100 protein-coding genes (2 of these 100 running past the window's edge) are annotated in these 113,100 nt (G+C 74.2%); 44 read left to right on the top strand and 56 right to left on the bottom strand.

The window, feature by feature from the left end:
• On the top strand, window positions 1-367 hold the 3' portion of the coding sequence (locus ACN20G_RS31285) for a LysE family translocator (RefSeq protein WP_424216612.1). 311 nt of this gene lie to the left of the window's left edge; the window shows 367 of its 678 coding nt (coding positions 312-678); its start codon lies off the left edge, out of view; the stop codon is at window positions 365-367.
• A 33-nt stretch (window positions 368-400) separates the two neighbouring features.
• Here the strand turns inward: ACN20G_RS31285 and ACN20G_RS31290 are convergent, their stop codons facing one another.
• From ACN20G_RS31290 to ACN20G_RS31310, 5 genes are all read right to left on the bottom strand, one after another.
• Complete coding sequence (locus ACN20G_RS31290; RefSeq protein ID WP_424216613.1) at window positions 401-2,497, bottom strand: PE-PGRS family protein; 2,097 nt, start codon at window positions 2,495-2,497, stop codon at window positions 401-403.
• 174 nt (window positions 2,498-2,671) lie between these two features.
• Window positions 2,672-3,127 carry a VOC family protein gene (locus ACN20G_RS31295; RefSeq protein WP_424216614.1) on the bottom strand — a complete coding sequence of 152 codons (456 nt, stop codon included), beginning with the start codon at window positions 3,125-3,127 and terminating at the stop codon, window positions 2,672-2,674.
• Window positions 3,124-4,065 carry a helix-turn-helix domain-containing protein gene (locus ACN20G_RS31300; protein WP_424216615.1) on the bottom strand — a complete coding sequence of 314 codons (942 nt, stop codon included), beginning with the start codon at window positions 4,063-4,065 and terminating at the stop codon, window positions 3,124-3,126. Before ACN20G_RS31300 ends, ACN20G_RS31295 begins: the two co-directional genes overlap by 4 nt.
• Before the next feature lie 743 nt (window positions 4,066-4,808).
• Window positions 4,809-5,048 carry a CstA-like transporter-associated (seleno)protein gene (locus tag ACN20G_RS31305; RefSeq protein ID WP_424216616.1) on the bottom strand — a complete coding sequence of 80 codons (240 nt, stop codon included), beginning with the start codon at window positions 5,046-5,048 and terminating at the stop codon, window positions 4,809-4,811.
• The gene (locus tag ACN20G_RS31310; RefSeq protein ID WP_424216617.1) at window positions 5,045-7,273 is read right to left on the bottom strand and encodes a carbon starvation CstA family protein; all 2,229 of its coding nucleotides are present in this window, start codon (window positions 7,271-7,273) and stop codon (window positions 5,045-5,047) included. The genes ACN20G_RS31305 and ACN20G_RS31310 overlap by 4 nt, the downstream gene beginning before the upstream one ends.
• A 427-nt stretch (window positions 7,274-7,700) precedes the next feature.
• Between ACN20G_RS31310 and ACN20G_RS31315 the strand changes: the two genes are divergently transcribed.
• The 4 genes from ACN20G_RS31315 to ACN20G_RS31330 all read left to right on the top strand — a co-directional run bounded on the left by ACN20G_RS31315 (window position 7,701) and on the right by ACN20G_RS31330 (window position 11,681).
• On the top strand, window positions 7,701-8,636 hold the full coding sequence (locus ACN20G_RS31315) for a glycoside hydrolase family 19 protein (RefSeq protein ID WP_424217402.1): 936 nt from the start codon (window positions 7,701-7,703) through the stop codon (window positions 8,634-8,636).
• Between the two features lie 256 nt (window positions 8,637-8,892).
• Window positions 8,893-10,188: a VWA domain-containing protein gene (locus ACN20G_RS31320; RefSeq protein ID WP_424216618.1), complete on the top strand. Its 1,296-nt coding sequence runs from the start codon at window positions 8,893-8,895 to the stop codon at window positions 10,186-10,188.
• Window positions 10,188-11,024 (top strand): hypothetical protein, encoded by an 837-nt coding sequence (locus tag ACN20G_RS31325; protein WP_424216619.1) that lies wholly within the window; start codon window positions 10,188-10,190, stop codon window positions 11,022-11,024. The genes ACN20G_RS31320 and ACN20G_RS31325 overlap by 1 nt, the downstream gene beginning before the upstream one ends.
• A gap of 150 nt (window positions 11,025-11,174) precedes the next feature.
• Entirely contained in the window at window positions 11,175-11,681 is a 507-nt protein-coding gene (locus ACN20G_RS31330) for an SRPBCC family protein (RefSeq protein ID WP_424216620.1), read from the top strand.
• Window positions 11,682-11,734: 53 nt separating this feature from the next.
• On the opposite strand, the gene ACN20G_RS31335 is transcribed toward ACN20G_RS31330, so the two are convergent.
• On the bottom strand, window positions 11,735-12,646 hold the full coding sequence (locus tag ACN20G_RS31335) for a transglutaminase-like domain-containing protein (protein WP_424216621.1): 912 nt from the start codon (window positions 12,644-12,646) through the stop codon (window positions 11,735-11,737).
• A 260-nt stretch (window positions 12,647-12,906) separates the two neighbouring features.
• Between ACN20G_RS31335 and ACN20G_RS31340 the strand changes: the two genes are divergently transcribed.
• Together ACN20G_RS31340 and ACN20G_RS31345 are read left to right on the top strand one after the other, a co-directional pair.
• Window positions 12,907-14,133 (top strand): hypothetical protein, encoded by a 1,227-nt coding sequence (locus ACN20G_RS31340; protein ID WP_424216622.1) that lies wholly within the window; start codon window positions 12,907-12,909, stop codon window positions 14,131-14,133.
• Window positions 14,134-14,175: 42 nt separating this feature from the next.
• On the top strand, window positions 14,176-15,093 hold the full coding sequence (locus tag ACN20G_RS31345) for a DUF6891 domain-containing protein (protein WP_424216623.1): 918 nt from the start codon (window positions 14,176-14,178) through the stop codon (window positions 15,091-15,093).
• A 2,000-nt stretch (window positions 15,094-17,093) separates the two neighbouring features.
• On the opposite strand, the gene ACN20G_RS31350 is transcribed toward ACN20G_RS31345, so the two are convergent.
• The 4 genes from ACN20G_RS31350 to ACN20G_RS31365 form a co-directional block, all read right to left on the bottom strand.
• On the bottom strand, window positions 17,094-18,020 hold the full coding sequence (locus ACN20G_RS31350) for an alpha/beta hydrolase fold domain-containing protein (protein ID WP_424216624.1): 927 nt from the start codon (window positions 18,018-18,020) through the stop codon (window positions 17,094-17,096).
• Between the two features lie 1,670 nt (window positions 18,021-19,690).
• The gene (locus tag ACN20G_RS31355; protein WP_424216625.1) at window positions 19,691-20,599 is read right to left on the bottom strand and encodes a D-hexose-6-phosphate mutarotase; all 909 of its coding nucleotides are present in this window, start codon (window positions 20,597-20,599) and stop codon (window positions 19,691-19,693) included.
• 296 nt (window positions 20,600-20,895) lie between these two features.
• Complete coding sequence (locus ACN20G_RS31360; protein ID WP_424217403.1) at window positions 20,896-21,528, bottom strand: NADPH-dependent FMN reductase; 633 nt, start codon at window positions 21,526-21,528, stop codon at window positions 20,896-20,898.
• Between the two features lie 397 nt (window positions 21,529-21,925).
• Entirely contained in the window at window positions 21,926-23,545 is a 1,620-nt protein-coding gene (locus tag ACN20G_RS31365; RefSeq protein ID WP_424216626.1) for a TetR/AcrR family transcriptional regulator C-terminal domain-containing protein, read from the bottom strand.
• 123 nt (window positions 23,546-23,668) lie between these two features.
• On the opposite strand from ACN20G_RS31365, the gene ACN20G_RS31370 reads away from it, so the two are divergent.
• Entirely contained in the window at window positions 23,669-24,955 is a 1,287-nt protein-coding gene (locus tag ACN20G_RS31370; RefSeq protein WP_424216627.1) for an FAD-dependent monooxygenase, read from the top strand.
• 114 nt (window positions 24,956-25,069) lie between these two features.
• On the opposite strand, the gene ACN20G_RS31375 is transcribed toward ACN20G_RS31370, so the two are convergent.
• Complete coding sequence (locus tag ACN20G_RS31375; protein WP_424216628.1) at window positions 25,070-25,549, bottom strand: N-acetyltransferase family protein; 480 nt, start codon at window positions 25,547-25,549, stop codon at window positions 25,070-25,072.
• Window positions 25,550-25,749: 200 nt separating this feature from the next.
• Here ACN20G_RS31375 and ACN20G_RS31380 point away from each other — a divergent pair, with 200 nt between their 5' ends.
• Entirely contained in the window at window positions 25,750-26,298 is a 549-nt protein-coding gene (locus ACN20G_RS31380; RefSeq protein WP_424216629.1) for a hypothetical protein, read from the top strand.
• Between the two features lie 134 nt (window positions 26,299-26,432).
• Here the strand turns inward: ACN20G_RS31380 and ACN20G_RS31385 are convergent, their stop codons facing one another.
• Window positions 26,433-27,032 carry a DUF6194 family protein gene (locus ACN20G_RS31385; RefSeq protein ID WP_424216630.1) on the bottom strand — a complete coding sequence of 200 codons (600 nt, stop codon included), beginning with the start codon at window positions 27,030-27,032 and terminating at the stop codon, window positions 26,433-26,435.
• Between the two features lie 101 nt (window positions 27,033-27,133).
• On the opposite strand from ACN20G_RS31385, the gene ACN20G_RS31390 reads away from it, so the two are divergent.
• On the top strand, window positions 27,134-27,922 hold the full coding sequence (locus tag ACN20G_RS31390) for a MerR family transcriptional regulator (protein ID WP_424216631.1): 789 nt from the start codon (window positions 27,134-27,136) through the stop codon (window positions 27,920-27,922).
• 390 nt (window positions 27,923-28,312) lie between these two features.
• Here the strand turns inward: ACN20G_RS31390 and ACN20G_RS31395 are convergent, their stop codons facing one another.
• A complete protein-coding gene (locus tag ACN20G_RS31395; RefSeq protein WP_424216632.1) occupies window positions 28,313-28,645 on the bottom strand; it encodes a hypothetical protein in 333 nt (110 codons plus the stop codon).
• Window positions 28,646-29,109: 464 nt separating this feature from the next.
• On the opposite strand from ACN20G_RS31395, the gene ACN20G_RS31400 reads away from it, so the two are divergent.
• The 4 genes from ACN20G_RS31400 (at window position 29,110) to ACN20G_RS31415 (ending at window position 34,887) form a co-directional block, all read left to right on the top strand.
• Window positions 29,110-31,632 (top strand): DMSO/selenate family reductase complex A subunit, encoded by a 2,523-nt coding sequence (locus tag ACN20G_RS31400; RefSeq protein ID WP_424216633.1) that lies wholly within the window; start codon window positions 29,110-29,112, stop codon window positions 31,630-31,632.
• Between the two features lie 170 nt (window positions 31,633-31,802).
• Window positions 31,803-33,626, top strand: coding sequence for a serine/threonine-protein kinase (locus ACN20G_RS31405; protein ID WP_424216634.1), 1,824 nt, complete (start codon window positions 31,803-31,805; stop codon window positions 33,624-33,626).
• Between the two features lie 907 nt (window positions 33,627-34,533).
• Window positions 34,534-34,659, top strand: a complete 126-nt coding sequence (locus ACN20G_RS31410) for a hypothetical protein (protein WP_424216635.1) — start codon at window positions 34,534-34,536, stop codon at window positions 34,657-34,659.
• 24 nt (window positions 34,660-34,683) lie between these two features.
• Window positions 34,684-34,887: a hypothetical protein gene (locus ACN20G_RS31415; protein ID WP_424216636.1), complete on the top strand. Its 204-nt coding sequence runs from the start codon at window positions 34,684-34,686 to the stop codon at window positions 34,885-34,887.
• Window positions 34,888-35,001: 114 nt separating this feature from the next.
• Here the strand turns inward: ACN20G_RS31415 and ACN20G_RS31420 are convergent, their stop codons facing one another.
• The 3 genes from ACN20G_RS31420 to ACN20G_RS31430 all read right to left on the bottom strand — a co-directional run bounded on the left by ACN20G_RS31420 (window position 35,002) and on the right by ACN20G_RS31430 (window position 38,107).
• Window positions 35,002-35,946, bottom strand: coding sequence for a hypothetical protein (locus ACN20G_RS31420; RefSeq protein ID WP_424216637.1), 945 nt, complete (start codon window positions 35,944-35,946; stop codon window positions 35,002-35,004).
• A gap of 60 nt (window positions 35,947-36,006) precedes the next feature.
• Complete coding sequence (locus tag ACN20G_RS31425) at window positions 36,007-37,302, bottom strand: DUF2306 domain-containing protein (RefSeq protein WP_424216638.1); 1,296 nt, start codon at window positions 37,300-37,302, stop codon at window positions 36,007-36,009.
• 343 nt (window positions 37,303-37,645) lie between these two features.
• Entirely contained in the window at window positions 37,646-38,107 is a 462-nt protein-coding gene (locus ACN20G_RS31430) for a GNAT family N-acetyltransferase (RefSeq protein WP_424216639.1), read from the bottom strand.
• A gap of 154 nt (window positions 38,108-38,261) precedes the next feature.
• Between ACN20G_RS31430 and ACN20G_RS31435 the strand changes: the two genes are divergently transcribed.
• From ACN20G_RS31435 to ACN20G_RS31445, 3 genes are all read left to right on the top strand, one after another.
• A complete protein-coding gene (locus ACN20G_RS31435) occupies window positions 38,262-38,867 on the top strand; it encodes a histidine phosphatase family protein (RefSeq protein ID WP_424216640.1) in 606 nt (201 codons plus the stop codon).
• A 440-nt stretch (window positions 38,868-39,307) separates the two neighbouring features.
• Entirely contained in the window at window positions 39,308-39,712 is a 405-nt protein-coding gene (locus tag ACN20G_RS31440; protein ID WP_424215958.1) for a transglycosylase SLT domain-containing protein, read from the top strand.
• Window positions 39,713-40,510: 798 nt separating this feature from the next.
• Window positions 40,511-41,944: a tetratricopeptide repeat protein gene (locus tag ACN20G_RS31445; protein ID WP_424216641.1), complete on the top strand. Its 1,434-nt coding sequence runs from the start codon at window positions 40,511-40,513 to the stop codon at window positions 41,942-41,944.
• Window positions 41,945-42,140: 196 nt separating this feature from the next.
• Here ACN20G_RS31445 and ACN20G_RS31450 read toward each other — a convergent pair whose 3' ends face one another.
• The 4 genes from ACN20G_RS31450 to ACN20G_RS31465 all read right to left on the bottom strand — a co-directional run bounded on the left by ACN20G_RS31450 (window position 42,141) and on the right by ACN20G_RS31465 (window position 49,798).
• Window positions 42,141-43,757: a phospholipase gene (locus ACN20G_RS31450; RefSeq protein WP_424216642.1), complete on the bottom strand. Its 1,617-nt coding sequence runs from the start codon at window positions 43,755-43,757 to the stop codon at window positions 42,141-42,143.
• Between the two features lie 178 nt (window positions 43,758-43,935).
• The gene (locus tag ACN20G_RS31455; protein WP_424216643.1) at window positions 43,936-44,925 is read right to left on the bottom strand and encodes a hypothetical protein; all 990 of its coding nucleotides are present in this window, start codon (window positions 44,923-44,925) and stop codon (window positions 43,936-43,938) included.
• Between the two features lie 143 nt (window positions 44,926-45,068).
• The gene (locus ACN20G_RS31460) at window positions 45,069-48,008 is read right to left on the bottom strand and encodes a SpaA isopeptide-forming pilin-related protein (RefSeq protein ID WP_424216644.1); all 2,940 of its coding nucleotides are present in this window, start codon (window positions 48,006-48,008) and stop codon (window positions 45,069-45,071) included.
• 452 nt (window positions 48,009-48,460) lie between these two features.
• Complete coding sequence (locus ACN20G_RS31465) at window positions 48,461-49,798, bottom strand: right-handed parallel beta-helix repeat-containing protein (protein WP_424216645.1); 1,338 nt, start codon at window positions 49,796-49,798, stop codon at window positions 48,461-48,463.
• A 211-nt stretch (window positions 49,799-50,009) separates the two neighbouring features.
• Between ACN20G_RS31465 and ACN20G_RS31470 the strand changes: the two genes are divergently transcribed.
• A complete protein-coding gene (locus ACN20G_RS31470; protein ID WP_424216646.1) occupies window positions 50,010-51,197 on the top strand; it encodes a Dyp-type peroxidase in 1,188 nt (395 codons plus the stop codon).
• Window positions 51,198-51,222: 25 nt separating this feature from the next.
• On the opposite strand, the gene ACN20G_RS31475 is transcribed toward ACN20G_RS31470, so the two are convergent.
• Window positions 51,223-51,759 (bottom strand): SRPBCC domain-containing protein, encoded by a 537-nt coding sequence (locus ACN20G_RS31475; RefSeq protein WP_424216647.1) that lies wholly within the window; start codon window positions 51,757-51,759, stop codon window positions 51,223-51,225.
• Window positions 51,760-52,175: 416 nt separating this feature from the next.
• On the opposite strand from ACN20G_RS31475, the gene ACN20G_RS31480 reads away from it, so the two are divergent.
• A complete protein-coding gene (locus ACN20G_RS31480) occupies window positions 52,176-52,745 on the top strand; it encodes a GH25 family lysozyme (RefSeq protein ID WP_424216648.1) in 570 nt (189 codons plus the stop codon).
• Between the two features lie 22 nt (window positions 52,746-52,767).
• Here the strand turns inward: ACN20G_RS31480 and ACN20G_RS31485 are convergent, their stop codons facing one another.
• The 5 genes from ACN20G_RS31485 to ACN20G_RS31505 all read right to left on the bottom strand — a co-directional run bounded on the left by ACN20G_RS31485 (window position 52,768) and on the right by ACN20G_RS31505 (window position 56,671).
• Window positions 52,768-53,301: a hypothetical protein gene (locus ACN20G_RS31485; RefSeq protein ID WP_424216649.1), complete on the bottom strand. Its 534-nt coding sequence runs from the start codon at window positions 53,299-53,301 to the stop codon at window positions 52,768-52,770.
• 234 nt (window positions 53,302-53,535) lie between these two features.
• Window positions 53,536-54,321 carry a class I SAM-dependent DNA methyltransferase gene (locus tag ACN20G_RS31490; RefSeq protein ID WP_424216650.1) on the bottom strand — a complete coding sequence of 262 codons (786 nt, stop codon included), beginning with the start codon at window positions 54,319-54,321 and terminating at the stop codon, window positions 53,536-53,538.
• A gap of 70 nt (window positions 54,322-54,391) precedes the next feature.
• The gene (locus tag ACN20G_RS31495) at window positions 54,392-55,318 is read right to left on the bottom strand and encodes a hypothetical protein (RefSeq protein WP_424216651.1); all 927 of its coding nucleotides are present in this window, start codon (window positions 55,316-55,318) and stop codon (window positions 54,392-54,394) included.
• Window positions 55,315-56,190: an ABC transporter ATP-binding protein gene (locus tag ACN20G_RS31500; RefSeq protein ID WP_424216652.1), complete on the bottom strand. Its 876-nt coding sequence runs from the start codon at window positions 56,188-56,190 to the stop codon at window positions 55,315-55,317. The genes ACN20G_RS31495 and ACN20G_RS31500 overlap by 4 nt, the downstream gene beginning before the upstream one ends.
• A 91-nt stretch (window positions 56,191-56,281) precedes the next feature.
• Window positions 56,282-56,671 carry a GntR family transcriptional regulator gene (locus tag ACN20G_RS31505; protein ID WP_424216653.1) on the bottom strand — a complete coding sequence of 130 codons (390 nt, stop codon included), beginning with the start codon at window positions 56,669-56,671 and terminating at the stop codon, window positions 56,282-56,284.
• Window positions 56,672-56,908: 237 nt separating this feature from the next.
• On the opposite strand from ACN20G_RS31505, the gene ACN20G_RS31510 reads away from it, so the two are divergent.
• On the top strand, window positions 56,909-57,862 hold the full coding sequence (locus tag ACN20G_RS31510) for an SAM-dependent methyltransferase (protein WP_424216654.1): 954 nt from the start codon (window positions 56,909-56,911) through the stop codon (window positions 57,860-57,862).
• On the top strand, window positions 57,859-59,118 hold the full coding sequence (locus ACN20G_RS31515) for a terpene synthase family protein (RefSeq protein ID WP_424216655.1): 1,260 nt from the start codon (window positions 57,859-57,861) through the stop codon (window positions 59,116-59,118). The genes ACN20G_RS31510 and ACN20G_RS31515 overlap by 4 nt, the downstream gene beginning before the upstream one ends.
• Before the next feature lie 144 nt (window positions 59,119-59,262).
• On the opposite strand, the gene ACN20G_RS31520 is transcribed toward ACN20G_RS31515, so the two are convergent.
• Genes ACN20G_RS31520 through ACN20G_RS31540 form a run of 5 tightly spaced genes read right to left on the bottom strand, consistent with a single transcriptional unit; the run spans window position 59,263 to window position 63,955 of the window.
• Entirely contained in the window at window positions 59,263-60,882 is a 1,620-nt protein-coding gene (locus ACN20G_RS31520) for a cytochrome P450 (protein WP_424216656.1), read from the bottom strand.
• Complete coding sequence (locus ACN20G_RS31525; RefSeq protein WP_424216657.1) at window positions 60,879-61,499, bottom strand: GTP-binding protein; 621 nt, start codon at window positions 61,497-61,499, stop codon at window positions 60,879-60,881. Before ACN20G_RS31525 ends, ACN20G_RS31520 begins: the two co-directional genes overlap by 4 nt.
• On the bottom strand, window positions 61,480-61,839 hold the full coding sequence (locus ACN20G_RS31530; RefSeq protein ID WP_424216658.1) for a DUF742 domain-containing protein: 360 nt from the start codon (window positions 61,837-61,839) through the stop codon (window positions 61,480-61,482). Before ACN20G_RS31530 ends, ACN20G_RS31525 begins: the two co-directional genes overlap by 20 nt.
• Window positions 61,836-62,249, bottom strand: a complete 414-nt coding sequence (locus tag ACN20G_RS31535; RefSeq protein WP_424216659.1) for a roadblock/LC7 domain-containing protein — start codon at window positions 62,247-62,249, stop codon at window positions 61,836-61,838. The genes ACN20G_RS31530 and ACN20G_RS31535 overlap by 4 nt, the downstream gene beginning before the upstream one ends.
• Window positions 62,246-63,955: an ATP-binding protein gene (locus tag ACN20G_RS31540; protein WP_424216660.1), complete on the bottom strand. Its 1,710-nt coding sequence runs from the start codon at window positions 63,953-63,955 to the stop codon at window positions 62,246-62,248. Before ACN20G_RS31540 ends, ACN20G_RS31535 begins: the two co-directional genes overlap by 4 nt.
• A gap of 417 nt (window positions 63,956-64,372) precedes the next feature.
• On the opposite strand from ACN20G_RS31540, the gene ACN20G_RS31545 reads away from it, so the two are divergent.
• Together ACN20G_RS31545 and ACN20G_RS31550 are read left to right on the top strand one after the other, a co-directional pair.
• Entirely contained in the window at window positions 64,373-64,738 is a 366-nt protein-coding gene (locus ACN20G_RS31545) for a zinc ribbon domain-containing protein YjdM (RefSeq protein WP_424216661.1), read from the top strand.
• Window positions 64,739-64,976: 238 nt separating this feature from the next.
• Window positions 64,977-66,149 carry a threonine synthase gene (locus ACN20G_RS31550; RefSeq protein WP_424217404.1) on the top strand — a complete coding sequence of 391 codons (1,173 nt, stop codon included), beginning with the start codon at window positions 64,977-64,979 and terminating at the stop codon, window positions 66,147-66,149.
• Window positions 66,150-66,230: 81 nt separating this feature from the next.
• Here the strand turns inward: ACN20G_RS31550 and ACN20G_RS31555 are convergent, their stop codons facing one another.
• Together ACN20G_RS31555 and ACN20G_RS31560 are read right to left on the bottom strand one after the other, a co-directional pair.
• The gene (locus tag ACN20G_RS31555) at window positions 66,231-67,250 is read right to left on the bottom strand and encodes a hypothetical protein (protein ID WP_424216662.1); all 1,020 of its coding nucleotides are present in this window, start codon (window positions 67,248-67,250) and stop codon (window positions 66,231-66,233) included.
• 83 nt (window positions 67,251-67,333) lie between these two features.
• Window positions 67,334-69,046, bottom strand: a complete 1,713-nt coding sequence (locus tag ACN20G_RS31560) for a CocE/NonD family hydrolase (RefSeq protein ID WP_424216663.1) — start codon at window positions 69,044-69,046, stop codon at window positions 67,334-67,336.
• Window positions 69,047-69,168: 122 nt separating this feature from the next.
• Between ACN20G_RS31560 and ACN20G_RS31565 the strand changes: the two genes are divergently transcribed.
• Window positions 69,169-69,891: a TetR/AcrR family transcriptional regulator gene (locus ACN20G_RS31565; protein WP_424216664.1), complete on the top strand. Its 723-nt coding sequence runs from the start codon at window positions 69,169-69,171 to the stop codon at window positions 69,889-69,891.
• Window positions 69,892-69,984: 93 nt separating this feature from the next.
• Here ACN20G_RS31565 and ACN20G_RS31570 read toward each other — a convergent pair whose 3' ends face one another.
• Window positions 69,985-71,538: an MDR family MFS transporter gene (locus ACN20G_RS31570; RefSeq protein WP_424217405.1), complete on the bottom strand. Its 1,554-nt coding sequence runs from the start codon at window positions 71,536-71,538 to the stop codon at window positions 69,985-69,987.
• A 286-nt stretch (window positions 71,539-71,824) separates the two neighbouring features.
• Window positions 71,825-72,523 carry a TetR/AcrR family transcriptional regulator gene (locus ACN20G_RS31575; protein WP_424216665.1) on the bottom strand — a complete coding sequence of 233 codons (699 nt, stop codon included), beginning with the start codon at window positions 72,521-72,523 and terminating at the stop codon, window positions 71,825-71,827.
• A gap of 174 nt (window positions 72,524-72,697) precedes the next feature.
• Between ACN20G_RS31575 and ACN20G_RS31580 the strand changes: the two genes are divergently transcribed.
• A complete protein-coding gene (locus tag ACN20G_RS31580) occupies window positions 72,698-73,459 on the top strand; it encodes a Crp/Fnr family transcriptional regulator (protein ID WP_424216666.1) in 762 nt (253 codons plus the stop codon).
• A 112-nt stretch (window positions 73,460-73,571) separates the two neighbouring features.
• On the opposite strand, the gene ACN20G_RS31585 is transcribed toward ACN20G_RS31580, so the two are convergent.
• Window positions 73,572-73,949, bottom strand: coding sequence for an SH3 domain-containing protein (locus ACN20G_RS31585; protein WP_424217406.1), 378 nt, complete (start codon window positions 73,947-73,949; stop codon window positions 73,572-73,574).
• A 212-nt stretch (window positions 73,950-74,161) separates the two neighbouring features.
• Window positions 74,162-74,725: a DoxX family protein gene (locus tag ACN20G_RS31590; RefSeq protein ID WP_424216667.1), complete on the bottom strand. Its 564-nt coding sequence runs from the start codon at window positions 74,723-74,725 to the stop codon at window positions 74,162-74,164.
• A 144-nt stretch (window positions 74,726-74,869) separates the two neighbouring features.
• Here ACN20G_RS31590 and ACN20G_RS31595 point away from each other — a divergent pair, with 144 nt between their 5' ends.
• Window positions 74,870-75,325, top strand: coding sequence for a MarR family winged helix-turn-helix transcriptional regulator (locus tag ACN20G_RS31595; protein WP_424216668.1), 456 nt, complete (start codon window positions 74,870-74,872; stop codon window positions 75,323-75,325).
• Between the two features lie 208 nt (window positions 75,326-75,533).
• On the opposite strand, the gene ACN20G_RS31600 is transcribed toward ACN20G_RS31595, so the two are convergent.
• Window positions 75,534-76,154 (bottom strand): L-threonylcarbamoyladenylate synthase, encoded by a 621-nt coding sequence (locus ACN20G_RS31600; RefSeq protein ID WP_424216669.1) that lies wholly within the window; start codon window positions 76,152-76,154, stop codon window positions 75,534-75,536.
• A gap of 39 nt (window positions 76,155-76,193) precedes the next feature.
• Window positions 76,194-76,700, bottom strand: a complete 507-nt coding sequence (locus ACN20G_RS31605) for an STAS domain-containing protein (RefSeq protein ID WP_424216670.1) — start codon at window positions 76,698-76,700, stop codon at window positions 76,194-76,196.
• Window positions 76,701-77,221: 521 nt separating this feature from the next.
• Between ACN20G_RS31605 and ACN20G_RS31610 the strand changes: the two genes are divergently transcribed.
• The 5 genes from ACN20G_RS31610 (at window position 77,222) to ACN20G_RS31630 (ending at window position 81,011) form a co-directional block, all read left to right on the top strand.
• Complete coding sequence (locus ACN20G_RS31610) at window positions 77,222-77,773, top strand: RNA polymerase sigma factor (RefSeq protein WP_424217407.1); 552 nt, start codon at window positions 77,222-77,224, stop codon at window positions 77,771-77,773.
• Window positions 77,764-78,474: an Asp23/Gls24 family envelope stress response protein gene (locus ACN20G_RS31615; protein WP_424216671.1), complete on the top strand. Its 711-nt coding sequence runs from the start codon at window positions 77,764-77,766 to the stop codon at window positions 78,472-78,474. Before ACN20G_RS31610 ends, ACN20G_RS31615 begins: the two co-directional genes overlap by 10 nt.
• On the top strand, window positions 78,474-78,881 hold the full coding sequence (locus tag ACN20G_RS31620) for an Asp23/Gls24 family envelope stress response protein (protein WP_424216672.1): 408 nt from the start codon (window positions 78,474-78,476) through the stop codon (window positions 78,879-78,881). The genes ACN20G_RS31615 and ACN20G_RS31620 overlap by 1 nt, the downstream gene beginning before the upstream one ends.
• A gap of 114 nt (window positions 78,882-78,995) precedes the next feature.
• Window positions 78,996-80,087, top strand: coding sequence for a questin oxidase family protein (locus ACN20G_RS31625; RefSeq protein ID WP_424216673.1), 1,092 nt, complete (start codon window positions 78,996-78,998; stop codon window positions 80,085-80,087).
• Window positions 80,088-80,306: 219 nt separating this feature from the next.
• Complete coding sequence (locus tag ACN20G_RS31630) at window positions 80,307-81,011, top strand: lysophospholipid acyltransferase family protein (protein WP_424216674.1); 705 nt, start codon at window positions 80,307-80,309, stop codon at window positions 81,009-81,011.
• 275 nt (window positions 81,012-81,286) lie between these two features.
• Here the strand turns inward: ACN20G_RS31630 and ACN20G_RS31635 are convergent, their stop codons facing one another.
• The 3 genes from ACN20G_RS31635 to ACN20G_RS31645 form a co-directional block, all read right to left on the bottom strand.
• Window positions 81,287-81,538: a DUF6296 family protein gene (locus tag ACN20G_RS31635; protein ID WP_424216675.1), complete on the bottom strand. Its 252-nt coding sequence runs from the start codon at window positions 81,536-81,538 to the stop codon at window positions 81,287-81,289.
• Between the two features lie 419 nt (window positions 81,539-81,957).
• Window positions 81,958-82,503, bottom strand: coding sequence for an excalibur calcium-binding domain-containing protein (locus tag ACN20G_RS31640; protein WP_424216676.1), 546 nt, complete (start codon window positions 82,501-82,503; stop codon window positions 81,958-81,960).
• A gap of 223 nt (window positions 82,504-82,726) precedes the next feature.
• Window positions 82,727-83,497, bottom strand: coding sequence for an isoprenyl transferase (locus ACN20G_RS31645; RefSeq protein WP_424216677.1), 771 nt, complete (start codon window positions 83,495-83,497; stop codon window positions 82,727-82,729).
• A gap of 367 nt (window positions 83,498-83,864) precedes the next feature.
• Here ACN20G_RS31645 and ACN20G_RS31650 point away from each other — a divergent pair, with 367 nt between their 5' ends.
• From ACN20G_RS31650 to ACN20G_RS31665, 4 genes are all read left to right on the top strand, one after another.
• Entirely contained in the window at window positions 83,865-84,806 is a 942-nt protein-coding gene (locus ACN20G_RS31650) for an N-acetyltransferase family protein (RefSeq protein WP_424216678.1), read from the top strand.
• A 407-nt stretch (window positions 84,807-85,213) separates the two neighbouring features.
• Window positions 85,214-85,795, top strand: a complete 582-nt coding sequence (locus ACN20G_RS31655) for a hypothetical protein (protein WP_424217408.1) — start codon at window positions 85,214-85,216, stop codon at window positions 85,793-85,795.
• A gap of 192 nt (window positions 85,796-85,987) precedes the next feature.
• Entirely contained in the window at window positions 85,988-86,260 is a 273-nt protein-coding gene (locus ACN20G_RS31660; protein WP_424216679.1) for a hypothetical protein, read from the top strand.
• A gap of 150 nt (window positions 86,261-86,410) precedes the next feature.
• Window positions 86,411-87,322: a GNAT family N-acetyltransferase gene (locus ACN20G_RS31665; RefSeq protein ID WP_424216680.1), complete on the top strand. Its 912-nt coding sequence runs from the start codon at window positions 86,411-86,413 to the stop codon at window positions 87,320-87,322.
• 53 nt (window positions 87,323-87,375) lie between these two features.
• Here ACN20G_RS31665 and ACN20G_RS31670 read toward each other — a convergent pair whose 3' ends face one another.
• Together ACN20G_RS31670 and ACN20G_RS31675 are read right to left on the bottom strand one after the other, a co-directional pair.
• Entirely contained in the window at window positions 87,376-88,134 is a 759-nt protein-coding gene (locus ACN20G_RS31670) for a hypothetical protein (RefSeq protein WP_424216681.1), read from the bottom strand.
• Between the two features lie 179 nt (window positions 88,135-88,313).
• Window positions 88,314-89,318 carry a GlxA family transcriptional regulator gene (locus ACN20G_RS31675; RefSeq protein ID WP_424216682.1) on the bottom strand — a complete coding sequence of 335 codons (1,005 nt, stop codon included), beginning with the start codon at window positions 89,316-89,318 and terminating at the stop codon, window positions 88,314-88,316.
• Between the two features lie 137 nt (window positions 89,319-89,455).
• Here ACN20G_RS31675 and ACN20G_RS31680 point away from each other — a divergent pair, with 137 nt between their 5' ends.
• Complete coding sequence (locus ACN20G_RS31680) at window positions 89,456-90,094, top strand: HD domain-containing protein (protein WP_424216683.1); 639 nt, start codon at window positions 89,456-89,458, stop codon at window positions 90,092-90,094.
• 167 nt (window positions 90,095-90,261) lie between these two features.
• On the opposite strand, the gene ACN20G_RS31685 is transcribed toward ACN20G_RS31680, so the two are convergent.
• Window positions 90,262-90,942: a hypothetical protein gene (locus ACN20G_RS31685; protein WP_424216684.1), complete on the bottom strand. Its 681-nt coding sequence runs from the start codon at window positions 90,940-90,942 to the stop codon at window positions 90,262-90,264.
• Between the two features lie 509 nt (window positions 90,943-91,451).
• Here ACN20G_RS31685 and ACN20G_RS31690 point away from each other — a divergent pair.
• Complete coding sequence (locus tag ACN20G_RS31690) at window positions 91,452-92,315, top strand: NPP1 family protein (protein ID WP_424216685.1); 864 nt, start codon at window positions 91,452-91,454, stop codon at window positions 92,313-92,315.
• Between the two features lie 129 nt (window positions 92,316-92,444).
• Here ACN20G_RS31690 and ACN20G_RS31695 read toward each other — a convergent pair whose 3' ends face one another.
• The 6 genes from ACN20G_RS31695 to ACN20G_RS31720 form a co-directional block, all read right to left on the bottom strand.
• Complete coding sequence (locus tag ACN20G_RS31695) at window positions 92,445-92,567, bottom strand: hypothetical protein (protein ID WP_424216686.1); 123 nt, start codon at window positions 92,565-92,567, stop codon at window positions 92,445-92,447.
• A gap of 171 nt (window positions 92,568-92,738) precedes the next feature.
• Window positions 92,739-94,019, bottom strand: coding sequence for an ATP-binding protein (locus ACN20G_RS31700; RefSeq protein WP_424216687.1), 1,281 nt, complete (start codon window positions 94,017-94,019; stop codon window positions 92,739-92,741).
• A gap of 432 nt (window positions 94,020-94,451) precedes the next feature.
• A complete protein-coding gene (locus tag ACN20G_RS31705; protein WP_424216688.1) occupies window positions 94,452-95,975 on the bottom strand; it encodes an SCO6880 family protein in 1,524 nt (507 codons plus the stop codon).
• Window positions 95,972-97,483, bottom strand: coding sequence for a hypothetical protein (locus ACN20G_RS31710; RefSeq protein ID WP_424216689.1), 1,512 nt, complete (start codon window positions 97,481-97,483; stop codon window positions 95,972-95,974). Before ACN20G_RS31710 ends, ACN20G_RS31705 begins: the two co-directional genes overlap by 4 nt.
• A gap of 833 nt (window positions 97,484-98,316) precedes the next feature.
• A complete protein-coding gene (locus ACN20G_RS31715; RefSeq protein WP_424216690.1) occupies window positions 98,317-98,628 on the bottom strand; it encodes a hypothetical protein in 312 nt (103 codons plus the stop codon).
• Entirely contained in the window at window positions 98,625-99,113 is a 489-nt protein-coding gene (locus ACN20G_RS31720) for a hypothetical protein (RefSeq protein WP_424216691.1), read from the bottom strand. The genes ACN20G_RS31715 and ACN20G_RS31720 overlap by 4 nt, the downstream gene beginning before the upstream one ends.
• 221 nt (window positions 99,114-99,334) lie before the next feature.
• On the opposite strand from ACN20G_RS31720, the gene ACN20G_RS31725 reads away from it, so the two are divergent.
• Window positions 99,335-100,579 carry an NlpC/P60 family protein gene (locus ACN20G_RS31725; RefSeq protein WP_424216692.1) on the top strand — a complete coding sequence of 415 codons (1,245 nt, stop codon included), beginning with the start codon at window positions 99,335-99,337 and terminating at the stop codon, window positions 100,577-100,579.
• A gap of 194 nt (window positions 100,580-100,773) precedes the next feature.
• A complete protein-coding gene (locus tag ACN20G_RS31730; protein WP_424216693.1) occupies window positions 100,774-101,766 on the top strand; it encodes a D-alanyl-D-alanine carboxypeptidase family protein in 993 nt (330 codons plus the stop codon).
• Window positions 101,767-101,893: 127 nt separating this feature from the next.
• On the opposite strand, the gene ACN20G_RS31735 is transcribed toward ACN20G_RS31730, so the two are convergent.
• Together ACN20G_RS31735 and ACN20G_RS31740 are read right to left on the bottom strand one after the other, a co-directional pair.
• On the bottom strand, window positions 101,894-103,801 hold the full coding sequence (locus ACN20G_RS31735; RefSeq protein WP_424216694.1) for a 2-isopropylmalate synthase: 1,908 nt from the start codon (window positions 103,799-103,801) through the stop codon (window positions 101,894-101,896).
• Window positions 103,802-104,539: 738 nt separating this feature from the next.
• Entirely contained in the window at window positions 104,540-105,826 is a 1,287-nt protein-coding gene (locus ACN20G_RS31740; RefSeq protein ID WP_424216695.1) for a metallophosphoesterase, read from the bottom strand.
• Window positions 105,827-106,617: 791 nt separating this feature from the next.
• On the opposite strand from ACN20G_RS31740, the gene ACN20G_RS31745 reads away from it, so the two are divergent.
• From ACN20G_RS31745 to ACN20G_RS31760, 4 genes are all read left to right on the top strand, one after another.
• A complete protein-coding gene (locus tag ACN20G_RS31745; RefSeq protein WP_424216696.1) occupies window positions 106,618-107,295 on the top strand; it encodes a toxin-antitoxin system, toxin component in 678 nt (225 codons plus the stop codon).
• Complete coding sequence (locus ACN20G_RS31750) at window positions 107,292-108,602, top strand: MAB_1171c family putative transporter (RefSeq protein WP_424216697.1); 1,311 nt, start codon at window positions 107,292-107,294, stop codon at window positions 108,600-108,602. Before ACN20G_RS31745 ends, ACN20G_RS31750 begins: the two co-directional genes overlap by 4 nt.
• A gap of 55 nt (window positions 108,603-108,657) precedes the next feature.
• On the top strand, window positions 108,658-109,875 hold the full coding sequence (locus tag ACN20G_RS31755; RefSeq protein WP_424216698.1) for an MAB_1171c family putative transporter: 1,218 nt from the start codon (window positions 108,658-108,660) through the stop codon (window positions 109,873-109,875).
• Window positions 109,876-109,942: 67 nt separating this feature from the next.
• Window positions 109,943-110,638 carry a hypothetical protein gene (locus ACN20G_RS31760; RefSeq protein WP_424216699.1) on the top strand — a complete coding sequence of 232 codons (696 nt, stop codon included), beginning with the start codon at window positions 109,943-109,945 and terminating at the stop codon, window positions 110,636-110,638.
• Between the two features lie 37 nt (window positions 110,639-110,675).
• Here the strand turns inward: ACN20G_RS31760 and ACN20G_RS31765 are convergent, their stop codons facing one another.
• The 3 genes from ACN20G_RS31765 to ACN20G_RS31775 form a co-directional block, all read right to left on the bottom strand.
• Complete coding sequence (locus ACN20G_RS31765; protein WP_424216700.1) at window positions 110,676-111,416, bottom strand: ribonuclease H family protein; 741 nt, start codon at window positions 111,414-111,416, stop codon at window positions 110,676-110,678.
• A gap of 221 nt (window positions 111,417-111,637) precedes the next feature.
• The gene (locus ACN20G_RS31770; protein WP_424216701.1) at window positions 111,638-112,300 is read right to left on the bottom strand and encodes a class I SAM-dependent methyltransferase; all 663 of its coding nucleotides are present in this window, start codon (window positions 112,298-112,300) and stop codon (window positions 111,638-111,640) included.
• Between the two features lie 94 nt (window positions 112,301-112,394).
• Complete coding sequence (locus ACN20G_RS31775) at window positions 112,395-112,655, bottom strand: GlsB/YeaQ/YmgE family stress response membrane protein (protein ID WP_424216702.1); 261 nt, start codon at window positions 112,653-112,655, stop codon at window positions 112,395-112,397.
• Between the two features lie 383 nt (window positions 112,656-113,038).
• Between ACN20G_RS31775 and ACN20G_RS31780 the strand changes: the two genes are divergently transcribed.
• Window positions 113,039-113,100, top strand: the 5' end (the start) of a protein-coding gene (locus ACN20G_RS31780) for a hypothetical protein (protein WP_424216703.1). The gene runs 526 nt beyond the window's last position; only the first 62 of its 588 coding nucleotides appear in the window; its start codon is at window positions 113,039-113,041; the stop codon falls past the right edge of the window.

Consider the following 113,100-nt stretch of genomic DNA (forward strand, 5'->3'; position numbering starts at 1 on the left):
GGTGCGCCCGGGGTCCGGCTCCGTCCTGGTCCCGGGCCCGGACGCGCCCGCGCTCGCGCCCCATTCCCCGCTGCGCCTGTGGTCGACGGGGGCGGCGACCACCCTCCTCAACCCCAAGATCGCGATCATGTACGCCTCGCTGCTGCCGCAGTTCACCGACCCCGAGCGGGGCGACCCGGCGGTGCAGAGCCTGGTCCTGGGCGGGGTGCAGATCGCGATCTCGCTCTCGATCGACGCCGTGTACGTGTTCGTGGCCGGTTCCCTCGTGGCCTTCCTCTCCGGCCGGCCGGTCTGGCTGCGCGTCCAACGGTGGGTGACGGGAACCCTGTTGGCCGGATTCGGCCTCCGCGTGGCCACGACCGACTGACCCGGACCGCCCACCCTGCTCGGTCGGTCCCGCTCAGTACCGGGCGGTCCCGGGCGGGGGCGTGAGCAGCGGGCGCAGTACCCGCCACGGCAGCGCCGGATGTCGGGCGGCGGCCCTCGCGGTCTCCGGTTCCGACAGCATCCGCAGCAGCACGCCCGCCGGCAGTCCGGGGTGTCCGGCGGCGGCCCACCGCACAACCTCGTGCGGATCGTCGAGCAGGCGCACCGCCCGCGCCGACGACAGCCGGGGGTCCTCGGCGGCCCGGGCCCGCACCTCCGGGTGCGGATCGCGGGAGAACTCCTCGACCAACGCGGGGGTGGACTCCGGATCGTCGAGGGCCAGGCTCCGCATCCGGCCCTCGGGGTCGGCGGCGAACCGCAGGAGCCCGGCGCGCGGGAAGTTCGGGTGGGTGCGGGGCCGGCCCGGGGCGGAGAGGCTGCCGGTCCACCAGCGCCACACCTCCAACAGCATCTCGGGCGGCGCGTCCTCGCAGGATTCGGCGAGGAACAGGCGCACGACCCGGTCTTCGTCGACGGCGAGGGCGGCCACCACGTCGGCGGGCAGGCGCGGGGCCCGGGCGACGGCCGAGCGGATCGCGGGGTGCCGGGAGCGGGCGAGCCGGCGCATCTCGGCGGCGTCCCCGTGCCGCTCCTCCACCCACCCGAGGGGCAGCCGCATCGCGCCGGCGTCGAACTCGCCGGCGAGCCGGGCCCGGGAGTCCTCCGGCAGGGCGGGATGGACGGCGATCACGGCGCGGATCCCCGGGTCCGGGTCGTGGGCGAGGTGTTCGACGAGGTCCGCGTCGAGATCGGACCGGTCGGCGAGCGCCCGGCGCTCGGGCGGCGTGCCGGTACGGACGAGCACGGCGGCCAGGGCGCGGGTGGGCCGGCCCTCGACGAGGAGGGCGGGGTCGTGGCCCGCGTCGGCGTACGCGGCGGGGGTCAACGGCCGGGCCCGACGGGCCATGGCCTCGGCGGCGGCGCGCACGGAACGCACCGGATCATCCGCGAGGCGGGCACGGGTCCCGGGCCCGAGCCGTTCCCACGCCTCCAGGGCGGCCACTTCGCGCACCCGGGGCACGGGATCCGCGGCGAGGGCCTCCGGCACGGCCTCGGGCAGCCCGGCGAGACGCGCGGCCTCGGCGCGCACGCGCGTGGCGGGATCGGCGGCGAGGGCCGCGCACCGGGAGGGCGTCAACTCCGCGCGGCGGTCGGCGGCGATCGCCACGAGCCGGCCCCGCCGCCGGCCGGCCGCCGGGTCGGGCCCGGGGTCCGCTTCGGCTTCGGCTTCGGCGTCGAAGAGCCGGTCCCATTCCGCCGGGGTGAGGTCGCGGCGCGCGTCGGCGAGGGCGAGGCGGACCCGGGGGTCGGGGTGGGCGAGGGCCGCCTCCCGCAGTCGCGGGGACAGCTCACGGGCCCCGAGCACGTGGCAGGCGTCGGGGAGCACGGCGCGGAGCGTGTCCTCGTCCACGTCGGGGCGCCGCACGACCGCCTCGCACACGGCCTCCCACAACCCGAGCACGAGCCGCCGGGGCCCGGTGGGCGGCGTGAACCCGCGCCAACGCTCCGCGCGTTGGGCCGGGGTCTCGGCGGCCGTGAGACGGGCGGCGCGGTCGAGACACACGGGCACATCGTCCACGACCACGACCCGAACCGACCCGTCGACGCGGCGACGATCGCCGGAGCCCTCCCGGTCGTCACCGCCGTCACCGCCGTCGCCACCGCCGTCCTCGTCCCCCTCGGGCAGGAGGGCGACGGCGGTCCGGCCGTCGAGGGAGATCGCGAGCAGTCCGGCCCCGGGGACGGCCGCCGGCGGCGGGGCGTCGGCGAGCCGGCAGCGCGACCACCGGCGTGCGTGCCAGGGGCCGCCGGGCCGGGCCTCCTCGGCGAGGAACACCCCATCGGCGTCGGGCAGTTCGCGCGCGCGGATCGCGGCCCACCACCGGCCCGGGCCCAGGGCCGCCGGCAGGTTCACGCTCCGCACGGGGTCCGCGCCGGTGCCGGTGGGCACGTCGACGGCGAGCCTCCGCACGGTGCGCGGCGGGGCCGCCTCCTCGTCCCGCCATCCGCCGGCCAGGGTGCGCACACCGGCCGCCAGGGCCCACTCCGGTTGGTTCTCCGCGTCGCTCACCGGGGCCATCCTGCCGCCCGTCCCGGCCCGCGCCAAGCCCTCCCCGACTCGGGCCGACGCAGCGACCGAAGCGACTCAAGCGACCGAAGTCCGGAGTTGACGTGAGGATTTTCCGACCGGCTGCCGATCACCCCGGCCGGCCCGGGTTCAGGGGCTCGGCCCGGGGTCAGGGGCTCAGGCCGCGGGGGCGGGGCGGGGCGCGCCCCGGTAGCTGCCGACGGAGTACAGGTTGCCCTCGGGGTCGCGCATCGCGAAGTCGCGGGAGCCGTAGTCGGTGGTGTGGGGCTCGGCGGTGATCTCCGCGCCCGCCGCCCGGGCGCGGGCGCACAGGGCGTCGGTGTCCTCCTCGCGGGCCACGACGAGGTAGCAGCCGAAGGTGCCGGGGCGCAGCGGCCAGGCGTCGTCGGCCTCGCCCTTGGGTCCGGAGCCGAGCATGAGGCCGCCGCCGGCGGGCCAGGAGAGTTCGGCGTGGTGGACCTCGTCGCCCTCGCCGTACACGACGGTCTCCTCGAAGCCGAGGGCGTCGTGGAGGAAGGCGATCAGGGCGCGGGCGTCGCGGGCCCGGAGGGTGGGCCAGACCTGCGGGGCGGGGTCGACGGTGGGGGTGCCGGTGGGGTCGGTGGTGCTCATGGGGTGTCCTCTCCTCGCTCGGGCGGCGGCTCGGCGCCGTCCTCCCAGCGTGGCCCGGGCGGTGCGGCGCCCGCTTGGACGGAACGGAACTCGCGGGACAACCACTCGCTCGGCGGCAGCCCGGCGAAGGCGCGGAACTCGCGCGCGAGGTGCGCCTGGTCGAAATAGCCGCAGTCGGCGGCGAGCACGCCCAGCCCCGCGGCCGTGCCGGGCGCGCCGGCCGCGCGGGCGGCCAGGAGCCGGCGGGCACGGTCGAAGCGGACGACGCGGCCGGCGACCTTGGGGGTGAGGCCGATCTCGGCGCGGAACCGGCTCGCGAGGTGGCGTCCGCTCCAGCCCACCCGGTCGGCGAGGGCGGCGGCGGGCAGGGCGCCGGCGCTCGCGCGCAGCAGCCGCCATGCCTCGACCACCTCGGGGGAGGCGGGCCGGGCACGGTCGGCGGCGCGGCGGGTCAGGAGGTCGAGGAGGGCGGCGTCGACGGCGTCGAACCGGGCGGGCCAGTCGGGGGCGGCGAGCATGCGGACGCGGAGCCGCTCGGCCCAGTCGCCAAGGACGTCGGCGGCGGCGAGATCGAGACCGGCGAGCTCCCCGGCGGGCAGGCCGAGCAGGACGCGGGCACCGAGCGGGCCGAGGGCGATCTGCACGCCGGACTGGGCGCCGTCGTGGGTGACGAGGGCCGGCCGGGTGTGCAGTCCGCCGAGGAGGGCGTCGTGGACGGCGGCGGGCTGCCGGGGATCGGGGTGGACCCGGACGGTGAGCGGTTCGTGGAGGGTGAGGATGAGCGTGAGGTACGGGGAGGGCAGGCCGAGGTGCTCGGCGGGGGCGAGCCCGCGCTGCCGGTAGCCGGTCAGGGAGGCCACCCAGGGCCGCAGGGCGGGATGGGGCCGCACGACGCGATACTCGTCGACACCGCCGAGCACGGCCCCCGCGTCGGACACGGAAGCCCCGCACGACGACGCGCCCCGACCCGATCCGGCCCGCCCCGAAACCCGCGCACCCGCGTCCACCCGCCGACCCGTCCCCACCACGCCCGCACGCACACCCGCCTCCGACCCGTCAGCACGCACACCCGCCCCCGACCCCTCCGCACGCCCCCGTGGTCCGGACCCGTCGGCACCCGCTCGCCCGCGTTCCCCGGGCTCGTCCGCGAGCGCTCGTGCCCCGGACCTGTCGGCACGCCCGGCCGCGGCGCCGTCCTCACGTGCTCGTGCTCCGGTTCCGTCCGCGAGCCGGACCGCTCCGGACCCGGCGGACGACTCCGCTCTCGACCCCGGACCCGGCCCCGGCACGCCCTCTGCCCAGGGCCCGGCGGCGCTCACCGTTCCCGGCCCGCCAGGGGCCGGCAGCCCGGTCCCGACAGCGGTGCGCGGCCCGGGCCCGGCGGCGGTGTACGGCCCGAGTCCGCCAGCGGTGTGCGGCTCGGGCCCGGCGGCGGTGTGCGGCTCGGGGCCGACCCCAGCCCCCGCCCCGGCGCCCGCCCCGGTCTCGGACCCGGTCTCGGCCTCGGGCGTCGCGGCCGGCTCGGGGCGGGGCTCGGCGTTCGGTCCGGGTTTCGGCCGCGGGCGCTGTCTCGGTCGCGGATTCGTGCGACGGCTCACTCCCCCAGTCTGGCACCTGGCGACGCCCACCGCCCCGGTCCGTGGGGGCCGGGGCGGTCGGGGTTCGTGCGGTTCGACGGGGGTCAGCAGCAGCGGCCGCCCTCGCGGGGGTCGGCGTCGCGGCGGTCGGTGCGGCGGTGTTCGAACGCGCGCCGGGTGAGGACGGGCTCCCCGGCCGCGCGGGCCCGGGTCGCGTACCGCTCGTAGGCGTGTTCGCCGTTGAGTTCCCGCACCAGCCACAGGAGGCGGCCGGGGAGGCCGGCCACCCGGCGCAGCCGCGGCCGCGACCGCGACCGCGGCCGCCCGTCGGAGAGCGTGCTCATCGCTCCGCGCCGCCCGCGGAGCCGCCGCCCGACCCGCGGCCCGCACCCGACCCACCGGCCGCACCCGCACCCGCACCCGCACCGACGAGTTCGCGTTCGGCGCCCTTGCCGTCGATCCCGTCCGGGCCGGGGTTGCCGTCCGCGTCGACCAGCGGCGGGAGGGTGGAGGGCACGTACGGGGTCTCGCTCATCGGCAGCGAGCCGCCGTTGCGGACCGCCTTGACGCAGACCCAGGCGCAGGAGCCGACGACCACGAGGGTGAGGACCGCGAAGACGATCGACAGGGTGCCGGTGACGGTGGAGTTGTGGACCACCGTGGACATGTCCTCCAGGGACTTCGCCGGGGCGAGCACCTTGCCCTCGTCGAGGGCGTCCTGGTATTTGGCGCGCTGGGCGAAGAAGCCGAGGGCGGGGTCCGCGTCGAAGATCTTCTGCCAGGATGCGGTCATGGTGACGGCGAGGGCGAAGAGCAGCGGCGCGCCGGTGACCCAGGCCCACTTCAGGCGGCCGGACTTGACGAGCAGCGTGGTGCAGATCGACAGGGCGATGCAGGCCAGCAGCTGGTTGGCGGTGCCGAACAGCGGGAAGAGCTGGTTGATCCCGCCGAGCGGGTCGGTGACGCCGACCCACAGGAAGTAGCCCCAGGCGAGCACGACACCGGCGGAGGTGATCCAGATGCCGGGCTTCCAGTCCTTGTCGCGGAAGCGCGGGGAGACGTTGCCGATCATGTCCTGGAGCATGAAGCGGCCGACGCGGGTGGCGGCGTCCACGGCGGTGAGGATGAACAGCGCCTCGAACATGATGGCGAAGTGGTACCAGAAGGACATCATCCCGTCGCTGCCGAATGCCTCGGCGAGGATGATCGCCATGCCGACCGCGAGGGTGGGCGCGCCGCCGGTGCGCGAGACGAGGGACTCCTCGCCGACCGCCTTGGCCATGTCGGCGAGTTGGTCGGGGGTGATGGAGAAGCCGAGGCCGGCGACCGCCTGAGACGCGGACTGGAGGGTGTCGCCCATCACGCCGGCGGGGGCGTTCATCGCGTAGTACAGGCCGGGGTCGATGACGCAGGCGGCCACCAGGGCCATGATCGCCACGAAGGACTCCATCAGCATGGAGCCGTAGCCGATCAGCGGCACGTGCGACTCCTTCTCGATCATCTTCGGGGTGGTGCCCGAGGAGATGAGGGAGTGGAAGCCGGAGAGGGCGCCGCACGCGATGGTGATGAACGCGAACGGGAAGAGGCCGCCGGCGAAGACGGGGCCGGTGCCCTGGCGGGCGAACTCGGTGATCGGGTCCACGGTGAGGTTCGGCGCGGCCAGCAGCACGCCGGCGGCGAGCAGCACGATCGTGCCGACCTTCATGAACGTGGACAGGTAGTCGCGCGGGGCGAGCAGCATCCACACCGGCAGCACGGAGGCGACGAAGCCGTAGACGACGAGGCAGATCACGAGGGTGGTGGGCTTGAGCACGAAGGTCTCGGCGAAGGAGGACTCCGCGATCCAGCTGCCGCCGATGATCGCGGCGAGCAGCAGGACGACGCCGATGAGGCTGACCTCGGTGATCCGTCCCGGGCGCAGGTAGCGCAGGTAGAAGCCCATGAAGAAGGCGATCGGGATGGTCATCGCGATGGAGAAGGTGCCCCAGGCCGATTCGGCGAGGGCGTTGACGACGATCATCGCGAGCACGGCCAGGATGATGATCATGATGGCGAAGACGGCGACCATCGCGGCGATGCCGCCGACCTTGCCGATCTCGTCACGCGCCATCTGGCCGAGCGAGGTGCCGTTGCGGCGCATGGAGAAGAACAGCACCACCATGTCCTGGACGGCGCCGGCGAAGATCACACCGACGATGATCCAGATGGTGCCCGGGAGGTAGCCCATCTGCGCGGCGAGGACGGGGCCGACCAGCGGGCCGGCGCCGGCGATCGCGGCGAAGTGGTGGCCGAACAGCACCCGCTTGTCGGTGGGGTGGTAGTCGACGCCGTCGTCGAGGCGTTCGGCGGGGGTGGCGCGCAGGTCGTCCACGCGCAGGACGCGGCGGGCGATGAAGCGCGCGTAGAACCGTTGGGCGATCAGGTACGAGCCGACGGCGGCCGCCACGATCCAGATCGCGGAGACCTCCTCACCCCGGTTCAGGGCGAGGACCGTCCAGCCCGTGGCGCCGAGAACGGCGACACCGACCCATATGAGCAGTTGGACTGGCTTGAAACCACGCACAGGCATTCCCGGGGTGTACGACGTTGTACGAAAGCGCGCGCCGCGCCGGCCGGTACGCCGACCACGGGGGCCGGACCGTCGGCACGGGGACGGCGGCGCAGGATGTAGGACCGAGATTAAGGCGCGGCCCGTGTCGGGTGACGCTCCGAAAGGCCGGACTGGGCAGGACCTTCCGCCCGCTTCACCGCGCGATTCCGGGCCGCGTCCGGGACCCCGTCCCGACCGGGACGACGCCCCGGCGACGAGGGGGTGTCGACGGGTGCGGACGGGCCGGGACGCCGGCCGGTCGGCGCCTCCCCTTTTACCGGACATTGGTCCAGACCTTGACAGGTCCAGACCACACTCGCTTGAGTGATGGGGACACGACACGTCACCCGCGCGGACAACCGGGTCAACTCCCCCCACCCAAGGAGCAGTCAACGTGATGCGTGCGATGCGCCGACGCGCCCTCGAACTCGCCGTGACCGGGGCCGCCGCCCTCGGCCTCACCCTCACCCTCGCCGGCGCCCCCACCGCCGCCGCGGCCCCCACCGCCACGACGGCCGCCGCCTGCGCGACCGCCTGGTCGGCCGGCGCCGTCTACACCGGGGGCGCCGTCGCCTCCCACAACGGCCACAACTGGCAGGCCAAGTGGTGGACCCAGAACGAGACCCCCGGCAGCACCGGCCAGTGGGGCGTCTGGGCCGACCAGGGCGCCTGCGGCACCGGCGGCGGCACCGACCCCGGCAACCCGGGCAACCCGGACCCCTCCGGATTCGTCGTCAGCGAGGCCCAGTTCAACCAGATGTTCCCGAACCGGAATCCCTTCTACACCTACCAGGGCCTGGTATCCGCCCTCTCCGCCTACCCCGGCTTCGCCAAGACCGGCGACGACACCACCCGCAAGCGCGAGGCCGCCGCGTTCCTCGCCAACGTCAACCACGAGACCGGTGGACTCGTCCACATCGTCGAGCAGAACACCGCCAACTACCCGCACTACTGCGACAGCACCCAGCCCTACGGCTGTCCCGCCGGCCAGGCCGCCTACTACGGCCGCGGCCCCATCCAGCTCAGCTGGAACTTCAACTACAAGGCCGCCGGCGACGCCCTCGGCATCAACCTCCTCGCCGACCCCTGGCTCGTCGAGCGCGATCCGGCCGTCGCCATGAAGACCGCCCTCTGGTACTGGAACACCCAGAACGGCCCCGGCACCATGACCGCGCACGCCGCCATGGTCAACGGCGCCGGCTTCGGCGAGACCATCCGCTCCATCAACGGCTCCCTGGAGTGCAACGGCGGCAACCCCGCCCAGGTCCAGAGCCGCATCGACGCCTACCAGCGCTTCACCCAGCTCCTCGGCGTCACCCCCGGCGACCGCCTGAGCTGCTGACACCCCGTCACCGAATCCCGGGGAACCGCACCGGCACCGGCGACCGACGGGCAAGCGACACCCGGTGATCGACCGCGACCGACGGCTCACCCGCCGGTGGCCGACCCCCGTCCCGACCCCCGTCGCGACCCCTGCCCCGATCCCCGTCCCGACCCCCGCCCCGGCCCACCCGGCCCGGGGCGGGGGTCCACGACGCCCCGTCACCCATCACGCACCGCGTTTGAATTGGTGTGACGATCCTCCATACGATCCGGCGATGATCACCGGAAAACGACGCTCGACGATCGGGGTGGGAGCCCTGCTCGCCACCCTCGCCATCGCCGCGCTCCCCACCCAGGCCCTGGCCGACACCGGTCGCGCCGACGACGTCGGCACCCCCAAGGAAGCACCCAAGGTCGAACTGGTGCTGGACGTCAGCGGCTCCATGCGCGCCAACGACATCGACGGCAAATCCCGCATGGCCGCCGCCAAACAGGCATTCAACGAGGTCATCGACGCCGTCCCGAACGAGGTCCGGCTCGGCATCCGCACCCTCGGCGCCGACTACCCCGGCGAGGACCGGAAGGTCGGCTGCAAGGACACCAAGCAGCTCTACCCCGTCGGCTCGGTGAACCGCACCGAGGCCAAGACGGCCGTCGCCACCCTCAACCCCACCGGCTGGACCCCCATAGGCCCCGCCCTCCTCGCCGCCGCCGCCGACCTCGAAGGCGGCGACGCCACCCGCCGCATCGTCCTCATCACCGACGGCGAGGACACCTGCGCCCCCCTCGACCCCTGCCAGGTCGCCCGTGACATCGCCGCCAAGGGCATACACCTGACCATCGACACCCTCGGCCTGGTCCCCGACGCCAAGACCCGCGAGCAGCTCACCTGCATCGCCGAGGCCACCGGCGGCACCTACACCTCGGTGCGCCACACCGAGGAACTCTCCGGCCGCGTCAAACAGCTCGTCAAACGCGCCGCCGACCCCGTCGTCACCCCCGTGCCCGCCCAGGGCGCCCCCCAATGCGCCGCCGCGCCCCTCCTCAAGCCCGGCCTGTACAGCGACCGGCAGAACCTCGGCGAGCACCGCTGGTACCGGGTCGAGGTCAAGCCCGAACAGGAACTGCGGGCCTCCGTCAGCGTCGCCGCCGACCGCGCCGTCGCCCCCGACTACGGCCTCTCCCTACGCGCCGTCACCACGCACGGCCGCGAGATCGTCCGCGGCCGCGACACCGGCAGCGGACGCACCGACGTCATCTCCACCGGCCTGCGCTACCCCAAGGGCCCCGTCGACACCCCCTCGGGCTCCGACGAACCCGCGCCCGAGACCGTCTGCCTCGAAGTCGCCAACTCCTTCACCGTGACCGCCGGCGCCAAGACCACCCCCGGCATGCCGCTGGAACTCGCGGTCGACCTCGTCGACGGACCCGACACCAACGCCGACGCCGCCTCCTTCGGCCTCGGCCGAGGCTGGTGGTTCCTCGGCGCCCTCGCCGTGGCCGGGCTGCTCGCCGGCCTGATCTGGGGCTGGGTGTCGCGCCTGCGCGTTTCCGTCTGGAGGACCCACTGATGCCCCGCACCACCGGCGCCGCCCGCACCACCCGCGCGCCCCGCGCACACCGGCGTGCCCTCGCGCTCGCCGCCCTGACCCTCGCCCTCGGCCTCGGCGCCGCCCCGGCCGCCCTCGCCGAGACCCCCTCCCCCGGCCCGAGCGGCGACGGCGCGAACGCCGCGCCCACCGAGGCCGGCACGAGCTTCCGCACCGCGACCGCCTTCCGTCCCGGCACCAAGGCCGGCGCCGAGGCATCCACCGGCGACTACCTGTACTGGGTGACGCCGCTGGACTCCGGCGACCGCGCCACCGTCCGCGCCGAGGTCACCCTGCCCCCGTCCCCGAACCGCAGCGGCCCGGCGACCTGGCGCGTCGACGTGTACGACGGCCTGCGCCGCCGACAGCCCTGCACCACCGGCGCCCAGAGCGCCACGGCCGCCCGCGAGGACACCAAGGTCACCCTGGCCTGCACCCTGCGCACGGTCCGCCCCGGCGCCGAACAGTGGGACGAGGACCCCCTGCCCGGCTCCTACTACATCCGCCTGACGGTCGCGAACTCCCCGCGCGCCGACCTCGGACTGCCCGTCAAGGCGGCCGTCGAGGTCGACGTGCGCGGCACCGGCGGGGCCTGGGCCTCAGACGGTGCCCTGGCCGCGCCGCTGGTCGCCGGCGGCACCGACCACCTCGCCGAGGACTCGGCGCGGATCCCGGAGGACGGCTGGGCGAGCGGCCGCTGGTCGGCCCGCTGGATCTGGACGGCCGCCGGCGGCGCGATCGCCGCGCTCACCGGCATCCTCGGTTACCGCCTCACCCGCGGCCGCGGCCGCCCCCCGGGCGTACCCGGCGGCGCCTGACCGGAAGGGACGGGGCGGCGGGGCCCGGCGCACGCACGCGCCGGGCCCCGTCCCCCGTCCCCCAGCACGGGCACGGGCACCGGCGCGGGCATGGCCAACACCCCCACCCCTGCCCTACTGTCGGGTAACCCCCGACCCGAGGAGCCCACGGTGCCCCGAGTGTTCAGCGTCTCCGACAGCGTCCTGATCCGCGGCGTCACCCCCGAGGCCGTGTACGCGGAGGTGAGCGACCCGCGCCGGATCCCCCGTTGGAGCCCGGAGAACACCGGGGCCACCCTCTCGGCCGCCGACTGGGCCGACGGGGCCCGCGTCGGGCTGGACTTCGCGGGCCACAACAAGCGCGGCCCCGTCCGCTGGAGCACCCAGTGTCGGGTCACGGCCGCCGAGCCGGGGGTCCGGTTCGCGTTCCGCGTCCACGCCTTCGGCCCGGCCCGCCTCCATCTCAAGGCCCCCATCGCGAGCTGGGAGTACCGCTTCGAGGCCACCCCCGAGGGCACCCGGGTCACGGAGACCTGGACCGACGACCGCCGCTCCTGGCCCACCCCGGTCGCCAACGCCTTCGACCGCCTCGCGACCCGCGGCCGGCTCTTCGCCGACTTCCAACGCGGCAACATCCGCCGCACCCTGGACCGCCTGCGCACGACCCTGGAGCCCTGACGGCCGGAACCCCACCGGCCCACCCACCCCCGCCCCCCTTCCACCCCCCTTTCTCAGCGCAACACGACCCGCCGGGCCCCGTCGAACGCCGTCAGGGACAGCACCTCGCGCGGCAGCCGCAGCCCCTCCTCGCCCGCGTAATGGGCGCGGATCCGGGCGAGGTCCCCGCCGACGACAACCTCCGCGGCCCGGTCGAAGACCGCCCGGTCCTCCTCCGTCAGCGAGGCGTCGTCGTCGGCCCCGACCCCCCACACGTCCCACAGCAGAGTCTCGGCGCGGTTCAGCGCGGCGAGCTCCAGGCGCACGTTCCCGGCCACGAACCAGGCGCCGACCAGCTCGACCTCCGGGGTCCGCAGCCCGAACCGCCGCGCGTCGGCCGCCCCGGAACGGATCAGCCGCCACGCCTCGGACGCGCCGAGGAACCGCTCGCGCGGCACGTCGAAGGGGTCGAAGTCGAGGCCGTGGGCCGCGACCCGCGCCGGGTCGGCGAGTTCGGCGTCCACGAGCACCGGTCGTTCGCGCCGGGGGCACAGGTACTCGGTGACCACGTGATCGGCGAACTCGCCCGCCGGCCCGAACCAGTCCACGAACCCGACCCGGACCCGCGCCGGGAACCCGGCCCGTCGCAGCAGCGCGCAGTGCAGCAACGCGAAGTCCCGGCACACCCCGACGAAGCGGTCCGCGTCGGCGCGCGGCGCGGCCGCGGTCGCGGGGTCGCGTTCGCGCAGCACCCGCAGGATCTCCTCCACGTACCGCGCCTCGGCGTCCGCCCGCACGTGCGCCGCCGGCAGGGCGAACCCGCCCGCCGGGCCGTCCTCGCGCCGGTGCGCCACGAGCCCGCGCACGATCCGGGCGAGCGCGTCGGGATCGGGCGGCAGATCGTCCACCCAGGCGCCGAGCTCCCCCGGGTCGGAGAACACGCTCTGCTCCCGGTACCACGCGCGTTCCTCCGCGCTCCACGTCATCGGACGCCCCCTTCCCCACCGGCCGTTCCGTGACCGGAGGGGCCACCGTGCCGGAGTTCCCGTGCTCCTGTCCATCACGAGGCCCACGGGTTTTCGGTCGTCAGGAGGCGAAAAACAGGCAAGATCTCGGCAAAATCCGTCCCTTTTGCCCCTGGCACTGCCAGTTGTCCGTTTGTATGACTGACGCATGGCCCATCATCTGGGCAGACGAGACCCACAGCCGCCGGCCGAACCGGCGGACGGAAACGGAGGACGGCGACATGCGCGACCTGACCCGCAGGGGCGTACTCGGACTCGGACTCGGCGCCGCCGCGGCGGCCGGTCTGACAGGGTGCGGGGCCGACGGTCGCGCCGAGCTCGGGCCCAAGGACAACGGCGCCAAGGGCGGCCCCTCCGGTCCCGCGCCCAAACCCATCGGCGACGGCTCCACCTCCGACACCGGCCCCCAGCCGCACCAGCCCGCCAAACCCGTCCCGCTGCAACCCGGCGAGACCCCGCCCCAGTTCGTCGTCTTCTCCTGGGACGGCGCGGGCGAGGTCGGCAACGGCCTCTTCCCCCGCTTCCTCAAGGTCGCCAAGGACCACGGCGCCGCCATGACCTTCTTCCTCTCCGGGCTCTACCTGCTGCCCGAGTCGAAGAAGACCATGTACAAGCCCCCGAACAACCCCGTCGGCGCCTCCGACATCGGCTACCTCAAGGACGAGAACATCCGCCGCACCCTCCAGCACGTCCGCCAGGCGTGGCTCGACGGGCACGAGATAGGCACGCACTTCAACGGCCACTTCTGCGGCGAGGCCAAGGGCTCCGTCAAACACTGGACCCCCGCCCAGTGGCGCGACGAAATGGACCAGGCCACCTCCTTCGTCAAGAACTGGCGCACCAACACCGGCTTCACCGACCTCGACAGCCTGCCCTTCGACTACGAGAAGGAATGCGTCGGCGCCCGCACCCCCTGCCTCCTCGGCCAGGACAACCTGCTGCCCACCGCGAAGTCCCTGGGCTGGCGCTACGACGCCTCCTCCTCCGGCGGCCTCCAGATGTGGCCGAAGAAGAAGCAGGACATCTGGGACCTCCCGCTCCAGTCCCTGCCGTTCCCGGGCCACAAGTTCGACGTGCTGTCGATGGACTACAACATCCTCGCCAACCAGTCCGGCAACGCCACCAAGGGCAACAAGGCCAACTACCCGGCCTGGCGCACCCAGGCCATCGGCACCTACCTCGGCGGCTTCCGCCGCGCCTACGAGACCAACCGCGCCCCGCTCTTCGTCGGCAACCACTTCGAGGAATGGAACGGCGGGATCTACATGGACGCCGTCGAAGAGGCCGTCAAGGGCATCGCGGGCAAGAAGGACGTCCGCCTGGTCTCCTTCCGACAGTTCGTGGACTGGCTCGACGTCCAGGACCCCAAGATCCTCGCCAAACTCCGCACCCTCCAGCCCGGCGCGGCCCCGACGGGCGGCTGGAGCACCTTCCTGAAGACCACCTGACGGGACGGACGGACTGTCACACCCCCGTGCGAGGGTGTGCCCATGCTCGACATCACGGTGAGAACGGAACCCGGCCGACGCCACGTGCGCCCGACCGCGACGGAACTCGACGCACTGATCCGGGGCCTGGGCGAGGAGGGCAACCGCTACCTCGTCGTCCAACGCGTCCCGGACCTGCCCGAGGAGTTCACGCAGGTCTGGCACGCCACCGACGGCGACTGGACCCTCGAACACCGCGCCGGCGGCCCCGAACACCACTACACGGCCTCCGTCGCCGACCCGGCCACGATCCTCACCGCGATGCTCGACTGGGCCCACCACACCCCCGACCGGCACACCACCCCGGCCTGGACCCTCCTGGACCTCGGCCCCACCCCTCCCCCGCCACCGCCCCTCGACCTCCCGGCCGAGGACCACACGATCCTCGTCACCCACCTGCGCACCCTCCTCGCCGCCGGCTACGTCGACCGCGCGCAACTCGCCGAGGCCGCCGAGGAGTACCTGGTCAACGGCGACCACCGCCCCGTCACCCGCGCCCAAGCCGAGGCCCTCGCCGACCGCCTCTGGCTGCAACGCGTCGCGGAACAGACCACATGGGAAGGCGAAACCGACCCCGAACGCCTCACGCGCGCCTTCGCCGCCCTCGACGCGGCCGGCATCACGGCCCGCGAGAACTTCACGTGCTGCCGCACCTGCGGCGAAACCGAAATCGCCGCGGAAGCCCCCGAAAACGCCCGCGGCTTCGTCTACTTCCACACCCAATGCACCGAATCCGCCGCCACGGGCCACCCCCTGACCCTCCTCTACGGCACCTTCGACAACACCGTCACGACCACAACGGAAATCGGCCAAGAAATCACGAAAGCCCTGACCGCGGAATCCCTCCCCACCACCTGGAACGGCAACCCGAACACAACCCTCGAAATCCCCCTGACCTGGCACAAAAAACTAACCGGCTGACCCACAGACCCCAAAAAGCACCCCTCTACGACCCCAACCTCCCGCCCGGGGCCATCCCACATACGCAGGAACCGGGCGGTTGCATGGGGCAAGGAGGTCTACGACCTGGGGTCATTCCCGCGTGCGCGGGAAGCGGGGCCTGTCCGACGTCACGTGGATCCGGCAGCGGGGGCCATCCCCCGCGCGGGGAGCGGTGCGGGAACGGGTGGCCGGCGTCGTCGGCGCCGGGGTCATCCCCGCATGCGCGGGGAGCGGGCGCTCGCGTTCGCGCACCAAGGCGCCGCCTCGGGGTCATCCCCGCGTGCGCGGGAGCGGGTCTTTTACCTGCGGGTTTGTGACGGCGGAGTGGGGATTTGAGCAAGGATTGAAGATCGCGACATTTGGCGCATTACGGATCCTTGGTCGATGGCGAAGGCTGTGTGGTGTGCGCGCTTGAGTGTCATCGTCGCGGATTTTTGGGCGGGTGGGGGGGGCGTACCTGCGAATGGGTTCGGGTTGTCGCACGTCGTCGGTCGTATGGGGCTGGGGTGGCCGCCTGCCGGCGGCGGGTAGGTCAAAAGCTTTTCCCAGGGGCGGCGGAGGGGGGCAGCGGGCTGGGGTCCGTAGCCGTCCGCCGGTCCGTCTCGGCCGGGGTTGGTCCGCGATGAGCCGAGGGGTCCGGGGGTGGCGAGTGCCGGGTTTGGCCCGTTGGCGCCGTCGTATGCCACGCAAGTCCGGCACGCACCTGCCAAGGCTCGGCGGCTGCGGGTCTGCCCTGCCCCACGTGCCTCCGCCGTCTGTCGACCGGCGGGACCAGCCGCATCGGGCTGTGCGTCGCGCCCGGCTGTCGCTGCCGTCCGGGCATCTGGCGAGTTCGGGCACGTCGCACCCGGTGTGCGCACCGCGTGACCCGGCCGTCCGGCAACCGGCGGGCGCGGATGCGTCTGGGCCGATGTGGAGACACCCCGAACCCTGACCGTCTGACACCAGGCGGGTCTGACCGCGTACCGCCCGGCGTGTCGCCACGTCGAGCGGCCGTCTGGCACCTGGCGGGCTCGGCTGCGTACCGCCGGCTGTGTCGCCACGTCGAGCGGCCGCCTGACGCATGGGCGTCCCGGGCACGGCCGGGCCTGGGGCGTTTCCACGTGCCTCTGCCGTCTGGCGCGTGGGCGTCTTGGGTTCGGCCGGGCCTGGTGCGCCACCACATGCCCCGGCCGTCTGGCGCGTGGGCGTCCGGGGCGCGACCGGCCTGGTGCGCTACCGCGTGCACCTGCCGTCTGGCGCATGGGCGTCTTGGGCGCGGGCGGCCTGGGGCGTTTCCACGTGCCTCTGCCGTCTGGCGCGTGGGCGTCTTGGGTTCGGCCGGGCCTGGTGCGCCACCACATGCCCCGGCCGTCTGGCGCGTGGGCGTCCGGGGCGCGACCGGCCTGGTGCGCTACCGCGTGCACCTGCCGTCTGGCGCATGGGCGTCTTGGGCGCGGGCGGCCTGGGGCGTTTCCACGTGCCTCTGCCGTCTGGCGCGTGGGCGTCTTGGGTTCGGCCGGGCCTGGTGCGCCACCACATGCCCCGGCCGTCTGGCGCGTGGGCGTCCGGGGCGCGACCGGCCTGGTGCGCTACCGCGTGCACCTGCCGTCTGGCGCATGGGCGTCTTGGGCGCGGGCGGCCTGGGGCGTTTCCACGTGCCTCTGCCGTCTGGCGCGTGGGCGTCTTGGGTTCGGCCGGGCCTGGTGCGTTTCCACGGGCCGGCCCGCAGGTAGGGGACGGGCTTGGGCGGGGCCGGTCCCTGCGCCCGGCACGTTTCTTTCCGGATTGGGGGCGGTGCCGGCAGATCGGTTGGCTTGCGTCGGCGGGGACGGGGTCAAGGGTGGCGCGCAGCGCCATCGCGCAGCGACGCGACCGAAGGGAGCGCCCTTGAAGCCGTCACCGACGAGGCGAGACGATCGGGCTGACGGGAACGACCCGACACCACACCAGCCCACGACACACCACCCACGGCCCGGGGACGGCCGACGGCACCCCCGTCAGGCGTCGGTTCCGGGCGCGTCCGCGCCTCGCCTCAGCGCCGTCGTGATCGTTTCACGTGCTCGGGCGCCTTCCGGGGTAGCGGTGAGGGGGTGGTCGTGGATCGCGTCGGGTTCGATCCACAGGCGGACCGGACGGCCCGCCTCGGCGAGACGGTCGCGTAGGCGGCGCGCGTCGGAGAGGAGCAGTTCGGCTCCCGAGACGTGGATCTCGACCGGCGGCAGGTTGAGAATCGGTCCTTCGATGGGACTCACCCGTGGGTCCGACAGGTCGACGTCACCGGCCCAGGCACGGGCCGCGATCAGCAGGCCCGGTCGGCCGAGCATCGCCTCGGCCCGCTCGGCGGCACGCACCTCGGGGTGGCTCATCGTGACGTCCAACCAGGGGCTGAGCAGAACCAGTCGTTCGGGGCGGGGCAGGTCGGCGGGCAGGTTCTGCACGAGGGCCAGGGCGAGCCCGCCACCGGCCGAATCCCCGAGAACGGCGAGCCCACGCCCGTCCCGGCGCGCCTCCGTGACCGTCCTCGCGTAGACGCCGGTCAGGTGCGGGAGGGCGGCCCGGTGGTCGTGGGCGGGGGCGAGCCCGTACGTGGGGACGACGACGCGGTGGCCGGCGTCGGCGAGGTGGCGCACGAATCGCCAGTGGACCGGACCGATGGAGAAGATGTAGCCGCCCCCGTGCAGGTAGAACACGGTCGGGGCCGAGGCCGGACCGGAGGCGTTCTCGCGGGGCGTGACGGTCCAGAGCGGGAACCCGGACGGCGTGGTTTCCGCGCGCACCCGGTGGCGGGACAAGAGGGAACGCGGTGGGGCGGTGGGGGCGCGACGGGCGGTACGCAGCAGGAGACGGGTCGCGGCGGGGCTGCGCAGGATCGGGCGAACCGTCAGCCGCGCCCACCAGACCAGGGCCCGCATCTCCGGACTCATCGACCGCCTCCCGTCCTCGCGCCACCCTCGCCCCCCGTCCGTACGCGCGTGGCATTGCACGCCGGTTCGAGGCCCAGTGGCTGTTCCCGAAGCGCCGGACCGCGAAACGCGCACTACGACGGACGGCCGACCCCTACGGACCGGCCTGGCGGCCGATCGGCGGGGGATCCGCGTGGCGTGGCGGGCCGGCGATGCACGCTCACCCGCCGGACCACTGACCGGCGGCCGGCGGCCGACGGGCGGCGGCTGACGGGCGGCGGTCCGTCGTCCGGCGGGTAACGGCTGACGACTGACGGCGACGGGCGACGGGCGACGGGCGAACCGTGAACGCCGGAGCGGCGGCCTGCGGGATATTGAACGGACACTCGACCTGTCGACGGCCGGCATACGCCCACGCCCGCAACGATTCGGCGCACGGTGACCGGGCAGCCGGATGGCCCGGTAGCCAACGGTTCGGCACATGGCAGTCCGGCGCAAGGGACCGACGCACGGGCACGCGGCGGTTCGGCGGTTCGGCGGTTCGGCGGGCGGACGACCTGCGGGCAGACGGGCACGTGTCCAACCCCCGGCCGGCAAGCGCCGGTGGACAGCCGGCGAGCTGCTGCGGGCGCACCGGGACGTGGCCCGGTGGGTAGGCACGGTGTGAGAGACGTCCGGTCGGGCGTCGGAACGGTACTGGGGCTTGGCGCGTGGGCTGCGGTGTGGTGTCGGTGTGGGCGGGTGGTGAACGTATGGGATGACGGGTTCGCGGCTCGGATCGTCGGCGTCGGTCTCGTCACGACGGCCGGTGAACGGCGGCCTTCTGGTCCTGTGTGTCGTTCCGGCTTGCTCACGCCGGTAGGCATGGTGATCCGGTGGTGGGGCAAGTCGACCGATTCGTCCGGGGCACACTGTTCGGGTCGGTCGGCGGATTCGTTGGTTCGACGGCGCGTTCGACACTTCTGGTCGTCGCGGGCAACGCGGCCCCGTAGCCCGGTACGCCTCAGGGCTGGGCTCGGGCAGCAACGGCCGCCCGGTCGGTCGAGGTGGCGCCACCCGGCGCCGCCCCGACCGCTATGGCGACCACCTGAAGCCTCCCGACACAGGCCCTCCGTCCTCGGCGCAGAGGGTTTCGGTGACCGCCCCCGCCGGCCCAACGGACGCGTCGCCCCACCCAGTCGGCCCGATGGCCTACGGCTCGGCCCTTGGCATCACCGGGCCTCGATACTCCTGCGTTCCCCGTAAGCCCTGCGACCGGGCCCCGACGGGCCGGCGCCCTCACGCCCCAGACCCTCCACAAGCGCCCCCCAGCCCTCGCCGCACGGCCCGTCCTCCACGTGACAGCATCCACCCAAACCCGTCGTAGGCACCCCACCCGCCCACAGAATCCGGGACCATGGCAACCGAACCTGCCCCGCAGCAGCCCCAAGTCGACTAATGATCCTGAATGCCAGGAATGCCGGACTCTGCAATCTTTGCTGAAAACCCCACCCAGCCGCCACAAACCCGCAGGTGAAAGACTCCACTCCCCGCGCACGCGGGGATGACCCCGCGTGCCGGACCCTGGCGGTCCCGTTCTCGGGCCACTCCCCGCGCACGCGGGGATGACCCTCGGCCGGGGTGGATCCCGATTGAGCGGGCACTCCACTCCCCGCGCACGCCGGGATGGGGCCGCGTACGGCGGGGTCGGGTCAGGGGGTGGTTGTGCGGAGTTCTACCGACAGGCGGGAGGGGTGGGTGGGGGTTGTGGTCAGGGGGTGGGTTACTCGGGCGGTTTCCGCGCACAGGAAGTGGCGGTATTGCTCCGGGGCCACGTCGGCCATGCCCCGGGCGAGTTCGGCGCCGGGGTTCCAGACGACGACGTCGCTGTGGTCGTGGTGGACGAGCGCAATGACGCGGTCGAGGACGTCGTCCCGCAGGGTGGTGACGGGGGCGGGGGCGGTCTGGAAGCGTTCCACGTGGTCCACGGGGGTGAGGGTGCCGTCCTCGCCCTCGTGCCGGCGGCCGGTCAGGCCGTCGGTGTGGTCCGGGCCCAGGCCGGCGAGGTGGGCGTGTCCGAGGTCGCCGATGCGCAGGTAGGTGTGGAGGGCGGCGGTCGACGTGTGCTCGCCGCCCCGGTCCTCGATCTCGATCAGGCAGGTGTCGGCGAAGGTGTAGCGGGCGACGAGTTCGAAGTCCTCGTCCCACAGGGCCCGGGTGGCCGGGGTGGGGCGGAGGGTGAATTCGACGAGGACCCGCTCGGGCTCGTCCTCCCATGCCGTCAGCTCCCAGTCGCTGGTGCGGGCGAAGCCGTGGGAGGGGCTGCCGGCGGGGCCGTTGGGGCCGAACCAGGGCCAGCACAGGGGCACGCCGCCGCGTACCGCCGTGCCTCTCTTCCACAGGTCGGGGTCCGCGGACCACAGCACGCCGGGGTCGAGGGGGCCGCCGGCGGCGGGGCTCCAGGTGACGAGCTGTCCGCCCTGCACGCTCAGGGACGCGCGGCCGGCGCGCGGGTGGTCCACGACGACGACGGGGAAGTCGGCGTACCGGCGGCGGGTGAGGTGGGTCGAGAGGCGTTCCTCGACGGGGAGGGTGCGGAAACGCTCGAAGATCTGGTCCATCCCCCGACCCTCACGCACCACACGGAACGGGTCAAATCGCCGCTCTTGTCCCGGGTTGTCTTCGCCGTTTCGAGCCCTGCACCGGACGTGCCCGCCGTGCGGGCGGTTCGGGCGGGTTCGCATGGCCGCGGCACGTCGCGACCGACATCGTGGGACGCTCCGTGACCCGTTCCGCCACGAGCTCCGCAGATGGACGCCTCCCGGGGCGGGGAACGGTGCGGGACGTGGCGGGCGCGGGGCTCGTGGTGTGGGCGTGCGTTCGGCCCCACCCCCGACCACGGGCGGGGGTTCGTGCGTCAGTCCTGGGCGCGTGCGGTGACGCGGGCGTCCGTGCGGTCGCCCAGGAACTCGTACCAGCGGTGCTTGACGCACGGGAAGCGGGTATCCGCTTCGACGAGTTCGAGGAAGGCGTCGACGGTGGCGGTGAGCCGCTCGGTGAGGCCGGCGTCCACGAGCGTGCCGTGCGGGCCGAACGCCTGGTGCGCCGTGGCGAGGCTGAACATGTCGGGGTAGACGCGCGCGCCGAGGTGTTCGAGGGGGACGCGCAGGGCCCACAGCCCGCGGTTGCCGCCGATGAGGGAGGGCGAGGCGGAGACCAGCAGCGTCTGCTTGTCCTTGAAGGGCTGCGGGTGGCAGCGGGACACCCAGTCGACGGCGTTCTTGACCACGCCCGGCACGGAGGCGTTGTACTCCGGCGAGGCCAGGACGAAGGCGTTGGCGGCGGCGATCCGGTCGCGGAGGGCGAGGGCGCCGACGGGCGGGCCGTGTTCGGCCTCGGCGTCGCCGTCGTAGAGGGGCATGGGGAAGTCGCCGATGTCGGTGCGGTCGACGCGGGCGCCGGCGGCGGTGAGGAGGTCCGTGACGAGGCCGGCCAGGCGCAGGTTGACGGAATCGGTGCGGGCCGATCCGGAGACGACGAGCACGCGCAGGGGGCCGGTGTCGGGCGCGCCGCCGTCCGGGCCGGGGACGGGGACGGGGGTCGGAGCGGGAGTGGGGGTCGGGGCGGGGGTGGGCTTGTCGGTCACCGTCGTCTCCTTGACTGCCGTCACGGGGTCGTCGGCCCGGCCCTCGGCGGCCCGGTCGTCACCGGCCTGGTGGTCACCGGTCGGCCGGTCTTCGTCGGCCGGTTCTCGTCGGCCGGTTCCCGTCGGCCGGTTCCCGTCGGCCGGTTCCCGTCGGCCGGTCTTCGTCGGCCGATTCTCGTCGGTCGGCCTCCGGCGCCCGCGTGCGCGCCCGCGTCGCGCTCGGGCCGTCCGCCACCGTAACGCGCCCGGCGCTCCGCCCGGCGCCCCGACGCGCACGGACACCGGCTCGGGACGGGCGGGATCAGGTCTCGGGGTGGGGGGCGATGAGGAGGGCGAGGCCGTCGAGGAAGCGGTCGAGGCCGAACGCGAAGAGGGCGTCCACGTCGAAGTCGTAACCGTTCGTCTGGAGTCGGGCCAGGTTCGGGTAGGAGCCGGTTCCCAGGAACTCGCCGAAGGCGGGCCGCAGGGAGTCCGTCCACTCCTCCTCGCTCTGCCCGGTGTCGGCCTGGGCCTGGCGTTCGGCCTCCAGGAGCGAGGCGGCGGCGCGGATGTGGTTCAGCAGGGTCAGGTGGGCGGTGAACGCGCTCTGGTCGTCCATGCCGTGGCCGACGAGCGCGGCCAGCACCCACTCGCTGTACGGGATCGCGCCGGGGATGACCTGCGGGCGAGTCAGGGAGACGGAGGAGGCCAGCCACGGGTGCCGGCGGAACAGGGCCCACAGGGCGTGGGCGGCGAGGTGCAGGCGCGGGCGCCAGCCGGGGGGCGGGTCGGCGGGCAGCGGCTGCGTCGCGAACACCGTGTCCGTCATCTGCACCAGCAGGGCGTCCTTGTCGGAGACGTGCCGGTAGAGGGACATGGTGGCGACGGAGAGTTCGGCGGCGACCCGGCGCATGGACACCGCTTCCAGGCCCTCGGCGTCGGCGATCGCGATGGCGGACGCGACGATGCAGGCCGTGCCGAGGCCCTCGCGGCCACGGTCGCGCCGGACGGCGGCCGGCGGGGTGGTCCTGCGGCCGGTGCCCGCGCGGGGGCGGCGGGCGGGGCCCGCGCCGAAGCGACCGGGACGACGGTGCCCACGGCCGCCGGCGCCGCCCGCGACGGCGGGATCCCCGGCGACGGCCGGGGGCACGGCAGCGGCCCCGGCGCCGCTGCCGGTGCCGGTGCCGCTGCCGCTGCCGCGTCCGATACCGGCAGCGGACGCGGGCGCCGAGGTGGACGCCGACGCATGCGCGGTCGTCGGCGTCGGGGAGCTCGGGCCGACGCGACCGGCCGGTCCGTCGGCACGTGCCGACGCACCCTCCGCCGGCCCCGAGTCGGGCACCGCCCCGGGCCGTGACCCCGTGCCGATTCCGATTCCGGTTCCGGCTCCGGTCCCGACACCGACCCCAACCCTGCCTCCGGACCCGGACCCGGACCCGGGCCCGGTGCCGGTCTCGCTGCCGGACCCGCTCCCGAGCCCGGCCCCGGCGGCCCCGATCCCGGCGCCGGGCGCAGTCCTGCCGCGGGACCCGGCCCCGGCCCCGGTTGCCGGCTCGCTGCCGGACCCGACCCCCGGAGGGCCCTCCGCTCCGGTCGGTGCGGGGCCCGCGTTCCGGCCCGGTGTCGGCGGGCGGGTGGCGGGGGTGCGGGAGCCCGTGACGACGGTGCCGACCCCGGGGACGGCGCGGACCAGGCCCTCGCGGCGGAGTTCGGTGAGCACGCGGGTCGCGGTGGCCATGGCGACGCCGTGGTCGCGGACGATCTCGCGGGTGGAGGGCACGCGGTCGCCGGGGGCGAGTTCGCCGGCGGTGATCCGTCGCCGGAGTTCGTCCAGGATCCGCCCGGACCGGGGTCCGCCGTCCGCTCGCGTCGTCATGCCGTCCTCGTGCTCGTGGGTGAACCCGCCGGGGGGGGTGGCGGGCGTCGTGGTGCACCAGTGCACTCGGACACCGTACACGCGCACGACCCAAATCTCGACAGAGCACTAGTGCACTGATCCGCAATTCCCTGCGCTACAAGGCCACATGGGTTGTGCACTGCACGCGTACGCCGTACGCTCAGGGCCATGGAGAACACCGACGTACTCATCTCGGGAGCCGGCATCGCCGGTTCCGCCCTCGCCTTCTGGCTGCGCCGCGCCGGTCGCACCGTGACCGTCGTCGAACGCGCCCCCGCGCCCCGCCCCGGCGGCCAGACCGTCGACCTGCGCGGCGCCGGCCGCACCGTCGTGACCCGCATGGGGCTGATGGACCGGGCCCGTGCGCTCTCCGTCGCCCAGGAGGGCTTCGCCCTCGTGGACGCCTCCGGCCGGATCACCGCCCGCGTCCCCGCCGACGCCTTCGGCGGGGAGGGCATCGTCTCGGAGATCGAGATCCTCCGCGGCGACCTCGCCGAACTCCTCCACGACGCGACCGCGCCCGGCGCCGACCCCGGGATCACCCACCTGTTCGACGACACCGTCACCTCGCTCACCGAGCACGCCGACGGTGTCGACGTCACCTTCGAGAAGGCCCCGCCGCGCCGCTTCGGCCTGGTCGTCGGCGCCGACGGCCTGCACTCCGTCGTCCGTTCCCTGGCCTTCGGCCCCGAACGCGAGCACGTGCGCCCCCTCGACCTGTACACCGCGTGGTTCACGAGCACCGACCCCGACCTGCCCGACCTCGCGGGCTGGTACCTGATGCACAACGCGCCCGGCGGACTCGTCGCCTCCGCCCGACCCGGCCGACTGCCCGGCGAGATCAAGGCGTCCCTGTGCTTCCGCTCGCCCCCGCTCGCCCTCGACCGGCGCGACCCCGACGCCGCGCGCCGCCTGCTCGCGGAACGCTTCGCCGGAGTCGACGGCTGGCAGGTGCCGCGCCTGCTGCGGGCCGCCCTCGACTCCCCCGACCTGCACCTCGACTCCATGTGGCAGGTCTCCCTCGACCACTGGACCCGCGGCCGCACCGCCCTCCTCGGCGACGCCGGGTACTGCCCCTCCCCGCTCACCGGCCTCGGCACCAGCCTCGCCCTGGTCGGCGCGTACGTCCTGGCCGGCGAACTCGCGACGGCCGGCGCCGCTCCCGACGCGCACGCACGCGCCTTCGCCCGCTACGAGCAGATCATGCGTCCGTACGTCACGCAGGCCATGGAACTGCCGCCGGGCGGGGTCTCCGCCTACGCCCCGACCGGCCGCCTCGGCATCCGGCTGCGCGCCCTGAGCACCCGCACGATGACGCGGTGGCCCATGCGCCCGTTGCTCGCCGCGCAGTTCGCGAAGGCCGAGACCATCGACCTCCCCGACTACAGCCCGCTCCTCGCGCCCACCCCCGTGCACGCGAAGGTGAACGCGGACACGAACGCGGGCACCCCCTGAGCGGCGACCACGCCCCGGCCGCCCCGTCTCGGCCCCGGCCCGTGCCCGCCCCAGCCGCCCCGTCCCGTGCCCGCCCAGGCCACCCCGTCCCGTGTCCGCCCCGCGTGCGCCCCGTCAGCGGGCCTCGGCCGCCAGGCGTGCCAGGGGCCCGTCCGTCAACCGGTACGTCTCCCATTCCGTGAGGGGCTCGGCGTCCAACGAGCGGTAGAAGGCGATCGTGGGCTCGTTCCACCGCAGCACCGCCCACTCCAGCCGCTGCCATCCCCGGTCCGCGCAGATCCCGGCGAGCTCCGCCAGCAGCGCGCGCCCGTGGCCGCCGCCCCGGTGCGCGGGCCGCACGTACAGGTCCTCCAAGTGGATGCCGGGCACCCCGCGCCAGGTGGAGAACGTCGGGTACCAGAGCGCGAACCCGGCGATCGCGCCGGACTCCGTCTCGGCGATCAGGGCGCGGGCCGCCGGGTTCGGGCCGAAGAGCGCGGCCAGGAACTGCTCCTCCGTCGCGCGGGCCTCGTGCACCGCCTTCTCGTAGTCGGCCAGCTCGCGGACCATCGCGAGGATCTCGGGAACGTCGTCGGGTGTCGCGGTACGGATCATGCCCGGCAGCCTAGCCGGCGCCCCGACCCGCCCACCGCCGGGACCGCCTCGCGCACGGGCGGGCGCACGGGCGCGAACGCGGGCACGGGCGCGGGCACGGCCGCGAGGTGACGCACCCCGTCCGGGCGGCGGCGGGCGCGGGGGCGGGACGGGTAGGGTCGGGGCCGCGCGGGCGCGCACCGGGGCGGGGAGGGAACCTCATGGACGATGTCGGCGACGTCGAGGATCCGGAGATCATCGACGGATCGTGGCAACTCGGCGACACCGAGGGGGCGTTGCTCGCCGGTCGCTGGTGGCGGTGGGCGATGTCCGCGCCCGGCGCGCGCAGTCCGGTCTCGGACGAGACGGGCGAACACGCCGACTGGAACCAGCCGGCGGACGTGTGGTTCCTGGCGGGCACGTACGGCGGTCGCGTGGTGCGACGGTGCGCGGTGCCGGCCGGACGGCCCCTGTTCTTCCCGCTGTTGACCGTGCAGCACACCCGGGCGCACTCGCGCGTGCCGCTGCGGCTGGGGGTGGCGCGGGCGGAAGCCTCGGTGAACGGGATCCCGCTGCGGTCGCGCGAGTTCGCGGGCACCTTCCGGTACGCGTGGCGGCGCCGGTTCACGTGGGGCGTGTGGGGCGGGATCGCACCGCTCGCACCGGGCGAGTACGTCGTGGAGATCCGCGGGGAGTCCGACACCGGCTTCCTGGTGGACACCACCTACCACCTGGAGGTCGTGCCCCCGACGGACACCGCGCTCCGCTGATCGCGCGCGGGCGCGGGCCGACGGACTGACCGACCGCGGACCGACCGCGGGCCTACCGGCGCGTACGGGCTGCCGGTCCCGGACCCCACACGGGACACCCGGCCACCAGCCCACCGGCCACCAGCCGTCAGCCGTCAGGCATCGCGGCGGGTCCTGCGGGCGACGGCGCGCGCGTGGGCCTCGTGGACGAGGGCGCGCAGGTGCGGAGCGGTCACGGGACCGGGGTTGAGGATCGCGATCCAGCCCTGGGCGGCGTAGACGGGGTGGGGCAGGATCCGGTCGAACGCGGTGGGGTCGGGGGCGGCGTCCACGCGAGACGCGTCACCCTCGGTGCCGGCGGCAGCGCCAGTGCGAGTGCCGGCGCCGGCGCCGACGCCAGTCCCCGGGCCGGCGACGGTGCCGGTGCCCGGGACCGGGGAACCCTCGGCGTCCGGGCCTCGGGTGAGTTCGGCGAGGCGGGCGCGGCCCACGGCCAGGTTGACGCGGAACACCCCGGACCGGTCAAGAGCAGAGGCCGTGTCGAAGCCGGGGTAGTCCTTGACGACCACGGTCGCGAACGGCATCGCGGAGGGTCGGGCGCCGGCGGGCGCGTCGGTGGCGAAGGTGTCCCCCCAGGCGATCTCGGGCGCTCCGGTCCCCGGGCCCGCGGTCTCGACGTGCACGTCGGGCAGCTCGGCGAGGAGGTTCACGACCTCGCGTTCGGTCATCGTCGGATGGGTGTCGTCGAAGTTCATGCCTTCAAGCCTGTCATTGAAGTGCTTTGTGAGGTTTTTCGGTTCTCGGGCCCGTGAGCGAGCATGAAAACCTCACATCGGGCACGAGGAGAGGAGCGACCGTGGGAGGCGCGGGAGAGGACCGGCCCGAGGGGCCCGGCGGGCAGGTCGGGCACCGGGCCGTGGACCTGGGGCGGCTCGTGGGCGTGTCCGCGCAGCAGATCCGGGTCTACGAGGCGAGCGGGGTGCTGCCGGCGGCGGAGCGGACGGCGTCCGGGCACCGCAGGTTCGGGGAGCGGCACCGCGTCGCCCTGCTCGCGTACCGGGCCCTGGCCCGCGGGTGTGGCCCCTCGGGCGCGCGGGAGATCGTGCGGTGCGCGCACACGGGGGACGGGCCGGGGGCGCTCGCCCTCCTCGACGCGGCCCACGCCGCGCTGCACGCCGAACGCGCCGGGGCGGAGGAGGTCGGACGGACCCTGACGGTGCTGGGCGCGGAGCAGGCCGCGCACCCCGTGCCCGACGGCTCTCCCGGGGGCCGCGCGGCGGGCGCGCCGCTGTCGGTGGGGGAGGTGGCGCGGGTGTTGGGGGTGCGGGCCTCGGCGCTGCGGACGTGGGAGGCGGCCGGGCTGCTCGTGCCGGGCCGCGACCGGGCCGGGCACCGGCGGTTCACGTCGTCCGACGTGCGCGAGGCCCGGGCCGTGCTGCTGTTGCGGCGGGCCGGGCACCGGCCCGATCGGATCCGTCCGGTGCTGACCGAACTGCGGGCGGCGGGCGGGGCCACGGACCGTCTGCGGGACGCCGTCGCCGCACGTCGCGCCGCCCTCGACGCGCGTTCCCGGGCCCTCCTGGAGGGCGCGGCACACCTTCACGGCCTGTTGCGGCCCGGCCTCACGACCGGCTCCGGGTCCTGAGACCGCCTCGGCCGCCCTCGGCCGTCGCGCGCAACCGCCCCGGGGATCCGCCGAGTTCGCGCCGGCGGGCGGGCGATGCGTCGGGGGTTCGCAGGGCGGCGCGCAGGGGGACGGCCGGCTCCGGGGACGACGGCGTTGGCGGCGGAGAGCGGACCGGACCCCACCTCGACCGCACCGCGACCACGTCCCCCACTCGCCCTCGACCACGACGGCCACCGCGAGCCGAGCGACGGAAGCGACCGAAGCGACCGGGTTCCGGGATTGGGCCGACGTTCCTCGATGCCGCCCGGCCCCGCCCCTGTCCCGCCCGGGACCCGCGCGGCCACCGGTCCGGGGAGGCGGACCGGTCGCCGTGTCGGGACGCCCCGGCGGCCGGCGCGGGTGCGGCGGTCAGTGGCCGGCGTGCAACACGCCGTCCCGGTTGGTGCCTTGGTCGATGGCGTTGACGTTGCCGACGCTGCACGTGTCCACCGGCATGTCGGCGACCAGTTCGCCCAGCTGAGGCAGTGCCCCGGGGTCGGTGACGCAGCGTTCGGCGGCGGAGGCCTCCGCGGGGCTCGTCGAGGTGACGGTGCCGAGGTTGTTGGCGTTGTCGGCGTGGGCGGCCGGGGCCGCGAGGGCGAGGGCCGCGACGGCGGCGGTGAGCAGGAGGCCGGCCGCGTTCCCGGTCGGCGTGGTCCGGCGCGCGGGCCGCGAGGGCTCGTTGATCTTCTGCGTGTCCATGTGCCGCTCAACGGTGCGACGGGGCGACCCGTCACGCCCGTCCGGCCGCCCGGGGCGCGCGGCGCGCCCGGAAACCGTCGGTCGGAGCAGCGACCCCCGGCCTCGGACCCGGGGCCGCGACCCGACCCCCCGGCCCGACCCCGCGAACCGACTCCGCCCGAAACCCCGACCCCGAACCCCGCCCCGGCCCCGACCCCCCGCGCCCGAACCCCGACCCCGAAACCCCGCGCCCCACCCCCTACCCCCGGACCTCGGACCCGGGCCGGTGTTCCGGCGGGCGGGGGGTCGACGGGGCCAAGGCCACCGGGTTTTGCGGACCTTCAGGCCCGGGTCACCGGCCCTCTGCCGGCGGGGGCGCCCGGCGGCGCGCACGAGACTGGGAGCCGGGCGGGGGCCCGGCGCGGCCCGGGGCGCTCCGCCGCCGAACCGCGGCCACCGGTCGCACATTCCCGGAGGAGTCCCTGATGGCGTCCGAGTCCGATTCCGAGCCCGATCCCCGCCCCCGACCCCACTCCCGACGACCGCACTCCCCCGCGTCCGCCCCGGCCACCGCCCACGCCGGAACGGGTCCGCGTCGTCGCTCGGTGCTGTCCTGGTCGGCGGCGGTGGGCGGCGGTGTGGCCCTGGTCGGCACCGGGGTCCTCTTCGACCGGATGCCCGGCGTCGGCGCCTCCCGTGCGGCGTCCGCGGATTCCGGGCCGGGCGACGTGACCACCCACTGGTCCTCGTGCAACGTGAACTGCGGTTCGCGCTGCCCGCTGCGGATGCAGGTCCGCGACGGGCGGATCGTGCGCGTGCTGCCCGACGACGGCGGATCCGACGAACTCGGGTGGCAGCAGATCCGGGCCTGCGTGCGCGGCCGCTCGATCCGGCAGCGGATCTACAGCCCGGACCGGCTCAAGAAGCCGATGCGGCGGGTCGGCAAGCGCGGCGGCGGCGAGTGGGAGGAGATCGAATGGGAGGAGGCGTACAAGGAGATCGCCGGCACGGTCAAGCGGCTGATCAAGGAGTACGGCAACGAGTCGATCTACCTCCAGTACGGCACCGGCACCGTCGGCGGCACCCTGACCCGCAGTTCGGCCTCCAAGTCGATCCTGTCGCGCCTCATGAACTGCGTGGGCGGCTACCTCAACTTCCACTCCGACTACAGCACGGCCGCGATCACCAGCGCCTCGATCTTCCACTACGGCGAGTTCGCGCAGTCCAACAGCCTGGACGACGCGAAGAACGCCAAGCTCCAGGTGATGTTCGGCAACAACCCGCTCGAAACGCTCATGTCGGGCGGCGGCGAGACCTTCGTGACCCAGCGCACCCGCGCCGAGCACGGGGTGCGCACGATCGTCATCGACCCGCGCTACACGGACACGGCGATGGCCGTCGGCGACGAGTGGGTGGCCCTGCGGCCGGGCAGTGACGCGGCGCTCGTCGCGGGCATCGCCCACGTGATGATCTCCGAGAACCTGCACGACCAGGCGTTCCTGGACCGCTACTGCCAGGGTTTCGACGAGGAGCACATGCCGAAGGGGATCCCGGCCGGGAACTCCTACCGCAGCTACGTGCTGGGCGAGGGTCCCGACAAGACGGCGAAGACTCCGACGTGGGCGGCCCGGATCACCGGCGTGCCGGCCGCGACCATCGTCCGGCTCGCCCGCGAGATCGGCACCGCCCGCCCCGTCGCCATCACCCAGGGCTGGGGGCCGCAGCGGCACGCGAACGGGGAGAACACGGCCCGCGCCGTGTTCACCCTGGCCGCCATGACGGGCTGCGTCGGCGTGCCCGGCGGGGGCTCCGGCGCCCGCGAGGGCTCGTACACGCTGCCGTTGGCCGCGCCGTACCTGATCCCGAACCCGGTGAAGACCGCGATCCCGGTCTTCAAGTGGACGGACGCCGTGGAACGCGGGCCCGAGCTGACCGCGCTGAAGGACGGCGTGCAGGGCAAGGACAAGCTCGACGTCCCGATCAAGATGATCTGGAACTACGCCGGCAACATCCTCGTCAACCAGCACTCCGACATCAACCGGACGATCAAGCTGCTGGAGGACGAGAGCAAGTGCGAGCTGATCGTCGTCATCGACAACCAGATGACGGTCTCCGCCCGTTACGCCGACATCCTGCTGCCCGACGTCACCAACGTGGAGCAGGTCGAGCTCGTCCAGCAGGGCAGCGCCGGCAACATGGGCTACGCGATCCTCGCCGACCGCGTCGTCGAGCCCCTGCACGACTGCCGGCCCATCTACGAGATCTGCACGGGCGTGGCCCGACACCTGGGCGTGGAGAAGGAGTTCACGCAGGGCCGCAGCCAGGAGGACTGGCTGCGGCTGACCGTGGAGGAGTCCCGCAAGGCGATCCCCGGCCTGCCCGGCTTCGACGACCTCCGCAAGGCGGGGGTGTGGCGGACGAAGGCGCCGGGGGACTCGGGGCTCGTCGCGTTCAAGGCGTTCCGCGAGGACCCGGAGAAGAACCCGCTCAAGACCCCCTCCGGGAAGATCGAGCTGTTCTCGACGAAGCTGTGGGAGATGTCCACCACCTGGGAACTCCCCGAGGGCGACCGGATCACGGCCCTCGCCGAGTTCACCGACACCTGGGAGGGCCCGGAGGAGGCCCGCCGGCACCGCAAGTACCCCCTCCAGTGCATCGGCCACCACTACAAGCAGCGCACCCACTCCAGCTACGGCAACAGCCCGTGGCTGAAGGAGGCGCACCCGCAGGTGGTGTGGATCAACCCGGAGGACGCGAAACGACGTGGCATCGCCAACCACGCGAAGGTCGCCGTCTTCAACGACCGGGGCCGCATCGAACTGAAGGCCCGCGTCACGCCCCGGATCGCGCCCGGCGTGGTCTCCGTGCCCCAGGGTGCCTGGTACACCCCCGACAAGCGCGGCGTGGACACCGGCGGGTCCATCAACACCCTCACCAGCTGGCGCGCCACGCCCATCGCGAAGGGCAACCCGCAGCACACCAACCTGGTCCAGATCGAACGGGCCTGAGGCGGAGGACGGTCCGGCCGCCGGGCCCGCGCACGACGCCCCCACGCGTCGCGCGCGGGCCCGCGCCCGTCGATTGGGGCGGGATTGGGGGCTTCCGCCCCGGATGCGGCGCCGCCGGGTTGTACGAACTCCCTGGGAACGGCGCGGGGGCCTTCGGCATGATGGTGGCCATGAGCAGCTTCGGGGGACACCGGGAAGAGCCCACCAGTTGGCGGATCGAACCGCCGAACGGGGCCCGCGGCGCGGACGACGGCGCGCGGGCCGCGGACGACGGCGCCGCGAGCACCGCCGACCCGCGCACGGGCGTGTTCGGCCCGCCCCCGGACGCGGACGCGGACCCGTCCGGCCGGGTCCCGGTCCCGGTCCCGGGACAACACACCCCGGGCGACGTGCGGGGCGACGCGCGGGGCGCGGGGCGTCTGGTCGGCGGGCGCTACCGGCTGCTGGAACGTCTCGGCTCCGGCGGCATGGGCACGGTGTGGCGGGCCCGCGACGAGGTCGTGGACCGCGACGTCGCCGTCAAGGAACCGCGCGTGCCCGAGCACTTCTCCGCCGCCGAACGCGCCACCGCCCACCAGCGGATGCAGCGCGAGGCCCGCGCCGCCGCCCGCATCGACCACCCCAACGTCGTCGCCATCCACGACGTGGTCGTCGAGGACGCGAGCCCGTGGATCGTCATGGAACTGGTGCGCGGCCGCTCCCTGGGCGAGGTACTGGACGAGGGCTCGCTCGACCCGCGCGAGGCGGCCCGGATCGGCCTGGCCGTGCTCGGCGCCCTGCACGCCGCGCACGAGGCCGGTGTCCTGCACCGGGACGTCAAACCCGGGAACGTGATGCTCGGCCGGCACGAGCGGGTCGTCCTCACCGACTTCGGCATCGCGCAGATGGAGGGCGAGGCCAAGCTCACCGAGACCGGCGCGTTCATCGGCTCGCCCGAGTACATCGCGCCCGAACGCGTCCTGGGGCGACGCCCCGGCCCCGAATCCGACCTGTGGTCGCTGGGCGTGATGCTGTACGAGGCGGTGGAGGGCGTGTCCCCGTTCCGCCGCCAGGTCACCCCGGCGACGCTCCAGGCGATCCTGCTCGCCGAACTGCCCCCGGCCCGCCAGGCGGGAGCGCTCACCGAGGTGTTGACGGGACTGCTGCGCAAGGAGCCGGAGGCCCGACTGACCGCGCAGTCCGCGACCCCGCTGCTGCGGTCCGCCGCCCGTCCCCCGGAACCCGTGCCGGCGCCCCGATCCGGGTCCACGTCCGGGTTCGTGCCCGGGGTCACGGCCGAGGGCTCCGCCCACCCGCCCACCCGCCTCGCCGGCGGCCCCGACGCGCCCCCCGGCGCCGAGGGCCCCGGCCGCCGGTCCGGCACGTGGACGATCCGCCGCAGCACGGCCCTGATCGGCATCGGCGTCCTGGTCGCGGCCGGCCTGGGCACGTGGGGCGTGCTGACGTGGACGGCCGGCGGGCCGCCCGAGGGCTGGAAGACGTACGAGGAGTACCGCATGGCCCTGACCACGGCCGCGCCCTCCCCGTGGAAGATCACCACCGAGGACGACCTGAAGTCCTACGACGGCCCGTACCGGGGCACCCGCTACACGGCGCCGAAGGAGGACGCCTACCTGCTCGTGGACCGCAAGGAGAAGGTCACCGAGACGGCGCGCGCCACGGCCGACAAATGGGCGAAGGACTGGGCGGACGACCCGGCGCCCAAGGGCGGCACGAAGGCCGTCGCCTCGGTGGAGTCCACGACCCTCCAGGGCCGGGACGCGGCCGTGCTCACCGTCGAGTTCAGCAAGGAACTGAAGGACGACAAGGGCAACATCACCGGCTCGGAACGGTGGGCGACGAAGAGCCTGATCGTGGTCGACTCCCACCAGGAACGCGTCACGCTCACGGCGGCGGCACGCACCACGGGCTCGGGCGGCGACGCGGCAGGCACGAAAACGGCGGCCGACCTGCTGACGAAGGCCCGCACGTCCTTCCACCTGACAACCCCGTAACCCCCGACCCCCACCCCGACGGCCCCGCGGGGGTGGGGGGGGGGACGAGACCGGTGGCGGAGCCGCCGGCGGCAGCTCCACCACCGGCTCAGAAGCCATCCCCTGAGCCACGCCCGGACGTGGACCTGACCCGCCGCCGACGCCGGCGCCAAACCCGAATCCGGCCCCGGCACCAAGCCCGGAACCCGAGCCGGGTCCCGGCCCGGGTCGGAGGCCGGGTCCGGGTCCGGGTCGGAGGCCGGGTCCGGGTCCGAAGCCAAGCCAAGCCAAGCCAGGGGATCAGACCCGAGGCCAAGGCCGGCCCCGGGACCTGAGCCAAGCCCGGATCAGGCGCCGCCCGATCTGGGACCAGGGCCGAAACCAAACCCGGGGCCGAGCCGGTGCTGCGGCCGAATCCCGAGGCTGGCGCCAAGAGCCGAGGCCCGATGCCGATGCCGATGCCGGGGCCGGGGTCAAGGACCGGGGGCCGGGGCCAGGGACTGCGGGCCGGGGGCCAGGGGCCAACGGCCAGAAGCCAGGCCAACAGCCACAGGGGCCGGGGCCAGGGGCCAGGGGCCAGGCCAACGGCTGGGGGCCGAGGCCAAGGTCCGGGGGCCGGGCCAAGGTCCGGGCCTGGGGCCTGGGGCCAGGCCAACGGCCAAAGCCGGAGGCCGAGGCCAGAGGCCAGGGGCCGAGGCCGGGGGCCGGGCTTGGGGTCAGGGGCCGGGCCTGGGGCCGGCGGCCGGGTCTGGGGCCAGAACCAAGGCCGGGGCCGGGGGCGGGGGCCGATGCCAACGCCAGGGGCCAAGGGCCACAGGCCGGGGGCCAAGGGCCACAGGCCGGGGGCTGGGGAGTTCCCGGCCGGGTGCTCGGGCCGGACCCCGCCCCGCCTCACCCCGCCGCCCGTCGGATCGGGCATCATGTCGCCATGAACACGCCGAGCACGCCGAGCACCCCAGGCGCCCCGGGCACGCCGGGCACCCCGGAGTGGGTCACCGTCGCCTCGTACGAGAACCTGGGCCGCCTGCACCCGAACGCCGCCCTGCGGGCCTGACTGCGCGACCGCGGCATCGACTGGATGCCCTTCGCCCCGGACGAGATCCGCGTGGACCTGATGTGCGGCCCCGGCCCCGACGGGCATTGGCACGGCCGGTTCGTGGTCGGCGTCCGCCCCGACGCCCTGCGCCGCCTCGGCCTGCACCCCGATCAGCCCACCGCCGCGCCCACCGCCCCGTCCCCGCCCGGCTGGTGGCACGCCGCCGCCGAACACCGCGCGCACTGACCCACGTCCGCCCGCCGCCCCGCGTCCACCCGCCCGGTCGACCCGCCGGCCCGCCGACCGCCCCACCGCCCCACCCGCCGTGGCGCTCACCTCGCCCCACTCACCTCGTCCCGCTCACGCCGCCCCGGGCCCGGGCCGCGCCGTCGGCGCGCCCGCCGGGTGACGGGTCGCGAGCAGGCGGCCCGCCGCACCGGCCACGGCGAGCCCGATGAGCATCGCCACCAGCGCGAGCCCCGCCCCCGACCCCCAGGCGACCTCCCCGGCCCGCACGACGAGCGCGAGCCCGACGGCCGCCGCGACCCCCGGCAGGGCAAGACCGGCGGGCCGCAGCAGCCGCACGTCGTCCTCGGCCAGCGCCGCCAGCACCCCGACGCCCAGCGCGAGCGCCCACACGCCCAGCGCCTGCGCCTCCACCCGCGTCGTCGCCCACGGCACGAACGCGCCCCAGAACCCCGGCAGGAACACCAGCCCCGCCCCGATCCCGGTCCACGAGGAGCCGAGCAGCGCGAGCGCGGGCCGCGACCACGCGGGCAGCGGCGCCACCGACGGGGCACCGGACCGACGGCCGCCGCGTTCCAGGCTCCGGGCCCGCAGCCACTGCGCCGGCACCGCCAACACGATCCACAGGCTCAGCCCGCCGAGGACGGCGATCCAGCCGAGGGCGAAGAAGACGGTGACGATGGGCCCACCCGTCAGCAGGGGCATGGCGTCGGGATTGACGAGGGTGACGACCAGCAGACCGGGCACCACCACGACCACGGGCAGCACGAGCGTGCGCGCCTCGGCCCAGGTCCGGGCGCGGGCGGCGGCGAGCAGTCCGGGGGCCGTGCCGAGCATGGCCGCGCCCACCAGCGCGGTGCCGAGACGGTGGTCGGTGGTCCATGGCCCGAAGGCGTATCCGGCGAGGTTGACCACGGCGAGCAAGGCCCCGACACCGCCGCTCACGAGCCCGACGACGGAGGCGAGCAGGGCGACGGCGGCCCCGAGCGGGGCCCGCCCGTCGGTCACGGGGACGACCTCGGGTGCGGGTGCGGCTGTGGGCTGGTCCGAAGAGGACACGGGTACTCCGTTCGATCCGGGACGCGAGGACAGACGACGGACGGGGGACGCGAAGACCCCTCAGACACCCACCGCGCCCCCCGCCCCGGACGACCCGACCCCGAACCCGGCCCCGGTGGCCGCACCGGCACCCACCCCCGGCACCCCGCCCGCACCCCCACCCGCACCCGCTCCCGCGACCGCCCCGTCACCGACCGCCCGCCCCTCCCCCACCCCGTCGCCATCGCCGTCGCCGTCGGCCTGCCCCCGTCGCACCAGCTCCCGCGCGTACAGCAGCCGCAGGCCGACCACGCTCACCGCTCCGAACGACACCAGTCCCGCCCCCACCGCGAGCGCCGCGACCAGCGCGGTGGCCCGGTCGAGGTGCAGGGCGCGTTCGAAGGGGACGAGGACGGCGAGCGACAGGGCGGGCGAGAGCGCGGAGGCCACCAGGTGCGTGCGCCACTCCTCGCGCGGCCACACCCGCCCCCGCCGTCCCGCCCGTCGCGCCGCGAACGCCAGCGCCCCGTGACACAGCAGGTACGGCACGAGCCACGCGCCCGCCAGCCGCTGTCCGGCCTGCCCCTGCGCCCACACCTGGGCCAGCAGCACGGCGACCGCGCCGGCGCCGAGGAGGTGCGCGGCCAGGAGCACGGGCCACGGGGTCCACGTGCCGCGCACCCCGGGCACGAAGGCACGCCGGTCGAGGGCGCGGGAGCCCAGCAGGGCGCCGAAGGTGACGAGCAGCCCGAGGTGGGCGATGGCGAGGGTGTTGATCTCGGCCATCGACAGGTCTCCGGGGAACAGTCGGGGCAGGCCCCCCCATTCCAGCCGGAGCAGCGGCGCGGTCATCAGGAAGCCCCAGCACAGCAGCATCCAGCGCTGGTGCAGGTCGGGCATGCGCGCGAGGGCGGCGGCCACGCCGAGGACGACGGCTCCGACCGTGCCGACCAGGATGGTGGCGAGCACGATCCAGAACGCGGGGCCGCTGAAGGCGTCGGCGGGCGCGGTGCGGGCCAGGTAGACGGCCGCGCCGGCCATGGAGACGAGGACCGTGCCGGCGAACAGCGCGCCGAGGATCCGGTGCGCGCGGATCCGCCCCCGGCGGGCGGTGAGGAGTTGCAGGGGGCCGAGGAGCATCAGCAGGCCGCCGAGGACCGAGTGCACGATCAGCGGGATCAGGCTGCGGCCGTAGGGGCCGACCCGGCCGGCGAGGGCCTCGGCGACGTATTCGGCGGAGACGGTGTGGGCGAGGATCCACTCGCCGAGGGCCGGGGCCCCGGGGCGGGCGTAGGGCCACAGCTCGGTGGCGGCGACGGGGGCGTAGGCGAGGCAGAGGGCGGTGACGGCGAGGGCGGCGACCCGCCCGACCCGCACCCGCCGATCCCCACGACCCGTTTCGGCGGCGGCCACGGAAGCGGGGGCGACGGGGGCGGGGGCGACGGGGGCGGGGCTGACGGGTGTCGCGCCCCCTGACGGTCGCGGTAACGGTTGCGGTGACGGTTCCGGGCGTTGCTGCTGCACGGCGACTCCCCCGTTCGCGTGGCGGCGGCCCGCTCCCGGGCGGGCGGACCGCCGGACGCGGACGTGACGACGTGACGACGTGCGGCGACGCGGGCGGTGGGCCCGGCGGCACTGTCCTACCGGACGGTAGGGTCTGCCGCCGGCGCGGGTCAACGGGTCTGCACGGGCGAGCCGACGAGGCGGGGCGCGACGGGGGTCAGTCGTGCGGGCCGCCGGCCTCGCGGACGAAGAGGGTGACGGTCGGCCCGGCCATGAAACCGCTGCGGCGCATGAGGCCGGAGGACGCCGTGTTGCGGGATTCCACGTCGGTGACGACGGCGGTGGCCCCCGCCTCCTCCAGGCCGCGGCAGCACACGGAGACGAGCCGGGCGGCGATGCCCCGACCCTGGAACTCGGGATCGGTGGCGATCCATTCCAGATTGCCCCAGTCCTGACGCTGGTCGAACCCGAGCGAACCGAGGACGAACCCGGCGACGCGCCCGTCGGGGGCGGGCACCACCCAGCACGAGGAGTGCTCGGCGTCGTGGTGGTGGGCGATCGCCGACAGCGACCAGGAGGTGTAGGGCTTCACGCTCAGGTCGTAGACGCGACGCCCGAGCGCGAGCACCTCGGGCACGTGCTCGATGGCGAGAGGAACAGGAACAAAAGAGGATGACATGCCCCGACCCTACGCAAAGGACGCCGGACCACCCACCGACACACCCGTCCACCCGTTCGAGTGAACCCCTCCCCCCAACACCTCACACCCCGCCACCTTCGACTACTCTCCGTTACATCGACGGTGTGTACGACGAAAGCGCGGGGTGTGAACGATGGGCGACCTTCTCCTGATCCGACACGGCGAGACCGAGTGGAGCGCCACGGGCCGCCACACCGGACGCACCGACATCCCGCTCACGGACGCCGGACGGGCCGAGGCCCGAGGGCTCGCCCCGGGCCTGAGCGGCCGCAGGTTCGCGTTCGTCGTCAGCAGCCCGTTCCGTCGCGCCCTGCGCACGGCGGAACTGGCCGGACTGCCCGAACCCGAGACCGACCCGGACCTGTGCGAATGGGACTACGGCGGATACGAGGGCCTGACCACGGCGCACATCCAGCGCACCAGACCCCACTGGTCCCTGTGGCGCGACGGGGTCCCGCCACACCCCGACGGACGCCCGGGCGAGAACGCCGAGGACGTGGGCCGCCGCGCGGACCGGATCCTCGCCCGCCTCGTCCCCCTCCTCGCCCACACCGCCGACGACGGGGTCCTCGTCGCCCACGCGCACCTGCTGCGCGTGCTCACGGCCCGCCGCCTGGGCCTGCCCCCGTCCGAAGGCCGTCTGTTCCTCCTCACCACCGGAACGGTGGGCCGCCTCTCGACGGAACACGGCCTCCCCGTCATCGCCGGCTGGAACCAACGCCCGAAGGCCGCACCCTGAACCCTGAACACCCCCGGAGGCGCGCACGACAGGACACGTGCGGTGACATTAGAGGGGCGGGACGGTGAGGCGGCCCACAGGACCTACGTCACATACGAACCGGGATCGTAGTCCCGGGCGGTTCCACTCCACCCCGGCCCGCACCCGGCGGACCGGCCCGCCGACCGTCCTCCGAACCACCCCGAACGGGCCCCCGATCAACGAGGGACGGTAGTAGAAGGGGTGTTTGCCGGCGCCTCCGGGCCCCGGCTAGAACTGGACCAGTCGCCAGGCGGCAGGGCCTCCCCCCGGAGCCCCACGGAGAAATCCCTCGGGATTCCCCCGGGCCCCGAGCCCCGAGCCCCCGCCAACAGGAACCCTCCGCACCCCGGTGCGGTCGGATCGACCCGTCCCCGACGCGGTAGCGGCCGACCCCAGTCCCCTCCGGAAGGTTCCCTTTCGTGTCCCGCTTCGCCCTGCGTTCCATCTCCGCTTCCAAGAAGGCCGTCACTGCCTCCGTCGTGGGACTGGCCGCCGCCGGCTCCCTCCTCGCCGCCGTGCCCGCCCAGGCCGCCCCGATGAACGCCAAGGCGATCGCCCAGCAGATGATCCCCGACCCGGCCCAGTTCGCCGCGTTCAACAACATCGTCTCCCGCGAATCCGGCTGGAACCACACCGCCACCAACACCGCCTCCGGCGCCTACGGCCTCGTCCAGGCCCTCCCCGCCTCCAAGATGGCCTCCGCCGGCTCCGACTGGAAGACCAACCCCGCCACCCAGATCAAATGGGGCCTCGACTACATGAACACCCGCTACGGCAGCCCCGTCGGCGCCTGGAACTTCTGGCAGCAGCACCACTGGTACTAAACCACCACCAGCCACACAGCGTCACAGGCACCAGCCACACAGGCACGAGCCACACAGCGACACCCGCAAGGGCCCCGGCAACCACGCCGGGGCCCTGCGCGCATTCCCGAACGCGCCCCCGGTGCATGGTTGCGGTGGCCGCCTGCCGGCGGCGGGCAAGTCAAAAACCTTTCCCAGGGGCGGCGGGGGAGCGGTCTCGGGCACGGTCCGTGCCCGGGTGCGGCCCGGCACCGGGCCGGGGTGGCCGCCTGCCGGCGGCGGGCAGGTCAAAAGCCTTTCCCAGGGGCGGCGCAGGGGAGCCGGGGCCTGGATCCGTGGCCGTCCACCGGCCCGAACAGGGCCGGGCCAGGTCCCCAGCACGCGACACGCCGGGACATGCCCACGGCAATCCCCACCACGAACCCAGACCGTGCGAGGCACGCACCCCACCACACCCACCAAGCAACCCCGGCGACCGCAGACCCCACGTGCCCCACCCCGCCGCCGCAGACGGCAACGCACCACCGCCCCAGACCCCTCCCCGCCGCCACCGGGAAACGCCTTTGACCTACCCGCCGCCGGCAGGCGGCCACCCCAGCCACGAACCGGCCCGCAGACGGCAACGCACCCCAACCCCCGACCCCACCCCGCCGCCACCAGGAAACGCCTTTGACCTACCCGCCGCCGGCAGGCGGCCACCGCAACCACCAACCCACCCGCACCCGGGCACGTACGCCCGCCGAGCGTGACGCGGTCCCGTGTTCTTCCGTTGGGCTCCGCAGAGCCCGCACCGCACCGCACCGAGAGGTGGGACACGCCATGCCCTTGCCCAACACGCTGCTGCGCGGATGGATTCGGGAGTCCGGGTGGACGTACGAGTCCCTGGCCCGGCGGGTCAATTCCCGGACGCTGGAGCTCGGGTACGTGACCGGGTTCGACCGTACGACCGTCGCCCATTGGGTGCGGGGGACGCGGCCTCGGGATCCCGTGCCCGAGGTGTTGTGCGAGCTGTTCTCGCAGCGGCTGGGGCGGTCGTTGACCCCGGCCGACCTGGGGTTGAGCGTGACCGTCGGCGCGCGGGTCGGGGTCGGGGCCGGGATGTGGGGCGGGACGGCGGGGGCCGATGTGTTGCGGGTGCTGGGGAGCGTGCCCGGGTTGCGGGCTGAGGGTCCGGGGCGTCCGGGGTCCTGGCGGGGCGGGTCGGGGCCGACACGGTGGCGGTCCGGCGCGGACGCGGACGCGGGGGACGACGACGTCGTGCTGCCCGCGCCGCGAGCGAGTGCGGGGCCTCCGCGAGCCGACGCGTCGGAAGCGGTCACGAGCTCGGTCACGAGCGCGTTCACGGGCGCGGTCACCGATACGTCGGGCGTCGGGCGGGCCGTGGGGTCTCCGGTGGCGCATCCGGGGGTGCGGCGGACGGCCGAGCGGTTCTTCATCGCGCAGGTGGACGCGTTGGGGGGCGCGGTGACGGGCCCCATGTTGTTGGCCTACCTCCAAGGGTTGTTGTCGCGGTCGCGGGCCGTCGCGGACGGCACGGGGCCGGGTCCGGGGGCGGCCGAGTCGGCGCACGCGGCGCGGGCCGTGTGCATGTTGGCCCGGAGCTACATCGACAGTTGCGCGTCGCCGGAGGCCCGGCGGAGTCTGGACTGTGCCGTGGAGTTGGCCGCGCTGGGCCGGGATCACGCGGCGGGGGCGATCGCGTTGCGGATGTTGAGCGCGGAGGCCCTGGAGCGGGGGCGGATGCCGGCCGCGTTGGCGTATCTGCGGCGGGCCGGGGATCTCGCGGGGCGGGCGCCGTCGCCGGTGCGGGCGTACGTGGCGGCGCAGGCCGGGGTCGTGCACGCCACGTCGGGCAATCGGGCGGACGCGCTCGGCGCGTTGGACGCCGCCGCGCGCCTGCTGGCACGTGTCGATCCGACGAGTCCGGAGCTCGCCGACCCCTTTCACCGGTACGGGCCGGAGGCCCTGGCCTATCAACGGGCCATCGTGCTACGCCTGTTGGGTGATCCGGAGGGGGCGGGGCGGGCCTTGGACGAGTCGGTGCGTCGGCGTCCGGCGGAGCAGGACCGGGCCGTGTTGTTCACGCTCGTGGAACGGGCGCACATCCACCGGGTGGCAGGGCGGCGCGAGGAGGCGTTGTGCGCGTTGGAGCGGGCCGGGGAGGTGAACGCGCAGGTCCAGTCACCGCGGGCGGCGCGGGAGATCGACTCGCTGTTGCTGCTGCTCGCCGAGCTCGCGCCTCCGGCGCCGTGACGGGGGCGGGCGGGGGCCGGGCGGGGGCCGTGACGGGGGACGGGCGGGGGACGGGGCGGGGGACGGGGCGGGGCCGGCGCGCCCCGCCCCGGACACTCCCCGCCAGGGCACCCCGCCCCGGGCACCCCCCGCCCCGGATACTCCCCGCCCGGACGCCCCGCCCCGGGGACGCGTCGGGCCGTTCCCTCTCGCCCGGTCAGGCGCAGGTGCCGCGTTCGAAGTCGTGGGTGGCCGTGGCGCGGGAGTGGGTCCACTGGGGGGTGAGCAGGTTGTCGCGGAGTTGGCGGGCGGCGGCCGGGTCCTCGATCACGTAGCCGAAGTCCTGGAGCCAGGAGGGGTAGAGGTTCTTGGAGCCGATGTAGAACGCGGAGTCGTCGACCGAGACCAGTTTGTGGTGCTGGGCGTAGGGCTTGCCGTCGCCCCAGGTGGGGGTGGCGGCCGCGCGGTACGTGGCGAGTTGCAGGTTGGCGCAGAGCGCGGCGCGGCTCTTGGCTGGGTCGCCGGTGAGGGCGTCGAGACGGCCTCGGAGGCTGTCGGAGACCTCGCTCAGGGATTTGATCTGGGAGTAGCCGCCGCTGCCGATGGCGCCCCGGTTCGCGGGGTCGCTCACGACGATGCGGACCTTGACCCCGTCGACGAGTTTCGCGGCAAGGGTGTCGTACAGGCGGGCGTCGTAGCGGGGCAGGGGCGGGCAGGTGGCGTGGAGGTCCTGCTGGGATATCTCGATGTGTTCGCGGGCGCTCGCGACGAGGGAACGCAGCGCGCTCTCCTCGGGGTTGACGGTGTCGTAGTCGCGGTCGGCGTTGGTGCGGTCGGGCAGGCCGACGCCGCAGGTGGTGTCGCGGGGTTTGACGAGGGAGGGGCGGTAGGAGGAGGTGGGGTCGGTGTCGCGGATGCCGACGCCGAGGCCGCCGACGGCGAGCGCGGGCACGCCGCCCTCGTGCGCGGGCAGGGGCGCGGGGACGGGGGCGCGGTCGACGGTGTTCAGGCACCCGGCGCCGGGTGAGGTCGCGAACCAGACGCTGCCCCAGTTGTCCTTGTTGCGGCAGGTCCAGTCCCAGAGGGTGTCGAGGTAGGCGCCGGCGGAGCGGGCGGCGGGGCCGGTGAGGGCGAGGTCGACGTCGGAGACGGGGTGGGCGGTGTCGAGGTAGTCGCCCTTCCAGCTGTTGATGCCGCCGGTGATGACGTTGGTGCCGTCGACGACCAGGAGCTTGGAGTGGTTCCAGGAGAACGCGGTCTTGGAGGTGGTGGCGGAGGCGACGTTGAGGGTGATGCGGGAGGCGTCGGGGCCGAGGCTCGCGAGGAGTTCGTCGCGGTACTTGGAGGGGATGACGGTGGAGTGGTAGACGGGCGCGGCGCCGACGAGGATGCGGACCTGAGGGGTGTTGCCGGCGCGGACGGATGCCCGCAGTCCGGCGACGAGGGCGTCGCGGAACGCGCCGTCGGGGAAGGGGGCGAGGGTGGAGATGTCGACGCTGTGGCGGGCGGCGGCGATGTTCTCGGTGGTCTTGGCGAGCAGGCGGCGGGTGCCGGGCCGGTCGGCGCAGGTGGTGTCGCCCCAGCAGCCGGGGGTCTGGAGGAGCCAGTCGGCGGCGCCGGGGGCGGAGGCGTCGAGGCGGTTGCCGGCGGTGCGTTCCCAGACGGTGCCGCGGAGTCCCGGCGAGACCTCGCGGAGGGTGTTCTCGACGGCGTCGAGGTGCGGGGTGGCGGGGGCGGTACCGGGGGCGGTCGGGTCGCCGGCGGCGAGGGCGGGGGCGGCCGGGAGGAGGGAGAGCAGGAGGGCTGTCGCCACGATGCGGGTTGCGCGAACCACTGTGTTTCCTTGCGTCGTTGCACGAGGGGGTGGGTGTCGGATCCTCCGCGGAAGATCGACTTCCGGAAGCTACCAGCCGGTAGGTTTTGCTCGCCATTCCACCACCGCGCTCTCGGCCGGCTCCCGCGCACGACGGCCGAAACCCGCCCCCTGCCGCCTGCCGCCCGTCACCTGCCGCCTACTTTCGTCCGACCGTGCCCCAGGGCTTGGTGGGGACCTTCAGCGAGCGCGGGGCCTCGGCGAAGTCCAGGCGCAGGGGCCCGGCGAGGCTCGGCAGCCGGGCCTCCACGTGCCCCAGTCGACCGTCCGCCGACACCCAGTAGGTCAACGGGGACTCCGTGCCGGCCTTCGCCCCGCGCGGGCGGGGGCCGGAAAAGACGGTGTAGCGGATGCCGTCCACGGTCTCCTCGCGCAGGCGTCGCGGGCCCGCCTGGGCCAGCAGTTGGGGGTTCTCGGGCTGCGCCGTGCCCAGGGACATGACCATGCGCAGCGCCGTGTCGAGGGGGTCGGAGGTGTAGGCGCGCGGGGACCAGGCGGTGGGCGCGGCGCCGTCGGCGGCGCCGGCGATGCGGGTCGGGTCGGTGAGCGGGGCCGGCGGCGGGCCGGCCGGCGGCGTGTCCGCCGGGGAGACGGCGAGGCCGCCCTGGTCCCAGGCGAGCAGGCCGGTGGCGGTGCCGGCGCCCGGCCCGGAGACGTAGGAGCCGACCGCCTTGTGGCTGCGGTAGTCGACGAGGCCGCGCACGATCGTGGTGTCGGAGTCGTAGGGCACGTGGGCGACGACCGCGACGGGGCTCTTCTCGTACGCCGTGAACCGGGCGAGTGCCAGGGTCTGGGCCTCGTCGAGGGTGATCGGGCGGGGCGCGGCGTCGACGTGGCGGGCGACGAGGGCGTACGCGCCGGCGCAGCAGGCGCCCGCGGCGAGGACACCGGCGGTCCACAGCAGCAACCGGCGCCGCAGCCGGGCACGGGCGGCGGATCGCGGGGCGCGTCCGGTGCTCCGGGCGGAAGCACCGATCGGCGCGGCTCCGTCCGCCGGGGCGGGGGCGTCCGCCGGGGCGGATCCGTCCATCGGGGCGAGGCCGTCCGTCGACGCGGGGCCGGGTTCGGGGGTTGGGGCCGGGGCCGGCGTGGGCGCGGGGGTGGTGGCGGGGGTCGGGGTGACGGGCACGGTGTCTCCGGAGGTGACGGCTGCGGCTGCGGCGGGGGTGGGGGCGGCTGCGGTGGGGGTGGGTCACGCCGAGGGCCCCGGCTCCCCCGGGCGGGGAGTCGGGGCCTCGGTGGTGTCCCGAGATCCTCGGGACGGGAGGGGTGCTACTTCTTCTTCGGGGGCTCCTTGCGGCTGTTGTCGAGGGTGACCGTCACCTTCTTCGTCTTGGCGTCGATGGTGTACGGGCCGGAGACCGGGTTCGCCGGGAGGCCGTAGCCCTCGGGGACGGCCGTCTCCTGGAGGTAGTACACGCCGTTCGGGCCGTCGAAGGCGCACTCGCCCTTGGCGTCGGTGGCGCAGGCGGTGCCCTGCTTGGTGTCGGGCTTGGCCCCGTCACGCTGGAGGCCGGCGACGCCGTTGGTCTCGCGCCACAGCTGGAACACGGCGCCGGGCAGCGGGTTGCCGGTCTTCTTGTCCTTCTTCAGCAGGATGATCTGCCCGGGCAGCGGCTTGTCCTTGGCGGTGATGGTCGCGCCGTCGGCGGCCTTGCCGGCGTCGAGGACGACCGGGCCGACGACGGCCGGGTCGGGCAGGGCGTAGCCGGCGGGTGCCTTGGTCTCCTGCCAGTAGTAGGTGCCGGGGGCGAGGTCCTTCACCGTGGCCTTGCCGTCGGCGCCGCTGGTGACCGGGTCGCCGACCTTCGTGTCGGCCTTGTCGCCGGACATCTGGAGGCCGTCGGTGCCGTTGGACTCCTTCCACAGCTGGAACTGGGCCCCGGCGAGGGTCTTCTTCTCGTCGTCGGCGTCGACCTTGACGACGGTGACGGGGCCGGTGGGCTGGTTGTAGCCGAAGTCGTAGGTGTGGTTGTCCTGGCCGGCGTCGCCGGTGACGATGGAATGCTCGGGGAAGCGGCCGCCGGCGGGGACCTTGCCGTCGCTGTCGACGAAGTCGTTGTCGCCGGCGTCGTTCTTGGTGACGGCCCAGCCGTAGAGGGGGCCGCTCGGGTTGTCGTAGTCGTCCGCGTTGTCGATCTTGATGGTGTACTTGGTCTTGAACTTCAGGCCGCCGGGGACGTTCTCGGCGTCGAAGTAGTACTCGCCGCGGGCGCTGGTCTTGGTCGTGGCGACCTTGACGCCGTTCTCGTCGTAGAGGTTGACGGTGGCGCCGGGGACGGGCTTCTCGCCCGGGTCCTGGATGCCGTCCTTGTCCACGTCGTACCAGACGCGGTTGCCGATCTGGATCGGCGCCTCGTCGCAGAGCACTTCGAGGTCGGCCATGGAGTTGGCCTTGCCGAAGCTGGTGTTGCCGTCGATCAGCTTGTTGCCCCACCGGCTGTCGTGGGTGCCGTCGCGGTTGACGAAACCGGTGCCGCCGGTCCACAGGCCGGTGTACGGGTCGACCGCGCTGCTCGCGATCGTGTCCTCGACCTTGGACAGGGCGATGCCCGCGTACATGGCCTCCTCGTGGTAGCCGGTGCGGTAGTCGCCGGGGTAGAACTCCCGGACGTTCGCGGCCTGGCCACCGTTGTTGGAGGAATTGGCGTTGTTCGGGCAGGGCCCGCCGTTGCCGTCGAGCTTGAACTTGCCGTCGGCGCCCTTGCAGGCCCGGTTGAGGTCACCACCGGAGGCGGCCGACCACATCGTGTTGTCGCCCTTGGCCACGTAGGTGTTCATGCCGACCTGGTCGGCGAAGCGGTCGCGGAAGCCGAGGATCAGCTGCCCGTCGGTGTCCACGACGATGTCCGCGAGGATCGGCTGCGGGTAGCCGATCCAGGAGGGACCGCAGGTGGTGTTGTCCTGGGTCTTGCGGAAGGTGTCCGACCAGGGCCACCAGCCGGCGCCGACGCAGCTCGCGCCGTTGAACGCCTTGCCGCGCGGGAAGTCGAGGGGCTCGTCCATGATGATCTCGCCGAAGGTCTTGGCCTTCGGGTCGAAGGTGCGGATCACGGCCCGCATGTCCGGCTTGGACTGGGAGGACTCGCCCGAGCAGACCCCGCCGACGTAGACCACGCCGTCCTGGACGCCGAGTCCGTAGGGACGCCAGTCGCCGGCGTCCGCGCAGCCCGGGTCCGGGATCGCATAGGAGCCCTTGGGCGCGGCGGCGGTCTTCTGCGTGGCGTCGTACACGTACAGCTTGCGGTCGTTGAGGTTGACGACGTACAGCTCGCTGCCGTCCTCCGACACCTCCACATCACCCAGGGACTCCTTGGCCACGGCGGGCATGAAGTCCACGTCGTGGTGCCCGGCGTCGGTGAAGTCGTGCTCCGTCGTGCCCGCGTCCGGCACGGTCGTGAACAGCGAGGTCTCCTTGGACTGACGATCCACCAGGTAGATCGCGCCCTGCTTGTCGGGACCGTAGGCCGCCGAGCGGTGCGCGTGCGCCCCGTAGAAGATCCACTTCTTCTGCTTGCTGTAGCCGACGCCGTAGACCGAACCGGTCTGGCCCTTGGTCGACAGGTTCGTCACCTGGTTGTCGTTGCCCCGCGCGTTGTACGGGAACACCAGGGCGGTGCGGGCCGAGTCCGGGGCCTTGTTCGGGACGTCCGCGTCGATGCACGCCGTCGCCAACTCGGCGTTCTTCTGGCAGTAGTCGCCCGGGTTCCAGTACGCGGTGGTGAACTCGACGTTCTTGCCGCCCGAGACGTCGACGAACTCCTCGGTGCTGGACAGCTTGTTCGGCGCGCCGGCCAGGCCCTCGCGAGAGGCGAACGCCGAGTAGAGCACGCCCGGCTTCGGGTTCATGACCTGCACCCGGTACTTGCCGCCCTTCAGGGCGGTCCCGGCCGGCGTGAAGGTGGCCACGCCGTCGGCGCCGGTCTTCGCGGTGATCACGTTGCCCGCGTCGTCCGTGAGCGTCACCTCGACCTGGTCCATGCCCGGCTCCAACGTCCGGTCCCAGGAACCGTTCGCGTTCACCTCCCGCACCACACGGACCTTGACGGTCCCGTCCCCCGTGTCGGCCTTCACGGCGGCGGCCGGGGCCGCGACACCGGTCAGGGCACAGGTGGCGAGCAGCGGCAGGCTGAGTCCGAGGGTCAGGGCCCGGTGGACGAGGTGGGGGCGGGGCCGGCGATCCGGGGGTGTCCGGAGGGTCGACGAAGACACGGGTGCTCCAGGGTTGGGGGGAGGGGGATGCCCACTGGTCCGTCGCGAAAAGGCGTGCGAACGGACCGGGCGGGCTCTTGAGTAGCACGCCCCGAACTCGACACTTCGACGGTTTCGCCACACGCCACGCCCCGACTCCCTGTTCGGCTCAGCGAGGTGAATGCGAACAGCCCATCGATCGGAATTTCCAAGAGAACTCCGAACTCGACCTGCGAAACAAAGGAATTCCGCGCGAATCACCTGCTCTCCGGACCTTCGAACAAGCGACTGGAATCATGGACACACAAATGGACCGGGGCGGGGCAGGGCGGGCCTGGCGGGTCGGGGCGGCCGAGCGGGCCGGGGCAGGCCGGGGCGGGGCAGTCCCGCTCCCCCACCCGCTCTCCGGCGCCCGCTCTCCCCCGCCGGCTCCTCCCCCGCCCCGCTCTCCGGCGCCCCGGTCCGAGTGCCGGTCAGCTCGTCGGCGCGGCCGGCAGCGGGTGGTCCTCGACGCGTACCGGGCCCGGCAGGTTCCGGGCCGGGCGGGCCGGGGCTCGCAGGGCGTCGGGCAGGCCCGGTTGCGGGGCCGGGGCCCGCACCACGCGGAACGAGACCCCGGGGGGCGGAGTCACGCGCGGGCGCGCCGTCCCCTTCGCGCCCGCGCCCCCGTCGGCGCCCGCGCCGACGGGCTCGTCGACCCCCGGGCAGCGGGTCAGCCCGGCCGGCGCGGGCTCGGGCAGCACCCGCGGCGCGCCCGCGTCCCCGTCGCCGCCCACCCCGCCCGTGAGGCAGTTGCCGCGGGTCCGGGGCGCTTCGAGGAGCAGGGCGAGGTCCTCCGCGCCGAGGGCGTTGCCGGTGATCCGGTTGTCGGCGACGGGGTATCCCTGCACGTCGCGCAGTACGAACGAGGCGACGCGGTGGTCCTCGATCCGGTTGTTCAGGAACAGGTTGCGGGTGCCCCCGCCGACCCCGATCCCGATCCCGAACCCGCCGTCCGCCTGTTCCGGGCTCGCCGCGTCGTTGTTGCCGACGATCAGGTTCCCGACCACCGTGGCCTCGTGCTGCGGGCCGAGGGCCTCCAGGTTGTTGGAGTTGACCGTGATCCCGACCCGGTTGGCCCGGATCGTGTTCCCGGCGAACCACAGGCCGCGGGAGGCGTTGGTGACCTCCATGCCGATCGCGTTGTGCTCCACGGTGTTGCCCCGCACCAGCGTGTCGCAGGGATCGCACTGGCCCACGTACACCCCGGAGTCGGAGTGCCCCGAGGCGTAGGAGTCCTCGATCACCCCGCCGCGCGCGTCGAAGGAGTAGATCCCGTACAGCGCGTTGTTGTGCGCGGTCACGCGGGTGGCGCGGAAACCGTTCAGCGGCGGGAAGCGCACGGTGTCGAGCGGGTCGTAGCCGGCGCCGCCGCCCGCGCCCGAGCCCTGGAGGGCCTCGTCGGTGACGCCCGTGAACAGCACCCCGTTGGCGAGGTGGTTGCGGACGGTCAGGTTCTCCACGACCCCGCCGGCCCCGGTCACGGTCACGCCGTTGGAGCGTCTGAACTCGCCGTCGATCACGGTCTGGTTGCGGTCCTCGCCGCGCAGCACGATCCCGGGGCGGCGCATCGCCACCGCCTCGCGGTACACGCCGGGGGCCACGAGCACGAGATCACCCGGACGTGCGACGTCCACCGCCCGCTGAACGGACGCGTACGCCGAGGGCACGCGGAGCACGGCCGGGCCGCCCGCCGGGGCCCCCGCACCGCCCGGCACCCCGTCGGAGGGCGGGGCGGCGCACGCCGCCGACAGGGCGACGGCCGTGGTCACGGCGGCGAGGAGGGAGATTCGGCGACGCGTTCCACCCGAACGGCGGGAGGCGGGGTGTCCACTGGAATTCGATGTCATGGCAGAAGGTGTAGCTTGGGCTCGCCCCGAGCGGGACCACGACCGAATTCCGATCCGATTCGGAAAATCTGCCGAACCGACAGGGGCTTTTCTTTTCTTTTCCTATTTTCCCCGCGCCGTGAGGAGGAATTCAGTGTCGAGGTCCGAGCCGCCGGGCGCCGGCGTCGAACGGTACGACCGCCGGACCGCGCTCGGCGCGACCCTGCTCACCGCGTGGGCGGCGGCCGGCTGCGGCGGCCCCGCGACCGCGCCCGTTCCCGGGGCGGAACCCCGTGACGCCAAACCCGCCGGCGCCACCGCCTCCTCCACCGTCGGCGCCTCCGCGCCCGCCCCGGCCGCCCAGCCCGCCGGCGCCTCCGCCGTGCCCGCGCGGGCCGTCACCGGGCAGCGCGGGATCGTGGACGCCCCGCCCCCTCGGCTGTTGCTCGTCCGCTACGCCCTCCGCGACACCACCACGGCGGCGACTCTCGGCGCGGCCCTGGCCTCGTGGGCCCGCACCGACCGCGCCGACCGCACCGACCTGACCGCCGTGACCGGCACGGTCGGCGCCCTCCCCGGCCTCTACCGGCGCCTCGCCCTGCCCGCCCCCGCCGCGCTGCGCGAACCGCCCGCCTTCCCCGGGGACCGCCTGGAACGGGGCGCGGGCGACGGGGACCTGCTCGTGCAGTGGTGCGGCCCCACCCGGGCCGCGTGCGCCGAGGCCGCCGAGGAGTTCGCGGGCCGGCTCGGCGCCCACCTCGGCACGCTCGGCCGGCAGGAGGGCTTCCTGCCGGCGACGGCGGCGGGCGCCACCCCGCGCAACCTGTTCGGGTTCAAGGACGGCACGGAGAACCCGCCGCCCGCCGACCACGCCGAGTGGGTCTGGCGGCCGAACGGGGCCACGTACCTCGTCTACCGCCGGATCCACATGGACACCACCGGCTTCGGGGCCCTGCCGGTGCCCCGGCAGGAGGCCGTGATCGGTCGCGTCCGCGACTCCGGCGCCCCGCTCACCGGGCGCCGGGAACGGGACCCGGTCGACCTCTACGCCAAGAGCCCCGCCGGCCGGTACGTCATCCCGGTCGACGCCCACATCCGGCTGGCCCACTCGCGACTGGACCGGGGCGCCCGGATGCTGCGCCGCGGCTACTCCTACGACCACGGGCCCGGCGACCGCGGCCTGCTCTTCCTCGCGTACATGCGGGATCCGGCCCTGTTCACGCGGGTGCAGCAGCGGCTCGCCGACGGGGACGCCATGTCCGCGTTCGTGGAGCACCGGGCCTCGGCCGTGGCCTACGTGCCGCCGCCGTTCGGTGACCCGGGACCGCCCCGGTGGACCTGAGTCTCCGAGCGGCCCGGGGCGCGGCTCAGCCCGCGCTCTCGGCGGGGGCCGGAGCCCGATCGGGCCGGTCGCCCTCGACCCAGTTCTTGAGGTTCTTCAGCACGAACGACCAACCCCCGGCGGCGCGTTGGCGGGCCGCCTCGTCGCGCAGGTTCTCGTGCGTGACGGTCACCCGGACTCCCTCGCCCGCGGGAACGAGATCGAGCGTCACCCGCGAGGGCCCCACCGCGTCCCCGTCGACACGGGCCGGCTCGACCCCGTCGACCCCATCGGCCCCGGTGCCCTCCGCCCCGGCGTCCCGGTCCGGGTGGGTGCCGGCGGGCTCGGCCCAGGTCAGCACCAGGCGGTGCGGGGGCTCGCTCACCTCGACCACGCCGTGCGCGTCGACGATGCCGGTGCCGTCCGTGCGGCGGTGCTCCCACGGCGAGCCCACCCGCCAGTCCGACACGTTGGCGTGGCCCCAGTAGACGGCGGTCTCCTCCAGATCGGTCAGCGCCTCCCAGACCCGCTCCGGGCCGGCCTGGATCTCGGTGGTGTGGACGAATACGGGGTTCGCGGTCATGGCGTCCTCGGGTTTCCCTTCGGGGTCCGGATGGAGCGGTGCGCCCGCTCACCCCACCACTGTGGCCTCCCCCGGCGCCGGGACCGGCGCGCGCCACGCCCCGCACGCCGCTCACCCGCCCACCGAGCCCCGTCTGCGACGATGACCCCGGTGCCCGCACGACGCCCCGCCCGCCCCGCCCGCCCCACCGGCCCGGCGCGAGGGCACGCGCCCCGGCAGACCCGGCGCCGTGCGCCCGCGCGTGCCGCGCTCGGGACCGGCGTGCGAAACCCGAGCGCGCGGCGCGCTCCCGCGGCCCACGCGCGCCCCGGCAACCCGCCGGTCCACGGCTCGTTGGCCACCACGGCGGCACCCGCCCCACCGGCCCGACCCGCCGCACCGAAACCAGCACCCCAGCACCGAGGGAGTTGTCGCACATGACCGTCAACGGCGTGGACATCTCGTCCTACCAGCCCGATTTCGACCCGACCGGCTGGGACTTCGTGTTCGTCAAGGCCACCGAGGGCCGCACGTGGACCAGCCCGGTCCAGCAGAAGCAGGCCGCCGCCGCCCGCGCGGCCGGCGCCGTCGTCGGCTTCTACCACTTCCTGTGGCCCGGCAACATCGCCGCGCAGGCCGCCGCGTTCGTCGAACGCTGCGCGAGCCGGCCCGGCGACGTGCTGGCCTGCGACTGGGAGACCAACCTCGACGGCACGGCGCCCACCTGCGAGGAGAAGGACGTCTTCCTCGCCGAAGTGTCCCGACTGCGCCCGCACCACAGGGTGTTGCTCTACTGCAACGCGGACTTCTGGCTCCGCCGCGACACCACCTCCCGCTGCGGGGACGGCCTGTGGATCGCCGACTACACCACCAAGGGCAAGCCCCGCGTCACCCACCCCTGGCTGATCCACCAGTACAGCGACGCCGACGGCCTGGACCGCAACGTGGCCCGCTTCGCGAGCCGCGCCGCCATGCGCGAATGGGCCGAGGCCGACCTCCCCACCTGACCCCGCGACACCCCCACCCCGCTCAGCATCCGCCGCAGTTGTAGTAGGTCACGTCCCAGTGGTTGCCCTCTTTGGCGTAGATGTTGCCCGAGCCGGATTTGTACTGGGCGGCGCCGTCGCCGCGGTCGGCGATGCGGGGGAAGGTGCGGGTGACGTAGCCGTCGAGGCAGGAGGCGAGGGCGAAGTCCAGTTTGTAGCCGTTCCAGTGGCTGTAGGTGCCGCCGGCGTGGCCCGTCTCGGTGCCTCCCGTGACGGTGACGGCGCAGCCGGATGCCTGCCGCAGGGTGACGGCGCCGCGCGCGGTGTCGAGGTTGAGCTGGTCGAACGAGGTACAGCTCGCGTTGTTCCGGTCGGAGCAGTTGCCGCTGGAGCGCCAGGTGATGCCGGCGGAGCGGAAGCGGTTCGTGGCGTCGGCGTGCGTGATCTTGGTGGCGGCGGCAGCGGCCGGGGCGGGCGCGGGGGCCGGAACGGGGGCCGCGGCGGCCGGGGTGGTGAGCGTGCCGAGGGCGAGCAGCAGGGCGGAGGCGGCGGAGGCCGCGAGAGCGGTGGTCTTCACGGTGGGGGGTCCTCTCTCGGTGTCGCGGTGCGGGACGCGCGTCCCGCACCCCCCATGTCGGCAGGTCCGTGCGCCCGGCGCCGGCGCTTCGGGGGCGGCCGGCGTTGATCCGACCGGAATCGGCCGGATCGGCCCTGTTGCGCGGGCGCCCCGAACCGTGCCCGCCGGTCCGGAACGCGCCCGCACCCCGCCGCCCGACGGAGCGGGTGACGGGGTGCGGGGGGGCAGGAGGGGTCAGTCGCGGCCGGGGACCGTGACGCGGATCTTGGACTGGCCGTGGCGGCGGGTCTCCCAGTCCTCCATGAACCGCGCGCTGAGGCCGTAACCCTCGGCGAGGTCCACGAGGGTCTCGGTGCGGTAGTAGAAGTCCTCGCGCAGCACCTGGTGTTCGGCGCCGGTGGTGCGGTCGAAGGTAAAGTCGAAGAAGCCTCCGGGCGCGAGCACGCGACCCACGTGGGCCAGGCATTCGTCGATGACGTGCAGCGGGGAGTGCGAGAAGACGCTGTGCGCGTGCACCACGTCGAAGTGTCCGGCGGGCAGGAAGTCCAGGGTCAGGTCCTGGGTGATGGTCAGGTGCGGCAGTTTGGCCTGGAGGCCGTCGGCCACCAGGGTGCGCTTGGCCTCGACGAGGATGTCGGGGGATATGTCGACGCCGTAGTAGTGGCCGGGTTCGAGGTGGTCGATGAAGAGGCGGCCGGCCCGCAGGTTGCCGCAGCCGATGTCGAGCATCCGGTGCTCCGGGGTCAGGCCGTGTTCGCGCAGGTAGTCGAACTGCATGCGGCCCAGGGCGAGCCAGCGGTCGTGGGTCTGGCTGCCGACGGCGGCCTCGGGGTTGCGGCGGGTGTCGGAGGCCATCACGGCCCGGTAGTACTCGACGTGGTCGGGGTGGCGCAGGGAGAGCATCCGGTCGCGCAGGGCCCGCTTGAGGTAGGGGGCGATGCGGTGCGGGCGGCTCGCGGCGTAGCGGACCTTGTGGGTCAGGCTGGAACGGTCGACGACGAGGTTCTTCCTGGTGGCCATGGTGCGTTCGCCTTTCGTCGGCAGGAGGGGCGGAGGCGGGGCGGGCGGGGCGGGGCGGGCGGTGCGTGCGTCAGCCGTGCCGGCGGCGCAGGAACCGGAAGGAGAGCAGGAGGGCGAGGGCCGCGAGGGCCAGGACGATGCCCGCTTCGACGAGTTGGAGCGGGACGAGGTGCGCGTCGGGGTGGAGGAGGTCCTCGGGCATCCGGCGGGAGAGCGGGAAGACCTGCACGCAGCACGAGTCGATCGGGTCCACCCGTTCGGCGGGCCACAGCCAGGGTCGGGCCACCGACAGGGCGCCGAGCAGCAGGGCCCAGCCGCCGACCGTCGCGGCCACGGCCGGCAGGGCGCGGCCCAGGGCGAGGGCGGTCAGGGCGCCGAGGCCCACGCCGAACAGCGCGTACGCCACCGGGACCGGGCCGATCACGGGGTAGACCTCCCACTCGTACCAGCGGGGGTTGAACCCGGGTTGCAGCAGCCAGGCCGCGCGGTGCAGCAGTCCGGCCGGCACGACGGCGAGCACGGCGGCCGCGCAGGCGACGAGGAGTTTGGCGCGCAGCCAGCTCGCGGGGGCGACGGACTGGGTCCAGTGCAGGCGGTGGGTGCCGCTCTCGATCTCGCGTCCGATCATCGGCCCGGCGACCAGCGCCCCGATCACGGCGGGCAGGGCGGTGAGGGCGAGCGCGGAGATCTGGAAGAGCCGGTACAGGACGAGGGTCTGGCCCGTGTACGGGTCCTCGTTGCGGAAGTCGGGGCAGTCCGTGCGGGCGCCGGTGGCGCAGTCGAACCAGAACCCGTACTCGGGGTCGATGCTCCAGCGGTAGGCGAGTTGCAGGAGGACGACGGCGAACGGCAGCAGGACGACGCCGATCAGGGCGGGGCGGTGCAGGCGCCAGGTGACCCGCAGGAGGCCGGCGGCGCCGGCGCGCGCGGGCGGGGTCGGGTCGCCGGCCGGGGCCGGGGTGGTGCGGGGGCCGGCGGGGTCGGTCACGGTGCTCACGCCGCGGCCTCCGGGTCCGACCGTCGGTCGGTGGTCGGCGCGTGGCGCAGGTGTCCCATGACGAGTTCCTCCAGGGTGGGGCGGACCGGTCGCCGGCTCGGGTCGACGGGGCCGGTGGTGCGGACGAGGGCCGTGAGCTGCCGGCCGGTGGTGCGGGAGTCGACCACGACGTGCGGATCGAGCACGGCGTCGTGCGCGGCGCGCACGATTCGGTGCTCGTCGAGGAGTTCGTCGATCCATCCGTCGAGCCGGACTCGACCGGCCGCCAACGCGATCAGATGGTCACATGAATTCTCCAGCTCGGGCAGGACGTGCGAGGAGATGAGCACCGTGGTGCCCCGCTCGGCCACGTCCGCGAGCAGCACCCCCATCAGCCGGCGTCGGGCGAAGGGGTCGAGATCGGCCATCGGCTCGTCCAGCAGGAGCAGTTCCGGGCGCTTGCCGAGGGCCAGCGCGAGGGCGACCTGGGTGCGTTGACCACCCGAGAGGGAGCGGATCCGCGCCCCGGGGTCGAGTTCGCCGGCCTCGACGAGTTCCTCGGCGCGCCTCCGGTCCCAGCGGCCGGGGTTGAGGTCGGCGGCGCAGCGCAGGGTGTCGGCGACGGTGAGCCGCGGGTGCAGCGGGCGCTCCTGGGCGACGAGGGCCAGGCGCTCGCGGGGCACGGTGGTGACCGTGCCCTCGGTGGGGCGCGTGAGTCCGGCGAGCACCGCGAGCAGGGTGGACTTGCCGGCCCCGTTGGCCCCGACCAGGGCGGTCACGCTGCCGGCGGGCACCGTCAGATCGCAGTCGCGCAGGCCCCAGAGCTCGCGGCCGCCTCGGCGGTCGCGGCGGAACCTCACGCCGAGGCCGGTGGTCTCGATGGGCACCGTCATCGGTGACCCCCCTTGTTTCTGTTCTGTCGTGCGTCGTCGGGCGTGTGGGGTCGGGAGAGGGGGAGCGGGGCGGTCGTCACGGGCCGGCCCGTCACGCGCCGTCCCCCGTCGGCGGCGCGTCGAGGACGGAGGCCACCAGGGCCCGCACGTCCTCCGGTTCGAGCCCGGCGGCCCGCGCCTTGGCGGCCCAGGCGACGAACTCGGCGCGCAGCGCGGCGTCCGCGGCGCGGCCGTCGCCGAGGGTGCCGAGCACGAAGGTGCCCAGCCCCCGGCGCCCCTCCACCAGGCCCTCGCGTTCCAGTTCGCGGTATGCCTTGAGGACGGTGTTGGGGTTGACGGCGGTGGCCTCGACCACCTCGCGGGCGGTGGGGAGCCGGTCCCCCGGGCGCAACAGGCCCATCCGCAGGGCCTGTTTGGTCTGGTGGACGATCTGGAGGTAGGTGGCCACCCCGCTGCCCCGGTCAATGCGGTACTCGACCATCCGGCCTTGCACCACCCTTTCACTAAGGAAGTAGTGAAAGGGTGGTGCACAAGGCGAGCGCTTGTCAATTCACGGCGCGAACGGCGCGAAAGCTGCGGGATCGGGCGCCCCCGGCTCCGGCAATACCGCCTCCTTCGCGGAGTGGGGTGACGGGGCGGGTCCGGGGTGCCACCATGATCGATGTCCGGCGCATGGCCGGATCTCATCTGCTTGCCGCGAGATGAACGGGAGCCGCTTATGGAGCGTCGACGCTTACACCCCTCCCCGACCACCCCCCTCCCCGAGCCCCGTGCGCACCGGGCCTCCACCCCGCCGGAGCCCGACGCCGTGCGGGCCTACTACCGCCGGAAAACAGCCGAAATACTGGACAAATACGGGCCGGGCCCCCGGGTCCACTTCCGCCTCGGACTCGTCGGCGACGGACCCGCCCTCTCCTCCACGGACCCGCCCGCGACCCACCGCGCCGCGCTCACCGCCTCCCAGGAGGCGATGCTCCGGCACACCGCGGAACTCTGGGGTGTCCGAAAATCACCTCCGCACCACCTGCTCGACGCGGGGTGCGGACTGGGCGGCGGCGCCCTGTACTGGGCCGCCGAACTGGGGAGCGCGGTGACGGCGCTCACCCCCGTTCCCGAGCACCTCCCCCTCGTCTCCGGCTTCGCACGCGCCGCCGGCGTCGCCGACCGGGTCACCCCGCTGCTCGGCGACGTCCACGACCTCGCCCCGGACTCCCCCGCCGTCCCCGCCCGCGGCTTCGACGCCGTGTACGCGAGCGAGAGCAGCGGCTACTTCGACCGCAGACGCTTCTTCACCACCGCCGCCCGCCTCGTCCGCCCCGGCGGCTGGGTGGGCGTGCAGGAACACTTCATCCTCGATCCCCGTTGGGCCGGCCCCCTCGACCGCTACTACCGGACCCGCCTCGGCACCCGCCGCGAATACCTCGACGCCGCCGCGGACGCCGGCCTGCGCCTCGCCGTCGACGAGGACGTCACCGCCGGGGTGGCCGGGTTCTGGCGCCTGTCGGTGGGCTGGAACGAGGCCGAAAGCGCCCGCCTCGCCGCCGGTGGCGCCCCCGGGGGCTGGAGCCCCGAGCGTCTCGCGGAATCGTCCCGCCTGCACCGCGTGTTCGGCGACATATGGTCCGAGGGCGGCATCGAGACCCGACTCATCCTGTTCCGGAGGCCCCGTTGAACCGACCCCGCTCCCCGCGTTCAGGGGGCTCCCGCACCACCGGCGGCCCCGACGACGCGTCCCGGGCCGGCGCCGTGCCGCGCCCCCGCGCGCCCCGCACGCCCCCCGGCCGGCCCGGCGCCGGCGGCCACCCGTCACGGCTGGGCCCGACCCTGCCCCCGTTCTGGTGCCCGCTGCCCCTGGACCGCGTGCACCCGGACCTCGACCTGCTGCGCGCCCGCGCCGTCACCTGGCTGGACGCCGTCGGTCTCTACCCCAACGAGACCGAACGGGCCTGGGGCCTGGCCACGCACGGCGCGGAGTTCTCGTGCCGGATAGCCCCCGACGGCGACCCCGAGCGGCTGCTGCTGTTCATCGAGTGGAACCACTGGGCCAACGCGGTGGACGACTGGCAGGACTCCGGCGCCGCCGACGCCGCCGTGGGTCCCGTCGTGGAGCACGCCGCGCTGCTCGCCCGCACCCTGGAGGCCCCCACCTCCGGCGTGCTGCCGCCCGGCCCGCTCACCGACGCCCTCGGGGACCTGATCGGACGGACCCGCGCGGCCCTGGCCCCGGTGGAGTACCGGCGGGTCGTGGAGGGCGCCCGGGACTGGCTGATCGGGGCCGGGTGGCGGGCCGCGCTGGCCGCGCGCGGCGCGGGCATGCCCGATCCGAACACCTTCGCCGCCCTCGGCCCGCTGGCCAATGGCACCCGGTTCTCGGTGGCGTGGATCGACGCCGCCGAACACCGCCTGCCCGATCCGGCGCTGCTGGCCTCGCCCGCGTACACCGCGCTCACGGAGGCGGCCGGGTTCGTGGTCAGCGCCGACAACGACCTGTTCTCCTACGACAAGGACGATCACGTGCGGCCCTGGGAGGTGAACCTCGTCAACGTGCTGGCCGCCGACCTCTCCTGCCCGCCCGCCGAGGCCGTCCCGCACGCCGTCGCCCTGCGCGACCGGGTGATGGGCCTCTTCCTCGACCTGCGCGCCCGGCTCGCGACCGGGCTCGACCCCGAGGGGGCCCCGGCCCGGCACCTGCGCGGGCTGGGCCACTACGTGGCCGGATCCATCGTCTGGCAGAACGCGGCCCCCCGCTACGCCAGTCCGCGCAATCGTTTCGCCATGCCCGTGCCGGGCGCCCGGTTCGACGTGCGGGTGCTGACCCACGAGCCCGAGCCGGTCTCCGGGCCGGCGCCGTTGCCCGCGCTCGCGAGCTGGTGGGAGCAGTGGGAACGGCCCGAACTGCCGGAACCGTCCGCGCCGGCGCCCCGCTGACGGAGGCGGCCCGGATCGGGTGCCCACGGGATCGAGGGCCGGATCAGGGGCAGGAACGGGCGCGGGCCCGGGCCGGACCCCCGAGGTCCCCGCCCGGGCCCGCGCCCGCCTCCCCCGACCGCCCCGCCGCGCGCGGGGCCGGGATCAGATCCGGTCGAGCAGTCGCCGCCACCAGGGGCGGGCGTCCCGACGCCGCCGCCTGCTCTGCGGCACGGGCGGCACGGCCGGCGCGACGGGCGGGGGCGGGGGCACGACCCCGCCCGCGGCCGCAGGCACCCGTGCCGCCTCCCCCTCGGGTCCCCAACCCGGGGCGGGCGCGTCCCCGTACGCGCCCGCGGGCACGCCCACCACGGCGGGCCGGCGCGGCTGCGGGGCCCGCGCGGGTTCGGGGTCCTGGGGGACGGTCGAGATCGGCCGGTCCGCGGGCGGGGCCGGCACCCCGGTCTCGGAGCCGAAGGGGGCGTTGCGGGCCGAGGCCGGCAGGTCGTACTCGCCGGCCGTGGACGCGGTGGGGGTGAACCGGACCGGCAGGCTGACGAGGTGACGGGACATCAGGGTGCCGCGCCAGGCCAGGTCCTCCTCCTCGACGGCGAGGTCCATGTCGGGCAGCCGGGCGAGCAGCACCTCGATGCCGGTGTCGGCGATGGCCCGGCCGATGTCCTGACCGGGGCATTCGTGGGGGCCGCTGCTGAAGGACAGGTGCGAGCGGTTGCCGAGCACGGAGGCGGTGAGGTCGGGGCGGATGTGCGGGTCGACGTTGGCGGCGGCGAGGCCGAGGAGGATCATGTCGCCGCTCTTGATCTGGCGGCCGCCGAGCACGGTGTCGCCGGTGGCCCACCGGCCGAGGATGGTGTTGATCGGCGGGTCGTCCCACAGCACCTGTTCCAGCGCGCTGGGCAGGGTCATGTGGCCGCCGCTCAGCCCGGAGCGGAAGGAACGGTCCACCATGATGGTGCGCAGGGTGTTGGCGATCAGGTTGGCGGTGGTCTCGTAGGCGGCCACGATCAGCACCCGCAGGTGCATCAGCACCTCGGTGTCGGTGAGTTGCACGGGGTGCGCGAGCAGCCAGCTCGCGAGGTCGCGGGCCGGTTCGCGCTTGCGGTCGCGGACGAGCTGTTCGAGGACCCCGGTGACGTAGCGGTCGCTGTCGAGGGCGGTCTTGGTGCCCTGGAGCATGTCGCGGGTGGCGCGCACCAGACGCGGCCCGTACTCGTCGGGGGCGCCCGCGAGTTGGGTCATGACCAGCATCGGGAGCTGCTCGGAGAAGCCGGAGACGAGGTCGCCGGTGCCGGTGGCGCAGAACTGGTCGACGAGCTGGTGGGAGAAGCGCATCACGTGCCGGCGGATGCCGCGCTTGTCGAAGCGCTGGAGGGAGTCGTTGACGGCCTCGCGCAGCCGCTGGTGCTCCTGCCCGTCGGTGAAGTTGCAGACGGGCACCCAGGAGGTCATCGGCCCCAGCGGGTTGTCCGGCGGCACCCTCCCCTCGCGCAGGTCGCGCCAGTAGCGGGGGTCGCGGGCGAAGCGGGAGGGGGTGCGGGCCACGTCGAGGTTCTCGCGGTGCCCGAGGACCAGCCAGGCGGGCAGGTCGCCGTGGACGAGGACGGGGGCGACGGCCCCGTACTCCGCCCGCAGTTCCTCGTACAGCCGCAGCGGGTCGACGTCGGCCTCGGGGCCGTGGAGTCGGCGGATCCCGGAGACCGGCACGGCCGGGCCGTCGGCCCGGTGTGCGGGGCAGCCGGGCGGGGGGGTGGGCGGGGTGGTCACGAAGCCTCCGGGGTCACGGCCATGGAATGCAGGTAGTGCAGCAGTCCGAGCAGGACGTTGCGGGACGAGTCGCGCTGCCGGGCGTCGCAGACCAGGATCGGGACGGACGGCGGCAGGTCGAGGGCGGCGCGCAGGTCCTCGACCGGGTGGACGGGCGCCTCGGGGAAGGAGTTGACGGCGATGACGAAGGGCACGCCGCGCTCCTCGAGACGCCCTATGACGTCGAAGCTGACCTCCAGGCGGCGGGTGTCGAGGAGGACCACCGCGCCGAGCGCCCCTTCGAACAGGCCGCGCCACAGGAACCAGAAGCGTTCCTGGCCGGGGGTGCCGAAGAGGTAGAGGAGCAGTTCGTCGTTGATGCTGATCCGACCGAAGTCCATGGCCACGGTGGTGGTGGTCTTGCGGTCGAGTTGGCCGGTCTCGTCGATGCCGATGCCGGCCTGGGTCATGGTCTCCTCGGTGGTCAGCGGACGGATCTCGCTGACCGAGCCCACGAGGGTGGTCTTGCCGACGCCGAATCCACCCACCACGACGATCTTCACGGCGGCGGCCGCCGACTGGGGCAGCACGTCCTCGTGCCGCGGTCCCAGACCGGGGTCAGAGCTTCTGTAGTCCATGGATCACTGCCTCGAGCAGGTGTCGGTCGGGGAGGCGGGCCGGGGCCACCGGTGGACGGGTCATGACCTGGTTCTCCGCCACCATGTCGCTGATGAGCACGGTGACCACGCTGACGGGAAGGCCGGAGTAGGCGGAGATCTCGGCGACGGACAGCGGGGCCCGGCACATGCGGAGGATCGCCGCCTGTTCCGGGGACACCTCCGGGCGCGGGCCCTCCCGGGCCACGACGAGGGTGACCAGGTCGAGCCGCTCGGGGATGGTGGGCCCGCTGCGTCCGCCCGTGATGACGTATAAACGTTCGGGGGAGCGGTCCTCCCAGTGCGGGTCGGGTCCGGTCACGGGTGCGGGCCCTGCACGCGCGGCGGGGTGCTGAGGTGCTCGCCGATCCGCAGGACCAGGTCGCGCATGCGCTGGCCCATCAGGCCGGCGTCGACCCCCTCGTCCGCGAGGACCGCCAGGTAGGAACCGGAACCGGCGGCCATCAGGTAGAAGAAGCCGCCGTCCATCTCGATCACGACGAGCCGCATCCGGCCCTCGGAGTGCGGGAGTTCGCCGGCGACGGCGGCGGCCAGCGACTGGAGCCCGGCGCACGCGGCGGCGAGCCGGTCGGCGGTGTCGGTGTCGGCCCCGTACTGCGCGACGCACAGGCCGTCGGCGGACAGCACGATGACGTGACGGGTCTGGGGCACCCCGGTGGCGAGGTCTTTGAGCATCCAGTCGAGGTTGCTGGTGCGCTGCTGCTGAATCATCGTCGTGGTTCCTCACTGCCGGGAGCGGACGTGCCCTGGTCCGGGTCGCCGTCGGAGCTGTCCGGCCGGGCGTCGGGGTCGGCGGTGAAGGCGGTGTGGAACGCCTCCAGCCAGAGCCCGGGCGCGTCCGGGACGGAGTCGGTCTGCGGCATCCGGGGGGTGACGCCCGAGGGGGCGGTGATCCGGTTCTTGCGGCGGCGCTGCGGCAGTCCGCCGGGGGTGCGTTCGGTGACCAGCGGGGCCTCGTCCCCGTAGCCGGCCCCGTAGGAGTCCGCGTACGGCTCGGGCGCGGCGCGCTGCGGGGCGACCGGGGGCGGGGCCGGGGGTCCGGCGGCGTGCCGGCCGGGCGAGGCGGCCGGATGGGGGGTGGGGTTGGCGTAGGGGGGTTGCACGGGGTGGGGAGTGGGTTGGGCGCCGGCCGGGACGCCCCGGCCGGACCCGGAGGGGGTGGGCACGGAGGGGGTGGAGCCGCTGCCGGCCGGCACGGTCCAGGTGGAGCGGGCCGGTCGCGGGGAGGAGGCCCGGGGGCCGGAGGCGGTGCCGATGCCGTGGGCGACGCCGGTGGCGGCGGCCGCGGTGGTGACGAGCTCGCGCGGCACGATGACCACGGCGCGCACGCCGCCGTACGCGGAGGTCCGCAGGGACACCTGGAACCCGTAGGCGTGGGCGAGTCGGCCGACCACGGACAGGCCGAGGCGGGGCGCCTCGCCGAGGTCGTTGAGGTCGATGCCGGACCCGGCCTGGCGCAGGGTCTCCTCGACCCGGCGACGGGCCTCCTCGCTGAGGCCGATGCCGCCGTCCTCGATCTCGACGGCGATCCCGGCCTGCACCTCGCTCGCGGTGAGGTGCACGCGGGTGTGCGGCGGGGAGTAGCGGGTGGCGTTGTCGAGGAGCTCGGCGAGGCTGTGGATGAGCGGTTCGACGGCGGGGCCGACGACGGCGACCTCGGCCACCGAGTGCAGTTCGACGCGCTGGTAGTCGATGATCCGCGACATGGCGCCGCGCAGCACGCTGTACAGCGGGACGGCCCGGCTCCACTGTCGGCCGGGGCGGGAGCCGCCGAGCACGGAGATGGAGTCGGCGAGCCGGCCGATCAGGGCGGTGCCGTGGTCGAGGCGCAGGAGGTCGCCGAACACGTCGGGGCTGTGCCCGTGCCGGTCCTCCATCTCCCGCATCTCCTGGGCCTGTTGGTGCACGATGGCCTGAACTCGACGCGAGATGTTGACGAAGGCGCGCTGCGCGGAGTCGCGCAGTCCCTCCTCGGCGTCGACGACGTCGACCACGCCGACCAGCACCCGGCGCATGGACTCGGCGCACGGGGAGTCGGCGACGCCGGGCGGGCCGTCGGCGCCCTGGGCGCGGATGTAGCGCAGGACCTCTTCGGGTAATTGGCCTCGGCCCAGTCGCGCGACGACCTCGGGCATGACCGTGCCGGCCATCCGTTCGAGTTCGACCTCGTGCCGGGCGTGGGCGGTGCGGACGGCCCGTACCTCGACCGCGACCCGGGCGGCCTCGTCGCGGCGGATCCGGCCCACGCCGACCGCCACCAGAGCCGCCAGGATGAGACCGCCGCCCACCCAGGCGGCCATGGCCCACCCGGTCGTGTAGAGGCCCGCGGCGAGCACGGCGGGGAGTCCGGTCAGGGCGGCCGGCCAGAGCGGGGGCGGCGCGGCCGTGGAGCGGGGAGGGGCCTTTTCTCGAATCATCGGCATCCTTGAACGCGGAACGAACAGGGGGGTCTTGACGGCTGGGGAGCATAGCCACTGCCGCCACCGCCCTGCTGCGGTTTCCGCATAGTCCGCCGGCAACGGCCCGGAATTTGATATCGGCGACTCCGGCTGCGCGAACTCACCGCACGGTCGGGTCGACAGTACGCAAGGGATCTTCGGTGCCGGCGAGAAACAACCGACCGGAGGAAGTGGCGGACCACAGTTCGAATGCGGTTTTCGCCGGCGCTTTCGCACGGGCCGACCCCGGGGCGGACCCGCGGCCGGCCGAAAACGGGCCTTCCCGCACGGAGCGTCCGAACCCCCGGGACCCCTCGACAACGCCACATTCACACCAAAAGGCACTATTCGGAACCTTCGACAGGGAAGCCGCAGATCATCCCATACAATGATCGGATGACCGACGCTCTGCCTCCGTGCCCCCAGTGCTCCGGCACCTTCGCCTACGAGATGGGCGCCCTCCTCGTCTGCCCCGAATGCGGCCACGAATGGGCCCCCGCCCACGCCGCCGGAACCGGCGACGCCGAGACCGGCGCGGAGTCCGGCGTGATCCGGGACGCGGTGGGCAACGTCCTCGCCGACGGGGACACCGTCACCGTGGTCAAGGCCCTCAAGGTCAAGGGCAACCCCAGCGGGATCAAGGCCGGCACCAAGGTCCGCAACATCCGCCTGGTCGACGGTGTCGACGGGCACGACATCGACTGCCGGATCGACGGCTTCGGCGCGATGCAGCTGAAGTCCTCCGTGGTGAAGAAGGTCTGACCCGGGGCGCCCGCCCCCTCCCCCCGCTCCGTCACGTGCCCCGGCGCACGCCCCCTTCCGGGGCCGTACCGGGGCACGGTCGCGCCGTACCCACTCGGTAGAGTCGCCGAGCGTGACCACGCCGCGCACCACCCCGCCCGCCGTCCCGTCCACTCCGCCGTCGGCCGCGCCCTCGCCGTCGCCCTCGCCCGTCGGGGTCTCGTCGGCCCGGGCGCAGCGCTCGCTCGGCGATCCCTCGATCCGCTACCCGCTGTGGCCCCCGCTCCCGCACGGCTGCGAGCGGACCCGGACGCCCGAGACGGACCACCCGGTCGAGGTGGAGTACGCCTACGACCTGGTCCCCGCCGACCTGTTCGCGCCCGACCGGCCGCGCGGCCCGCGCACCGGCGGCGGCCTGGACCGCTGGGCCCCGCTGCTGCCGCCGTTGAGCGCGCCCGGTCTCGGCGAGGGGGACACCCCGCTGCTCCCCTTCGGGTCCGACACGTGGATCAAGGACGAGTCCCGCAACCCGACCTGGAGCCACAAGGACCGGCTCAACCGCGTGACCACGAGCGCGGCCGTCCACGAGGGCGCGCCCGGGATCGTCGTCTCCTCCTCCGGCAACCACGGGGCCTCCGCCGCCGCGTTCGCGGCCCGCGCCGGCCTGCCGTGCGCCGTGCTGACGGATCCCGGGACCCCGCCGGTGGTCGCCGACTTCCTGCGCGCCTACGGGGCGATCGTGCTGCCGGTGGCGAAGGAGCACCGCTGGCCGTTGGCCGAGATGGTGCGGGAGCGGCTCGGCTGGCACAGCGTGAGCAACCTGACCCGGACCCACACCGGGCACGCCTTCGGCCCCGAGGGCTACAAGACGATCGCGTGGGAGATCCACGCCGATCTCGGCGGCGCCGTGCCGGCGGCGGTGTTCGTGCCCACCGGGTACGGGGAACTGCTGTTCGGGGTGTGGAAGGGCTTCGAGGAACTGCGCCGGCTGGGGGTGACGGACCGGGTGCCACGCGTGTTCGGCTGCGAGCCGGCCGTCGGCGGGCCGCTGTCGGCGGCGCTGCGGGCCGGGCTGCCGGCGACCGTCGTGCCCCTCGGCGAGACCCTGGCCTACGCGATCGACTGCGCGGCGGGCAGCGGGCGCGCGACGCACGCGGTGCGCGTGAGCGGCGGGGACGGGCTGCTGGTCACGGATGCCGAGTTGCTCTCCGCGCAGGCCGAGTTGGCGGCCGGCGGGGTGTGGGCGGAACTGTCGGCGGCGGCCGGGCTCGCGGGGTTCCGGCAGTGGACGGCGGCGGGCGGCGTGGCGGACGGGCCGGTGGTCTGCGTGTCCACGTCCAGCGGGTTCAAGGGGCTCGGGGTGGGACGCGAACCCCTGGTGCCCGTGAATCCCACGTGGGAATCGATCCGGCGGCTGCTGCCGGACGGCTGAGGAATTCACGGCCGGACTCCGGCGAATTCCGGCCGGCCGGGAACCGCCGGAATTCGCAAGCCCGTTCGCGGGGGATCCCGATCATCTCGGGGGCGGGAAGGGCCCCATCGGTTCGGCGGGGAATTCGGGCGGAAAGAGCGGTGGTTCGGAAACGGGTTCGGCGGTGTCGCGCCGGGTCGGCCAGGTGAGCAGGCGCACGAGGGCGGCGACCGCCACCAGGGTCCAGAATCCGTGGATCCGGAACGCGGGCTCCATCGCGTACCCCGCCCGGGACACCGCCCACAGCGCCAGGGTGTCGACGGCGAGCAGCACGAGGGCGGAGGCGCCGGGCACGGGCAGGGTCAGCGCGAGGGCGGGGCGCAGCCCGTACACGCAGGCCAGGCCGACGAGCACGAGGAGCCCGGCCGGGGCGGGGGCCGGGCCGAGGCGGACGCCGGGAAGGATCCAGTCGGCGAGGGCGAACGCGGCCGCCGTGAGGGCCACGGCGCCCGCGCCGCGCGCGCGGGCGGTCCGGGCGGCGCGCTCCGGCGCACGCGCCCGAGTGGGGCGGAGCAGTCCGACGCAGATCACGAGGAAGGCCCCCGCCGAGCCCACGACCAGCCCGCCGACGATCCCGGCGGCCGGTCCCGTGAGGCGGATCGGCAGACCGAGGGCGCGGGCCGCCGCGCTGCCCGCCCACAGTCCCAGTGGCCCGGCGAGCAGGGTCCACGCCCAGCCGGCGGCCACCGAGCAGGCGACGGCCAGGAACCAGCGCCATCCCGGGCTCTCCCAGTCCACCGCCGTCGCCCGGCGGATCAAGGCGGCGGTCGCGAACCGGCCGAGGGCACCGACGAGGAGCACGAACACGGCGATCACGAGGGCCGTGAGCGCGCGCACGCCGGCGTGCGTGGCGGTGGGGCCGTCGGGGTGGCCGAGGACCACGCCCGGTACGACCCGGGCGGCGAGGAGCACCGCGGCCCAGGCCGCAAGCAGTCGCGTTCCGACCCCGAGCACCCGGCCCGGCACCCGCGCCGAGCCCCCGGGGCCTCGGCGTTCCCGGCCGCCGCCCGTGCCCCCCACGCCCTTGCCGCCCGTACCGCCCCTGCCGCCGGTGTGTGCCATCGGCCCGCCCCCTCGCGGTGCGACGTACCCCTACCGGGAACATGCCCCGTCCGGGTCCGCTCCAGTCCGGGGCGGAAATCGGGTCATCCGCGCGGCAGGCGCAGCGCGGTCCCCGCCGGGTACAGGGTGACCCGGGTGGGGACCCGCCGGTCCCGGTCCTCGGCGAACCGGGGCCCGGCGGCCACCCCGATCACCAGCCGCAGGCGGGATCCGTCCGCGAGCCGGTGGGCCAGGGCGCCGAGGTCGACGGTGACCGTGCGCGGTTCGCCCGGTTCGGCGTCCACCCGCAGCACCCCCTCGCAGAGGTTCGGGGAGCGCCCGTCCGCGCGGACCTCGACCAGACGCGCGAAGAGGTCGACCCGGCCGGTGTCGGTGGCGGCGGTGAGGTCGAGGGAGACGGGGCCGAGCAGGTCGGCCGGGACCCCGGGGGCGCCGGCGGGCTCGCTGGTGAAGACCACCGTGTCGGGGCGGTCCGCCCAGGCGGAGTTGTCGCGCGCGCCGGCTCCGGGGCCGAGTCCCGCGCCGCCGGGGGCGGGCGCGGGGTCGGCGGGATCGTGCGCGAACACGGCCAGGGGCGCGCCGGCGTCCGAGCCGGTGCCGTCGTGTGCGTCGCCGGGCGCGTCGGCGGGCGCGTCGGCGGGCGCGTCCGGTCGGTGGGGTGCCGGGGTGAGCAGCCCGTCGCGGGTCGGGGTCCACGCCCGGCCCCGCTCGTCGGGTGCGGGCCAATCGGGCAGTTCGCTCCAGCCGCCGGCCTCGCCGGTGTGGACGCGCACGGGGTGCGGGCGGCGGGCGGTCTCGTCGTCGAGGAGGTGCAGGCGGAGCCAGTCGAGCATCTCGCCGAAGAGTTCGGGGCCGAACAGTTCGGTGTGCGTCCAGGGCCCCAGGACGAACCGGGTCTCGCGGCCGGCGCGGCGCAGGCGCGCGTACTGGGCGAGGGTCTGCGGGGCGAGCACGTCGTGCCGGCCGGTGACGAGGGCCACGGGCACCCCGGGGCCGTCGAGCGCGGCCTCGGGCACGGAGTCGGCCCAGTACGGGTCGGCCGGATCGGCGTGGGCGAGGGCCTCGTCCAGCCAGGGCACGGGACCCAGCGCGCCGTCGAGGTCGCCGGGCGCGGGTCGGCCGTTCGCGGCGAGGGCGGGCAGCCGGCGGCGCAGCCGGAGTCCGGCGCGGAGCAGGGGCAGGGCGCCGCGGTGTTGGTGGGCGAGGCCGGCGCCGGAGACGAGGGCGCGTTCGAGGTGCAGGACGCCGCCGGCGTGGAAGTAGGCGTGCGGATCGTGCATCCCGCTCGCGATGAACAGGGCCCGGAGTTCCGGCGGCGGGTCCTGGGCCAGGGCCCACTGGGTGTAGCCGAGGTAGCTGAGGCCGGCGCCGGCGAGGCGTCCGTCGAACCAGGGGCGGGTGCGCAGCCAGGCGACGGCGGCGTGCCCGTCGGCGGCCTCGTGGCGCCAGAGGTGGAAGGCGCCGGCGGAGCCCGCGGTGCCCCGGCAGCTCTGGATCAGCACGTGGAAGCCGTGTTCGGCGAGGAGCAGCCCGAACATCGCGTTCCAGGGCGCGCCGCGGCCGTAGGGGGTCCGGACGAGGACGGTGGGGTGGGGGCCGGGGTCCCGGGGTGCCCAGTGGTCGGCGCGCAGCGGCGTGCCGTCGCCGCCGGGCACGATCAGGTCCCGTGCCACGTGCACCCGGTGGGCGCCGCGCGGCAGTCCCCGGGTCAGCCCCCGCATCAGGCGGGCGCCGACGGGCGGACGGCCGGGGCGTTCGTCGGTGGCGACGGAATCGACGTCGACGGTGAAGGACATGATCAGGACCCCCAATTTCTCGTACGCTGTACGAAAACAACATACACGGCTCCCCCGCCGGATGCTTGGATGGGTGTCGGACACCACAGCGAGCACCGACGGGCACCAGGACGGACACGAAGATGCCGACGCACTCACCCCACGACACCCCGGGCCAGACCCGGGACCCGGAAGGGCTCTGGCGCCCCGCCCCCCACTCGGGCCGGGGCCGACGCCCCACCCTGAACCGCGAGGCCATCACGACCGCGGCCGTCGCGATGGCCGACGCGGAGGGCTGGGACGCCGTCACCATGCGCAAGGTCGCCGCGGCGGTGGGCGCGGGCGTCATGTCGCTGTACCACTACGCGCCCGACAAGGAGACCCTGCTGGAGCTGATGGTCGACCACGTCGCCGGCGAGCAGGCCGCGCACCCGACCCCCGCGACCGCGGACTGGCGCGCCGACCTCAGGGCCTTCGCCCACGAGCAACGCGCCCTGCTCCTGCGTCACCCCTGGCTCCCCACCGCCCTGCTGGCCCCGCGCTCCCTGGGCCCCAACACCCTCGCCGTGACCGAACACGCCCTCGGCCTGCTGCGCCCCTCGGGCCTGCCGGCGGGGGCATGCCTGGAGGTGTTCGCGCAGGTCACGGCCCTGGTCACGGGCCACGCGGCCTACGAGGCGGCCCGCGCGGCGACGACGAACGATCCCGCGCGGGCGGCGGCCGAGGCCCGCTGGCTGACGACCGTGCTCTCGGAGGGGGCCCACCCCAACCTCGCCGAGGCCCTCGCCCACGCGACCCCCACCGCCCCCGACACCACCTTCGACCGCGCCCTCACCCGCCTGCTCGACGGCCTCCCCACCCCCTGAGCCCGGTCCTTCGAAGGCCCGCCACACGCGAAGAGCCGGGCTCCGCCCTGGGGGCGGGGCCCGGCTCGACGGCCGAGGGGGATCGGGTCGGGGTCAGTGGGTCGCGGCGTCCTTGGGCGGTCGGGCCGCCTCGGCCTCCGCCTCCTCCTGGGCCCGCCGCTGCATCGCGTTGACCGTCTTGAGCGGGGTCTCCTTGATGAAGACCACCGTGATCAGCGCGATGACCGCGAACGGCACGGTCGCCAGGAACAGTTCGCCCGTGGCCACCCCGTACGCGTGCTGCACGAGTTCCCGCACCGGCTCCGGGAGCGTCTTCAGGTCGGGGACCGAGGACTCGCCGCCCCCGCCGCCGGCCGCGCCCATGCCGCCCTTGGTCAGTTCGGCCGTGACCCGGTTGGCCAGGAGGGCGCCGAGCACGCTGGTGCCGACGGTGCCGCCGAGACTGCGGAAGAAGGACAGGGTGGAGGTGGCCGCGCCCAGTTCGTGCGCGGGCACGTCGTTCTGCGCCGCCAGGACCAGGTTCTGCATGATCATGCCGACGCCGATGCCGAGGATCGCCATGTACAGGCTGAGCAGCCCGAAGTGGGTGTCCGCGTCGATCGTGGCGAGCAGGGCCGCGCCCGCGACCATCGTGACGGTGCCGCCGACGAGGAAGTTCTTCCAGCGACCGGTCTTGCTGATGATCTGACCGGCGATCGTGGACGAGACCAGCAGACCGCCGATCATCGGCAGGCTCATCAGGCCCGCGATGGTCGGGGACTTGCCCAGGGAGATCTGGAAGTACTGGGCGAGGAACACCGATCCGGCGAACATCGCCGTGCCGACGAAGAAGCTCGCGACGGTGGTGAGGGTGACGGTGCGGTTGCGGAAGATCCCGAGCGGGATGATCGGCTCCTGCGCCTTCGCCTCCACCAGCACCGCCAGACCCAGCAGCACCACACCACCGGTGGTGAGGGCGGCGGTCTGCCAGGAGCCCCACGCGAAGCTGTTGCCGGCCAACGTGGTCCAGATCAGCAGGGCGCTGACGCCCGCGACGATCAGGAACGCGCCCAGGAAGTCGATCTTGACCTCGCGGCGCTGAGTGGGCAGCTTCAGGGTGCGCTGGAGGATGAGGATCGCGGCGAGCGCGAACGGCACGCCCACGAAGAAGCACCAGCGCCAGCCGAGCCAGTCGGTGTCCACGAGGACACCGCCGACGAGCGGGCCCGCGACCGTGCCCACGGCGAACACGGCGCCGAAGATGCCGCCGTACTTGCCCAGGTCGCGCGGCGGGATGATCGCCGCCATGACCACCTGCGCGAGGGCCGTGAGCCCGCCCGCGCCGATGCCCTGGATGACGCGGCTGAGGATGAGCAGGCCCACCCCGTGCGAGAAGCCGGCGACCAGCGAGCCGACCACGAACAGGCCGAGCGAGAGCTGGAGCAGCAGCTTCTGGTTGAAGAGGTCGGCGAGCTTGCCCCAGAGCGGCACGGTGGCCGTCATCGCCAGCAGCTCGGCCGTGACCACCCACGTGTAGGAGGACTGGCTCGCGCCGAGGTCGGCGATGATGCGGGGCAGGGCGTTGGAGACGACGGTTCCGGCGAGGATCGCCACGAACATGCCGGCCATGAGTCCGGACATCGCCTGGAGTATCTGGCGGGTGTCCATCTGTTCGGGCACCCGATCGGGCGCCTGGGTGGTACTCACAAGTCTTCCTCGGCAGGAGAAACGGCGCGCGCGGCCTCCGCGCCCCCTTCCGTCGCGGGCGGGGACGGGAGGGAGCGCGGGATCGCGCGCGGACGGACGGTCCGCGCGGTCGGGTGACCGCGCGGGCGGATCGCGGCGCCGCCCTCGGTGCCGGGGCGGCGGCGGTGTGCACGTGGTCGCCGGCGGGTGGTGCGGCGCGGCGGACCGGCGGGTGGGTCGGGGGTGTGGGGTCAGGGGTGGGGGTGGGTCAGGGGTGGGGGCGGGCCTCGTCGGTCGGTGCCTTCGTGCCCACGGGCCGGAGCAGCCCGGCCGCGAGCTGGTCGTAGACCCGGTGGAAGACCTCCACGAGCGTCACCTCCCCCTCGGTTTCCAGCCAGTGGGTCATCGAGACCCGCGCGACGGTGGAGGTGAGCGCGGCCAGCAGCAGCGCGTAGAGCTCCGCCGCCGGCCCCTCCTCCCCCTGCGCCGTGAGGCGTTCGAGGAACACGGTCGCGTAGGCCCGTTCCTCCTCGGCCTGCAACGACAGCAGCCGGCCGGTGAGTTCCGGGGACCGGCTGAGGGCCTGGGCCATCAGCCGCCACAGCTCGGGCGGCACGTCGAACCCGGCGAGGTGCTCCGCGATGGCGCCGCGCAGCACGTCGAGGGTGGAGAGGGCCGGCGGGGCCTCCCGGATGAGGTCCCGGAGACGTTCGCCGGCCTCGGGGTCGGCCATCACGAAGGCTTCGTCGCGACTGCGAAAGTAGTTGAAGAAGGTGCGCGGGGAGACTCCGACGCGTTCGCTGATCGCCTCCACCGTGACGTGCTCCACGCCACGCTCCGCCGCGAGGCGGACGGCCGCCTCGAACAGGGCGTACCGCGTCGCCCGCTTCTTGCGCGCGCGCAACCCACCGCTCGGCCCCGGCCCCGGTCCGGCTTCGGACCGCGGCGCCCCTTCGTTCGTCACCACGTTTTGCACGGTAGCGCAAAGATGCAGTGGACTGAAATTATTTACGCGGGCGCTCGAAGACCCGAACCCGCGCGCGACCCGCCCACACACACGACGGCGCACGCCGCTCGAACGCTCAAAAACGCTCTGATATGCGCAAATTCGATCAAATCCCGCGTAGATATACTCCGAACCATGAATCGGGACCTACCGGAGCGACCGGACCGTGAGGCGCGCACGGCGGCGCTCGCCGCCCTGCCCCTGTTCTCACGGGTGCCGCCCGAGGACCTCGCCCCGATCGCCGCCCGCACCCGCGTCGTGGACGTGGCCAAGGGCCAGGTCATCGTCGCGGCCGGCGCGAGCCCCGGGGTGTTCTACGGGGTGTTGCGCGGCCGGGTCCGCCTCACGGTCTCCTCGCTCCCGGCCGGCGAGAAGGTCGTCTCCCTGGTCTCACCGGGCGAGACCTTCGGCGAGGCCCTCCTGTTCACCGGCCGCCCCTACCCCGTGACCGCGCTCGCGCTCACGGCCGGCCGACTGCTCGCCGTGCCCTGCGCCCCGGTGCGGGAACTCTCCGACCAGCGGCCCGGCTTCGGCTCGGCCATGGCGGCGGGGCTCGCGATGCGCCTGCACCGGCTGGTCTCCGACGTGGAGCAGTACGCCCTGCACAGCGGAACGGAACGGGTGCTGGCCTTCCTCCACGACCTCGCCGGCCACCCGACGGACGGATCCCCCGCCGACCCGGGCCTCGCTTCGAACGCCCCGCCCGCCCTGCCGCCGTACCCGCTGAGCGTGCGGCTGCCCGCGAGCAAGAGCGTCATCGCCTCCCGCCTCAGCCTGAAGCCCGAGACCCTGTCCCGGATCCTGCGGCGCCTGACCGAGGTGGGCGCGATCCGGGGCGCCGGCGCCACGATCACCCTGGTGGATCCGGCGCGCGCCCGCACGGCCGGACTGCTCTGACCATCGCGTGCGGGGACCGGCGCCCGACGCGCGTCGGGCGGGGCCGGATGCCGAACGCTCGGGGGGTTCGGCATCCGACCCCGCCCGAGGACGGGGTGCCCGTGAGGAGGGCTCAGCAGGGCCTGACGGGCTGCAGGTTGTGCACGTAGCGGGCGGCGACCCAGCCCTTCACGCCGTGCACCTTGTACCAGATCGGATTGCCGTCCACCCAGCCCCCGCGCACCTGGCACTCCAGGCCGATCCGCTCCCGGTTCTCCAGGTTGGCGACGACGTCCGAGTTCACGGTCGGCCTGGCGCGGACGTTGAGGCCGTAGGGGGACACGACGACGCCGAAGACCCGCGCGGGCTTCGGCTTCGGCTTGGGCTTCGGTTTGGCCTGGGCCTCGGTGGTGGTGGCCGCCGGGGCCGGAGCGTCCTGCGCCCAGCCGCTCGCCGCCGGCGCCACGAGGGTCAGCCCCGTGACCAGCGCACACGTCGCCACAGCCTTCATGAACACCTGCACGTCCCTCACCCGTTCCCAGCCGTCGGGCGGACGCCCCCGGCCGATTGGCGGGACGCCCGATCTGTCCACACCGTGCGGCCGAACGGCGGGCCCGCCGGCGCACGACGCCGGGACACGCCTCCGCGTTCCCCCGAACGGCCGAAACTGACGGGGGAACGCGGAGGGGGGCGGGGCTGCGCGTTCGGGCGAACCCGCGGGGCTCAGGCGCGCAGCGCGAGGGTCACGACGGCGAGGAGCACGCCGAGGCCCAGGGCGAACAGCCCGGTCCGGGGCGCGGCGAGCGGGGCACGGAGGCCGGCGGGCAGTACCCGGTCGGCGGCGTACCGACCGGGGCCGGTCAGGGCGAGGGCGGCGGCAGCGGCCACCAGCAGCAGTTCGTACTCGACGCCGGCGGGCGCGAAGAACGCGCCGAGGCCCTTGACGGCCACGGCGTTGACGAGGGTGCCCGCGACCCCGGCGGCGGCGAGCGGCGTGAGCAGGCCCAGGGCGACACCGAGGCCGCCGAGGACCTCGGTGAGGCCCGCGACGACGGCGAAGAACTCGGGGGCGGGGTAGCCGGAGGCGCCGAAGAAGGCTCCGGTGCCCTCGATCCCGCCGCCGCCGAACCAGCCGAAGAGCTTCTGGGCGCCGTGGGCGGCGACGGTGAGGCCGAGGACGAGGCGCAGCAGGAGGAGGCCGGTGTCGGCGGTCGGGGAGCCGGCGCCGGCGAGGGAGCGGGGAGCGGGGGTGGTGCTCGGGGTGGTCTCGTGCGCGGTCGCGGTCATGGGAGGTCCTTCCGAGGGCGGCGAACGAACGGGGCCGGAGGTCGGTGATCCGGGCGGTGGCCCGCGATCAGTGGTTCAAATTTGAACCGGAGACTCGCACCCTAGCCCGAGGTTCAAATTCGAACAACTTGGTAGGCTGGGGCCATGGCCGACACCCCCTGGCTCTCCCCGCGCGAGATGCGCGCGTGGGACGGCTTCCTGACCGCTTCCGCCCTCGTCCACCGCCGGCTGGAACAACAGCTCAAGGGCGACAGCGGGCTCTCCCACCAGCAGTACGAGGTGCTCGTCCGCCTCGCCGACGCCCCCGGCTCCGAACTGCGCATGACCGAGCTGGCCAACGGCCTGATCAACTCGAAGAGCGGCATCAGCTACACGATCACGCAGATGGAGAAGGCCGGCCTGGTCCGCCGCCGCTCCTGCCCCTCCGACGTGCGCGGCGTCTTCGCCGTCCTCACCGACGCGGGCCGGGCCCGACTGGAGGAGGCCGCCCCGGGGCACGTGGCCACCGTCCGCGAGATCCTGATCGACGTGCTCACCCCGGAGCAGCTCGACGCCCTCGCCACCGGTCTCGGCGAAGTCGGACGCCGCCTGCGCCCCTGACGCCGCCCGCGCCCTTGTCCCCGGCGCCCGCCCCCGACGGGGGCGGGCCGGCACCCGCGAGCCGTGCCGGATGCGGGCTGTGGGGTCTCGGGGTTCCCCACAGCCCTCGTCGGCATCGCCGACACCCCCAGCATCGCCGGCCCCGGGCCGCGCCGCATCCCGGGTGCGCCGTCCGGGCCGCGGGGCGGGCGCCCCGCCGGGGCCGGGCTCACTCGAAGCGGTCGGGATCCCCCGCGCCGTACCGCAGCACCTCGGGCTCGCCCGAGGAGAAGTCCACGACCGTGGTCGGCTTCGTGCCGCAGTCCCCGGAGTCGACGACCGCGTCCACCACGTGGTCGAGCCGCTCCTTGATCTCCCAGCCCTGCGTCAACGGCTCCTCCTCGCCCGGGAGCAGCAGCGTGCTGGAGACCAGGGGCTCGCCCATCTCCGCGAGCAGCGCCTGCGTGACCGTGTGGTCCGGGATCCGGACGCCGACGGTCTTGCGCTTGGGGTGGTGCAGGGCGCGCGGCACCTCGGAGGAGGCGCGCAGGATGAAGGTGTAGGCGCCGGGCGTCGCGGCCTTGATGGCGCGGAACGCGGTGTTGTCGAGGTGGACGAACCTGCCGAGCTGCGCGAAGTCCTCGCAGACCAGGGTGAAGTGGTGCCGGTCGTCGAGTTCCCGGATCGTCCGGATGCGGTTCATGCCCTCGCGGTTGCCGAGTTGGCAGCCCAGGGCGAAGCAGGAGTCCGTCGGGTACGCCACGAGCGCACCGCCGCGGAGGTCCTTCGCCACGGTGCCGATGGTGCGGCGTTGCGGGTTGTCGGGATGCACGTCGTAGTACTTGGCCACGGGCCCGAGCCTACGCCCCCGGCACGGGCCCCGCGCCTCTCACCCCGCCGGGGCCGTCGCGGGCGGCACGAGCCCGGCCGCCGTGCCGAGGAACGCCGCGACGCGGTCGGAGGCGGCCGCCACCCGCAGGGTCCGCCCGTCCCGCTGCCAGGGGCCGAGGGCGGAGAGCAGCCCGGAATCGCAGAAGGACACCTCGGCGCAGTCGAGTTCGAGGTGCCGGTAGCCGTAGACGGCGGCGGCGACGAGGAGCACCCGCAGCGGGGCGGCCGAGAAGTGGTCGACCTCCCCGGTCAGCCGGACGACGAGGGTGTGCTCGTCGGGGGAACGACATTCGGCCACGATCGCGGGCGGCACCTCGGGGTGATCGTCCTCCTCGTGCCCCTCGCGGAACAGGGGCGGCGGGGAGGAGGCGGCGGTGGAGCCCGTAGGGACGGCGGGGACGGGAGGGGCGACGGGGGCGGGGGGCAGGGTGGGCTGGTGCACGGGGATCACACGTTCCTCGAACTCGAAGGACCAACGACCGAAGACGACGGGCAGGACAGCCACCCGGGGGGCGGCGATCGCCCCACGCCCGCCCCGACCGGCCGACCCACCACCCCGCAGGGTGAACGTCGCACACGCGTCGTTGACGCACGGGTCCCCGTGGCGGACGAATCCTCCCCTCGTCCCGCAACCTCCCCGAACGCCCCGCGCGACACCCCTCGCGGCACACCGGCGCCGGCCGACCACCCGCCCCCGACAGGCTCCGGGCCCCGCCCGCGCCCACCACCAAGGGCCCGGATCACCCCGTGCCCACAGGGCCCACACCGGACGCCACGGCATCTCGGACCCCGGCACCACGGCCCGGCCTGATTGCCCATCATCGCTCCTCGGAAGGTCTCGGGACGGGCGATCCCGTCCCCCTTCCGACCCGGACGATCCGGATCCGTTACGCGGACCGCGTCCGAATGCCCGGTTCGGACGGGGGAACGCGACGGACCGTGAACCCCGACACCCGTACCCGGCCGGGGCACGGACCGACGACCGACGGCGAAAGGAGACCGGACGTGCGGGCGCAAGACAGCGCGATGCCGACGGCACCCAGCGACGACGGGCCGCTCGCGGCCCGCGCCGGCGAGGGCGACGAGCACGCGTTCGAGACCCTGGTGCACCGGCACGCGCCGGCCATGCTGCGACTGGCCGAAAACCTGCTGGGTAACCGGGCCGAGGCGGAGGACGCCGTGCAGGACGCCTTCGTCAGCGCCTGGCGCAAACTGCCCGAGTTCCGACACGACAGCGCCTTCCGCACCTGGCTGCACCGAATCGTCGGCAACCGTTGCCTGAACCTCCTGCGGGCCCGACGCCCGGTCGCCGACCTCGACGCCGTCCCCGAACCGGCCGCACCCGAACACCGGACCTCACCGGCCCGCGCGGCGGAATCGCAGGCGGCCGTCACGGCGTTGACCGAGGCCATGAGCACCCTCTCGGCGGAGCAACGGGTGTGCTGGGTGCTGCGCGAGGTGGAGGACATGAGCTACGAGAACATCGCGGAGGTGGTCGGAATCAGCCAGGAAGCGGCACGCGGACGGGTGTTCCGGGCCCGACGTTGTCTGACGGAGGCGATGGCGGCATGGCGGTGAACCCCCCGGGCGCCCCGCCCCCGCGCCACGCCCCCGACACCGAACACCTCCCGTGCGGCCGGAACCTGGCCACGCTCTGGGACGCGTGGGAGGCCGGCGCCCCCGAACCCCACGACGCCGTCTGCCCGCACTGCGCCGCGGCCCTCCGGGATCTCACCCACCTGCGGCACGCCGCCCTCACCGTCCACGCCCCCACCCCGCCCCACGACACCCCGGACGCCTCCTCCCCCTCCCTCGACACGACGGCCCTGACCGGCCGGATCATGGACGCCGTGCGCCTCGAACTGCGCCCCGGCCACCGGCTGCCCTTGGGCGGGAGCGACGAGGACACCTGGATCCACGAATCCGCCGCCACCCGCACCCTGCGCACGATCACCGAACGCGTCCCCGGCGTCCGCGTCCTGCGCTGCGGCATCCTCCCCTCCACCACCGACGACCGCGCCCCGGTGACCACCCGCCTGGAGATCTCGGCCGGCCACGACCACGACCTGCGGGACCTCGCCGACCGCGTCCGCCGGGCCGTCCGCACCGGCGCCGACCACGAACTGGGCCTCGCCGTCTCCACCGTCGACGTCCACATCACCGACCTCCACGAACCCGCCACGCCCACCACCCCGCCCTCCCCCGCCCTCCCCCCTCCTCCCGCGCCCCGCACCCCCGGCCCCACCACCCCCCACACCCCTCCCCCGGAGCACCCCTGATGCCCCCGTCCCCCGCCCCCGCGCTACCCCCGCCCACGAACCCCAACGGCACCACCACCCTGCCCGCCCTACCCGACACCCCCCAAGACCCCACCCTCCGCGCGGTGCTCCAAGTCCCCGGCGTGGCCTTCCTGCGCCCCGGACCGGCGGGCCTCCTCCTGGCGGCAGCCCGCCGCATGGGCCGACTCCCCACCCCCACCCCACCCCGCGAACCGACCCCCAGCGGCCTGCGCCTGCGCCGCTCCCCCACCGGCGAGGTGACCGGCGCCCACGTGGACGTGGTGCTGCACCGAGGGCACCGGGCCCTGGACGTGACCCGCGCCGTCCGATCGGCCGTCCACGCCTCCCTCCCCCCGAGCCCCGACACCCCCCTCTCGGTGACCGTCACCGTGACGGGCATCCTCTGACCCACCCCGAACTCCCGGCCGCCCCATAGGTCGAAAGGTGTAGGGCGCATGGGGGAGGCAGTTCGGTCCTCGGTCGGATCCGGGCCCGACACGAGGCCACTTAGCGTGACGGACATGGACATCGAACGTGACGCGAACGCAGGACGCGGGCTCGTGCCGACAGACGCCGGGGGTCGACTGGACGAGGCCCTCGGCCGGCTGCACCGGACGGGGCCGGAGCTGTGCAACTCCCTGTCCAATCACGCCCCGATGGTGGTGGAGAGCCTCGCCGCACGCGGACGGCCCGAGGCGGTGCACGCCTGGCTGGACCGCTACCGGGGACGGCTCGCGGAGCTGCCGGTAGGGCTCTGGCCGGTCACCGAGGAAAACTGGCGGGAGGCCCTGGGACGGGAGGACCGGGTCGGGGACTGGACGGCCTTCTTCCTGCGCGAGACCCGGTCCCGCCCCTGGCCCGAGTTGCTGGCCCACTGGTGGCCCCGGCTGCTGCCCGGGCTGTACGGGCACGCCACCCACCCGGTGATCCGCGTCGGCCACGCGGTCCGGGCCCTGCGGCAGGTCTCCACCCCCGAGGGGGTGGCCCCGGTCGGCGCCCGACTGGACGAGTTCGCCCACGCCCTCGGCTATTGGGCCTCGCACTACGTGCCGGTCTCCGGTGTCGGCACGGCCCCCGGCGCCCCGGACGCGGCCGGCGCCCTGGCCGCGGTGCCGGGGATCGTGCCGAAGACGGGAGGATTCCTGCGACGGCTCGGTCGGGTGGAACGACTGCCGGTCTGGGCCGCCGAACCGATCGAGGCACAGCGGGCGGAGCAGTCGCTCCGGGAACTGGTCGCGGCGGCCACCCACCGGTACGCCGAATTCGGTCACGGCGACCCTGTGATGCTGGTGCACGCGGCCACCGCGCCCAACGCGGTACTGCGGGTGCTGCCGTCCCTGCCCACCGCATGGTGGCCGGAGAGCCTGAGAGCCGCCTGGACGGCCTCGGCGGCGGTGACCGCCATGTACGGGACGACCGAACCCCGCCCGCACCCGGTCCCGGAACGGGCGGACTCGGAGGTCACCCCCGGGACGGTCGCCGAACTGGTGGACCGCGCCCTGCGTCACGGGGACGAACACGTCCTCAAGTTCGTGGACACCGCCCTGGACGTGGGCGACGGCCGGGCCGTCACCGCGGCCCTCCGCGCAATCGAATGGGGCGAACCACTCTGACCCCACCCCACCCCGTGCCCTGCCACCCCCTCCCGTCCGGCATGCCGGCCTCGCCCTCGGCACCTCGCGTCCCGTCCCGAGTACGCGCCGAGTCCGATCTGAGTACCCGCCCCCATGCCCTCCGTGTCCCCGCACCGCGACGCTGTCACCACCCCGCGAACACACGCCCACCGGCAGCCCGTCGCACCCGGCAGCTCGCCCCACCCATCGGGACCCACCATGCTCAGCAGCCTCGCCTCGGTCCTCGCTCCGGCGTTCGGCCGGCTCACCGTCACCGCACGCGATCACACGGACCGCATCGCTCCCGGCAGCATCCTCGTGGCCAACCACACCTCCCTCGCCGATCCCGCCCTCGTGCTCGCCGCTCTGCGCCGCCGCTTCGGCGCCGAGCCGGTGGTCCTGGCCACCGCCGGACTGTGGCGCGTGCCCCTGCTCGGGTCGGCCCTGGCCCGGGAAGGGCACATCCCCGTGCATCGTGGCACCGCCCGGGCCGGTGACGCCCTCGCCGGCGCCGCCCCCGCCCTCGCCGCCGGCAAGCTGGTCCTGCTGTACGCGGAAGGCCACATCCCGGAGGCAGCGGATTCCGGCGATCGCCCTCCGGAGCCGTTCCGCACCGGCGTCGCCCGCCTTGCCCTGGCCACGGGCGCTCCCGTGGTACCGATCGGGCAGGCCGGTGCCCGCAGGATCAGTTCGGGAAGCACCCTCAAACAACTGGCCGGAGTACTCACGGCACCCGTGCGCCGGCCGTCCGTGCACGTGCACGTCGAACCGCCGATCCACTTCCCGGCCGGACTCTCCCTGCCCGAGGCGACCGCCCTGGCCCACAGCGCCGTCACCAGCGCCTGGCGCGTCGCGGCGAACACCCTGCGCACCACGCGGCGCAGCGACCCGACCGCGAGCCCGAACGTTCCCCTCGACCGCTGACTCCGCATCCCGTCACTCGACATGCCCGCTCCCCCGGTTCCCCCGGCCCTTCGGCCGCTCCTCGGCTCGTCCTGCGGTTCATCGTCCCCGGCGCCCCCACGCCGTGACCTCCCCCGCGCGAGGGATTCCGCTCCCCCGCGCGGGGGATGAGCCGGACCGGACCGGACGTCCACCATGGCCGCATGACATCGATCAACGAACACACCAGCGGCATCGCGCACTCACCGCGGACGGACACGGCCGCCGCGACGCGTCGCGGCGGGCCGGTCGACACCTCACGCCGACGGGCGCCGGGCGCGCACTCCGTGAGGCGGGCTCTGTCGCCCGCCGGAAGCGAGCATCCGGACCTCGCCCCGGTCGCTGATCTCCGCCCGGACGATCCCGCTCCGGTCCTCGTACACCGGGTGGCCGCCGGCGCCGGTCCCAGAGGTCCGCGTGACGAGGAGCGTCTCCTCGGCGGCGGATCCGTCCGCCGAAGCCGGGAAGAGCAGTTCCCACGTATCGGGACGCTCCGCGTGCTCACTCATCTCCGACCCCGCCCCCGTCGACCACCGCACCCGTTCCGGCGCGGCCCCCCGTGGGCCGAGGGGCGGTCATGGCAGTCAGAGCGATACGACGACGCATCAGGGGCGCACCTTTCACCGGCAGTCTCCCGGCCCCTCATCGGGGCCGAAGCATCTCGACCACCGCCTACTGCCGGCCTGGATCACCGCTCATGCCCGACCGCCGGGCCGAACCCTCGATCGGGTGAGGAGGTAACGATCCACCACGCGACAACCGGCTCACAACAGCCGCAAATCCCACCAAACCATGCCCCAATACCTCCTCAAGTGCTTACGCCGTAAGCACTTTTCACCCGCCGAGCAGAGCCGACGCTCACGCCAACGGCCCCGCGACCGGTGCCGGAGTCACGGTGGGGGACTCCGGCACCACCCTCACTCAAGCCTCATTCACAACCGACGCCGTCCCCGTCCCGGTCCAGGTGCCGGCCGTAACCGGGTTCGCCGACCCTGACCGGTGCCGCGCCGGCGGCACGGGCCGCCGAGCAGTTGCGGTAGTAGGTCGCGGATCCACCGCCACTCCCACCGCTCCCCGAACCACCCGAACCCGAACCGGAACCGGAGACGGTCTCCGTCACCGTGGCTGTGACGGTGGCCGTGGCGGTCGTCGTGACCGTCTCCGTCACGGTGACCGTGGGCGTGGCCGTGACGGTCGGAGTGGAGGTGGGGGCGGCGGTCACGGTCACGGTGACGGTCGGGGCCGCACTCGCGCCGGCCCCCGACGCCGCGCCGACCGGCTGGGTACCGCCTCCCGTGCCGCAGGCCGCGAGGGCCACGGTCCCGAGCAGCACGGCGGTCGCCGACACCGCGCGCAGGGCGAGCGCGCGCGGCCGGAGGGGGCGCTGGTCGGTGTGTCGACCCGATCCGTACGGCGTGTGCGCGGATCCGTCGGAGGGCGTGGCGGAGGAACCGGATATCCGGGAAGAGGGCATGGTTGAGCGACCTTCTGCTTGCGGGGACGCCCCGGTCACCGGGCGCGACGCGGTGCGGCGTTCGCGCGGGAGGGGCGGCGTCATCGTGCCATACGCCGCATGACGACGGATGGACTGTTTTCGGCCTTTCCGGTCCCATTCCGCCCCACACCGCCCCGGCCCGGTCCGGCCTTGGGGCACGGGCCCGGGCACCCCATCCCCGCCTGCGCTCGTGACCTCGGTCTCAGCGGCCGTACCTGCGGTCGCGGTGGGCGTAGGCCCGCAGGGCCCGCAGGAGGTCGATCTGGCGGAAGGCGGGCCACAGGACTTCCACGAAGTGGACCTCGGCGTAGGTGGATTGCCAGAGCAGGAACCCGGACAGGCGCTGCTCGCCCGAGGTCCTGATGATGAAGTCGGTGTCGCGCCCGGCGGAGGAGTACAGGTGCTCGGAAATGTGCCGGATGTCGAAGGTCTCGACGAGGTCGGCGGGGTCACCGCCGTCGCGCATGTGCGCTTCGAAGGCCGCTTTCACGGCGTCGACGATCTCGCGGCGGCCGCCGTAGCCGACGGCCACGTCGACCTTCAAACCGCCTCGGCCCTCGGTACGGGCGGCGGCCTGCTTGAGGGTCGCGGCGGTGTCCCCCGGCAGGAGGTCGAGCGCGCCGATGATCTCGATCTCCCACGGGCCGTCGGCGATCTTGGCGACGGTGTCCTCGATGATCGCGATGAGGGGCTCGAGTTCCTCGGCGGGTCGGTTGAGGTTGTCGTCGGAGAGCATCCAGAGGGTGACGTGTTCGAGGCGGGCGGCCACGCACCAGGACAGGAACGCGGAGACCTTGGCGCCGCCGACCCGGTAGCCCTCGCGCGGATCACTGTGCCCGGCCCCCCGGGCCCATCGACGGTTTCCGTCGAGCATGATCCCGACGTGGGCGGGGCGGGGGGCCCCTTCCAGCTTTCGGGACAACCGGCGTACGTAGACGCTCTCCAACGCCGAGCGAACCGCTTTGAGGGTCATGTGCACCGCTCCCCTTCTCCCTCACCGTGCGCGAGGGCTTCGTCACCGTACCGTGACCGGTCCGGCTCACCCACACGGGAACCGGTCGGGTGGTCCGCCGGGTGCGGGCTGAACCCGGGAGTCACCGGATATGGGGACACCGCCCCGCACCGTCACCCACACGTCAATCCCCCGACGGGCCCGCGTCGACGTTCCCGGAGCCAGGTCGTGTGCGCGTCGAGAAACCCGGGGGCGAACAGCGAAGGGGGGGCGAACAGCGCCGTGAGGGTGAGGCGGGTGGTCGCGTTCTCGACGGAGCGCTCCACCAGCCCGCGAGTTCCGGGCGGACAGCGGGCCACGCGCGGTCCGGACGCGGGCAGTTCGGCCCGTGCACGGTTTCCGACTGGACCGTGTCGACGTTCACGTCACGCCCTCCCCGCACCAGGAGGACGGGACGTCACGTGCGGCCACAGATCGACGAGAGCGTTCGCGCGGTGATTCCTCGGCACGAAGTCCCAGCGGTCGGAGCCCACGTCGGGCCGGCCCCCGTACGTCACGCGAGACACCTCGAAGCCGGCGCCACGGTCGAGAAGGCCGGGGGTCCGCTCCCACCACCGGACCACCCCAGCGAGACCGGCACCGAGGGCCACAAGGGCGAGCGGCACACCGACCAACCACCGCCCCGCACGTCGCGACGAGGCCACTGTGTCGCTTTCGCAGCCGGCTTCGGCCCCGCCATGGCCCCACCCCGCTTGCCCTCACACATATCGGCAGCGCACGGGCAAGCGCACCGCCCGCGCCCTCCTCGACCACTCCCGGGAACTCGCGTGACCACCGTCCCCACACCACCCCCGGCGCGCGCTCCCTCCCCGCTTACCTGCGTCACGCCGTTCCCGAGAACGCCCGAGAGCGGGTCGCGACCCTGTACTGGAAGGCGTTCGGGCGCAAACCGGGCCCTGCACTCGGCCCTCCGGAGCGGGGGCGCGCGTTCCTCGCCCGGCACCTCCACACCGGCCGGGCCGTCATCGCCCTCGTCGGCGGCCGTGCCGTGGGCGTGGCCGGGTACCGGTGCCGTCGGACGGGTGTTGACCGGCGGCGGGGTGCGCGATGTGCTCGACGCCTACGGGACCCTGCGCGAAATGCCCCCGCCGAACCCATCCCGTCACCGGGCGAACCGGTCATGGACGGCATCACCGTCGACCCCGCGCACCGCGGCGCCGGCATCGGCTCGGCGCTGCCGCGCGAGACTCTCGGGATGGCCCGCGAACTCGACTGCCGACAGGTCCGTCTCGACGTGATCGACCTCAACCCGCGCGCCCGGGTTCTGTAAGAGCGGCACGGCTTCCCGGCCGTGCGCACCGAGCGCACGCGGAGGCTGCGCCCCCTGCTCGGCCTCGGCGCGGTCGCCACGATGCTCCACCCTCTGCTCCCGAAACGAACCACCGCATGACCCGGCCGCCCCCATCCGACCGCCCCGAGATTCGCACCCAGACGGAAGGATGGACGGAGGGGAACCGCACGAGGTCACCAAGAGCCTGGAGATGAGCGATCAGAAGGTGCGCCTGTGTGTCGGACAGCCGATGGAGGAGGAACGGCTCACCCGCGTCGGGCGGGGCCGACGGACCGTACCGACAGCCGTGGCCGGCCAACACGGCACGATCGACCCGAACGTGGACCTGATGCGTTTCGCCCCACCGCCAAGACCAGGGGCTCGCCCTCCGGGGCGGAAGGCGGCATCTGTTCGCTTTCGCGATCTCCGAATGGGAACGAGTTGCCCGGAACTCTCCGCGCTACCGCCTCCGCACGCTCGGCGCGGCCCCGATCCAGGGCGGCCCGCACGCGAGCCCGCATCCGATCACCGCCCGAGTCACCGCGCACGCGCACCGACTCGACGTCGGAGACACCTTCACCACATTCACCACGTCCGAGCCCCGCCAGCGCGGCACTTCACGGCCAGGGGAGGTGGCGGCCGCACTGGCCCCTGCCGGAGATCGCGGCCCGTCACGAGCGTCTCGCCGCCCACGCCGAGACCGTCCTCGCCTCACCGGTGCCGCCCACGCGGTCGGCCCGGCTGCGCACGGCCGTGGGACTCGCCGCACTCTTCGCGTACGCGATGCATCCGGACCCGCCGCTGCCACCGAACTGCTGCCCGGTCGGTGGCCGGGGCTTCGGGCGCGCGACCTGATGGCACGTTGCCGGGAGGGGGGCCACGGTCTCCGGCACGGCGGCGCGGGAGAACGAGGATCCCTCGATCCGCTTGTTCACGCGCCGGCCAGACGCGCTCCGCCCGGCTCTGCACCCAGCGACGGAAGCGACTGAAGCGACTCAAATTCAGACATGAGTCAACCAAATTCGATCAAAATCATTCATGGAACGACACGCCGCGTTCCCGGAGCGAGCACAAAGCCGATGGTGAGCCTGCAGCGCGGCGCGTCAACTTCCCGATGCGCCAGAGCGGGGCACGACGCGATCGCACGAGTGACCGCGCCCCGTCGGCCTCGTTCCCCGGGCATGTCGATCAAGAACCCCACCTTGCGCCTGGCGACCCTCACCGCGAGCCTGCCCCTCCTCCTCGGCGCGGTCGGCGTCCCCGCGGCCCTCGCGGCCCCGGCCCCCGACCCCGTTCCCGGCGCCGCCGTCGGCGCGCCCCTCACCCCCTTCGACGTGCCGGCCGCGGGCTGCACCGGCAGCCCGGACCACAAGGCGTCCAGCACGGCCGTCACCGATCCCGCCCCCGGCACCGGCCCCCGCGACAACGGCCACGAGATCCGCCTCGTCTGCTGACCCACCCTGCCCACGACATCCCCGCCCCGCGCGCCCGCCCGGGGCGGGTTCCGCTCCGACCCAGCCCTCGTTCCCCGCGAAAGCCGGTTGCCGAAGGGCCGGCCACGGGACATGATCCCAGCGATCCCGCCCGAACGAGGAGTACCCCGCATGCAGTTGCACGTCGCCCCCGCCGACGCGGAGTCGGCACACGTCGAACGCACCGTGTGGACCGCCGTCGACCCCGCCTCGGGAGCCGTGCTCGGCACCGCCGACCTGCGCCTGTTCACCGACCAGGGGCGGCGCGGGCTCGCCGAGACCGACGTCCGGGTCGAGGCCCCGCACCGACGCGCCGGCGTCGGCGACCGGCTGCTGGGCGCGGTGATCGACGCCGCGCGAGCCGACGGACGCCGCACCCTCGCGGCCGGCGCGGACGCCGATTCCCCCGGCCTCGCCTTCCTGACCGCCCGGGGCTTCCGCCCCGTCCTCACCCTGCGCCACGCCCGCCTCGACCTGGCCGCCGTCGAGCCGGACTCCCTCGCCCTGGCCTCGCTCGCGGCGCCCGGATACCTCGTCGTGGCCTGGTCCGAGCGGGTGCCGGAGGCCCTTCTGGACGCGTTCGTGGCCGCCCGCGCCGCGATGGACGACATGCCGGTCGGCGAGGCCGAGGCCGGCCCGCTCGCCTGGGACCGGGCACGGATCCGGGCCGTCGAGCAAGCCGTGCTGCTGCGTGGGGAACACCTGAGGGTGGTCGCGGCGTTGGACCTTCCGACGGACCGGGCGGGGGTCCGGGGCGAGGCCGAGGCCGGTGGGCGGATGGTCGGCTTCAGTGAGCTCGTCGTGCCCGCTTCGGGCAGCGGGGACGCCGAGCACTACGGGACCGCCGTGCTGCCCGAGCACCGGGGCCGGGGCGTGGCACGGCGGCTGAAGGCGGAGGCGATCGTGCGGACGATCGCCGAGTTCCCCGAGGTGAGTGGCCTGCTCACGGACACGGCCGAGGAGAACACGGCGATGCGCCGCGTGAACGCGGCCCTGGGCTATGCGCCCACGCACACGACCCTGCGCCTCGAACTGCCCCTCTGATCCGCCCCTCCGCGCCTCCGCCGGCCCTGACCGGACCTGGCCGCCCGGTCCGCTCAGCCCGTCGCGATCCAGCCGAGTTGCCCGCCCGAGACCTGCCCCTCGCATCCGGCCTGGTGCGATTCGAAGAACTCTCGCTGCTTGCCGACCATGCAGCGCATCAGCGGCAGCGTCGCCACGTCGGTCGGCTGACCGCCGTGGACGGAGTGGATCCAGCCGAGCCGCGAGACGTACGTCTGGCCCTCGCAGTTCACGTCCGTCGAGAGGAAGTTGTCCTTGCGGACCACGCAGTGATAGATGGGCACGGTGCCTTCGCGGGGGCTCGTGTAGAGCTGCCCGAGGGCGCCCTCCACCCGGTAGCCGACCGGCACGTTCCAGACGGTGCTGATGTGCTCGCCGGTGGAGCCGATCAGCCGGTTCAGGGTGCGGGTCGGGGTGGTCATGGCCGGTTCTCCGGAGCACGTGGCCTTGACCATGGCCTGGTAGTAGCCGTTGGTGATCTCCATGTACAGGGGGCCCTCGGTGACCCGGCACTGCGAGCCGGTGAAGCCGTATTCGGCCACCTGTCGGTTGAGGTGGTCGTAGGCGGCCGCGCCCGCGATGTTGAGGGGGCCGCTGCCGATGCCGGTCAGGTAGAGGGTGACGGGCCCCGCGTTCGCGGCCGTCGCGGCCGGCGCGGCCGGCATGGCCGGTGCCGCCGGTGCGTTCGTGGCGGTGACGGGGGCCGCGCCGGCGGGCGCTGCCGAGGTCAGGGCCGCCGCGAGGGCGGCCGCGGCGGCGAGGAGGGTGGTGCGGAGGCGTGAGGTACGGGGCACGGTGTGTCTCCCGGGGCCTGGGCGCCGTCCCCGTCCCGCGGGTGCGCGGGCATCGGGGGTTGACGCGGGTGGTCCGCCCGGATCGGGCGGATGCGACCCATTCCATCGGTGACCCACCGTGTCGGACCAGACACTCTTCGGACGCGCTCCGGCCGATTCCCACGCCGTCGCCCCGGTCGTCACGCTGTCGTCGTCGTGAAGCGGGCCCGGTAGTCGGAGGGGGTGGTGCCGAGGTGTCTGGCGAAGGCGCGCCGCAGGGTCTCGTCGCTGCCCAGGCCCGCCCGCCGTGCGACGGCCGTGACCGCGTGTCCTTCGAGGAGCAGTCGGCAGGCGAGGTCGACACGGACGCGTTCCACCCAGCGGGCGGGGGTCGTGCCCAACTCCGTCCGGAACAGGCGGGTCAGGTGCCGGGTGCTGACGGCGGCGGAGGCGGCCATCGACGGCAGGCTGTGGTCGGCGCCCGGGTCGGCGACGACGGCGTCCGTCAAGGCGCGTACCGCCGCGTGGCGGGTCGGCGGGGTGTCGAGGGCCGTGGAGAACTGGGACTGCCCGCCCGGCCGTTGCATGAAGACGACGAGTTCACGGGCGATCTCGCGCGCCGCGGCGGGTCCGTGGTCCTCCTCCACCAGGGCGAGGGCGAGGTCCAGGCCGGCGCTGATGCCGGCCGACGTGAGGTAACGGCCGTCCCGCACGTACAGGGCGTCGGGTTCGACGCGGACCGCGGGCCGGCGCCGGGCCAGGGCGGCGGCGTGCCGCCAGTGGGTGGCGGCGCGTCTCCCGTCGAGGACCCCGAGTTCGGCGAGGAGGAACGCGCCGGTGCAGACGGAGGCGACGCGGCGCGCCCCCGATCCGTCGAGGAGTCGGGCCGCCTCAGTGAGCGCCGGCTCGATCGGCGCTTCGGCGAGGCGGTCGCCGCCCGCGATCACGACCGTGTCGACAGCCGCGTGCGGAGTGCCGGCCGGGGCCGTGTCGACGAGCCGGGAGACCGGGACGGAGCCGCCGAGGCCGAGCCCGGACGAGGTGCGGATCTCGCCGCCGTCGGGGGAGGCGAGGGTGATCTCGTACGGCAGGCCGAGGCGTCGGGCCTGCGCGAGCACCTCGACGGGACCGGTGACGTCGAGCATCGTCACCCCGTCGAAGGCCAGGAACACGACGTGCCGGGTGCCCGGGATCGGAGCGGTCATCGTCGCGATGTCCGAATCCGAGGGGTACGTGTCGTCAAGGACATGGCCCCACCCTACCGCCGCCCCGCAGGCTGGGATCCGTCGAGCACCACCCGGGACTCGACCACCGCGAGCGGCACGATCGGAAGGCGACTGTGATGACCGAGGAGATCGCGGGGATTCGCATCCCCGACAGCGCGTTGGCACGCGAGGCGACGGAACTGGTGCGCGAGGCCGCCACTCCGCTGGTCTTCCACCACTCCCGACGCGTGTTCCTCTGGGGCGCGCTCCGGGGGCGCGCGGACGGGCTCTCGTACGACCCCGAACTGCTCTACGTCGGCGCGCTCCTGCACGACCTGGGGCTGACCGAGCGGTACCGCCGCACCGACCAGCGCTTCGAGATCGACGGCGCGGACGAGGCGCGCCGACTGCTCGCCTCCCACGGGATCGTCGACGAACGCGCCGACCGGGTCTGGACGGCGATCGCTCTGCACACCACCCCGGAGATCCCGCTGCGCATGGCGCCCGAGGTGGCGCTGGTGACGCGGGGCGTCGAGTTCGACGTGCTCGGGCTCGGACTGGACGCCGTGACCGACGGGGCACGGGCCGAGGTGGTGGGGGCGCACCCGCGTCCCGGGTTCAAGAAGGGCATCGTGGAGGCGTTCGCGGAGGGTCTGCGGGACCGTCCGGCCACCACGTTCGGGAACGTGAAGGCGGACGTGCTGGCGCGCTGCGAACCGGGCTTCCGCCGCACGGACTTCGTGGAGGTCATCGAGGGTTCCGCCTGGCCCGAGTAACCCGCCGGCCACAACCGCCCCGGCCCGTTCCCCCGGGGAAGGCCCCGCACGGCGGGTGAAGGGGCGGCGGCGGGGCGGGCCCGGCCGGCGTCGCCCGGGGTGGATGCTCGGCGCCCCGGCCGGAGCGAGGCTCGGGAAGCCGTCGCCCGTGGGCGCGGGCCGCTCGGTCAGCCCGACAGCGTCGCGGGCCGGGGCTCCGGCCACGGCGGGTGTGGGATCGCACCACCGCCGTGGCCGTCGAAGATGCGGGCCACGCAGGGCAAGGGGTCGACCGCGCACACCACCAAGGAGTCCACGCGGGTCGGCAGGCCGCGGAAGAAGGGGCCGACCCACAGGGTGAAGGAGAGGACGAGGGAAGCCACCGACACCAGGGCCACGGCGGCGACGACCGGGGCCACGAGCCGCTCCACCCACACACCGGGGATGACCGCGAACAGCAGCCGCGCGACGAGCCCGACCGGGACGCCGACGCCGAAGGCGTACATCGCCGCGACCCCCGGCGGGTACCCGAGCCAACGCGCGGCGCCGCCGATCGCGAGTCCGGGCACCAGGCCGGAGCACACCGCCAACGGCATGCACAGGTCGTCGGCTTCGTCGTCCTCGCGCGACCACCACTCGGACCGCGGCGGGTGCTCGGAGGCGGGAGGGGCGGCGGCGTTCTCGGAACGGGGCGCGGGCGGAACGACGTCGACGCCGGTGTCGGGGTCGGTGTCGGGGTCGACACCTTGGCCGAGCGTGGCGGCGGTGGGGTCGGGCGCGGGAGTGGACGCGAGGGCGGGCTCGACGAGACGGAGTCGACTCGGACGGGTTCCGCCGAGCGGGGGTCGGAGCGGGGGGCGGTTGTTCACGGCGGGGACGGTACCGGTGCGTCCCGGGCCGCCGGATCACCCTGCCGAGCCTCAGGCCGTCGGGAGCCGGGAAGACGGGGAATGAACATCGCCCGAACGGACGATCCGGAATGCGGTGGGACGGGCGACACCTCGCGGAGGAGACACCGACAAGCCCTGCGGTGACAGGAACACGCCAACCTCGCGCCACCCCCTCCCCCCGCGCACCACCCGTGTTAGGTTCACACCGCCTCACCCCCTGCGACCGCCCGGCACGCCCCCTCGCACCCCTCGCGCACCCCCTCACGGGACGACGGCCGACCCTCCGTCGCCTGACTCCGTGCGCCCCGACGATCGAGCGCGATCCCCACCCGTCCCGGACCGGCCGGCCCCGCGGCACCCCGCACGCCCGCCCCGAACCGGAACGTGTCCCCGCACGGCGCCGCGACGTGCCCCGAAGCGCACACCGCCGCACGGCGGTCCGCCGGCGAGGCCGACCGGCCCACGACCCCCGGAATCCGAGGAGACCCATGCCCCACGACGATCCGGCGGCGGGCGCCGCCCACGCCGACCGCACACCCCGCCCGGACCGCACCGTCCGCACGGTCCGTGCCGACCGACCGCGCACCCGCCGCCGGCCCCGGTGGGGCGCGGCGCTCGCCGGCGCCGCGTTGACGGTCCTCGTCGCCGCCCCGGCCGCGCACGCCGATCCGCCGCACAACCTGCCGCAGAACGCCGGTGGTTGGGAGCAGTCCTTCTCGCCCGCGTACGACTACGACGGGGACGGCTGCTACGCCACGCCCGCCATCGGCCCGGACGGCACGCTCGCACCGGGGCTGAAGACCACCGGAGCGGTGAACGGCAGCTGCCGCGACGCCTCCGACCTGGACAACTCGCAGACCTACGCGCGCTCGAAGTGCAACAACGGGTGGTGCGCGGTGGTCTACGCGTCCTACTTCGAGAAGGACCAGGCGGTGGCGGGCAGCGGCCTCGGCGGGCACCGGCACGATTTCGAGCACGTCATCTCGTGGATCGACGTCGCGGCCGACCGCGTGGAGTACGTGTCGACGACGCAACACTCCTCGGTGCGCACCTATCCGCGTTCACAGGTGCGCTTCGACGGCTCCCACCCGAAGGTCGTCTACCACAAGGACGGGGCGAGCACCCACTTCTTCCGCCTGGCCAACGGAAACGACGAGCCGCCGGAGAACCACTACCACCAGTGGCGCTATCCGCCGCTGGTCGACTGGAACGGCTTCCCGAGCACCGCACTGCGGGACCGCCTGGTCAACGCCGACTTCGGGGCGGCCACGATCAAGACGAAGGACGGCCGCTTCGAGGACCTGTTGGCGAACTCGAAGCCGGCGGGCATCCCCTTCGACCCGAGGGCCTGACGACGCGACGGGGCGCCGCCTCCCTGGGACGGGAAGACGGCGCCCCCTCGCGGGCCGGCCGGGATCGGGGGCCGCGGCCGACGGGTCGTCACCCCGGCGCTCACGGCCCCGTTCCCGGCCGGCGGGACCTCAGACCAGCCAGCCGAGGAAGTGGAAGAAGCCGGCGAGGATGTCGGTGAGGATGTTCATGAGGAAGCGTTCTCCTTGGTTGTACGTGTGCTGGGACAAGGCGGTCGAAACGGTCTGCAGCACGTCACTTCCGCACCACCAGAATCACCAGTCGCACGTGGCTCTTACAACCAAACGGGCGAACATCACCCGTTCGAGGGATGACCGACAGTCCGTTCGACAACTACTCTGAGTGATGACCAAGAGGGTGACCCCTCACCGAAAGCACCGGGGCCGATCGACCCACCACCCCACTCAGAAATGGGACTTCACGTGCTCATTCCCACCCAATTCCGCGACGCTGGACCGCATGGCACCCGCCCTCGCGGGATCCGCCCCCGAGCCGCCGAACCCGCCCGAGCCACCGGGAGTCCGTTCACGGTCCGTGCTGTACAGCCGGCGCTCCATCGCCGTCAGCGTCATCGCGGCGGCGATGCCCGGCCGCGTTCCCACCTTGATCAGGTACTTGCCCCGCCCCGGGTGAACCGCCTCCGGGTCCGCGGCGTCGAGTCCGGTGCCGGCGGCGGCGGACCACGAGCCGATCAACGCCCGCTCCTGCTCGGTCAGCCGCCGCTTCCCGGTGACCCGCGCCAACTCCTCCTCGCCCGAGGCACCCAGGATCCACGTGTCACAGCGATCCATCAGTCCGCGCGCCTTCGCGCGATCGGCCTCGGTCGGCAGCGACTCCAGGTCCAAGAGGCTGTGCGCGCAGTAGACCGACACGTCACCGTCGGCGCGGTTGAGACGGCTGATGGAGTCCATCGCCTCGACGAGCCCGGGACCGGCCCGCAGGGCCTGCCACATCTCGTCCATGGGCAGTACGAGGGAACGATCGAGCAGCCCGGTGGTGCGGGCGCTGTCGATCGCGGCGTACGTGAACGCCCACGTCGCGATGATCCCCGCCGTCAACACATCCCGACCCCGGGAGCGCAAGGGATGGATGTCGACGGACACGGCCGGCGAGTCCAAGGCGAGCGGGGTTGTCGTGGGACCGTCGAACAGGCCCTTGAGCGGCCCCGACACGAGGTTGTCCAGGCCCGCGACCACAGAGCGGGTGAGGTCGGTGTAGACGGCGCCCTCGGCGGCCAGCCGTTCCCGCAGGGGGACGGGAGCCTGCCGCAGCACCCGGATCACATCGGGGACCGTCGGATCGACCGTCGGGTCCGCATCGGCGGCGAGGTGCACGGCGCAGGTCAGCGCCGACCGTTGGATCGCGTCCGGCGCACGCCCCAGCCCGTGCTTCGTCGCGAGCAACGCGCCCAGCGTCTCCAACCTCCGTGACGCCAGCACGTCCCGCACGGCCGCCTGCTCGGAGGCCGGCAGACGCGACCGGTGCGTACGCAACGGCCCCGAGTCCAGCGGGTTCAGTCGCCCGCTCCCGTCCCCGATCCTGATCACGGAGCCACCCAACTCCCGTACCAGGTCGCTGTACTCGCCCTTGGGATCGCCGGGCACGCAGATCATGTGCCCGTACGCCGCGTACGTCAGACAGATGCGTTTGACCAGCGCCGACTTCCCGGCGCCCGGTTGGGACATGACCCACACCCCCGGATTGGTCGTGAGCCGGCCCGTCCATCCGGCCGGGTCCACACAGACGAGTTCCCCGGTGAGCACGTCCCGACCGACCGGCACCCCCCGCGCGGGCAGCCCGGCACCGAGCAGAAAGGGATAGATCCCCGCCACCTGTCCCGAGGGCCCCGTGTGCACCCGCCCGGGATCCTCACCCGCGGCCCGCCCTCGCCACCGGCCCGACCGACCGAGCCTCCCGACCGAGGACGAACCGAACCGGGGCGGGAAACCGAGAAAGGAGGAAAGACCCATGAGGTGATCGCGTCCAAAGAACTGAGGCCGGAATCGGCGACGGAGCCAGAGGCAAGCAGCAAAGAGCAACAGCGCAAGGGCAGGGGCAGGGGCAGGGGCAGGGGCAGGGGCAGGGGCAGGGGCAGGCAACGAATACGGGTCAGGAGGTCAGTCCACGAGAGGGTGGCACCCCAGCGGCAGACCGGCCGCGAAGGTCGCGGCCTGCGCACCGAACGCGGGACGCAACCGGATGCCCCGGGTCGCCGCCACCGCGCGCTCGACCTCCTGACGAGCCGATGACAGGGCCTCGGCACTGTCCGCGGTCGCCGTCACGATCAACGTCCAGTCCACGACCTGCGCACCCCGCGCCGCTTGCGCGGCCGCCAGTTCGGCCCGCCGTTGGTCGGCGCGTTGGGCCCAGGTCGGTCGGCCCTTGAGGTGCACCGTGGTGTGCGCGCGGTTCTCGGCGTGGGCGATCTCGCGCTCCAGCACCGCCTGCCCCGCGAGGGGATCGAGCACCCGGTAGAGGAGCGTGACCCGGCGCTGGTACCGGCCCGGGCTGAGCAGCGGCAGGAGCACGCTGTAGGGCACGGGACGGTGCGGCATCTCCCGCAGCACCCAGGACTGGGAGACGGCACCGTCGTGGACGTACTCGGTGAACCCGTCCTCGGCGGCCTGCGGTCCGCACTCGCCCCAGGACAGCTCCCGGAACGCGGCGTCCGGGGCAGCCAGTGTGGCCGGCGCGGGATCGTACGCGCACCGGACAAGACGCCGCAGGTCGAGATCGTCCGCTCGACGCAGCACGTCGGTGCCGGTACCCGACAGGTCGATGGCGTCGACCGTGCGCAACGCTTCGGCGACCTTGTCGAAGAGCTCGACGTCACCGCTCCGTTCGGCGCCCCCGCGCACCCGCTCGCGCGAGGGCGAGAGTGAGGCAGCGTCCTCCGCGGAGAGTCCCGACGCCGGCCTCGGATCGACGGTGACGGTCAGCCACGGCACGACGGACGCGGTGGCCCGGGGAGTGGTGCGCACGAGTTCCTCGAGCAGCGCGCGGGCCAACGGTGGCGCGTCGGGGTCGGCGCGCAGGGCCACGTCGTCGGCGAGGGCCTCCCCGGCACCCGGCGTGATCTGGATCGTCACGGACGCCCCTTTGACGCGAGGGTCGCCGGCCATGCCGTCGAGGACGCCGGCCCAGCCGCGCACCTGGTTCTCCACCGTGAGGAGGGGAGCGGTGAGACTGCCGGCGGGGGCCAGCAAGGTGGTCAGGGACATGTGTCCGGTCCGCCGGTCGTGCACCACACCGACGGAACGACCGGTGATCGGATCGTGCGCCCGCAGGAGCGTCGTCGCAGCGGCGGGACCCGGCAGTTCGAGAGCATCGGGAAAGGGAAGCAGAACGCGGCGGAACGAGGTCTCCTCCGCGTGACTCGCGCGCCGCCAGCGATGAGCCGCCAGATGATAGGCGAGGGCCGACATGCCGTGAAGACGGGTGTTGGCCAGGGCGACTCCGACCAGGATGACGGGAAGGGTCAGGAACAGAGAGGAAGGAACGACCGTGCAGAGGAAGGCGGCCAGGGACAGGGCACCGACGGTGACCAGCGTCCCGGACTTGGAGAGGCCCGCCACGCCGTAACTGTGGCGGGCCCGGAACCCCTCGACGTGCAGGGGCGGAGAGGAGGTGTCGAGGGTCACGAGTCGCGATCCCCCGTCGTGAACGGTGCCTCGGCGCGGTCGGGCTCCCCGCCGGGGCCGGTGTCGAGCGGGCCCAGGCCGTCGAGCACGGTGAGCCCGAGCGCCCCGCCCGTACCGACGCCGGCCGCGAACCCGTGCCGCCCGTACGCCGAACCCGCCGCGCCCGAGCCGACGGCGACCGTGGACTGCCCGGACAGCAGACCGCCCTCGTCCGACGAATCCACGGGACCTCCCGTGGACAGGGAGACGGCCGGGGCAGGCACCCCGAGGGCCGTCCGCCCCCGTGCCGCCTGCCCGGGCAGCCTCGCCGCCGAGTCGGCCCCCAAGAGGGAAGGGCCGACGCCGACACCGGCCACGAGACCGGCCGACGGCATGCCGTGCTCCAACCTGCGCGCCTGGTCGAGCGCGGTGTGCCCGTGCCCACCAGCGCCCGAGCCTCGACCCGACCCGGTGCCTCCCCCACCGTCCCCGCCGCCACCGGACAACGCGCCGCCAATCCCTGCACGCACCTCCGAGACCCGCTCCGCCAACCGGGCCCCACCGGCCGCCAGCACGGCCCGGGCACCACCGTCGGCGAGAGCGTTGCCGACACGGTGGCCGACGGGCGAGAAGAGTCCACTCAACGCGACGGGCGCGAACAGGGCCAACACGATGGTGGCCACACCGCGCACCCACTCCAGCAGCACACCCGAGTGACCGACCTGCGTGAACCCGGCGCACACGATCAACGCGACCATCGGCTTGTAGACGACGACCACCATCACGGAGGTCACCAGCCGAGGCAGCCACGCCCTCGTCACGGCCCCGCCGATCTGTCCGGCGGAAGCGATCGGAAGAAGCAGACACTGCAGGGGCACGAGCGCCTCGCGCAGGAAGACGGTCAGCATGAGGCCGAACGAGACGATGAGGACGACGACCAACGCGGCGGCAACCCCGACCGGGTTCAGCTCCGGCGACACGACCAGCACACCGGTGATCCGCCGAAACGCGCCGTCGGGATCCCCGAGCGTGCTCCGCACCAACCCGAGTGCCATGGCGTCGCCGAGCCGCAACAACCCGGAGATCAACCCGAGCCCGCCCGCGCACAACACGGCGTTGATCGCGAACCCGCGAAACGCGATCCCGAGAAACCCGACCCGCCCACTGAGCGCGGCCCGCCCCGCCTGCCACAACAAACAGAACACGGCGACACAACACCCCACCCCGGCCATCATCCCGGGCAACACGGTCCCCTTCCCGAACAACCCGTTCTGCCCGAGGTTCACGGTAGGCAACGTCAAAGCCAACGCCAACGCCCGAACAATCAACCCCTGAGCCAACTCAACCCCAGCGTCAATAAACGGCGCGAGTGTAGAGTCCCACATAAAATCTTGCACACTGGAGACCATCGAATCAATCGGGCCAGAACTCTCACCACATCTCTTCTCGAATCTAGCCAGCGCTCCCAAGTCGGCCAGAAATCCAGTAATCCCATCATCACAGCCCGCATCCGAAGATTCACGTTCCATCAGCCTCACCTCTCGGATCCTCCGAACCAGAGTCGCTTCAGAATCTCAATCACGACGCCTCCCTCAGCGCACTCCACCCATCGTTATTAAATGAGCTGTCACCCGGCGCCGAGATCCCGGGAGTTGTTGCGCCAGAATTCAACGCACTCGCGCTTTCCGCAGCAGAAATCTTCCAGTCGACGCCATCCCACCTTGCCGCAGCCAGCACCCTCAAATAGCTGACCCGTTCTGGAGCTGCAGACTCGGATTTGTCTACAATTCGCGAGATAACCCAAACCCACACCCCGGATCGGGAGATTCGATCGACACGAAACCCAATCGGATTAACTCGTCGATACGACCCTCCAAAACCTACACCGCTTCCCTTGATGCCATCCCCCGAACGACCTAGCTCATTTTCCCTTCGCAGAATCGAAGCTCGAATCAACTCCACCTGCTTCGGCGTTTGGTCCGTCGCTGAGAAGTAGCTTCGGTAGAGGCCGAACCTGACGTCCGCTGGATTGTCGCCTTCTTCGAAGGCGTACGTATTCGCGGCTACCAGCATTGCCACCGCGCCTTCCGGGGTGTGGGGGAAGCCGACCGGGTTGCCCCATTCGTCGGTGCGGGTGGGGTCCGGGAGGGTGGCCCAGCGGTCGGGTTCGGTCCAGGTTCGGGGTTGGACGTAGATGCTCGGGGTGGGTTCGGGGCGTCGCGTGGGTTCGGGGGGTAAGTGGGGGGATGGGTGTGCCGTGGGGGGTGTGGGGTCGTCGAGGAGGGTGTGGGTGGTGACACCCAACAGCAGGGCTCCGAGGGTGAGGCCGACCGCCAGGGCGGCACCGCGGGGGCGTTTCACGTCATTCACCCGCCGCGAGGCTGTTGACGATCGTGAGGACGGATCCGCTGATCAGGACCGCGCCGATGCCGCCGGCCATGTACTTGACGCCTTCCATGCCGGCGCCCGGGCGGGACTTGTCGGAGGTCGCGAACTTGTAGCCGCCGAAGGCGATGCCGCCGGCGCCGGCCAGGGTGAGGAGGAAGAGGCCGTAGCCGATGAACTTCTTCACCGCGCCTTCGGTTCCGGGGATGAGGGTGGGCGTGGCGGGTGGGAGGACGTCGTCGAGGGGGGTGGTCAGTGGTGCGAGGGCGATGAGATCGAACAGCGTCACGGGGTGTTCCTCTTTTCGGTCGGGGTGCGGTCGGGGGTCGGGGTCGCGGACGTGAGTCGGCGGCGGAGGCGGGTGCCGGCGGCGCGGACTTCGGGGTCCGCGAGGGCCTCGTCCTCGTCGCCCGCTGCCCGGAGGGCGCCGAGGTAGGGGACGGTGACCGTGCCCGCGACCCGGCCCGCCAGGGCCCGCAGCCGGTAGCGGGCGGCTCGGACGGGACGGGTGGGGGCGTCGGAGACCAGCAGCAGCCACGGCGGGGGCAGTTGTGCCGGTTTGGCGCGGAGTGCGTGTTCGACGCTCGCGATTCCGTACAGCGTGGTGTCCGCGAGCAGCAGTCGGGGGACGGCGGGATCGACCCGCAGGTCGGGGTGTTGGGCCGAGTGGATCACCGCGCCGGTCCCTTCGGGGTCGAGCAAGCGGGCGACGACGCGCATCCCGAAGGTGACGGGTTGGGTGTCGACGACGAGCCATGTCGGCCGGTGTGCCAAGGGCGGTTCCGCCCACGGCCGGCGGGGGTCCGGTGGGGGTGCTCCGTTCGGTCGAGTCACCGCATCGGTGGTCATCTCGTGCCCTCCCCTGGTCACGCGCCGTTGCCGTACTGGTTACCGTCTCTGAACGATCACTGACGGTGACGGGTTTCGTCCGCGGGTCGGTCCCCCGAGCGGCGGACCGGTGGATCACTCGATGCGGTGAGGAGGTCGGGGTCGCGGTGACGGCGCTGCGGGCGGTGGTGTCCTTGGTGGGCGCGGTGGGGGCGTCTTTGGTGGCGGGGGCGGTGTTCGTCGCCTCGGGCGGGGTGGGTGCCGCGGGTGAGCCCGGGGTCGCCGGCGGGTACGGGACGGCGGAGTCGGCCGGTACGGCGTGGGCGGGGGTGCCCGGCGAGTTCCGTCCGTGGATCGAGCGGGCGGTGGCGGCGTGCGCGCGGCCGGCGTTGTCACCGGCGCTGCTCGCTGCGCAGTTGCGCCAGGAGTCGGGTTTCCGGACGACGCGGACGTTGGTCAGTTCGGCGGGGGCGCGCGGTCCGGCGCAGTTCGTGCCGGGGACGTGGGCGACGTGGGGTCGGGACGCGGACGGCAACGGGCGGGCCGATCCGTACGACGTGGGGGACGCGGTGCTGGCCCAGGGCGCCTTGATGTGTTCACTGCTGGGGGAGGCCGAACGCTCGGGTTTCCCGGGGGATCCGCGGGCCTTGGCCTTGGCCGGGTACAACGCGGGGTGGGGGGCGGTGCGCCGGTTCCGGGGGGTGCCGCCGCCGGGGTTCGCCCGGGGGGAGACCCATCGGTACGTCACGGCCATCATGCGCGGGATGGCCGATTTCCGGACCCGCGGCGACGGCGCGCCCGGCCCGACCGGCGCGGGCTCCGCGGCCGGCGGCCCTGCGGCCGGCCTCGGCCCCGGGTCCGGTTCGCGGGCCGCGCGGGACGCGGTGCGGCGGGCGGGCCGGTGGGTGGGGACGCCGTACGCGTACGGCGGGGGTGGACCGGCCGGCCCGGGGACGGGGCACTGCGCCGGCGGCAACGGGATGCGGGACGGGCGGTGCGTCGCGTCCCGGACGGTGGGTTTCGACTGTTCGGCGCTCGTGCAGTACGCGTACTGGCCGCACCGGCGGTTGCCGCGCACGGCGGCCGCGCAGTTCGGGGCGACCTCGGACCGGCCGGTGGCGCGGGCGGCGTTGCGCCCGGGGGACCTGGTGTTCTGGAGCCGTCCGGGGGCCGGTGTCCATCACGTGGCCCTGTACGTGGGGGACGGGCGGGTGCTGCACGCGCCGCGCACGGGCCGTGCCGTCGAACTCGCCGTGATGGACGAGGCGATGCCGCGCGGCGAGTACCACGGGGCGACGCGGGTGGGCGTGGCGAACGGTCGCACGGGGGCCACGCCGGACCTCGCGGCGGGCGCCGCATCGGGTGCCGCGTCGGGTTCCGCTCCGCGTTCCGGTACGGGTTCCGGTGGCTGAGTCGCGGGCGGCAGGCGGACGGCGGTCGCGTGCGCCACCAGGCGCGCGTATCGGCCTGGTCTCGATACGGCAAAATCAGCGGGCACCGTACATCCCTTCCCTGTGGATTCGTGTCCACAGACCGGGCCCACTCCGCAGTCGGGCCCACTTCTCCTTTCTTTTGCACCACTTGACACCCGAATGTGGAGTATCTCTTGTCCCTCCGCTTCTCTCCCTCCCGGCGGACCGCGGTCGTCGCGGGTACGACCGGCGTTCTCATGACGGTCTTCCCGTTGGCGAGCACGGCCGGCGCCGCGGCGCCCGTGGCACCGACCGTGACCGCCAAGGGTGCCTTCCTGCTCGACAACGCCTCCGGGGCCGCGAAGTTCTCGAAGGCCGCCGACACCCGGCGTCCGATGGCGAGCACCACGAAGATCATGACCGCCTACGTGGTGCTGACCACGCCCAAGGTGGACCTGAACAAGCAGCTGACCATCCAGCAGGCGTACCCCGACTACGTGAACAGAGTGGGCGCGAGCAGCGCCTACCTGTACGTGGGCGACAAGGTCAGCGTCAGCGGCCTGCTGAACGGTCTGCTGGCGCCGTCCGGCTGCGACGCCGCGTACGCGCTCGCCGACGCCTTCGGCAAGGGCAGCACCCGTGACGCGCGCACCAAGGACTTCATCGCGCAGATGAACTCCAAGGCCAAGGCGCTCGGGCTGACGAACACGAAGTTCGACTCCTTCGACGGCAATTCGCCCAACGCGAGCGCCGGCAACTACTCCACGCCTCGCGACCTCGCGAAGCTGGCGAGCAACGCCCTGAAGAACACGACGTTCCGCGACATCGTGAAGAACCCGTCCGTGAAGGCCACGGCGACCGCCTCCAACGGCAAGACCCGGTACTACACCTGGTACAACAGCAACCAGCTGCTGGGCGGCTACCAGGGCACCATCGGTGTGAAGACGGGCACGAACACCCCGGCCGGTCCGTGCATCGTGTTCGCGGCGACCCGCAACGGCAAGACCATCGTCGGCACGGTGCTCGCCTCGACCTCGGTCCCGAACCGCTACGACGACGCGAAGAAGATCATGGACTACGGCTTCGGCGTCGCGCCGGTGCCGAAGGCCACGCGTCGGGGCACCTCCCCCGCCCCCTCCACGGGCACCGAGCTGCGCGCCCTGCCCGCGAACGCGAACCGCGACTGATCCGTCGGAGGCGCGCGGCCCGTCCGACGCGCCCCCGGCCCGCGAGGGCCCGGTTCCCGGTGGACACGTCCGCCGGGAACCGGGCCCTCGCTCGCGTGCGGACCGCGCACCGGTCCGCCGCCGGGGGTCAGGCCCGCGAGGACACGAGCCCGCCGACGGGCACCCCCGCACCCGGCTCGACGCCGCCACCCGGCTCGGCGCGGGCACCCGGCTCGGCGCCGGCGCCCGCGTCCGGCTCGGTCCGGGCTCGGGCCACGGCCGCGAGCAGGGCCCGTACCGAGGCGGTCAGCACCGAGCCGTCGATTCCGGCGCCCCACACCTCGCGACCGTCGACCCGGCAGCGCACGTAGGCGACGGCCGGCACCCGCGCCCCGGAACCCTCACCCGCGGCGTCCGCCCCGACGGCGTCCGCCCCGACGGGGTCCGCCCCGGCAGCGCTCTCCTCGACGGCCGTGCCGACCGGCCCGGGGTCCGCCGGCCGCAGGCCGTGTTGGCTGTAGTCCAGCACGTCCACGTCGAGTCCGGTCCCCCGCAGCGCGTCGACCAGGGCCGCGAGCGGCCCGTTCCCCGTGCCCTCGTACCCGCGCTCGTCCTCCCCGTCCCGCAGCACGACGCCGGCGCGGTGCGCGCCCGGCGCGTCCTCCTCGGTCCACCACGCGTGCGGCACGTGCCGTCCCCGGCGGCCGGGCTCGACGTACGTCCTCTCGAACAGCGCCCGCAGTTCGGCGTGTCCCAGTTCTCGTCCGCTGTCGTCGACGACGCCCTGCACCACCGTCCCGAACTCGGGGCGCAGTGCCCGGGGCAGGTCCAGGCCGTGTCGGGTGTGCAGCAGGTAGGCCACGCCGCCCTTCCCGGACTGCGAGTTGACGCGGATCACCTCCTCGTAGCTCCGGCCGAGGTCGGCGGGGTCCACCGGCAGGTACGGCACGTCCCACGGAGCCTCCCGCTCCGGCACGCCGAGGGCCTCGGCGCGGGCCCGGTGGTGGGCCATGCCCTTGGCGATGGCGTCCTGGTGGGTGCCGGAGAACGCGGTGTGCACGAGGTCTCCGGCGTACGGGTGGCGTGGGTGGACGGGGAGCCGGTTGCAGTCCTCGACGACCGCGCGGACGGTGTCGATGTCGGACAGGTCGAGCATCGGGTCCACGCCCTGGGCGTGCAGGTTGAGGGCGAGGGTGACGAGGTCGACGTTGCCGGTGCGTTCGCCGTTGCCGAACAGGCAGCCCTCGACGCGTTGGGCGCCGGCGAGGACGGCGAGTTCCGCGCAGGCCACGCCCGTGCCCCGGTCGTTGTGGGGGTGGACGGAGAGGATGACGGCGTCACGGCGGGCGAGCCGGCGGTGCATCCACTCGATCTGGTCGGCGTACACGTTGGGGGTGGCGATCTCGACGGTGGCGGGGAGGTTGTGGACGACGGGCCGGTCGGGGCTCGCGTCCCACAGTTCGGTGACGCGGTCGCAGACCTCCAGGACGTAGTCGGGTTCGGTGAGGTTGAAGACCTCGGGGGAGAACTCGAAGCGGATCCGGGATTCCCCGTGCGGCTGTCGGGCGACTCCGCGGGCGAGGTGGTCGGCGGCGTCGAGGACGAGGCGCAGGACCTCGGCCCGGTCGCGGCCGAGGACCACCTCGCGCCAGGTGGGGGCGGTGGCGGTGTAGAGGTGGACGAGGACGCGCGGCAGGTCGCGGACCGATTCGAGGGTGCGGTCGAGGAGGTCGGCGCGGGCGGCGGTGAACACGGAGACGGTGACGTCCTCGGGGACCGCGCCGGAGTCGGCGAGGTGACGGACGAAGTCGAAGTCGGCACGGCTCGCGGAGGGGTAGCCGACCTCGATCTCCTTGTAGCCCATGGCCACCTGGAGGTCGAAGAGGCGTCGTTTGCGTGCCGGGTCCATGGGTTCGGCCAGGGCCTGGTTGCCGTCGCGCAGGTCGACGGGCACCCACAGCGGGGCCCGGGTCAGGCGTCGTGAGGGCCAGGCACGGTCGGGGAGTTCGGGCAGCGGGACCCGCTGTTCGGCGGGCCGGTAGCGGTCGCTGCGCATGGCGCCCGGTCGTTGCGGGTTCCAGTGCGGGGCGTCGGCGGGGCGGTCCCCGGCGGGGGCTCTCAGAGTGGGGAAGCCTCGCCCGGGGAGGCCGCCGGGGAGCTCGGCGGGGGTGTCGGCGTGAGGGGACGCGGGTGTGGCGTGGGTGTTCAAGGAGGTGTCTTTCCTCGGCTCGGTCGCGAAAGGACCGGCGCAGCCCGACACCCGCTGCGGGGTGCCGGTCCTCAGGCCCCGCAGCGGCAGCCGAGAAGGAGGGCACGCAGCGTCATGGCGGAAGCTCTACCACGGTGACGACGGGTCGGGCAACGCACCGGGGACGGGGTTTCGGGGCGTGTCGGGGCGTGTCGGGGCGGGCGGAGGGACGCACGGCCCCCGGTCGGGGCCCGCAAACGGAACGGTGGTCCGGGTCTGCCGAGCAGTAGGTGAGGCGCTCCCTTTCCGCCCCCCTTTCCGGGTGCCTTACCGGCCCCGACCGGCCGGCCGATCAGGGCCGGCGGGCCGGAGCCGGCCCCGGAGGGGTCTCCTCCGATTCGGTCGTTCGACGGATCCGGAACGCTCCGGAACGGATGCCTGGCCGGGTGCGGCCGGGTCCGGACGGGGGCGCGGCGACGGGCGCCGGCCGGGGCGCTCGGGATCGCCGCGTCTCGCATCGCGGACCACCCGAGGCCCGCACCCCCCCGCCCCAAGCGCCCCGCCGCCGAGGGCCGCGCCCGGGTCGGCGCGCGGCCCTCCGGTCGGTCAGTGGGTGCGCGCGGGGGCGTTCAGCGGAGCGGTGAGGGTGATGCTGTGGGCGGTGCGCGCCGTGCGGCCGGCGGGGTCGACGGTGTGGGTGTCGAGGGTGAGGCCGCGCGCGGAGACGGTCAGGGTCATGAAGCCGAGGTCCGTGAAGTTCTGCCAGGCCGACGGGTGGGAGAAGTGGGCCTTGCCGTCCCCGGTTTTGGCGGCGGCGCCGCACACGATCTGGCGGGTGCCCCGGCTGCGGCCGGTGGGTTCGAGGACCTGGAGGGTGTGGTCGTGGCCGGACAGGATGAGGTCGGCCCGCCCGCACACCACCTCCTCGTACAGCTCCTTGAGGTGGATGCCGGAGGTGTAGTGGCCGATGACGAAGCCGTCGTAGGAGCCGGCGCTGCCGTGCTTGCCGTTGTTGAGGTACGGGTGGTGGCCGAGGACGATCTTCCACCGGGCGCGGGAGGCCGTCAGCGCGCGGTCGAGCCAGGAGCGCTGCTCGCGCATGTAGGGGCCGTTCCAGCGGTAGTACGGGTCGACCTGGGTGACGGTGGAGGCGACGGGGTTGGTGTCGAGGGCGAAGAACTCCACGAGCGGGTCGGCGCCGGGGGTCGTGTCGGGGAGGGCCACCGAGTAGTAGCGGCTCGGCATGTACCAGCGGGGCGAGCCGGCGGCATAGGCCACTTCTCGGTCGCCGCGCGAGGGGTCGCCGCCGCTGCCGGGGATGAGGCCGGAGCAGTCGTGGTTGCCGAGGACCATGAGCCAGGGCACGTCGACGCCGGTGTTGGGGGTTTCGAACTTCGTCGTGAACTCGCTGTCGGTCGCGGACTCGGGGCCGTTCTCGTAGATGTTGTCGCCGAGGCCGACGGCGAGGTCCACGCCCCGGGCGCGGGCCACTTCGCGGGCGGCCGCCATCACGGCGAGTTGGCCGGCGCCGCCGGTGCCGGCGTCCCCGGTGACGAGCACGGTGAACTCGCCGGCCGCGTCGGGCGCGGTGGGCAGCGGGAACTTCGCGGACCGGGCGGCGGTCCGGGTCGGGTCGCCGGCGGCGTGGGCACGGCCGGCGCCGGGACCGGCCGTGAGCAGGCCGAGGGCGCCGGCCGCGAGGGCGCCGCCGAGCACGGTGCGTCTGCCGGGCAGGCCGGCGCCGGTGCCGGGGCGTGTCGTGGGGCGGGCTTCGGTGCCGGTGGCGGGCACGGGGGCGTGGGGGTGGGGGGCGCGGCCGGCGGTCGGTTCGGCGCGCAGCCACTCGTCCTCGGTCAGGTCCGCACGGGGCGGTGTCAGGTCGTCGTCGCACATGCGGTCGGTTCTGTCACGGTCGGGTGGGAGGGGGAAGTCCCGCGGGTGAAGGGGAGGGGGAGATGTGGCGACGCCCGTGTGCACGTGGTGCGCGGCGGCCGGCGGGGACCTCCACGGGCGGATCGACCCATTCCACGAGGGTCTGTTTTCAGCCGGCCCGCAATGCTCACCAATCGTGCGCAAGGGGACGATCGCCCGCACGCTCCGGATCCTCGCCGCCCGCCCGGGGTCGCGGACCCGGGCCACAACGGCCCTGATGTGCAAGCATGTTGCGGAACCCACCCTCCCGAGACCCGGCCTCCGCGCCCGCGCGTCACGCCCGGTGGGGGCCCGCGATCCGGGCCGGCCGGGCCCTGTTCCCCATCCTTCCTCCCGACTACTCTCGACCGCGTCGCCGAGTCCCGAACCCAAGGAGTCGTCCGTGCCCGACGCGCACAGCCCGCTCCCGCACCACCCGGGTTCGCACGCGTCCCACGACCTCTCCCCCGCCCCTTCGGCCCGCCCTGACCGTGCCCGCACCGACCGTGCCCGCACCGACCGTGCCCGCCTCGACCGGGCTCGCCCCGGCCGTGCCCGTCGCGCCGGTCACGGAACTCGCCGGGGCACCCCCGCCACGAGCGGTGGGCCGCGCCCCGGGGCCGCGTGACCCCCGTGTCCCGGTCGGACCGTCCCCCGCGCCGGGGCGGCACACCGAACCGGCCACGCGCGGCCGCGCCCGCACCGCCCCCGGATCCGGCCGACCGCGTCCCCCACCCGATCTCGCGCACGCACCCGTACCCCGAGAAGGACTGATGTTCCGTCGCCTCCTCCCCCACATCCGCTCCCGGGGCCGTCGACGTCCGGCCCGTCGGGTGCTCGAACTCCGCGACGAGATCCTCGCCGGCCTCGACCCCGTGCCCACCGGCATGGAGGAGCTGACGGCCGCCCTGATCGACTACGCCGCCCGCGTCCTGGGCCGGCCCGTGCACCTGCGGTACGTGCCGATGGAGGGCGGGGTCTCCGGGCTGACGGTCGAGGCCGACACGTTCGCCGCGATCCTGGTCGAGGCCGGCACCACCGAGCAGCACCAGCTCGTCATCATCGGGCACGAGCTGGCGCACCTGCTGGAGGGGCACTGCTCGCACACCGCCCCGCAGGACGCCGTGCGCGCCGCCCTGGACGACGCCCCGGACCTGGAGCGGCCCGACGGACAGTTGGCGGTCGCGGCCCGGCACGAGTTCGACGACGAGAAGGAGGAGTTCGCCGAGACCCTCGCGCTGTACCTGAGCGCGGCCCTGCGGCCCTACCTCGCCGAGGGCGCGACGCCCGCCGCGGGCGGCGTCGCCGAACGCGTGCAGGCCAGTCTGGGGCACCGTCGCGGACGCGCCCCGAACCCCGGGACGCACCACCGGCCCCCGCCGGGAAGCGAGCGGGGAAACAAGCGGGGAAACGATCAGGCACCCGAAGCGGGACAGGACACGACGGCGTGACGGACAGCGGCTACTACCTCCCGGCGGGCGCGCTGTTCCTCGCCTTCCTCCTGCGCCTCCCGGTGCTCGTGCGCGAGCGCCGTGAACCCCTGGTGCGGTTGATCTCCCTGCTCATCGCGGTGGCCTGCGTCTCCTTCCTGTGCGCCGCGCCGCCCTCCCTGCACCTGCTGAACTCGCTGACCGGCGTCCCCAACATCGGCGCGCCGCTGGTCTACTCGCTGGTCTTGGCCTTCGCGGCCGGCTGCCTCACCCTCGTGGTGCGCTGGCGCGGCGGCAGCCCCGAACGCACCCGGCGCCTGGTGCGGGGCTGGGCGGCCATGGCGCTGGTGACGAGCTGCGCCGTCGCCGTGCTCTTCGCCCTCGGCGAGGCCCCCGTGGAGCGCCCCCGGGACCTCGACACCTACTACGCGCTCACGCCGTACATCCGCGAGGCCATCGTCTGCTACCTCCTCGCGCACACCGCGACGGCCCTCGTGGTGACCGTGATGTGCGCGCGCTGGTCCGGGGCCGTTGGGCGGGGCACGATGCGCACGGGGCTGCGGATCCTGGTCGGCGGGTTCGCGCTGAACGCGGCCTTCGGGGTCGCCAAGCTCGTCGCCGTCGTCGCCCGCTGGCTGGGCGCGGGGCCGGCGGTGGACCCGCTCAGCACCGATCTGGCGCCCGCCCTCGCCTCCGGTGGTTCGCTGCTCGTCGTGCTCGGGTTCCTGCTCCCCTCGGTGGGGCCGCGCGTCGAGGACGTGTGGCGGGCCTGGCGGACCCATCGGGCGATGGGTCCGCTGTGGGCGGCGTTGCACGCGGCACCCGCCCGGGCCCCGTACCGGGTCCCGCTGCCGTTCTGGGCGGTCACCGCCCGCGCGGAGGCGCGGGCCACGGAGATCGCGGACCGGCTCGTGGAACTGCGCGGGCACCTCGACGTGGACCGCAAGATCGCCGCCGGGGCCGCCGCCCGTCGCGCCGGGCAGCCACCGGCCCGGGCCGAGGGCATCGGGGACGCCGCGATGATCGACGCGGCCCTGCGAGACCGGGCCGCGGGCGAAGCGCCGTGCGGCGACCGGCGGGCCCCCGGGTCGCTCGTGGACACCTCGCCCGAGCGGCTGGCCGAGCTGAGCCGGGTGTTCGCCGCGCGGCACGCCGTCCCGCCCCGCGCGCTGCGCCCCGTGCCCACCCCCACGCCCAAGCCCGCCCCCGTGCCCGTTCCCGTGCCGGACCCGGCCGATCCGGCGTTCCCGCTCCGGACCGCGCGCGCCGCGGACACCGCCAAGAGCCCCAAAACCCCGGCCGCCACGCCCCCGGACACCACCCCGTGACCCCCGCCGCCCGACCGGCCGGCGCCCCCCACCCCCGGAACCGACGGACCCTCCCGTGACCCTCGAACTCGCCGGCGTGTTCTTCTCCATCCCCGCCGGCCTGCTGTTCCTCGCCTTCCTCCACAAACTCCAGGCCCTGATCCGGGCCCCCCACGACACCCTGCTGCGGGCGGTCGTCGCCCTGCTGCTGGTGGCGGTCGCCGTGTTCGCGACCTCCGCTCCACCCAGTCTGAAGTTCATCAACGCGTTCTTCGGCGTCCCGAACGTGGCCGCGCCCATCGCCTACTGCGCGCTCACCGCCTTCTCCGGCTCCTGCCTGGTCCTGCTGATCCACTGGCGCGGCGGCCCCGACCCCCGGCGGTTGCGGCGGGCGACCCGGATCTGCCTGATCGCCTACGCGCTGGTGTGCGTGGGGCTGGTGGTCTGCTTCTCGGTCGCCGACGCGCCCGTGGAGCGGCTGCGCGATCTCGACACGTACTACGCCTCGACCCCCGGCATGCGCGAGATGATCCTGCTCTACCTCTTCGCGCACACCGTCGCGGGCCTGACCATGACCAGGCTGTGCATGCGCTGGGCCCGTGAGGTACCCGGTTCGCTGCGGGCCGGGCTGCTCACCATGGTCTGCGGATACCTGCTGAACCTCTGCTACGACGTGCTCAAGTACACCGCGATCACGGCCCACTGGCTCGGGCGCGACCTGGACTGGCTCTCCACGGACCTCGCGTTCGCCGCCGCCGGCTTCTCCGCCGTCCTCATCGGCTGCGGGTTCCTGATCCCGCCCATCGACCAGACCATGGGCTCGCGGTGGCGGCTGTGGCACCGCTACCGCCAGCTGCGCCCGCTGTGGAGCGTGCTGTCGCCCGCCGCGCCCCACCACGGGGTCACGAGCCTGGCGCGGGCGCCGCTGGAGGTGCGCCTGGTGCAACGGGAGAACGCCATCCACGACGCGCTGCTGCGGCTGGCCCCGCACCTGCCGGACTCCCTGGGGCGCGCCACGTACGACAGCGCCGTGCGGGCCGGGCGCGAACGCAGCGAGGCCAGGCTCACCGCCGACGCCACCGTCCTCACCAGCGTCATGCGCGCGCACGCGTGGCGGCTGCCGGAGCCCTGCGACGACGGGCCCCGGTGGAGCGTGCGCTCGGCGCAGAGCGACGAGGACCTGGTGGCCCTGTCCCGGGCCGTGGCCCGACTGCCCGCGTCGCCCCCGCCGCCCGTGCCGCCCGTGCCGGCCCCCGCCTGCGGCGCGGGGCCCGAGCGGCGACCCGAACGCTGATCCCTCGAAACGGCCGAGGTCGGGGGTGGTGTCGGGGGGCCGCGGGGGCGGGCCTACCGTGGGTGCCATGACCGTTCTCGCGCCGCCGCACCCGCTGTTGTCCGTGTTCCTCGACGCCGCCCGGGGCGTGTTCCCGCCGGTGGACGGCGGGGTGACGGTGGTGCCGGCGACGGATGACGGCCTGGAGTGCGTGGTGGCCTTCACCGGGCACGCGTACGTGGCGACCTCCCTGCCGGCGGACGAGGTGCGGGCGGCGGGAGCGGACGGCTTCGGCGGGGCGCACTCCCCCGAGTTCCTCACCGCGCTGGGCGGGCCGAAGGCCCGGTTCGACGTCCTGGACGTGACCCTGGTGGCCTTCGGCGCGGGCGGGCCGGCGCGGCTGCCGCAGGCCGGGCCGCGGGGGCTCGCGCACCCGAGGGTGATCCGGGCCCGCGGTCTGCGGACGGACGTCCGGGCGTACGAGGACGAGCGCGGGGTGATCACGGTGGCCCGGGGGGTCGCGGGGCGCCGCGAGTTGAGCGTGGAACGGTGGGCGGCGGAGTCCGAGTCGAACCCCGGTGAGGGCACGACCCGGGGCCCCGGCGCGAGCGCCGGTGCCGGTCGGGGGTTGATCTCCGACGCCCTGACGCTGGTGCCGGCGGGTGAGCCGGTGTTCGCGGCGGTCTCGCCGGGCAACGCCCGCTCCCTGCGGGCGTTCCTGGCCTCGGGTTTCGTGCCGGTGGGCAGCGAGATACTGCTGCACCCGGGCCGCGCCCGCCCCTGAGCGGTCGGGGGCGGGGGCTAGGAGCCCGGGGGCGGGTTCAGTCCTCGGGGGACTCCAGGGTGTCCGCGCAGGCGAGGTGGCCCCAGCGGGTGCCGATCCGGGTGATCTTCTCGCCCGCCGGATAGGGCTGCCCGCAGGGGCAGCGGCCGGGGAACTTGGCGTTCAGGGTGGGTCGTCCCCCGCCGGAGGTCTTCGTCCCGCCGGAAGCCTTCGCTCCGCCGGTCGGTGCCTTGCGCGCCCCGGTCTTGGCGGCGGGCCGGGACTTCGGGGCGGAGCCCGCGGTGACGGGGTCGGGCACGGGCAGGTCGTCGCCGTGTTCCGTGCCGGCCGCCCGCTGGTGCTGGGCGGCGTCGCTCGCGGCCTTGTCGGCGATCGCGTTCAGGTGGTCGCCGTCCTCGCGGTGCGCGGGGACGTAGCGGAACTCGACGGTGCGGCCGGTCAGGAGCTCGTCGATGGCCTGCACGAGTTCACGGTTGGCGACGGGCTTGCCGGCGGCCGTCTTCCATCCGTTGCGCTTCCAGTTCGGCAGCCACTGGGTGACCGCCTTCATGGCGTACTGGGAGTCCATCCGGACCTGGAGGTCGGCGTCGGCGGGGACGGCCCGCAGCAGTTCGAGGAGGGCCGTCAACTCGCCCACGTTGTTGGTCGAGTGGCCGAGCGGACCGGCCGCCCAGCGCACGGGCCGCTCGTCGGCGTCGGCGACGACCCAGCCCCAGCCTGCGCGACCCGGGTTTCCCTTGGCCGCCCCGTCGGCGGCCGCGATGATGCGTTCGGACATCGTCCGATCATGCCACGCCCCGGGACCCGGGCCGCACCGCTCCCGGAGCCGCCCCGGCCCCGGGCCCGACCGGATTGTCGTACCCGGGTCCTACCGTGGACCCGTCCACACACACGCGCTTCTGGCTGCGCCTGCTGCTCGGACCTCGACGGGTCGGCCCGGGAACAGCGCCCCGGTCCGGCCCGTCGCCGTGCCCCCGCCCGTTCCCCGCCGGGATCCGGTCAGGGCTGAGCGCGGAACACGAGCTCCGACCAGTGCACGCCGTCCCGCCCGTGCAGGTCACCGCGTGATCCGAGGTGCACGGGGGTGAGCCCGAGCTCGGCGGCGGCGGTGCGGACCTCCTCGTCGGGGACCTCGAACATGTGCCGTCCGGTGGGCACGGGCCCGTGCCGCACGGTCAGGGAGAGCAGGCCGCCCGGGGCGAGCAGTCCGGCGACCACCGGCAGGGCCAGGGCCCGTTCGGCGGGGGCCAGGTGCATCCACACGGCCGTGACCAGCACCAGGTCGAAGTCCGTCTCGCCCCGCTCCCGGAGTGCGGGGAGGGCGGGCAGGGCGTCGTCGACCCAGGTGACGGGGGGCCGGCCGGGCCGGTCGGGGTGACGGGCGCGCGCGAGGGCGCGCAGTTCGGCCGTGGGCTCGACGGCCACGACGCGGTGTCCGCGTTCGGTGAGGGCCGCCGCGTCCCGCCCGCTGCCGGACCCGATGTCGAGGACCCTGGCCCCGGAATCCGGCAGCAGGGGCAGGAGATGAGGGTGCACGTCGGCGAGCCCGACGGACTCGTACTGCTCGACGAGGCGTGCGGCGGCCTCCCCTCCGTAGCCGGCCGTTCCGGGCACGGGGTCGGTGGGCTCGGACGGGCCGGGTGCCGGCTCGGGCGTGGTCATGGGTTCTCCGCTCGTCGGGTGCGAGGATCACGCTTCACGACAGCGGAGCCCCTGACCTCCCGGGCCGTCAACCCCTCCCGCCCCGGGCCTCGGTTCAGCGGCCCTTGAGCTTCTCCACCGCCGCGACGCCCACCGCCGCGAGGCCGACCTGTATCGCCAACTCGATCCAGTCGATTCCGGGCGTGTCCGCCACCCCGAAGCCCGCCGCGATGCCCGTGCCGACGAACGCCGCCACGATGCCGACCACGATCGTCCACAGGAAACCGGTGCGTTGACGGCCCGGCAGGGCCAACCGGCCCAGGACGCCGATCACGACACCGACCACGATCGCACTGAAGATCCCCGAGAATTCCACGACCCGCTCCTCGCGTTCTGTTCCGCTTTCCGTTCTGATGCCCTGGTCACGGCCCCGCACACCCGTGCGGTCCCCTGAGCCCACCCTGAACGAACCCCGAGATCACCCCGAGGAAACCCCGAGTCCCGCGTCCCCCTCGGGTACCGGTCCCACGCCGGTCCCCGCCGCGCGCCCCGGGGTGCGCGACGGCGTGCGGTCGGCCCGGGCACGGGACGCCGGGCGCCCGGTGGTACCGGGCCCGGAACGCGACCTCCGACGCGCCGTCACCGACCGCTCGTGCCCTCCCCCGCCCCGTCTTGTCCGGCTCCGGCCGCCGGCGCCACGATCGGCTCGCGCCGCCCGGCGCACCCTCCCGTTCACCCACACCGACCGAGGGATGCCCCGTGCCCACACCCCGCTCAGCCGTCCCCGACTCCCCCGTTCCCGATCCCACCCGCCGCTCGTT

Origin of the sequence: Streptomyces dryopteridis, from assembly GCF_049606955.1 — a bacterium.
In the GTDB taxonomy this organism is placed as follows: domain Bacteria; phylum Actinomycetota; class Actinomycetes; order Streptomycetales; family Streptomycetaceae; genus Streptomyces.

What these genes read in the sequence shown, in the direction of transcription:
- ACN20G_RS31545 (WP_424216661.1), top strand. Translation starts at nt 64,373, where the DNA reads ATGACCGACGCTCTGCCTCCGTGCCCCCAGTGCTCCGGCACCTTCGCC.
- ACN20G_RS31675 (WP_424216682.1), bottom strand. Translation starts at nt 89,318, where the DNA reads ATGACCGCTCCGATCCCGGGCACCCGGCACGTCGTGTTCCTGGCCTTC.
- ACN20G_RS31410 (WP_424216635.1), top strand. Translation starts at nt 34,534, where the DNA reads ATGAACACGCCGAGCACGCCGAGCACCCCAGGCGCCCCGGGCACGCCG.
- ACN20G_RS31320 (WP_424216618.1), top strand. Translation starts at nt 8,893, where the DNA reads ATGATCACCGGAAAACGACGCTCGACGATCGGGGTGGGAGCCCTGCTC.
- ACN20G_RS31380 (WP_424216629.1), top strand. Translation starts at nt 25,750, where the DNA reads ATGGACGATGTCGGCGACGTCGAGGATCCGGAGATCATCGACGGATCG.
- ACN20G_RS31610 (WP_424217407.1), top strand. Translation starts at nt 77,222, where the DNA reads ATGCCGACGGCACCCAGCGACGACGGGCCGCTCGCGGCCCGCGCCGGC.
- ACN20G_RS31540 (WP_424216660.1), bottom strand. Translation starts at nt 63,955, where the DNA reads ATGATTCGAGAAAAGGCCCCTCCCCGCTCCACGGCCGCGCCGCCCCCG.
- ACN20G_RS31370 (WP_424216627.1), top strand. Translation starts at nt 23,669, where the DNA reads ATGGAGAACACCGACGTACTCATCTCGGGAGCCGGCATCGCCGGTTCC.
- ACN20G_RS31345 (WP_424216623.1), top strand. Translation starts at nt 14,176, where the DNA reads ATGCTCGACATCACGGTGAGAACGGAACCCGGCCGACGCCACGTGCGC.
- ACN20G_RS31745 (WP_424216696.1), top strand. Translation starts at nt 106,618, where the DNA reads ATGTTCCGTCGCCTCCTCCCCCACATCCGCTCCCGGGGCCGTCGACGT.
- ACN20G_RS31585 (WP_424217406.1), bottom strand. Translation starts at nt 73,949, where the DNA reads ATGAAGGCTGTGGCGACGTGTGCGCTGGTCACGGGGCTGACCCTCGTG.
- ACN20G_RS31340 (WP_424216622.1), top strand. Translation starts at nt 12,907, where the DNA reads ATGCGCGACCTGACCCGCAGGGGCGTACTCGGACTCGGACTCGGCGCC.
- ACN20G_RS31595 (WP_424216668.1), top strand. Translation starts at nt 74,870, where the DNA reads ATGGCCGACACCCCCTGGCTCTCCCCGCGCGAGATGCGCGCGTGGGAC.
- ACN20G_RS31350 (WP_424216624.1), bottom strand. Translation starts at nt 18,020, where the DNA reads ATGAGTCCGGAGATGCGGGCCCTGGTCTGGTGGGCGCGGCTGACGGTT.
- ACN20G_RS31770 (WP_424216701.1), bottom strand. Translation starts at nt 112,300, where the DNA reads ATGACCACGCCCGAGCCGGCACCCGGCCCGTCCGAGCCCACCGACCCC.
- ACN20G_RS31625 (WP_424216673.1), top strand. Translation starts at nt 78,996, where the DNA reads ATGGACATCGAACGTGACGCGAACGCAGGACGCGGGCTCGTGCCGACA.
- ACN20G_RS31760 (WP_424216699.1), top strand. Translation starts at nt 109,943, where the DNA reads ATGACCGTTCTCGCGCCGCCGCACCCGCTGTTGTCCGTGTTCCTCGAC.
- ACN20G_RS31580 (WP_424216666.1), top strand. Translation starts at nt 72,698, where the DNA reads ATGAATCGGGACCTACCGGAGCGACCGGACCGTGAGGCGCGCACGGCG.
- ACN20G_RS31385 (WP_424216630.1), bottom strand. Translation starts at nt 27,032, where the DNA reads ATGAACTTCGACGACACCCATCCGACGATGACCGAACGCGAGGTCGTG.
- ACN20G_RS31480 (WP_424216648.1), top strand. Translation starts at nt 52,176, where the DNA reads ATGACCGTCAACGGCGTGGACATCTCGTCCTACCAGCCCGATTTCGAC.
- ACN20G_RS31475 (WP_424216647.1), bottom strand. Translation starts at nt 51,759, where the DNA reads ATGACCGCGAACCCCGTATTCGTCCACACCACCGAGATCCAGGCCGGC.
- ACN20G_RS31395 (WP_424216632.1), bottom strand. Translation starts at nt 28,645, where the DNA reads ATGGACACGCAGAAGATCAACGAGCCCTCGCGGCCCGCGCGCCGGACC.
- ACN20G_RS31635 (WP_424216675.1), bottom strand. Translation starts at nt 81,538, where the DNA reads ATGAGTGAGCACGCGGAGCGTCCCGATACGTGGGAACTGCTCTTCCCG.
- ACN20G_RS31295 (WP_424216614.1), bottom strand. Translation starts at nt 3,127, where the DNA reads ATGAGCACCACCGACCCCACCGGCACCCCCACCGTCGACCCCGCCCCG.
- ACN20G_RS31355 (WP_424216625.1), bottom strand. Translation starts at nt 20,599, where the DNA reads ATGGACCAGATCTTCGAGCGTTTCCGCACCCTCCCCGTCGAGGAACGC.
- ACN20G_RS31710 (WP_424216689.1), bottom strand. Translation starts at nt 97,483, where the DNA reads ATGGAACGTGAATCTTCGGATGCGGGCTGTGATGATGGGATTACTGGA.
- ACN20G_RS31335 (WP_424216621.1), bottom strand. Translation starts at nt 12,646, where the DNA reads ATGACGTGGAGCGCGGAGGAACGCGCGTGGTACCGGGAGCAGAGCGTG.
- ACN20G_RS31525 (WP_424216657.1), bottom strand. Translation starts at nt 61,499, where the DNA reads ATGGACTACAGAAGCTCTGACCCCGGTCTGGGACCGCGGCACGAGGAC.
- ACN20G_RS31505 (WP_424216653.1), bottom strand. Translation starts at nt 56,671, where the DNA reads ATGGTCGAGTACCGCATTGACCGGGGCAGCGGGGTGGCCACCTACCTC.
- ACN20G_RS31400 (WP_424216633.1), top strand. Translation starts at nt 29,110, where the DNA reads ATGGCGTCCGAGTCCGATTCCGAGCCCGATCCCCGCCCCCGACCCCAC.
- ACN20G_RS31570 (WP_424217405.1), bottom strand. Translation starts at nt 71,538, where the DNA reads ATGGACACCCGCCAGATACTCCAGGCGATGTCCGGACTCATGGCCGGC.
- ACN20G_RS31615 (WP_424216671.1), top strand. Translation starts at nt 77,764, where the DNA reads ATGGCGGTGAACCCCCCGGGCGCCCCGCCCCCGCGCCACGCCCCCGAC.
- ACN20G_RS31740 (WP_424216695.1), bottom strand. Translation starts at nt 105,826, where the DNA reads ATGTGCGACGACGACCTGACACCGCCCCGTGCGGACCTGACCGAGGAC.
- ACN20G_RS31590 (WP_424216667.1), bottom strand. Translation starts at nt 74,725, where the DNA reads ATGACCGCGACCGCGCACGAGACCACCCCGAGCACCACCCCCGCTCCC.
- ACN20G_RS31305 (WP_424216616.1), bottom strand. Translation starts at nt 5,048, where the DNA reads ATGAGCACGCTCTCCGACGGGCGGCCGCGGTCGCGGTCGCGGCCGCGG.
- ACN20G_RS31690 (WP_424216685.1), top strand. Translation starts at nt 91,452, where the DNA reads ATGCCCCACGACGATCCGGCGGCGGGCGCCGCCCACGCCGACCGCACA.
- ACN20G_RS31560 (WP_424216663.1), bottom strand. Translation starts at nt 69,046, where the DNA reads ATGTCCTTCACCGTCGACGTCGATTCCGTCGCCACCGACGAACGCCCC.
- ACN20G_RS31325 (WP_424216619.1), top strand. Translation starts at nt 10,188, where the DNA reads ATGCCCCGCACCACCGGCGCCGCCCGCACCACCCGCGCGCCCCGCGCA.
- ACN20G_RS31765 (WP_424216700.1), bottom strand. Translation starts at nt 111,416, where the DNA reads ATGTCCGAACGCATCATCGCGGCCGCCGACGGGGCGGCCAAGGGAAAC.
- ACN20G_RS31640 (WP_424216676.1), bottom strand. Translation starts at nt 82,503, where the DNA reads ATGCCCTCTTCCCGGATATCCGGTTCCTCCGCCACGCCCTCCGACGGA.
- ACN20G_RS31555 (WP_424216662.1), bottom strand. Translation starts at nt 67,250, where the DNA reads ATGGCACACACCGGCGGCAGGGGCGGTACGGGCGGCAAGGGCGTGGGG.
- ACN20G_RS31645 (WP_424216677.1), bottom strand. Translation starts at nt 83,497, where the DNA reads ATGACCCTCAAAGCGGTTCGCTCGGCGTTGGAGAGCGTCTACGTACGC.
- ACN20G_RS31415 (WP_424216636.1), top strand. Translation starts at nt 34,684, where the DNA reads ATGCCCTTCGCCCCGGACGAGATCCGCGTGGACCTGATGTGCGGCCCC.
- ACN20G_RS31500 (WP_424216652.1), bottom strand. Translation starts at nt 56,190, where the DNA reads ATGACGGTGCCCATCGAGACCACCGGCCTCGGCGTGAGGTTCCGCCGC.
- ACN20G_RS31565 (WP_424216664.1), top strand. Translation starts at nt 69,169, where the DNA reads ATGCCGACGCACTCACCCCACGACACCCCGGGCCAGACCCGGGACCCG.
- ACN20G_RS31375 (WP_424216628.1), bottom strand. Translation starts at nt 25,549, where the DNA reads ATGATCCGTACCGCGACACCCGACGACGTTCCCGAGATCCTCGCGATG.
- ACN20G_RS31620 (WP_424216672.1), top strand. Translation starts at nt 78,474, where the DNA reads ATGCCCCCGTCCCCCGCCCCCGCGCTACCCCCGCCCACGAACCCCAAC.
- ACN20G_RS31630 (WP_424216674.1), top strand. Translation starts at nt 80,307, where the DNA reads ATGCTCAGCAGCCTCGCCTCGGTCCTCGCTCCGGCGTTCGGCCGGCTC.
- ACN20G_RS31510 (WP_424216654.1), top strand. Translation starts at nt 56,909, where the DNA reads ATGGAGCGTCGACGCTTACACCCCTCCCCGACCACCCCCCTCCCCGAG.
- ACN20G_RS31735 (WP_424216694.1), bottom strand. Translation starts at nt 103,801, where the DNA reads ATGCGCAGCGACCGCTACCGGCCCGCCGAACAGCGGGTCCCGCTGCCC.
- ACN20G_RS31405 (WP_424216634.1), top strand. Translation starts at nt 31,803, where the DNA reads ATGAGCAGCTTCGGGGGACACCGGGAAGAGCCCACCAGTTGGCGGATC.
- ACN20G_RS31535 (WP_424216659.1), bottom strand. Translation starts at nt 62,249, where the DNA reads ATGATTCAGCAGCAGCGCACCAGCAACCTCGACTGGATGCTCAAAGAC.
- ACN20G_RS31435 (WP_424216640.1), top strand. Translation starts at nt 38,262, where the DNA reads ATGGGCGACCTTCTCCTGATCCGACACGGCGAGACCGAGTGGAGCGCC.
- ACN20G_RS31315 (WP_424217402.1), top strand. Translation starts at nt 7,701, where the DNA reads ATGCGCCGACGCGCCCTCGAACTCGCCGTGACCGGGGCCGCCGCCCTC.
- ACN20G_RS31665 (WP_424216680.1), top strand. Translation starts at nt 86,411, where the DNA reads ATGCAGTTGCACGTCGCCCCCGCCGACGCGGAGTCGGCACACGTCGAA.
- ACN20G_RS31445 (WP_424216641.1), top strand. Translation starts at nt 40,511, where the DNA reads ATGCCCTTGCCCAACACGCTGCTGCGCGGATGGATTCGGGAGTCCGGG.
- ACN20G_RS31700 (WP_424216687.1), bottom strand. Translation starts at nt 94,019, where the DNA reads ATGTCCCAACCGGGCGCCGGGAAGTCGGCGCTGGTCAAACGCATCTGT.
- ACN20G_RS31660 (WP_424216679.1), top strand. Translation starts at nt 85,988, where the DNA reads ATGTCGATCAAGAACCCCACCTTGCGCCTGGCGACCCTCACCGCGAGC.
- ACN20G_RS31490 (WP_424216650.1), bottom strand. Translation starts at nt 54,321, where the DNA reads ATGGCCACCAGGAAGAACCTCGTCGTCGACCGTTCCAGCCTGACCCAC.
- ACN20G_RS31310 (WP_424216617.1), bottom strand. Translation starts at nt 7,273, where the DNA reads ATGCCTGTGCGTGGTTTCAAGCCAGTCCAACTGCTCATATGGGTCGGT.
- ACN20G_RS31430 (WP_424216639.1), bottom strand. Translation starts at nt 38,107, where the DNA reads ATGTCATCCTCTTTTGTTCCTGTTCCTCTCGCCATCGAGCACGTGCCC.
- ACN20G_RS31680 (WP_424216683.1), top strand. Translation starts at nt 89,456, where the DNA reads ATGACCGAGGAGATCGCGGGGATTCGCATCCCCGACAGCGCGTTGGCA.